This window comes from Actinomycetota bacterium, from assembly GCA_035697485.1.
Taxonomy (GTDB): Bacteria; Actinomycetota; UBA4738; order UBA4738; family HRBIN12; genus JAOUEA01.
The window spans coordinates 1-115,343 of sequence record DASSCU010000058.1 but is presented as its reverse complement, the minus strand read 5'-3'; the positions used below and the strand labels follow the sequence as shown (position 1 = coordinate 115,343).

Annotated in this window: 107 protein-coding genes, 1 tRNA gene and 2 pseudogenes (1 of these 110 running past the window's edge); 56 read left to right on the top strand and 54 right to left on the bottom strand. The window is 69.9% G+C overall.

Annotated elements, in window-relative coordinates; all coding sequences use genetic code 11:
* Both VFI59_14995 and VFI59_14990 read right to left on the bottom strand, forming a co-directional pair.
* A protein-coding gene (locus VFI59_14995; GenBank protein ID HET6714998.1) for a CpaF family protein crosses the window boundary here: on the bottom strand, positions 1-1,088 show its 5' portion. It extends 178 nt beyond the left edge of the window; 1,088 of the gene's 1,266 nt are visible here — the first part of the coding sequence; its start codon is at positions 1,086-1,088; the stop codon falls past the left edge of the window.
* A 270-nt stretch (positions 1,089-1,358) separates the two neighbouring features.
* Positions 1,359-2,438 carry a P-loop NTPase gene (locus VFI59_14990; GenBank protein HET6714997.1) on the bottom strand — a complete coding sequence of 360 codons (1,080 nt, stop codon included), beginning with the start codon at positions 2,436-2,438 and terminating at the stop codon, positions 1,359-1,361.
* A gap of 335 nt (positions 2,439-2,773) precedes the next feature.
* Here VFI59_14990 and VFI59_14985 point away from each other — a divergent pair, with 335 nt between their 5' ends.
* Both VFI59_14985 and VFI59_14980 read left to right on the top strand, forming a co-directional pair.
* Positions 2,774-3,340: a hypothetical protein gene (locus tag VFI59_14985; GenBank protein HET6714996.1), complete on the top strand. Its 567-nt coding sequence runs from the start codon at positions 2,774-2,776 to the stop codon at positions 3,338-3,340.
* Positions 3,337-6,798 carry an adenylate/guanylate cyclase domain-containing protein gene (locus VFI59_14980; protein ID HET6714995.1) on the top strand — a complete coding sequence of 1,154 codons (3,462 nt, stop codon included), beginning with the start codon at positions 3,337-3,339 and terminating at the stop codon, positions 6,796-6,798. Before VFI59_14985 ends, VFI59_14980 begins: the two co-directional genes overlap by 4 nt.
* On the opposite strand, the gene VFI59_14975 is transcribed toward VFI59_14980, so the two are convergent.
* Positions 6,795-7,577 carry a hypothetical protein gene (locus VFI59_14975; protein HET6714994.1) on the bottom strand — a complete coding sequence of 261 codons (783 nt, stop codon included), beginning with the start codon at positions 7,575-7,577 and terminating at the stop codon, positions 6,795-6,797. The two genes, VFI59_14980 and VFI59_14975, sit on opposite strands and share 4 nt — an antisense overlap.
* A gap of 148 nt (positions 7,578-7,725) precedes the next feature.
* Between VFI59_14975 and VFI59_14970 the strand changes: the two genes are divergently transcribed.
* The 11 genes from VFI59_14970 (at position 7,726) to VFI59_14920 (ending at position 22,029) form a co-directional block, all read left to right on the top strand.
* Entirely contained in the window at positions 7,726-9,093 is a 1,368-nt protein-coding gene (locus VFI59_14970; protein ID HET6714993.1) for a hypothetical protein, read from the top strand.
* Positions 9,094-9,261: 168 nt separating this feature from the next.
* Positions 9,262-9,831, top strand: a complete 570-nt coding sequence (locus VFI59_14965) for a sigma-70 family RNA polymerase sigma factor (GenBank protein ID HET6714992.1) — start codon at positions 9,262-9,264, stop codon at positions 9,829-9,831.
* Positions 9,828-11,348 carry a hypothetical protein gene (locus VFI59_14960; GenBank protein HET6714991.1) on the top strand — a complete coding sequence of 507 codons (1,521 nt, stop codon included), beginning with the start codon at positions 9,828-9,830 and terminating at the stop codon, positions 11,346-11,348. Before VFI59_14965 ends, VFI59_14960 begins: the two co-directional genes overlap by 4 nt.
* Positions 11,345-12,562, top strand: coding sequence for a M15 family metallopeptidase (locus tag VFI59_14955; protein HET6714990.1), 1,218 nt, complete (start codon positions 11,345-11,347; stop codon positions 12,560-12,562). Before VFI59_14960 ends, VFI59_14955 begins: the two co-directional genes overlap by 4 nt.
* Before the next feature lie 44 nt (positions 12,563-12,606).
* The gene (locus VFI59_14950; protein HET6714989.1) at positions 12,607-13,884 is read left to right on the top strand and encodes a M15 family metallopeptidase; all 1,278 of its coding nucleotides are present in this window, start codon (positions 12,607-12,609) and stop codon (positions 13,882-13,884) included.
* 120 nt (positions 13,885-14,004) lie between these two features.
* A complete protein-coding gene (locus VFI59_14945) occupies positions 14,005-16,359 on the top strand; it encodes a hypothetical protein (GenBank protein HET6714988.1) in 2,355 nt (784 codons plus the stop codon).
* 40 nt (positions 16,360-16,399) lie between these two features.
* Positions 16,400-18,112, top strand: a complete 1,713-nt coding sequence (locus VFI59_14940; GenBank protein HET6714987.1) for an alkaline phosphatase family protein — start codon at positions 16,400-16,402, stop codon at positions 18,110-18,112.
* 33 nt (positions 18,113-18,145) lie between these two features.
* On the top strand, positions 18,146-19,843 hold the full coding sequence (locus VFI59_14935) for an alkaline phosphatase family protein (protein ID HET6714986.1): 1,698 nt from the start codon (positions 18,146-18,148) through the stop codon (positions 19,841-19,843).
* 152 nt (positions 19,844-19,995) lie between these two features.
* On the top strand, positions 19,996-20,634 hold the full coding sequence (locus tag VFI59_14930; GenBank protein ID HET6714985.1) for a GyrI-like domain-containing protein: 639 nt from the start codon (positions 19,996-19,998) through the stop codon (positions 20,632-20,634).
* A 60-nt stretch (positions 20,635-20,694) separates the two neighbouring features.
* Positions 20,695-20,955, top strand: coding sequence for a MoaD/ThiS family protein (locus VFI59_14925; GenBank protein ID HET6714984.1), 261 nt, complete (start codon positions 20,695-20,697; stop codon positions 20,953-20,955).
* 3 nt (positions 20,956-20,958) lie between these two features.
* Positions 20,959-22,029, top strand: coding sequence for an exo-alpha-sialidase (locus tag VFI59_14920; GenBank protein ID HET6714983.1), 1,071 nt, complete (start codon positions 20,959-20,961; stop codon positions 22,027-22,029).
* A 13-nt stretch (positions 22,030-22,042) separates the two neighbouring features.
* Here VFI59_14920 and VFI59_14915 read toward each other — a convergent pair whose 3' ends face one another.
* Positions 22,043-22,240: a hypothetical protein gene (locus VFI59_14915; GenBank protein ID HET6714982.1), complete on the bottom strand. Its 198-nt coding sequence runs from the start codon at positions 22,238-22,240 to the stop codon at positions 22,043-22,045.
* A 147-nt stretch (positions 22,241-22,387) separates the two neighbouring features.
* On the opposite strand from VFI59_14915, the gene VFI59_14910 reads away from it, so the two are divergent.
* Together VFI59_14910 and VFI59_14905 are read left to right on the top strand one after the other, a co-directional pair.
* Entirely contained in the window at positions 22,388-23,230 is an 843-nt protein-coding gene (locus VFI59_14910; protein ID HET6714981.1) for a metallophosphoesterase, read from the top strand.
* 70 nt (positions 23,231-23,300) lie between these two features.
* Complete coding sequence (locus tag VFI59_14905; protein ID HET6714980.1) at positions 23,301-23,555, top strand: hypothetical protein; 255 nt, start codon at positions 23,301-23,303, stop codon at positions 23,553-23,555.
* Between the two features lie 216 nt (positions 23,556-23,771).
* Here VFI59_14905 and VFI59_14900 read toward each other — a convergent pair whose 3' ends face one another.
* Together VFI59_14900 and VFI59_14895 are read right to left on the bottom strand one after the other, a co-directional pair.
* Entirely contained in the window at positions 23,772-24,572 is an 801-nt protein-coding gene (locus tag VFI59_14900; GenBank protein HET6714979.1) for an HAD-IB family hydrolase, read from the bottom strand.
* Positions 24,573-24,627: 55 nt separating this feature from the next.
* A complete protein-coding gene (locus tag VFI59_14895; GenBank protein ID HET6714978.1) occupies positions 24,628-25,173 on the bottom strand; it encodes a PadR family transcriptional regulator in 546 nt (181 codons plus the stop codon).
* A gap of 87 nt (positions 25,174-25,260) precedes the next feature.
* Between VFI59_14895 and VFI59_14890 the strand changes: the two genes are divergently transcribed.
* Positions 25,261-25,352: transfer RNA gene (locus VFI59_14890), tRNA-Sec, on the top strand.
* Positions 25,353-25,592: 240 nt separating this feature from the next.
* Here the strand turns inward: VFI59_14890 and VFI59_14885 are convergent.
* Positions 25,593-26,129 carry a hypothetical protein gene (locus tag VFI59_14885; protein ID HET6714977.1) on the bottom strand — a complete coding sequence of 179 codons (537 nt, stop codon included), beginning with the start codon at positions 26,127-26,129 and terminating at the stop codon, positions 25,593-25,595.
* 427 nt (positions 26,130-26,556) lie between these two features.
* Between VFI59_14885 and VFI59_14880 the strand changes: the two genes are divergently transcribed.
* Together VFI59_14880 and VFI59_14875 are read left to right on the top strand one after the other, a co-directional pair.
* Complete coding sequence (locus VFI59_14880; GenBank protein ID HET6714976.1) at positions 26,557-29,277, top strand: GNAT family N-acetyltransferase; 2,721 nt, start codon at positions 26,557-26,559, stop codon at positions 29,275-29,277.
* Positions 29,278-29,341: 64 nt separating this feature from the next.
* Entirely contained in the window at positions 29,342-29,653 is a 312-nt protein-coding gene (locus tag VFI59_14875) for a hypothetical protein (GenBank protein HET6714975.1), read from the top strand.
* A 9-nt stretch (positions 29,654-29,662) separates the two neighbouring features.
* Here the strand turns inward: VFI59_14875 and VFI59_14870 are convergent, their stop codons facing one another.
* Positions 29,663-30,982 (bottom strand): MFS transporter, encoded by a 1,320-nt coding sequence (locus VFI59_14870; protein HET6714974.1) that lies wholly within the window; start codon positions 30,980-30,982, stop codon positions 29,663-29,665.
* A gap of 229 nt (positions 30,983-31,211) precedes the next feature.
* Here VFI59_14870 and VFI59_14865 point away from each other — a divergent pair, with 229 nt between their 5' ends.
* On the top strand, positions 31,212-32,762 hold the full coding sequence (locus VFI59_14865; protein HET6714973.1) for a Ppx/GppA phosphatase family protein: 1,551 nt from the start codon (positions 31,212-31,214) through the stop codon (positions 32,760-32,762).
* A 14-nt stretch (positions 32,763-32,776) separates the two neighbouring features.
* Here the strand turns inward: VFI59_14865 and VFI59_14860 are convergent, their stop codons facing one another.
* Both VFI59_14860 and VFI59_14855 read right to left on the bottom strand, forming a co-directional pair.
* Positions 32,777-33,871 carry a PAS domain-containing protein gene (locus tag VFI59_14860; protein ID HET6714972.1) on the bottom strand — a complete coding sequence of 365 codons (1,095 nt, stop codon included), beginning with the start codon at positions 33,869-33,871 and terminating at the stop codon, positions 32,777-32,779.
* Between the two features lie 2 nt (positions 33,872-33,873).
* Entirely contained in the window at positions 33,874-35,034 is a 1,161-nt protein-coding gene (locus VFI59_14855; protein ID HET6714971.1) for a M20 family metallopeptidase, read from the bottom strand.
* Positions 35,035-35,079: 45 nt separating this feature from the next.
* On the opposite strand from VFI59_14855, the gene VFI59_14850 reads away from it, so the two are divergent.
* Genes VFI59_14850 through VFI59_14840 form a run of 3 tightly spaced genes read left to right on the top strand, consistent with a single transcriptional unit; the run spans position 35,080 to position 37,468 of the window.
* Entirely contained in the window at positions 35,080-36,201 is a 1,122-nt protein-coding gene (locus VFI59_14850) for an alcohol dehydrogenase catalytic domain-containing protein (GenBank protein HET6714970.1), read from the top strand.
* Positions 36,202-36,242: 41 nt separating this feature from the next.
* Positions 36,243-36,905, top strand: a complete 663-nt coding sequence (locus VFI59_14845; GenBank protein HET6714969.1) for a lysophospholipid acyltransferase family protein — start codon at positions 36,243-36,245, stop codon at positions 36,903-36,905.
* Entirely contained in the window at positions 36,902-37,468 is a 567-nt protein-coding gene (locus VFI59_14840) for an NUDIX hydrolase (protein HET6714968.1), read from the top strand. The genes VFI59_14845 and VFI59_14840 overlap by 4 nt, the downstream gene beginning before the upstream one ends.
* Before the next feature lie 12 nt (positions 37,469-37,480).
* Here VFI59_14840 and VFI59_14835 read toward each other — a convergent pair whose 3' ends face one another.
* The 3 genes from VFI59_14835 to VFI59_14825 form a co-directional block, all read right to left on the bottom strand.
* On the bottom strand, positions 37,481-39,175 hold the full coding sequence (locus tag VFI59_14835; protein HET6714967.1) for an aminotransferase class V-fold PLP-dependent enzyme: 1,695 nt from the start codon (positions 39,173-39,175) through the stop codon (positions 37,481-37,483).
* Between the two features lie 33 nt (positions 39,176-39,208).
* Entirely contained in the window at positions 39,209-39,409 is a 201-nt protein-coding gene (locus tag VFI59_14830; GenBank protein ID HET6714966.1) for a hypothetical protein, read from the bottom strand.
* A gap of 309 nt (positions 39,410-39,718) precedes the next feature.
* Positions 39,719-40,651, bottom strand: a complete 933-nt coding sequence (locus tag VFI59_14825) for a sigma-70 family RNA polymerase sigma factor (protein HET6714965.1) — start codon at positions 40,649-40,651, stop codon at positions 39,719-39,721.
* Between the two features lie 410 nt (positions 40,652-41,061).
* Between VFI59_14825 and VFI59_14820 the strand changes: the two genes are divergently transcribed.
* Positions 41,062-41,952, top strand: a complete 891-nt coding sequence (locus VFI59_14820; protein HET6714964.1) for an alpha/beta fold hydrolase — start codon at positions 41,062-41,064, stop codon at positions 41,950-41,952.
* Between the two features lies 1 nt (position 41,953).
* Here VFI59_14820 and VFI59_14815 read toward each other — a convergent pair whose 3' ends face one another.
* Positions 41,954-43,348 (bottom strand): wax ester/triacylglycerol synthase family O-acyltransferase, encoded by a 1,395-nt coding sequence (locus tag VFI59_14815; protein ID HET6714963.1) that lies wholly within the window; start codon positions 43,346-43,348, stop codon positions 41,954-41,956.
* 60 nt (positions 43,349-43,408) lie between these two features.
* Between VFI59_14815 and VFI59_14810 the strand changes: the two genes are divergently transcribed.
* Positions 43,409-45,331 carry a PLDc N-terminal domain-containing protein gene (locus VFI59_14810; GenBank protein HET6714962.1) on the top strand — a complete coding sequence of 641 codons (1,923 nt, stop codon included), beginning with the start codon at positions 43,409-43,411 and terminating at the stop codon, positions 45,329-45,331.
* A 256-nt stretch (positions 45,332-45,587) separates the two neighbouring features.
* Here VFI59_14810 and VFI59_14805 read toward each other — a convergent pair whose 3' ends face one another.
* Genes VFI59_14805 through VFI59_14790 form a run of 4 tightly spaced genes read right to left on the bottom strand, consistent with a single transcriptional unit; the run spans position 45,588 to position 49,112 of the window.
* Positions 45,588-46,622 (bottom strand): agmatine deiminase family protein, encoded by a 1,035-nt coding sequence (locus tag VFI59_14805; protein HET6714961.1) that lies wholly within the window; start codon positions 46,620-46,622, stop codon positions 45,588-45,590.
* The gene (locus tag VFI59_14800; GenBank protein ID HET6714960.1) at positions 46,619-47,347 is read right to left on the bottom strand and encodes an alanyl-tRNA editing protein; all 729 of its coding nucleotides are present in this window, start codon (positions 47,345-47,347) and stop codon (positions 46,619-46,621) included. The genes VFI59_14805 and VFI59_14800 overlap by 4 nt, the downstream gene beginning before the upstream one ends.
* A 56-nt stretch (positions 47,348-47,403) precedes the next feature.
* Positions 47,404-48,327: a DMT family transporter gene (locus VFI59_14795; protein ID HET6714959.1), complete on the bottom strand. Its 924-nt coding sequence runs from the start codon at positions 48,325-48,327 to the stop codon at positions 47,404-47,406.
* On the bottom strand, positions 48,324-49,112 hold the full coding sequence (locus VFI59_14790; GenBank protein ID HET6714958.1) for an alpha/beta hydrolase: 789 nt from the start codon (positions 49,110-49,112) through the stop codon (positions 48,324-48,326). Before VFI59_14790 ends, VFI59_14795 begins: the two co-directional genes overlap by 4 nt.
* A 50-nt stretch (positions 49,113-49,162) precedes the next feature.
* Between VFI59_14790 and VFI59_14785 the strand changes: the two genes are divergently transcribed.
* A complete protein-coding gene (locus tag VFI59_14785; GenBank protein ID HET6714957.1) occupies positions 49,163-49,480 on the top strand; it encodes a hypothetical protein in 318 nt (105 codons plus the stop codon).
* A gap of 4 nt (positions 49,481-49,484) precedes the next feature.
* On the opposite strand, the gene VFI59_14780 is transcribed toward VFI59_14785, so the two are convergent.
* Positions 49,485-53,015: an MFS transporter gene (locus VFI59_14780; GenBank protein HET6714956.1), complete on the bottom strand. Its 3,531-nt coding sequence runs from the start codon at positions 53,013-53,015 to the stop codon at positions 49,485-49,487.
* A 123-nt stretch (positions 53,016-53,138) separates the two neighbouring features.
* Positions 53,139-54,791 (bottom strand): alkaline phosphatase family protein, encoded by a 1,653-nt coding sequence (locus tag VFI59_14775; GenBank protein ID HET6714955.1) that lies wholly within the window; start codon positions 54,789-54,791, stop codon positions 53,139-53,141.
* Between the two features lie 112 nt (positions 54,792-54,903).
* Here VFI59_14775 and VFI59_14770 point away from each other — a divergent pair, with 112 nt between their 5' ends.
* The 3 genes from VFI59_14770 to VFI59_14760 are packed head-to-tail and all read left to right on the top strand — an operon-like array spanning position 54,904 to position 57,996.
* Entirely contained in the window at positions 54,904-56,259 is a 1,356-nt protein-coding gene (locus tag VFI59_14770; protein ID HET6714954.1) for a hypothetical protein, read from the top strand.
* Positions 56,259-57,281 carry a permease gene (locus VFI59_14765; GenBank protein ID HET6714953.1) on the top strand — a complete coding sequence of 341 codons (1,023 nt, stop codon included), beginning with the start codon at positions 56,259-56,261 and terminating at the stop codon, positions 57,279-57,281. Before VFI59_14770 ends, VFI59_14765 begins: the two co-directional genes overlap by 1 nt.
* 4 nt (positions 57,282-57,285) lie before the next feature.
* Positions 57,286-57,996 carry a TIGR03943 family protein gene (locus VFI59_14760; protein ID HET6714952.1) on the top strand — a complete coding sequence of 237 codons (711 nt, stop codon included), beginning with the start codon at positions 57,286-57,288 and terminating at the stop codon, positions 57,994-57,996.
* 3 nt (positions 57,997-57,999) lie between these two features.
* Here VFI59_14760 and VFI59_14755 read toward each other — a convergent pair whose 3' ends face one another.
* From VFI59_14755 to VFI59_14740, 4 genes are read right to left on the bottom strand one after another with little or no spacing between them, the layout of a single operon-like run.
* The gene (locus VFI59_14755) at positions 58,000-58,431 is read right to left on the bottom strand and encodes a Fur family transcriptional regulator (GenBank protein ID HET6714951.1); all 432 of its coding nucleotides are present in this window, start codon (positions 58,429-58,431) and stop codon (positions 58,000-58,002) included.
* 8 nt (positions 58,432-58,439) lie between these two features.
* The gene (locus tag VFI59_14750) at positions 58,440-59,297 is read right to left on the bottom strand and encodes a metal ABC transporter permease (protein HET6714950.1); all 858 of its coding nucleotides are present in this window, start codon (positions 59,295-59,297) and stop codon (positions 58,440-58,442) included.
* Positions 59,294-60,064, bottom strand: a complete 771-nt coding sequence (locus VFI59_14745) for a metal ABC transporter ATP-binding protein (GenBank protein HET6714949.1) — start codon at positions 60,062-60,064, stop codon at positions 59,294-59,296. The genes VFI59_14750 and VFI59_14745 overlap by 4 nt, the downstream gene beginning before the upstream one ends.
* A gap of 10 nt (positions 60,065-60,074) precedes the next feature.
* Entirely contained in the window at positions 60,075-60,893 is an 819-nt protein-coding gene (locus VFI59_14740; GenBank protein HET6714948.1) for a metal ABC transporter substrate-binding protein, read from the bottom strand.
* Between the two features lie 161 nt (positions 60,894-61,054).
* On the opposite strand from VFI59_14740, the gene VFI59_14735 reads away from it, so the two are divergent.
* Entirely contained in the window at positions 61,055-62,098 is a 1,044-nt protein-coding gene (locus VFI59_14735; GenBank protein ID HET6714947.1) for an LLM class flavin-dependent oxidoreductase, read from the top strand.
* Here the strand turns inward: VFI59_14735 and VFI59_14730 are convergent.
* A complete protein-coding gene (locus VFI59_14730; protein ID HET6714946.1) occupies positions 62,095-62,874 on the bottom strand; it encodes an A/G-specific adenine glycosylase in 780 nt (259 codons plus the stop codon). The two genes, VFI59_14735 and VFI59_14730, sit on opposite strands and share 4 nt — an antisense overlap.
* A gap of 163 nt (positions 62,875-63,037) precedes the next feature.
* Here VFI59_14730 and VFI59_14725 point away from each other — a divergent pair, with 163 nt between their 5' ends.
* Complete coding sequence (locus VFI59_14725; GenBank protein ID HET6714945.1) at positions 63,038-63,403, top strand: CBS domain-containing protein; 366 nt, start codon at positions 63,038-63,040, stop codon at positions 63,401-63,403.
* 28 nt (positions 63,404-63,431) lie between these two features.
* On the opposite strand, the gene VFI59_14720 is transcribed toward VFI59_14725, so the two are convergent.
* From VFI59_14720 to VFI59_14710, 3 genes and pseudogenes are all read right to left on the bottom strand, one after another.
* Positions 63,432-63,623: a hypothetical protein gene (locus VFI59_14720; protein HET6714944.1), complete on the bottom strand. Its 192-nt coding sequence runs from the start codon at positions 63,621-63,623 to the stop codon at positions 63,432-63,434.
* A 151-nt stretch (positions 63,624-63,774) separates the two neighbouring features.
* Positions 63,775-64,074 (bottom strand): acyl-CoA dehydrogenase family protein, encoded by a 300-nt coding sequence (locus VFI59_14715; GenBank protein ID HET6714943.1) that lies wholly within the window; start codon positions 64,072-64,074, stop codon positions 63,775-63,777.
* A 145-nt stretch (positions 64,075-64,219) separates the two neighbouring features.
* Positions 64,220-64,390: pseudogene (locus VFI59_14710) on the bottom strand (acyl-CoA dehydrogenase family protein).
* 557 nt (positions 64,391-64,947) lie between these two features.
* On the opposite strand from VFI59_14710, the gene VFI59_14705 reads away from it, so the two are divergent.
* Genes VFI59_14705 through VFI59_14685 form a run of 5 tightly spaced genes read left to right on the top strand, consistent with a single transcriptional unit; the run spans position 64,948 to position 69,474 of the window.
* The gene (locus tag VFI59_14705; protein ID HET6714942.1) at positions 64,948-65,304 is read left to right on the top strand and encodes a YciI family protein; all 357 of its coding nucleotides are present in this window, start codon (positions 64,948-64,950) and stop codon (positions 65,302-65,304) included.
* A gap of 27 nt (positions 65,305-65,331) precedes the next feature.
* The gene (locus VFI59_14700; protein ID HET6714941.1) at positions 65,332-65,697 is read left to right on the top strand and encodes a YciI family protein; all 366 of its coding nucleotides are present in this window, start codon (positions 65,332-65,334) and stop codon (positions 65,695-65,697) included.
* Positions 65,694-66,914, top strand: coding sequence for an RNA polymerase sigma factor (locus VFI59_14695; GenBank protein ID HET6714940.1), 1,221 nt, complete (start codon positions 65,694-65,696; stop codon positions 66,912-66,914). The genes VFI59_14700 and VFI59_14695 overlap by 4 nt, the downstream gene beginning before the upstream one ends.
* A 39-nt stretch (positions 66,915-66,953) precedes the next feature.
* Positions 66,954-68,369: an MBOAT family O-acyltransferase gene (locus VFI59_14690; GenBank protein HET6714939.1), complete on the top strand. Its 1,416-nt coding sequence runs from the start codon at positions 66,954-66,956 to the stop codon at positions 68,367-68,369.
* A gap of 10 nt (positions 68,370-68,379) precedes the next feature.
* Positions 68,380-69,474 (top strand): GDSL-type esterase/lipase family protein, encoded by a 1,095-nt coding sequence (locus tag VFI59_14685; GenBank protein ID HET6714938.1) that lies wholly within the window; start codon positions 68,380-68,382, stop codon positions 69,472-69,474.
* A 9-nt stretch (positions 69,475-69,483) separates the two neighbouring features.
* On the opposite strand, the gene VFI59_14680 is transcribed toward VFI59_14685, so the two are convergent.
* From VFI59_14680 to VFI59_14655, 6 genes are read right to left on the bottom strand one after another with little or no spacing between them, the layout of a single operon-like run.
* The gene (locus VFI59_14680; GenBank protein ID HET6714937.1) at positions 69,484-70,869 is read right to left on the bottom strand and encodes a TrpB-like pyridoxal phosphate-dependent enzyme; all 1,386 of its coding nucleotides are present in this window, start codon (positions 70,867-70,869) and stop codon (positions 69,484-69,486) included.
* A gap of 33 nt (positions 70,870-70,902) precedes the next feature.
* Positions 70,903-71,229 (bottom strand): Rieske 2Fe-2S domain-containing protein, encoded by a 327-nt coding sequence (locus tag VFI59_14675; GenBank protein ID HET6714936.1) that lies wholly within the window; start codon positions 71,227-71,229, stop codon positions 70,903-70,905.
* A gap of 19 nt (positions 71,230-71,248) precedes the next feature.
* The gene (locus VFI59_14670; GenBank protein ID HET6714935.1) at positions 71,249-71,905 is read right to left on the bottom strand and encodes a CDP-alcohol phosphatidyltransferase family protein; all 657 of its coding nucleotides are present in this window, start codon (positions 71,903-71,905) and stop codon (positions 71,249-71,251) included.
* Positions 71,906-71,931: 26 nt separating this feature from the next.
* On the bottom strand, positions 71,932-72,471 hold the full coding sequence (gene greA / locus VFI59_14665; GenBank protein ID HET6714934.1) for a transcription elongation factor GreA: 540 nt from the start codon (positions 72,469-72,471) through the stop codon (positions 71,932-71,934).
* 29 nt (positions 72,472-72,500) lie between these two features.
* Positions 72,501-73,490 carry a nitrogen fixation protein NifH gene (locus tag VFI59_14660; protein ID HET6714933.1) on the bottom strand — a complete coding sequence of 330 codons (990 nt, stop codon included), beginning with the start codon at positions 73,488-73,490 and terminating at the stop codon, positions 72,501-72,503.
* Between the two features lie 5 nt (positions 73,491-73,495).
* Entirely contained in the window at positions 73,496-74,926 is a 1,431-nt protein-coding gene (locus VFI59_14655) for an aldehyde dehydrogenase family protein (GenBank protein HET6714932.1), read from the bottom strand.
* Positions 74,927-75,007: 81 nt separating this feature from the next.
* Between VFI59_14655 and VFI59_14650 the strand changes: the two genes are divergently transcribed.
* Positions 75,008-75,775 carry a glucose 1-dehydrogenase gene (locus tag VFI59_14650; protein HET6714931.1) on the top strand — a complete coding sequence of 256 codons (768 nt, stop codon included), beginning with the start codon at positions 75,008-75,010 and terminating at the stop codon, positions 75,773-75,775.
* Positions 75,776-75,784: 9 nt separating this feature from the next.
* On the opposite strand, the gene VFI59_14645 is transcribed toward VFI59_14650, so the two are convergent.
* Genes VFI59_14645 through VFI59_14630 form a run of 4 tightly spaced genes read right to left on the bottom strand, consistent with a single transcriptional unit; the run spans position 75,785 to position 79,913 of the window.
* The gene (locus VFI59_14645) at positions 75,785-77,302 is read right to left on the bottom strand and encodes an FGGY family carbohydrate kinase (GenBank protein HET6714930.1); all 1,518 of its coding nucleotides are present in this window, start codon (positions 77,300-77,302) and stop codon (positions 75,785-75,787) included.
* Entirely contained in the window at positions 77,299-78,354 is a 1,056-nt protein-coding gene (locus VFI59_14640) for an alcohol dehydrogenase catalytic domain-containing protein (protein ID HET6714929.1), read from the bottom strand. The genes VFI59_14645 and VFI59_14640 overlap by 4 nt, the downstream gene beginning before the upstream one ends.
* Entirely contained in the window at positions 78,355-79,182 is an 828-nt protein-coding gene (locus VFI59_14635; GenBank protein ID HET6714928.1) for a hypothetical protein, read from the bottom strand.
* A complete protein-coding gene (locus VFI59_14630; protein HET6714927.1) occupies positions 79,182-79,913 on the bottom strand; it encodes a GntR family transcriptional regulator in 732 nt (243 codons plus the stop codon). The genes VFI59_14635 and VFI59_14630 overlap by 1 nt, the downstream gene beginning before the upstream one ends.
* An 89-nt stretch (positions 79,914-80,002) precedes the next feature.
* Here VFI59_14630 and VFI59_14625 point away from each other — a divergent pair, with 89 nt between their 5' ends.
* From VFI59_14625 to VFI59_14615, 3 genes are all read left to right on the top strand, one after another.
* The gene (locus tag VFI59_14625; GenBank protein HET6714926.1) at positions 80,003-80,287 is read left to right on the top strand and encodes a hypothetical protein; all 285 of its coding nucleotides are present in this window, start codon (positions 80,003-80,005) and stop codon (positions 80,285-80,287) included.
* A gap of 71 nt (positions 80,288-80,358) precedes the next feature.
* Complete coding sequence (locus VFI59_14620) at positions 80,359-81,966, top strand: amino acid permease (GenBank protein HET6714925.1); 1,608 nt, start codon at positions 80,359-80,361, stop codon at positions 81,964-81,966.
* Positions 81,967-82,042: 76 nt separating this feature from the next.
* Positions 82,043-83,425, top strand: coding sequence for a glutamine synthetase family protein (locus tag VFI59_14615; protein ID HET6714924.1), 1,383 nt, complete (start codon positions 82,043-82,045; stop codon positions 83,423-83,425).
* A 10-nt stretch (positions 83,426-83,435) separates the two neighbouring features.
* Here the strand turns inward: VFI59_14615 and VFI59_14610 are convergent, their stop codons facing one another.
* Together VFI59_14610 and VFI59_14605 are read right to left on the bottom strand one after the other, a co-directional pair.
* Complete coding sequence (locus VFI59_14610; GenBank protein ID HET6714923.1) at positions 83,436-83,999, bottom strand: GNAT family N-acetyltransferase; 564 nt, start codon at positions 83,997-83,999, stop codon at positions 83,436-83,438.
* Positions 83,996-84,451, bottom strand: coding sequence for a MaoC family dehydratase (locus VFI59_14605; GenBank protein ID HET6714922.1), 456 nt, complete (start codon positions 84,449-84,451; stop codon positions 83,996-83,998). Before VFI59_14605 ends, VFI59_14610 begins: the two co-directional genes overlap by 4 nt.
* Positions 84,452-84,517: 66 nt before the next feature.
* Between VFI59_14605 and VFI59_14600 the strand changes: the two genes are divergently transcribed.
* From VFI59_14600 to VFI59_14585, 4 genes are read left to right on the top strand one after another with little or no spacing between them, the layout of a single operon-like run.
* Positions 84,518-85,291, top strand: coding sequence for an electron transfer flavoprotein subunit beta/FixA family protein (locus VFI59_14600; GenBank protein ID HET6714921.1), 774 nt, complete (start codon positions 84,518-84,520; stop codon positions 85,289-85,291).
* A gap of 10 nt (positions 85,292-85,301) precedes the next feature.
* Positions 85,302-86,255 (top strand): electron transfer flavoprotein subunit alpha/FixB family protein, encoded by a 954-nt coding sequence (locus tag VFI59_14595; GenBank protein ID HET6714920.1) that lies wholly within the window; start codon positions 85,302-85,304, stop codon positions 86,253-86,255.
* Positions 86,256-86,257: 2 nt separating this feature from the next.
* On the top strand, positions 86,258-88,225 hold the full coding sequence (locus tag VFI59_14590; GenBank protein HET6714919.1) for a (Fe-S)-binding protein: 1,968 nt from the start codon (positions 86,258-86,260) through the stop codon (positions 88,223-88,225).
* Positions 88,226-88,274: 49 nt separating this feature from the next.
* Positions 88,275-88,787, top strand: coding sequence for a carboxymuconolactone decarboxylase family protein (locus tag VFI59_14585; protein ID HET6714918.1), 513 nt, complete (start codon positions 88,275-88,277; stop codon positions 88,785-88,787).
* Positions 88,788-88,811: 24 nt separating this feature from the next.
* On the opposite strand, the gene VFI59_14580 is transcribed toward VFI59_14585, so the two are convergent.
* Complete coding sequence (locus tag VFI59_14580) at positions 88,812-89,747, bottom strand: NAD(P)-dependent oxidoreductase (GenBank protein ID HET6714917.1); 936 nt, start codon at positions 89,745-89,747, stop codon at positions 88,812-88,814.
* A gap of 70 nt (positions 89,748-89,817) precedes the next feature.
* Here VFI59_14580 and VFI59_14575 point away from each other — a divergent pair, with 70 nt between their 5' ends.
* Positions 89,818-90,132 carry a putative quinol monooxygenase gene (locus VFI59_14575; GenBank protein ID HET6714916.1) on the top strand — a complete coding sequence of 105 codons (315 nt, stop codon included), beginning with the start codon at positions 89,818-89,820 and terminating at the stop codon, positions 90,130-90,132.
* Between the two features lie 8 nt (positions 90,133-90,140).
* Here the strand turns inward: VFI59_14575 and VFI59_14570 are convergent, their stop codons facing one another.
* Positions 90,141-91,313, bottom strand: coding sequence for an acyl-CoA dehydrogenase family protein (locus VFI59_14570; protein HET6714915.1), 1,173 nt, complete (start codon positions 91,311-91,313; stop codon positions 90,141-90,143).
* Positions 91,314-91,344: 31 nt separating this feature from the next.
* Between VFI59_14570 and VFI59_14565 the strand changes: the two genes are divergently transcribed.
* The 8 genes from VFI59_14565 (at position 91,345) to VFI59_14530 (ending at position 100,473) form a co-directional block, all read left to right on the top strand.
* Positions 91,345-92,061, top strand: coding sequence for a type 1 glutamine amidotransferase (locus VFI59_14565; protein HET6714914.1), 717 nt, complete (start codon positions 91,345-91,347; stop codon positions 92,059-92,061).
* Complete coding sequence (locus tag VFI59_14560; protein HET6714913.1) at positions 92,058-93,428, top strand: GrpB family protein; 1,371 nt, start codon at positions 92,058-92,060, stop codon at positions 93,426-93,428. The genes VFI59_14565 and VFI59_14560 overlap by 4 nt, the downstream gene beginning before the upstream one ends.
* Before the next feature lie 128 nt (positions 93,429-93,556).
* Positions 93,557-94,528 (top strand): LD-carboxypeptidase, encoded by a 972-nt coding sequence (locus VFI59_14555; GenBank protein ID HET6714912.1) that lies wholly within the window; start codon positions 93,557-93,559, stop codon positions 94,526-94,528.
* A gap of 78 nt (positions 94,529-94,606) precedes the next feature.
* Entirely contained in the window at positions 94,607-96,433 is a 1,827-nt protein-coding gene (locus VFI59_14550) for an ABC transporter substrate-binding protein (protein HET6714911.1), read from the top strand.
* A gap of 36 nt (positions 96,434-96,469) precedes the next feature.
* Positions 96,470-97,456: an ABC transporter permease gene (locus VFI59_14545; protein ID HET6714910.1), complete on the top strand. Its 987-nt coding sequence runs from the start codon at positions 96,470-96,472 to the stop codon at positions 97,454-97,456.
* Position 97,457: 1 nt separating this feature from the next.
* Complete coding sequence (locus VFI59_14540; GenBank protein ID HET6714909.1) at positions 97,458-98,414, top strand: ABC transporter permease; 957 nt, start codon at positions 97,458-97,460, stop codon at positions 98,412-98,414.
* Positions 98,411-99,397, top strand: a complete 987-nt coding sequence (locus VFI59_14535; GenBank protein ID HET6714908.1) for an ABC transporter ATP-binding protein — start codon at positions 98,411-98,413, stop codon at positions 99,395-99,397. The genes VFI59_14540 and VFI59_14535 overlap by 4 nt, the downstream gene beginning before the upstream one ends.
* The gene (locus VFI59_14530) at positions 99,394-100,473 is read left to right on the top strand and encodes an ABC transporter ATP-binding protein (protein HET6714907.1); all 1,080 of its coding nucleotides are present in this window, start codon (positions 99,394-99,396) and stop codon (positions 100,471-100,473) included. The genes VFI59_14535 and VFI59_14530 overlap by 4 nt, the downstream gene beginning before the upstream one ends.
* 4 nt (positions 100,474-100,477) lie before the next feature.
* Here VFI59_14530 and VFI59_14525 read toward each other — a convergent pair whose 3' ends face one another.
* Positions 100,478-101,155, bottom strand: a complete 678-nt coding sequence (locus VFI59_14525; protein HET6714906.1) for a hypothetical protein — start codon at positions 101,153-101,155, stop codon at positions 100,478-100,480.
* Positions 101,156-101,241: 86 nt separating this feature from the next.
* On the opposite strand from VFI59_14525, the gene VFI59_14520 reads away from it, so the two are divergent.
* Both VFI59_14520 and VFI59_14515 read left to right on the top strand, forming a co-directional pair.
* Positions 101,242-102,396, top strand: coding sequence for a CoA transferase (locus VFI59_14520; protein HET6714905.1), 1,155 nt, complete (start codon positions 101,242-101,244; stop codon positions 102,394-102,396).
* Complete coding sequence (locus VFI59_14515; GenBank protein ID HET6714904.1) at positions 102,386-103,252, top strand: class I SAM-dependent methyltransferase; 867 nt, start codon at positions 102,386-102,388, stop codon at positions 103,250-103,252. The genes VFI59_14520 and VFI59_14515 overlap by 11 nt, the downstream gene beginning before the upstream one ends.
* On the opposite strand, the gene VFI59_14510 is transcribed toward VFI59_14515, so the two are convergent.
* From VFI59_14510 to VFI59_14485, 6 genes are all read right to left on the bottom strand, one after another.
* Positions 103,249-103,848 carry a hypothetical protein gene (locus VFI59_14510; GenBank protein ID HET6714903.1) on the bottom strand — a complete coding sequence of 200 codons (600 nt, stop codon included), beginning with the start codon at positions 103,846-103,848 and terminating at the stop codon, positions 103,249-103,251. The genes VFI59_14515 and VFI59_14510 overlap by 4 nt on opposite strands.
* Before the next feature lie 48 nt (positions 103,849-103,896).
* Entirely contained in the window at positions 103,897-105,837 is a 1,941-nt protein-coding gene (locus VFI59_14505; GenBank protein ID HET6714902.1) for a hypothetical protein, read from the bottom strand.
* Positions 105,838-105,879: 42 nt separating this feature from the next.
* The gene (locus tag VFI59_14500; protein ID HET6714901.1) at positions 105,880-106,332 is read right to left on the bottom strand and encodes a hypothetical protein; all 453 of its coding nucleotides are present in this window, start codon (positions 106,330-106,332) and stop codon (positions 105,880-105,882) included.
* A gap of 87 nt (positions 106,333-106,419) precedes the next feature.
* On the bottom strand, positions 106,420-106,809 hold the full coding sequence (locus VFI59_14495; protein HET6714900.1) for a hypothetical protein: 390 nt from the start codon (positions 106,807-106,809) through the stop codon (positions 106,420-106,422).
* Positions 106,810-106,836: 27 nt separating this feature from the next.
* Entirely contained in the window at positions 106,837-108,246 is a 1,410-nt protein-coding gene (locus tag VFI59_14490) for a sigma 54-interacting transcriptional regulator (GenBank protein HET6714899.1), read from the bottom strand.
* 65 nt (positions 108,247-108,311) lie between these two features.
* The gene (locus VFI59_14485) at positions 108,312-108,722 is read right to left on the bottom strand and encodes an ankyrin repeat domain-containing protein (protein ID HET6714898.1); all 411 of its coding nucleotides are present in this window, start codon (positions 108,720-108,722) and stop codon (positions 108,312-108,314) included.
* Between the two features lie 82 nt (positions 108,723-108,804).
* Between VFI59_14485 and VFI59_14480 the strand changes: the two genes are divergently transcribed.
* Complete coding sequence (locus tag VFI59_14480; protein HET6714897.1) at positions 108,805-110,754, top strand: ATP-dependent DNA helicase UvrD2; 1,950 nt, start codon at positions 108,805-108,807, stop codon at positions 110,752-110,754.
* 6 nt (positions 110,755-110,760) lie between these two features.
* Here VFI59_14480 and VFI59_14475 read toward each other — a convergent pair whose 3' ends face one another.
* The 4 genes from VFI59_14475 to VFI59_14460 are packed head-to-tail and all read right to left on the bottom strand — an operon-like array spanning position 110,761 to position 113,912.
* Positions 110,761-111,507, bottom strand: coding sequence for a hypothetical protein (locus VFI59_14475; GenBank protein ID HET6714896.1), 747 nt, complete (start codon positions 111,505-111,507; stop codon positions 110,761-110,763).
* Complete coding sequence (locus VFI59_14470; GenBank protein ID HET6714895.1) at positions 111,497-112,222, bottom strand: class I SAM-dependent methyltransferase; 726 nt, start codon at positions 112,220-112,222, stop codon at positions 111,497-111,499. Before VFI59_14470 ends, VFI59_14475 begins: the two co-directional genes overlap by 11 nt.
* A 1-nt stretch (position 112,223) precedes the next feature.
* Positions 112,224-113,006 carry a TIGR01458 family HAD-type hydrolase gene (locus tag VFI59_14465; protein HET6714894.1) on the bottom strand — a complete coding sequence of 261 codons (783 nt, stop codon included), beginning with the start codon at positions 113,004-113,006 and terminating at the stop codon, positions 112,224-112,226.
* Positions 113,007-113,048: 42 nt separating this feature from the next.
* Positions 113,049-113,912 carry an oxygenase MpaB family protein gene (locus tag VFI59_14460; GenBank protein ID HET6714893.1) on the bottom strand — a complete coding sequence of 288 codons (864 nt, stop codon included), beginning with the start codon at positions 113,910-113,912 and terminating at the stop codon, positions 113,049-113,051.
* Between the two features lie 122 nt (positions 113,913-114,034).
* Between VFI59_14460 and VFI59_14455 the strand changes: the two genes are divergently transcribed.
* Positions 114,035-114,697, top strand: a complete 663-nt coding sequence (locus VFI59_14455; protein HET6714892.1) for a DUF5317 domain-containing protein — start codon at positions 114,035-114,037, stop codon at positions 114,695-114,697.
* A gap of 40 nt (positions 114,698-114,737) precedes the next feature.
* On the opposite strand, the pseudogene VFI59_14450 reads toward VFI59_14455, so the two are convergent.
* Positions 114,738-115,289: pseudogene (locus tag VFI59_14450) on the bottom strand (histidine kinase).
* Positions 115,290-115,343: the final 54 nt, after the last annotated feature.

Genomic DNA, 115,343 nt, shown 5'->3' with positions numbered 1-115,343 from the left:
GCGGCGATCTCCCAGACCACTCGCCGGCCTCCGCGGAGTCGGGCGAGGTGCACCACCACGTCGATCGCGGCGGCCACCTGGTTGCGGACGTGGGCGGCCGGGAGATCGACGTCGGACATCATCGCCATCGTCTCGAGGCGCCACAGCAGGTGCCGGCAGGAGTTCGCGTGCGCCGTGGAGAGCGACCCCTCGTGGCCGGTGTTCATGGCCTGCAGCATGTCGAGCGCCTCGCCGCCGCGGACCTCCCCGACGATGATGCGGTCGGGCCGCATGCGCAGCGCGTTGCGCACGAGGTCACGGACCGTGACCTGTCCCTTGCCCTCTACGTTGGCCGGACGAGCCTCGAGCGCGACCACGTGTGGCTTCGCCAGCCGGAGTTCGGCGGCATCCTCGATCGTGATCAGGCGCTCGCCGTCGGGGATGAAGCTGCTGAGCACGCCGAGCAGCGTCGTCTTGCCGCTGCCCGCTCCCCCGCTCACGATCACGTTGGCACGGCCCCGCACGCACGCCGCCAGGAACGCCAGCATGCGCCGACCCATCGTGCCGCCGCCGACCAGATCGGTCGCGCTGAACGGGACGCGGGAGAATGTGCGGATCGTCACCGCAGGACCGCGGAGCGAGAGGGGCGGCACGATCGCGTGGACCCTCGAACCATCCGGAAGTCGCGCATCCGCCCAAGGCGATGATTCGTCGACCCGAAGGCCCAAGGGTCCCACGATGCGTTCGATCAGATGCAGGACGGCCTCCTCCCCCTCGAATAGACCGTCCGGCGCCCTCTCGATGCGCCCCCCTCGCTCCACGTACACGTCGTCGGGCCCGTTGACCATGACCTCGGTCACCTCGGGGTCTTGCAGCAGGAATTCGATGGGACCGAACCCGACGACCTCGTCTGACACCTCGTTGACCATGCGGGTGAGCTCGCGCTGGGGCAGGATCGCTCCGGTGGCCCGGAGGAGCTCCAGCGCCTCGTCACGGACGTGCAACCGGCGCTCGGTGCGGGGCGCCGTCGCCAAGCCGCGCGCATCCACCCGTCGGCGTAGGTCCTCGCGCAGTTGCCGGCGCATCGTCGCCAGGGGATCCGCGCTCACGACCCCGCTCCCACGTCGACCCTCACGCTGCTCCCTTCCCATGTCGAACACATCGCCGAGCCATGAGGGAGAGGTGCATCCGGCCGCGACCTGCCAGCGCGCCCGGGGGATGGGGGAACCCTAGCGGCCGAGGCGGCGGCGCGTGAATCCCCAACCTGGCGGATTCGTGATCGTGGTCGGGGGACGGGACGGTGCGGGTCCAGGGGATGCAACGCTTGTCCGGTTCGTACGCTCGCCCGATGCTCGGCCGTGACGCCCGAGGATGACCCATCACGCGTCTCCCGTTTCGAGCAGGCGGTCGGCAAGGGTGACGAAAGCGCGACCGACGCGGCCCCTCGGGGGCACGAGCCGGCCGCGATCCTGAGCCCGCGGCACCGCCCGGTCCGCGGGCACCACCGCCAGGGGCACGGCCCCGAAGACCCGTTCGACGTCACCAGGGGTGATCTCGCCGCGACGTGCTCGGTTCACGACGAAGCCGGCTCGAGCCTTCACACGCAACGGCGTGACGACCTCGAGTGCCCGGGTGGCCGCGCGGAACGACTGCACGTCGAGCGCGAGCACCTCGAGCACGTGGTCGGCGGCCTCGAGCATGGCCACGCTGACGTCGCCGATCTCCCTCGGAAGCGAGATCACGACGGCGTCGCACGAGCCGGCAGCCACGCGAACGATCGCCGACAGATCGCCTGGCGTCACGAGCGAGGCCCGCTCGGCGGCCGGTGGCGCGAGCACCCGGAAGCCGCTCGGGTGCCTCCAGAGGGCGTCGTCGAGATGCGCCGGGGTCAGCTCGTGCACGAGCGGAAGGAGGTCTGCGATCGTATGCACCTCGTCGTCGGGAAGTCCGGTCGCCGAGGAGACATCTCCGTACGTCGGGTCGGCGTCGAGGAGGACGCACTCGAGGCCCCGTCGGGCGAAGGCCTGCGCCAGGTGGGACGCCACGAAGGTCGCCCCCACCCCGCCGCGGGCGCCGTGCACGGCCACGATCGTCGCGCGCTTCTCGTCGACGAACGTCTCGGGTATCGTTGCGGCGGTCGCGCCCGCGAGCTCGTCGCGCTCACCGGGCCAGAGGTAGAACCCGCTCGCACCGGCTCTGATCGCGGCCCGGAGCGATGCGACCGTCTCCCGCGTGTCGAGCGCGAGCACCGTCGGTCCACGGACCGCCGCCGGCTCCACCAGCGAGGGCTGCGCCACGACCGCATCGGGCTCGAGCTGACGGACGGCCTCGATCAGTTGTCGGTCGTCAGCGGCGGTGCCGACGACGCGCGCGCTGCCCGTGCGGTCGAGGAAGTGCATGACCTCCTCGGCGACGTCGTTGGCCTCCAGGGCGAGCACCACCCGTGCGACCTGCTCCATGCGAAGTTTCCCCCTCCGAGACCGATGTGACGCGACATCGTGAGGGGGAGAATCGAGCGAGGGGGTCGGCGACCGGTTCGCATCGAGGTCGCCGAAGGAGATGCGAAGTTACTCGTCGGTGACGGGTCGGTCCATCCCCGAGGAGGAGGATTCCGACGGCCGCGCCGGGGACGACGCCCTCGACGACCGGAGGACGCGAGCGTGATGGGCATCACGCTCACAGATCCCCCCGTCGTCGGCGGGCATCGCCGGCGGCACGCTTGCCAGGCGGGGGTGAGGACGGTCAGAGTGAACCTTCCCCCCGCATGTGTGCCCGCTCGAGCGAGGAGGTCACGGTGCCTGGTCCGTATGAAGGAGTCCATGGGTTCGTGTTCCTGTACGAGGGTGACCCGAGGCAGCCGTCGGAGGTGATCGACGACCTCCTCCAGCACCTCGATCCCGACTACGGCCCGGTGTTCTTCGCCTCGACGTTCGACGGGGACTTCGCGGGCTTCGCCCACTTCGCGGCCGACGACCTCGAGGGCCTGGTGAACTTCACCGGGTCCACGCTCTTCGACGCTGGGATCCGGTCGGATTACGCGGCCGAGGGGTCCGTCTTCCAGAGCGCGATCGGGCTGAAAGGCCCGAAGCGAAAGAGCCCGCGCTTCTGCGCGATCTGCCGGGTCCGCACGAACGACCGACCGATGGACGTCATGGTCGCGATCGCCGAGGAGTTCGGCGACGAGAAGCCGTTCATCGGCGCCTCGCGCGTGATCGCCCGCTTCCCGCTCCTGGTGGAGCTCGGCTCCGACGACGAGTCGGGTCTCGCCGAGGCGATCGAGCGACTGGGGAACGTCCCGGGGGTCCACGCCATGAAGGTGGGCACGACCGATACCAAGAAGGCAGACGCGCCAGCCACGTGACTGAGACCCGCGGAGAGCGCAAGCTCGTCACCCTGCTGTTCTCCGACCTGACCGGATACACGGCCCTCGCCGCGTCGCTGGACCCCGAAGAGGTCTTCTCCTTCATCCAGCCGACGATGGTCGAACTCCAGCGAGTGGTCGAGGACCACGGTGGGACCGTGCCCCAGGTGCAGGGCGACGGCTTCATGGCGATCTTCGGAGTCCCCGCCGCGCACGAGGACGATGCCGAGCGCGCCGTACGCGCCGCTTTGGCCGTGCGCGACCGCGTCCGCGAGCTGAACGAGGGCCGTTCCGGACTGGCGATCCCCGAGGTGCATTCGGGCGTGAACTCCGGCGAGGTGATGGTCGGTCCGGCGCCCGAGGCCTCCGGTATCGCCGTCGTCGGCGACGTCGTTAACACCGCCTCCCGCCTCGCCGACCTGGCACCGCCGGGCGCCGTGCTCGTGGAGGAGCAGACCTGGCGCAGGACGAGACACGCGATCCGCTACGGACCGCGACGCTCGTACGCAGCGAAAGGCAAGCCCCGACCGGTGGCGGCTTATGAGGCCCGGACACCGAGGACACCGTTCCCGGCAGGTCGGGCGACGCCGTCCCTCGGGGCAGAGTTCGTCGACCGGGAAGGGCCGCTCGAGCGACTGTCGGCCGAGCTCCGCGCCGTGCGGGAGGATCGCCGAGCGCGCGTCGTGATCGTCAGCGCGGAACCGGGAGCGGGCAAGACCCGACTGGCGTCCGAATTCACCGGGCGCGATCCTGACGTGCTCGTCCTCGCCGGGCGAGCGACCGCCTACGGCGCGAGCCTGGCGTTGTCACCCCTGGCCGCCGCCATCGGAGAGATCGCCGGGGTCGGACCGGGGTCGACGGCCGCCGACCGGCGGATCCGTGCCCTCGCGAAGCGGGTGACGACCGGGGTCGATGTCCGGCACGTGACACGAGGGCTGTCGATGCTCCTCGGCGTCAGCGATCGCTTCGAGAGCCACGGATCGCGCGGCACCGAGGACGCCATCGCCGCGGCGCGGACGGTGCTGGAGGGGCTCGCGAGGGAGCGCACGGTCGTCGTCGTGCTCGACGACCTCCACTGGGCAGATCCGGCGGTCGTCAACGCACTCGCGGCGGTCGCCACCGACCCCTGGGCCGGACCGATCCTGTTCATGGGCCTCACGCGGTCTGATTCCCCCCTCGACCTCGGCGCCGCGACGAGGATCGAGCTCGATGCGATCCCGGACGACGCGATGGGTGAGCTGACCTCGCTGGCCCTGGGACGGAAGTCGTTCACCTCGGCGCTCCGCCGGATCGTGACACGCGCCGGTGGGAACCCGCTGTTCCTCGAGGAGAGCCTGAGCATGCTCGTGGACGCAGGCGCGCTCGTCTCGACGGCTTCGGGATGGTCCGTCATCGATCCCGAGATGCTCGACCGGGTGCCGACGACGGTGCGCGCCATGATCGCCGCGCGATTGGACGGGCTGCCACCAGCCGAGAAGCGCGTGCTCCAGTGCGCCTCGGTCACCGGCGAGCTCACGTGGGACCGGCTCCTCGAACGCCTGATCCCGGAGGCCGACGTCCGAACGGCGGTGCGAAGCCTCCTCGCCCGGGACCTCCTCCGGCGGCGCCGAGGCTCGCACGCCACGAGCTCGAACGAGTTCGTCTTCAAGCATGCCCTGATCCGCGACGTCGCCTACGGTTCCCTGCCGCGCGAGGAACGAGCCCGCCTCCATGTCGAGGTCGCAGACTGGCTCTCGCACGGCGCCAACATGCCGCGCGAGCCCGTCGACGATCTCGCGCACCACTACGCGGAAGCCTGGCGCCTCTCAGGATCGATGACCGCGACGACGGTTCCCGACGGTCTGGCCCGGGCTGCCTCGCTGTATCTCGGACGATGGGCCGACGAGACGCTCGAGTACCAGGCCCTGGCGGCCGAGTCGCTCTACGCACGGGCGATCGAGGTGGATACCGCGGCTCCCGACGATGTCGAGCCGGAGCTGCGGGCCCGCCACGCGATCGGACGCGCCGAGTGCCTGATCGAGCTGGGACGACATCGCGAGGCTGAGCGGGCGGCCACGCACGCGCGTGAACTCGCCGAGGGGCTCGACGACGAGCGGCTGGGCGCCCGCGCGCTCGTGGCGCTCGGGCGCGTCGAATCCGACGTGGGCGATGACGACCGGGCCGAAGAACTGCTGGAGCGGGCTCTCACATCCTTCCGAGCGGCAGGCGACACGTCAGGTGAGGCGTGGGCGACCCACCGGCTCTCGGAGATCTCGACCCGGACCGACTACGCGGAGGGGTTGGCGTACCTGCGCAGGGCCTACCAGCTCTTCGAGGAGGCGGGCGATCGCTGGGGGCGTGTCATCGCGGCGCAGGACCTCGCTTACATGCTCAGCACGATCGGAGGCGAGGAGTTCCACCGCTGGTACCGCATGGCCAAGCAGCTCGTCGAAGGCGACGGCGACCTGCGATCTCGCGCCGAGCTGCTCCGTACCCTGGGGTACTTCCGCTACTACTGCGGGCAACACGCCGAAGCGATCACGATCATGCGGGAGGCCCGGCCGCTCACGATCGCGGCCGGTGACCGCTACGCGGAAGCCGACACGCTGCTCATCGAGGCCCTCGCGGCCGCCGCGGCCTGCCCACCGACGGAGGCGGCGAACGCAGCCGCGGCCGCGGTGGCGTTCGGGCGGGAGATCCACTCGGCTCGCGTGCAGGCGCTGGGGCGCGCCGCGCAGGCGCGGGCCGCGTTGCGTTCGGGCGACCCCCGCGGTGCGACTCGGCACCTGGCGACGTGCCGCCGTGGACTCGAGCGGTTCGGCGCGAGCACGGAGATGCTGGAGGCAGACCTCGCGGCCGCGGAGGTGCAGCTGGATCGAGGAGCGTGGGGCAGGGTCCGCAAGCCCGCCGACGCGGGAACCGTGGCGTCCAGGGCGAGCGGCGAGCGCCTGATCGAACCCGTCGGGGTGCTGCTCGTCGGCCGTGCGGCACTCGGGGCGGGCCGGGTGGGCACAGCGTTCGAGGCTCTGGAGGGGGCCGTCGCGCTGGCGCGAGCAGCGGGAGCCAGCGGCACGCTCTCGATCGCCCGAGCCGCTCGAGATCAGGCGGTGCTGCTGTCGGGACGGACGCCGCGCGGGAACCGCAGGCCTGGATCCGGCACCGTGGTGGAGGCGATCGAGGCCGAGAACCACGGGCTCGCGTCGATGATGGACGGCGGGAACGAGGAGGCGGCGGCGGCGCTCCGCGAAGCCGTGGAACGTTGGAGCGAGCTCGGATGGACGTCATGGCTCGCTCGGGCGTTGAGCATCCGCGGGGAAGCCCTTCGACGCGACGGCGATCGCGCTCGCGCGGGCTCGGCGCGGGCGAGGGCTCGAAGGGTGCTCGATCGCCTCGAGACCCCCGAGGGAGGTCGAGACGCGATCCTCGCGCCGCTGGCATCCCGCTCTGCCGAAGCGAGCGGCGGCTCAGCCCCAGGCTAGATGCGCTCCGGCAAGACCTCGTCCGAGCTGCCGATGTTCCGGCGGCGGCGACGGCCGGCAAGCACGAACGCGAGTGCGGACAACGCGACGGCGACGGTGGCCGCCGCCCAGGGCCGGACGCTCAGACGCCCGGCTGCTTCCTCGGCCGCTGTTTCCGCGGCAGCGTCTTGCTGCTCGAGGGTCCTCACCTGGGCGGTCAGCCTCGATCGCGCTGCCTCGCTCTCATCGAGGGCGTCCGAGAGCGAAGCGAGCTCCTCTTCGGCGCCCCTCTCACCCTTGCGTAGCTCGCGCTTCAGCGCCGCGAGTTGGGAGTGCAACCTGCTCACGTCGCCGAGGAGAGCGGCTTCCCGCTTCGTACCGACGACGGAGAGCACGCCGCTCACTGGCTCGCCGAACCCGTTGAGGGTGCACGGGTCGTTGCAGAGCCCGACCGAGTAGTAGTCGCCCTCGGTGTGGGGCACCGTGAACGTGACCGTCAGCTCCGTCTGATCCTTCTCCTGCTCGATCGCGAAGGTGCCGACCCGGATCGCGCCGGCCGGCAGCCCACGCCGAGGATCGATCGCCGTCCCCGGGGGCAGCACGTAGGCGAAGAACGGGCCGCGATCGATCAGGTCCATCTTACCGGCGCGGATCGAGACGTAGACGGTGCCCGTCACCTGCTCGCCGGGCAGATGGTGGGTTCCCTCGAACTCGATGTAAGCGCCTCCGTTCGCCGACGCCGAAGGCGCCGTGAGCGCCACCGCCGTGATCGTCACCAGCACCAGAGCTCGTGCGCGCATGATTGCCCCTCCTCGTGTCCTGCCGTCGACGAGCAGACCGACGAGGGGCACGTGAGGTTCCACCCCGGGCACGCATGGAACCGATCCGGACTTGGGCCGGTATGTGGGGTAGCGCGTCCGGCGGCCCGCCCTGCTCGAGGAGGAACATATGTGGATCGGCCGACTCGCAGCCCTCGCCGTCACGGTCACGGCGCTCGGCGCCTGCACCACCGATCGGGCCGCGGACCCGCCTCACGCTGGCGAACCGGCTCGCAACCACGGCGGCGTGCTGATCGCGTCGACCGGCAGCGGCGACCTCGCGATCGACGCCACGTCGGGCGCCCTGCTCGCGGGTGGCGCCGGCACGATCGCCGCGCCCGACGGGGACGCGCTCTACCGCGCGACCAGCGACGGGATGTCGACCTCGATCACGTCGGTGGACCCCCGGTCGGGCGAGACCACGGGCACTCAGCAGGTTCGCGGCGAGCTCGACGTGGCTGTGGCCTCGATCTCCGGCCGCGCGATCGCCCTCGTGGAACCGGTGCCCGGCGCGGCCCCCGGCATGCCCGTGCCCCGCGCACGGACGACGATCGTGGTCGCCGACCCCGCCGGCGGCCTCGAGCCCATGCGCTTCCGCCTCGACGGCAACTACGAGCCCGAGGCGTTCTCGATCGACGACGAGCGGCTGTTCCTGATCCAGTACCTGCCGGCCGAGACCCCGGCGGTCTACCGTGTGGTCGTGCTCGAGCTCGCCTCCGGCGAGGTGCGGCCCGTGCACGGACGGTTCAAGACCCCGCCGCAGCGCATGCCCGGGGTGCGGCTCGGCCAGGTGTTCGACCCGGTCACGTCGCAGATGTACACGCTGTACTCGAACCGACCCGGCGCCTACGCAGACGCCTACGAGGACACAGGCGGCACGAACCCCTATGGCGGCGCTTCCTATGGCGGCGACCCAGGCGTCTCTGATGACTCCAGCGGGTCAGGTGGTGACGGGGAGGGATCCGGCTCCAGTGGCTACTGGCCGGAGGAGACGTTCGTGCACGTGCTGAACCTGCGTCGGGGCTGGGCCTTCTGCGCAGGTCTTCCCGAGGTGATGTGGGGCGGCGCCGCGAGCGATCAGGCGATCGCCGCATCGCCCGACGGGCGGTCGCTCTACGTGGTCGATGCACGGCAGGGCCTCGTCGCCGTGATGGATACGGAGACCCTCGAGGTCGAACGCACCGGCCGGGTTGACCTCGGCACGGTCGAAGGGCGAACGACGGTCGTGATGAGCCACGACGGGGGCACGCTCTTCGTGGCCTCGGCAGCCGATGACCGTCCGCTGTTCGCGATCGATACGGTGTCTCTGACACTCGCCGAGCGTTGGACCGCACCCGGCCCGATCTCCGGGCTGGGCATGTCCCTCGACGGCACGGACCTCTTCGCGGCGGTCGGGGAGCGGATCGACGTCCTCGACGTCGGCACGGGCGACGCCGTCGCGTCCGTGCCCACCCCCGGGCTCGCGCCGATCGTCTCCCTCGATCCGCTCCCAGACTGAACCGCGCTGCCGGGTGCCGGGATCCGCACGGGGCGAGGCGCAGGGAACCTTCCCGCCCTTGCGCCCGTCCCCTCGCAGAGGGCCTGCCGACAGGCCTACGCTTGTGTGGCCGACGGGACCGACCGAGGAACCCAGCGAGCGAACGCTCGAGGGACCGAGAGGAGACGGGTGCGCGACGCCGACCCGCGCACGCTGGACCGAGCGCGTCGCGGCGACGCGGCCGCGTTCGAGCAACTCGTCCGCGAGTACCAGGCCGACGTGTATCGGTTCGCCTGGCATCTCACGCGCGACCCGGAGCTCGCAGCCGACGTCACCCAGGACGCGTTCCTCCGGGCGTTCCGCTTCCTCGACGGATTCCGTGGCGACCGGAAGTTCGGATCGTGGTTGTTCAGCATCACGAGGAACTGCGCGATGGACTCACTCAGGGCGCGGCGGTTCCCGCTCGTGCACGACGGCGACCGAGAGGTCGAGGGCGCGGTCGCCGACGCGACGTCTCACGCCGTGCTCGAAGAGGCGTTGCGCTCGATCTCCGACGAGCACCGGGAGGTGTTCCTGCTCGTGGAGGTGTTCGGGCTCAACTATCAGGAGGCCGCCGACGTGCTCACGGTCGCGCCGGGAACGGTGAAGAGCCGCATGTTCCGGGCCCGGCAGGCCCTGTGCGCGGCGATGGCCGAGGACGAGAACGCTGCATCGGCCGAGGCGACGACGAAGGGACCAGCCCGGGGGAGACGGCGATGAACTGTGATCGGGTGCAGCTCGCGCTCTCGGCCCGGATGGACGGCGAACACGTCGGCGGCCTCCGAGGGAGCGACGTCGACTCGCACGTCAAGGGTTGTGAGGCGTGCCACGCCTTCGCGGAAGGGTCAGCTCGGGTGCGCACCGCGGTGCGAATCCGCGTGGCGGACCCGGTGCCCGATCTGGTGGACCGCATCGTCGGCGCGCTCGAACTCGCTCCCCTCCACGAGCGAGCCGCGACCTCTACCTCCTGGTATCGCGCACCGTTGCGTCGCGTGATGCCCATGGCCGCGGCCCTCGTCGCGGGCGCAGTGATCGGCAGCGTGATCGTGGGCGGACCGTTCCGCGGGGGCGACCGTGAGGCGATCTCTGCCCAGGCCGTCGCCCAAGGCGTTCGCGCTGCCTCGCCGGGTCTCGACTCGTTCCGAGGCTCATACGACATCGTGGAACGGGGCCTCTCCCGCGAGGTGCCCGAACGACGGCTACAGATGCGAGTGGCGTTCCTCCCACCGCAACGCTTTCGCCTCGAGGTCGACGACCGCACCGTGTACCCCTCGGCAGCGTGGACCCCCACCGACATCACCTACGTCGAGGACATGCCGGCGACCTTCCTGTCCGGGCCAACGGGGTGCCCGACCGGGCTGCCCGCGGACGCCTGCCCGACGACACGAGCGACGGTCACGACCACCTCGCCGTACTCGCTCGCGGCTCCGCTTCCGGCCGACCTCGTCGTGCCGCTCCGCACCGTCGGCTCGGCGAGAGGCATCCGCGTGCTCGGCACGGAGCAGGTCGGTGGCCACGAGGTCGTGCACGTCGAGACGACGTTCGACCGGGCTGCACCGATGTTCCCGTTCCTGCGACTCGGCGGCACGTGGCGGCCGTTCTTCGGCGGTGACCGCGTGGAGCTGCTGCTCGACACGGAGTCGTGGCAGCCCGTGCGGATCATGGTCTTCCCCGCAGAAGGAATGGGGCGCCGCGAGTGGGAGCTGAGATTCGGGCTCCCGGCGGAGCCGCCGAACACGGCGATCCTCGACGTGCGAGCCTCTTCGATCGAGGCGGAGGAACCCGACCCGTCCATGTTCGAGATCCCAGGGCACGAAATGGGCGCGCTCGACATCGCGTCCCTGGCCGAACGTCTCGGCTACCGGCCAGCGACCCCGAGGTACACCGGCGCGCTCGAGCTTGCGACGGCCGTGGCGCCGGAGGGCATGGGTGCGCCGAGGTCGCTGCTCATCTACGCCGACGGCCTCGACTACCTGCGGGTGGGCCAGCAACCGGGCCGCCTCACCGGTCGCGCATTCGGACCGGTCGGCCCCGACGCCACCCGTGTGACTTTGCCGGGCGGCGGCGTCGCGTACTACGAGCCTGCCGCCGACGGGCTCGGGCGACGGCTCGCGATCCTCGGTGCCGACGCGAGCCTGTTCCTGGAGACGAACCTTTCCCTCGGAGATCTGCTCGCGATCGCGAGCTCCATGCCCGTGCGAGGGCTCCCGGCGGTAGCGCCGCGAAGGGTGACATGAGGAGTCGCCTGCGAGGAAGCGTGTGGCCCGCGACGGCGGCGATCGTCGGTCTCGCTGTCGGCGCCGCCGTCACGGTGGTCCTGCAGGGCGCGGCGACACCGAGCGCCCACGGGCCCGACGGCGTCGCACTCGTGGGAACGGGCACCAAACCGCCCGAGACGTTCCTGGTCTGGGTACCACGGGGTCTGCCGGCAGGCTTCGACGACGCGGTCGGATCCCTGCGGCGGATCGGACGGGTCACGACGGTCGCTCAGGACAACGCGTGGCTCGCCCGTTCCTGGGATGTCGACGGCGAGCCGGTCGACCGATCGCGCGGTGGATACCGTATCCCGCTCGACACGATCGCGGTCGATCCGGTGACGTTCGCGGCCTTCCTGCCGGCAGCAGACCGTCCGGTCATCGAGGCGCTGGTCGCCGGCGACGGAGTGCTCGGGGCCACGTCGGCGGTGGTGCGCGGATTGGGGCCGGGCTCCGTGCTCGGGTTCCCGGGTGGCGAGCGCGTGCGCATCGCCGCCGTGCTCCCCGACGAAGCCGTCGGCGCGGCCGAGCTGATGGTCTCCCGCGAGACCGGTCGCCGCATCGGCGTGCGGACCGACCGCTCGTTGCTGCTGCAGCCCGCGGCCGGCCGAGCCCTCCGCACCGACGCCCTCCGCGTCGCCCTCGACGACCTGCTCCCCAGCGGGCTTGGCCCCTACGGGCGGGTACAGGTTCGCGGCCAAGGCGAGACCCCCTACTTCCGGCCGGGTGACGCGGTGCTGCCGACGGTCATGCTGAAGACGCTGTTCGGCGAGTTCGCTGCCCGTCCTGAGCCCGGACGCCCAGGCTATCTCGACCTCGATCCGGCGTGGACCCAAGCCCAGATGGAGACCGCCCGCCTGCCAGTGCTCGGCCTCGTGACGTGCCACGCCTCGGTGATGCCCCAGCTGCGCGGTGCCGTGAGAGAGCTGGTGCGCCGGGGCCTCGGGAAACTGGTCGAGACCTACGACGGGTGCTTCGCGCCCCGGTTCATCGGGCGCGACCCGACGGCGATGCTCTCGCACCACTCGTGGGGGATCGCGATCGACATGAACATCGCTGGGAACTACTACGGCGTGCCCCCCGACCAAGACCCTCGACTCGTTGCGGTGATGGAGCGATGGGGATTCGCCTGGGGGGGTCGCTTCATCGTGCCCGACGGCAACCACTTCGAGTACCACCGCGCCCCGGCCCCGTAGGCTTCCCGGCGATGGGCGCCGACGCACCCGAAGGGACACGCCCGGTGAGTAGCCGCAAGACGCGCATGCCGTGGCGGCGGTGGATCTTCCTGGCGCTCGTCGCATCGTTGGGTGTCGCGTCGGTCGTTCTCACGATGTCTGGTCCGCGGAGACCGTCGGCGCCGTCCGCGGCCCGGGCCACGGATCGCGCGGGCGAGGCAGGAGCAGCGGCCGGATCCGGCGTCGCGATCGCCGCACCCGAAGCGCCCGAACCCGCGACTGTCGAGCCTCCCCCGTACTTCCTGGCCTGGACGCCCGGCGGGCTGCCGCTGGACTTCCGGGCGCAGGTGCGAACGGTCCCCGGGATCGGGTCGGCCGTGGTGGTCGCCGGCGACACGCGCTGGCTGACACGTTCCCTCGCTGCCGGCGGCGACGTGATCGACGATCCTCGAGCACCGTTCGCGATCCCGATCGACGCCTTCGCCGTGAACCCGGTCGAGGTCGCCCCCTTCCTCCCCGCCGGGGTCCGCGGCGACGTCGTCGACGCGCTCGCTCGAGGGCAGGGGGTGCTCGGCACGCGCAGCGCCCTCGTGCGCAGGCTCGGCGTGGGCGGCGCGCTCGAGTTCGAAGAGCGGTCGGTGCGCATCGGCGCCGTGGTCCCGGAGGAGCTGATCGGCTGGAGTGAGCTGCTCGTCTCCCGCGAGGTCGGCGCGGGCCTGGGGATCGTCGACGACCGGTACCTCTGGGCCTTCCTCGACGAGGAGCGAAGCCTGGGCGCCTTCGAGCAGCTGATCCGTCCGTTGGTGCCCGAGAAGGAACCGCTCCGGGTCGAGGGCCCCGGTGACAGCCCATACATGCGGGTGGCGAACGGCGTGAATCCTCCCGTCGTGCTGAAGCGGGCGTTCGACGAGTTCGCGGCCGCGCTCGACCCGGCGAACCCGGCCTCCTTCCGCATCGACCCGGCCTGGATCCATGCGAACCTCGTCACCCGCTCCGTTCCGCTGCTCGGCAGGCTCACGTGCCATCGCCGCTTCATGGAAGACCTCGTGCGCGCGATGCGACGCGTGGAGCGCGAGGGGTTGGGACCCCTGATCCACTCGACCGCCGGATGTTTCAACGCCCGCACCGTGGGGCACAGCCCGACGAACCCGCCCTCGTTCCACGCGTACGGGGCGGCGGTTGACATCAACGCTCCGGAGAACGCCTTGGGAGCCGTGCCCACGATGGACCGGCGCGTCGTCGCGATCTTCGAGGACCTCGGCTTCAACTGGGGCGGCGACTTCCTGATCCCCGACGGTATGCACTTCGAGTACGGGGGCGATCTGCTGGCAGGCGGTCCCTGAGCGCGATCGGGATCGCCGAACTGAGACTTCCGGCCGATGTCGTTCGGCATGCGCCCATGGGAGGCTCCTACGACGGAAGTCTCGGTAATCCCGACTCGTCCCCGAGGGAAGGGATCTGCGTTGAAGCCCCGCGGACCGTTCGCCCGCACCTCCGCGAAAGCACTCGCCGCGACGGTGGTGGTTGCCCTCCTCCCGCTCCTCACCTCCGGGGTCGCGGCCGCCGCGATGCCGTCGGCCATCCCCGACGAGGTCGGCATGCTCGACGGTCTCGTCAGGACGATCGAGATCACGGGCAACCGAACCTGGGTGGGCGGCTCGTTCTCGCAGATGCGCGATGCGAACGGCGTCGGCGTCCGTGCCGTCTCGAACCTTGCGGCCTTCAACTCGTCGACGGGCGCTCCGGATCTGGGCGTCACGATCCCGGCCGTCACCAGTGGCACGGGCGGGGCCGTCGTCTACGACATGTCGATGGGTGCTGACGGGTTGCTCTACATCGGCGGCGCGTTCGACCGGGTCGGAGGGCTCCCGCGCAGGAACGCCGCGGCGATCGACCCCAGCAGCGGAGCGGTGGCCCCGTTCAACCCGCAGACGTCGAAGGTGCGCAGCATCTTGGCGACCCCCGGGGCGATCTACATCGGCACGTCGAAGCTGCTCTCGTACGAGCCAGGCGGATCACCGTCCCCGGGCTACGACGCTCCGACGGTCGAGACCGACCCGTCGTTGCGAGGACACAACACTCCGCCCCAGGTCCGCGACATGGAGCTGGTCGGCTCGACGATCGTCGCCGCCTGCCAGTGCGACAGCACGCTCGAAGGCGGCACGAGGAAGTCGGCGAAGGCAGCGATCAAGGTCGACGCGAGAACCGGGGAGGTCCTGGACTGGACGCCCGACAACCTCGATCCGACCGGTGCTCCGTTCGGCATCAGCGTGGTGGTCGCGAACCGGCCGGGGTCAGGACAGCCGACGGTGTTCCTGGCGGCGGGCGGTTCGGACTTCACGGGCGCCTACGACCTCGCGACCGGCAACCAGATCTGGAAGACCGACACCTCCGGCTCGTCGCAGGTGGTCTCGTTGTTCGACGGCGTGCTGTACGTAGGTGGTCACTTCCAGTGGATCGCAGGGTCCAACGGACAGCAGTGCGGAGACAACGACAATCCCAACACGAACTGCCTCCACCTCCCGCGCCTCGTCGCCCTCGACCCCGCGAACGGCCGGGCGACACCGACGGGCGACCCCTGGAGCCCGGGCATCTGCTGCAAGTACAACGGCATCTGGGCGATCGAAGCCGACGCCGGGCGCGGTCACCTGCACGTCGGCGGGGAATTCACAAGGGTCGGTGGCTCCTGGAGCGGCAGCGGCACGGAATGGCAACTCGGGGGTGCCCAGGTCCAGGCGTACTACGCCCGTTTCTCAGGGACGCCGACCACCCTCGAGACGCTGACCGTCACGATCGAAGGCACCGGTCTCGGGCGGATCACGAGCGATCCTCCGGCGGTGGACTGCGCCGACGACTGTGAGGTCGGATTCGTCGACGGGGCGGTCGTGACCCTCACGGCCCACCCCGAGCCCGGGTCGGTCTTCACGGGCTGGGGCGGATCATGCACGGGTACCGGCACCTGCCAGATCACGATGGACCAGGCCCGTTCGATCACAGCCACGTTCTCGACGGACGGACCCACCCCCACCTGCGGGCGCATCGCCTACACCTCGTCGCGTCACGGCAACGTCGACGTCTTCACGATGACGCGCAAGGGCATGCGGCAGACACGGATCACGAAGCATGAGGCCGCCGACCGCGACCCGGCCTGGTCGCCCGACTGCTCGCGCATCGCGTACTCCAGCACCCGCTCGGGCGGCGCCGACATCTTCGTGATGGATGCCGACGGCTCGAACCGGACGCGCATCACCGACGCGGCCGGCGCCGACACGCAACCGGTGTGGTCGCCGAACGGCAGGCGCATCGCGTTCAAGAGCACCCGAACCGGCGATGCGGAGATCTTCGTGATGGACGGGGACGGTGCGGGTCAGACCAACATCACCGAGCACGCGGCCCGCGACGGGGCCCCGGCCTGGTCACCCGACGGAACACGCATCGCGTTCGACAGCGACCGGGGTGGCGCGACGAACGTGTGGACGATGTCCACCACCGGCGGCTCGCTTCGCAAGCTGACCGGCGACGACGGACGATCGACCGCCCCCGCGTACTCGCCCGACGGTGGCACCATCGCGTTCGTCAGCCACCGTGACGGCGCCCGGCGGGTCTGGCTCATGGACTCCGATGGCGGACGGCCGCGACGACTCACGAAGGGCGACGGCGCGCACAGCCATCCGTCGTACGCACCGAGCGGGAAGTGGATCGCGTTCGCGAGCACCCGAACCGGCCACGACCAGATCTGGGTGGTGAAGCCGAACGGCTCGCGGGCCAAGAACCTCTCGAAGAACGACCACATCGATTCCACGCCGAACTGGTCCTGACGCGGCATCGTGATCGGCGGCCCTCGGTAGGGTGTTCGCCATGGCCGCGCGATCCACGAACACCCCATGGGCGCATCGGCGGGCGCGCCCGCCGGGATCCCGACTCGCCATGGTGGTGCTCTCGATCACCGTGCTGACCACGGGCTGCATCGCGTCCAGCCAGGAGACGGCGTCGTTCCGCGACCCTATCCCGCCCGCCGGCACATCGACCGAGGCGCTGCCGCGTAGGGTCTGTGCCGCACTCGACGCCGAGCTGGTGCGCCGCATCGCTCAGGGCGCCCACCCAAAGCGCAGCGGCGAGATCCAACTCGTTCCGCCGGAGAGCCTGCAGGCCGGCGGCCTGTCCCACGCATCGCCGTTCGACACGACCCAGCAGGTGCCGCTCCTCGTAGCCGGTGAGGGCATCGTGCGACCGGGGGTCTACGAGCGCCGAGTGACCCTCGCCGACGTGGCCCCGACGGCGGCGGAGATCCTGGCGTTCCCCGGCTTCCATGCCCCCGACGGCCGCGCGCTGTCCGAGGCGTTGCTCCCGACCGCGGAACGAACGGTGCCGCGCCTCGTCGTCACGGTGATCTGGGACTCAGCCGGCACCGACCTGCTCAAGCGCTGGGGTGAAGCCTGGCCCCGACTGCGCGGACTCGCCAGGCGCTCCGCGTGGTTCACGGACGCAGCCCTCGACGCGTCGCCGTCGAACACCCCGCCCAGCCATGCCACGATCGGCACGGGGGCATTCCCGAGGACACACGGCATCCCCGACGAGTACGTGCGGTTCGACGGACGTATCGAGCGACCGCTCCACCTGGGCCCGCGCGTGTTACGCGTGCCGACGCTGGGCGATCGGTACGACCTCGCCATGGGCAACGAGCCCTTGGTGGGCACCGTGGGCTCGCTCTCCGCCCACCTGCTGATGATGAGCAGGGGTTCGTTCGTGCCGGATGCCGACCGGGACCTCGCGGTCACCCGAGAGCCGAAGGACTCAGCGACCGGGGGCGATGATTCCGCCCCGCGCTGGCAGCTCTCCGAGGAGATGGCGCCGTACTACGCGTTCCCCGCCTATGCGAACGATCCGTCGATGGACGACCGGTTCTTCACCGAACTCGAGGCGCTCGACCGGGCCGACGGCGCCGACGACGGTCGTTGGCGGGACCATGAGATCTCGAGCCTGCTCGGAGGATGGGATACGCCGGCGCGCTCCGCGTGGCAGACGGACATGGTCGAGGCGGTGATCGACCGTGAGGGCTTCGGCGCCGACGACGTGCCCGACCTGCTCTACGTGAACTACAAGATGCTCGACTCGCTCGGTCACAGCTACAGCGCCGACGGGGTCGAGCTCCTCGACGGGCTGCGGGCCCAGGACCGCGAGCTGGGAGGGCTCGTCCGCATCCTCGACGACCGGGTCGGAGCCGGGAGATGGGCGATGATCCTCACTGCCGACCACGGCATGGCTCGCGACCCGGCGGTCACGGGCGCCGATCGGTACGACGTGACCGAGCTGACCGCCTCGATCGAGGAGGCCTTCGGAACCGGCATCGTGGAACAGATGCGCCCAACCCAGATCTGGCTCGACACGGAGGCCCTCATCAGAGACGGGTCGACCGTGGACGACGTGGCGGCGTTCCTGATGGCGATGCCGCGGGCCGACGTCGTGCGGGGCGACGGCGAGATCGCGCGCCCGGACCACCCGGCGTTCCTCGCGGCGATCCCGACGACGATGATCGACGCGCTGCCGTGCGCCCCCGACCCGGGGTCCTGATCACGGCACGCACCGGCGGTACGCTTCCCGTTCGTGACCCGAGAACGATCCACGTCTCCCCGCTGGACCAACGCTCTAGCCCTCGCGCTCGTCGGCGGCCTGCTCGCCACGCTGGTCGTGCAGCTGGCGTCCACTGAGGCCACGGCACCCGCGGCGCCGAGCCCGAGCGTCGTGGAACGCGCCCAGGATCGAGGCTCCTCGGCGTGCGACCTCCTGCCACGGCAGCTGCTGCGGGTGTGGGAAGGAACGAAGGCGCCCGCGAGCGGTGAGATCCAGATCGTGGCGGCCGAACCCGACTACGTCGGCGGCGGCCTCAGCCACGCCGGACCGTGGGATTACGTGCAACAGGTGCCGCTCTTCTTCTACGGACCGGGGCGTGTGCCGGCGCTCGGCGGCGTCGACGGCCGGGCCACGCTCGCCGACATCGCGCCGACGAACGCCGAGATGCTCGGGTTCGACTTCGACGCGCCCGACGGCCACATGCTGGCGCCGGCGCTGCTGCCCGACGGCGAGCGCGCCGGTCCGCCGAAGCTGCTCGTGACGCTCGTGTGGGACGGCGCCGGCCGCAACGTGCTCGACGAGTGGCCGGAGGACTGGCCGTTCCTCGCGGGCCTCGTCGACCGGGGCGTCTGGTTCGACGACGCCGAGATCGGATCCTCGCCGTCGAACACCCCGCCGATGCACGCGACGATCGGAACGGGCGCCTTCCCTCGTCGCCACGGCGTGATCGACCTCTATCAGCAGATCGCCGGCGAGATCGACAAGCCCCAGCAGGAGGGACCGGGCACCCTGTTGCTTCCCACGCTCGCCGACCTCTACGACGTGGCCCACGGCAACGAGCCGCTCGTCGGTGTGATCGCCACCCTCGGCGCCCACACCGGCATGGTGGGCCACGGCTCCCAGTGGGACGGGGGCGATGCCGACCTCGCGATCATGCGCGAGCAGGAAGATGCGAGCACCGGCGGGGACGAGGGAGACGCCTGGCAGCTCACGACCGGCATGGCACCGTACTTCACGATGCCCGACTACGTGAACGAGGTGCCAGGTCTCGCGCGCGATCTCCCGACCCTCGATCAGGAAGACGGCGTCGTCGATGGGGCCTGGGGGGACTATCCGTTCGACGCGCTCGACGACGGCTTCCAGACGCCGGCGCGCACCCCGTACCAGACCCGCATCGTGGAAGAGGTGATCCGTCGGGAAGGCTTCGGCGCCGACGACGTGCCCGACCTGCTCTACGTGAACCTGAAGGCGGTCGACTCCGTCGGCCACATCTTCAGCGTGAACGGCGAGGAGATGGGCCAGACGCTCCGCTGGCAGGACGAAGCCCTGGAAGACCTCGTCCGCTTCCTCGACGCCGAGGTCGGCGAGGGCGAGTGGGCCATGACGCTCACGGCCGACCACGGCCACCAGTACGACCCCGCGATCTCGGGGGCGCTGCCGATCGGCATCACGTCGCTCACCGCGTTCATCGAGGATCGCTTCTCGGAACCCTCAGGTCCCGCTGTCGTGCGGCGCGCGCGCCCCACACAGATCTGGATCGACGATCAGGCCCTCGCCGAGGCCGGGCACACGATCGACGAGGTCGCGGCCGCGCTCGCCGTGGCCACGCGTCAGGAGCTCTCGGGTGGCGCCGAGTTCCGGGGCGACCCCGAGGCGCCCGCGTTCTCGGCTGCCTTCCCGACGAGCGATCTCGACCACCTGGCGTGCCTGCCCGCGTCGGCTCGTGACTGACGTTCAGTCGTCGGATCTCGGAGCCGGGTTCGTGGCCACAGACTCTGCTGAGCGCCCGAACGGCCCGAGGCGACCCCCACGCAGCGGGACCCCCGGCCCGGCCCGAACCCCTCGTGGCGGGTGTACGCATGGGGGTGAGAAGGAGGTGCGTCATGGTGGTCTCGGCGACGAAGGTGCCCAAGGTGGACTACCGACGCGAGCTCGGCGACCTCTACGACGCTCGCGAAGAGCCCTCGCTGGTCGATGTGCCGACGATCGACTACCTCATGGTCGACGGGCACGGGGACCCGAACGGATCGACGGCCTTCACGCAGGCGGTGGAGGCGCTCTGCGCGGTCGGATACGCCCTGAAGTTCCGAGTTCGGAAGCTTCCCGACGGCATCGACTTCGCGGTCATGCCGCTCGAGGGTCTCTGGTGGATCCCCAACGCCCGGGTCTGGGATTTCGACGACAAGTCCGATTGGGATTGGACGCTCATGTTGGCTCAGCCCAGCATGGTCACGCCCGAGCTGGTGACCGAGACGATGGCCGCGGTGCGGGCCCGGCGACGGATGGCATCCCTCGACCTCGTGCGGTTCGAGCCCTTCAGCGAGGGAAGCTGCGCGCAGCTGCTGCACCGGGGTCCGTTCTCGGCCGAGCGGCCGGCGCTCGAGCGCCTGTACGACTTCGTCAAGCGCGAGGGGTACATGCCCGTCGGTAAGCATCACGAGATCTACCTGAGCGATCCGCAGCGCACGGCTCCCGAGCGCATGCGCACGATCATCCGTCAGCCGGTCACCCCGAGGGCCTGACGAGCGACGACGGCAAGGGCCCGGAAGCACGCCGTCCGGGCTGAGGGTAGGCTCCTCGTCATGGCGGTGGTCTTGCTGCGGGCCCCCCTGTCGCAACGCGCAGGGAACACGTCGGATCACGACCTTCCCGGCTCGACCGTGGGCGAGGTCCTCCGCGAGCTGGAACAGCGGCACCCGCCGATCGTGGGGTGGATCCTCGACGAGCAAGGCCGGGTCCGCCCGCACGTGAACGTGTTCGTGAACGGGGAGCGCACGAGCGAGGATTCGGCCGTCAGGCCGAGCGACGTGCTGCACGTGCTCCCGTCGATCTCGGGAGGGTGAGGCATGACGGAACTGTTGGTCGGCACCAAGAAGGGGCTGTTCGTGTTGCGAGGCGACCCGCACGCCGGCGAGCCCTTCGAGATCGCCGCCAGGGCGTTCCCCGGCGACGTGGTGGAGTTCGCGATGCGCGATCCTCGCACCGGGCGCTGCTTCGCGGGCCATACGTCGGGGTTCTACGGCCCGCGCCTGATGTACGCCGACGACCCGACCGGGGATTGGACGCAGGCCGACGGTCCCGCCTTCCCGGAGGGCAGCGACGTGAGCCTCGAACGCATCTGGATGATCAAGGCTGGCGAGTCCGACGGCCTGTTGTACGCGGGCGTCGCCCCCGCAGCGCTCTTCACGTCGACCGACGACGGCGCGTCGTGGTCGCTCAACGAGGCGCTCTGGAAAGAACACCAGGCCGGAGACTGGCAGCCCGGTGCGGGCGGCCTCGCGCTGCACTCGATCTGCCCGTGGCCGGACGATTCGCAGCGGCTGGCGGTGGGCGTGAGCGCTGCCGGCGTCTGGATCACCGATGACGGTGGACACTCCTGGCGTACGGGCTACGAGGGCCTCGTGCCCGAGTACATGCCGGAGGAGGCGCGAGAAGGCACGAACGCGCTCTGCGTCCACAACATGCACCGTGCCCCGACGCGTCCGGAACGGCTCTTCATGCAGTTCCACGGGAACGTCTACCGCAGCGACGACGAGGGATCGAGCTGGCAGGAGATCAGGGCTGGCCTCCCCAGCGGCTTCGGCTTCCCGATGGTGATCGATCCCGCCGACGCCGACAGTGCCTACGTGATCCCGCTCGTCGCCGACATCGACCGCGTGACCCCCGACGCACGGGTGCGGGTGTACGAGACCCGCAACGCGGGCACGACGTGGATCGAGCACGGAGACGGCCTGCCCTCCAACGAGGCGTATCTCACCGTGCTGCGCCAGGCGTTCGGCGCGGCCGGCAAGGGCAGCGACATGGAGCTGTACTTCGGTGCAACGAGCGGCGACGTGTTCGGGTCCCCCGACGCCGGCGCGTCGTGGTTCCAGGTGCACGAGCGCCTGGCGCCTGTGACGAGCGTTCGCGTGTCCTGAAGCGTCTCCCCGGTCACCGCTCCTGCGGCTCGCGCCGCTCGATCCATTCGTGCGGCCAGGCGATGAGCAGGGGCGAGCACTCCCATACGACGTGCACGGCCTCCGGGTCGACGCGTTGGATCACGCCGCGCTCCCCCGGCGCCGGAGACTTGAGCACGGCCCCGGAAGGGCCGACGAACGCCACGTGGTCATCGGGCCGCATCGCTACCATGTTTCGGGTATCGGCACGGACCGTCAGCCAGTTGAGCTATCGCCTTGTCCCCTGATCGGCCGACACATCGACATGACCACCGCCAGGGCTTGACTCGGGGGCCCCCGTTGCGCTTTGGTGAGACCTCGCAATAAGGAGGCTTCCCCGATGAGCAACTCCGGCCCGATCCGTCGCCACCTCAGGGCAATCATCTGCGCGGGCATCGTGAGCGTGCTGCTATCCGGAACGGCGTTCGCAGACACCGTCACCGTGGCCGCCGCGGGTGATATCGCCAGGGCCAACAGTCCCGGCACGGCACAGCGCAAGACAGCGTCGCTGATCACCGACGTGATCCGCCCGGCCAGGGTGCTGGTGCTCGGCGATGCCCAGTACGAGCACGGGGAGTACAGCCAGTTCCTCAACTCCTACCATCCGACTTGGGGGGTCTTCCGCTCCACCACCGCCCCTGTTCCCGGCAACCACGAGTACGAGACGCTGAATGCGGCCGGCTACTTCCAGTACTTCTCGAGCGTCCTCGCCCAGTATGGTTCGACGGCCACCGACCCGAAGAAGGGCTACTACTCGTTCAACCTCGGCGACTGGCACATCGTCGCCTTGAACACGAATTGCTCCGTGTCGGGGATCAGCTGCTCGACGGAGCGGTCATGGCTCTCGGCTGACCTCCAAGCCGACACCCACAGATGCGAGCTCGTCTTCGCCCATCACGCCAATTCGTCGCTGGCCGGAGTCGCCGCGTCCAAGGGTGTCGAGCTCTATCTCAACGGGCATCGCCACGCGTACGAACGCTGGGACCAGGGGTTCGGTAAGCCGATCCGTCAGTTCGTGGTCGGTACCGGCGGGAAGTCGACCGGCACGCCGAAGTCGGGGGCCGACGCGGCGTTCAAGGGGTACGGGGTGCTGAAGCTGCAGCTGAACGCCCTGGACTACTCCTGGTCCTTCATCGACATCGGCCGCACGCAACGCGATTCAGGAACGGGAACCTGCAGCTGAAGGGCATCAGACACGATCACGCACCTCGCGCGTACCAGCCGTGTCAGACCCGAGGTCTATCGTTCGAAACATGGCACAGGTCATCTCGCTCGACGACTACCGAACCCGTCGCAAGGGACCGCTCGCGATCGCGATCGAACGCCTCGACAGGGCTGTGGCTCGACTCGATCCATTGGTGCACGAGCGAAGGGGCCCGCTCGCGCCGTCGGTCGAGCGTGAGCTCGCGTTGATCGCGAGAGACGTGGGCGCAACTCGCCCGCTCCAGGCCGCGATCAGGGCGGAACGGCTCGCCGATCTGCTGGAGCACCCCGCCGCGTCGGGCTGACCGGATCCCGTGGGGCACCGGGCCGAGGCATAGAGCGAGGGGAGCAGGTATCAAGCGTCTCGTCTGCACGTGCTCGGGCGCCGGCGGCGTGGCCCCCGGGGCCTGAGCATGCCTCCCGCGGCATGACTCGCGCGTGGGTTCTGCTCCCCTCGCAGGTACCTCTCGGCACCCGATCCGAACGTACACCCCGCCCGAGAAGGGTGCAAACGAGTGAGCTCAGCCGTCCTCTCGATTCACTCGAGATCGCAGCACGACCCACACGAGCACAGCTGCCACCGCCGCCACCCCGGCCACGGCCGCGATCGACGGCTTCGGCGGCGGCACCGCCCGGGCGATGCGCGTGCGCAGCCGCACCGGCCGCCGGAAGTCGCGCACCTGCCAACCTCGCTCCTCTGCCTCCCGGCGCAGATCCCGATCCGGATTGACTGCGACCGGGTGCCCGACCACCGAGAGCATCGGCAGGTCGGTGACCGAGTCGCTGTAGGCGTACGAGGCGTCGAGGTCGATGCCGAGGCGTTCCGCGAGAGCCTCGATCGCCTCGGCCTTCTGATCCCCGTAGGCGTAGAACGCCAGCTCACCGGTGTAGCGGCCTTCATTGTCGATCTCGGCGCGCGTCGCGATCACGCCGCTCGCGCCGAAGTGCCGGCTGAGCGGACGCACGACCTCCTCGGGCGAACTCGACACGATGTAGATGCGCCTACCCTCGCTGCGGTGCAGCGCCATGAGGTCGAGCGCCTCCTGGTACACGTACGGATCGATCACGTCGAAGATCACCTCATGCACGAGCGTCTCGACCTGTTCCTGGTTCCAGCCCTTCGTGAGCGCGAGCATGCCCTCCTTGAGCCGCTCCATCTTGTCCTCGTCGGCCCCGACCAGCAGGTAGACGAGCTGCGCGTACGCGCCGCGGAGCAGTTGGGACCGCGACACCATGCCAGCCCGGTACAGGGGACGCGACAGGGCGAGGGAGGACGATCTGGAGATGATCGTCTTGTCGAGGTCGAAGAAGGCGGCTTCCATCGTGTTTCCCATCGTACGGGCGGCCGCCGACCTGGAGCCGATCGACCGATAGCCGCTAGCGGCGGATCCTCCCGAGCGCCGAACGGTACGCCGTGAGCCACGCGAGCTCGGCCTCCGCGAACGCTTCCTGCTGGCGGAGCAGCGCGGCAGACACGGCGCGGCCGGGGTCGCGCTCGGCGCCGGTTCGGTCGAGCTCGGTGAGTACGGCGTCGAGCAGGTCACGCAGCGAGCGCTCGCGCGCGTCGGCAGCCGCCCTGGCCACCGTGGCCGGCACCACGTGCGCGAACCCCAGGGCCACGGCCGCCTGGGAATCGATCGGCAGGAGGGCTGCGGCCATCTCCGCCACACCCTCGGCGAGGCGGTCCCGCCCCTGCTTCGTGATGCGGTAGACCCGCCGGTCCGGTCCTTCCCGGCCCTGCTGCGCCTTGCCCACGACCGACCCTTCGCGCTCGAGCCGCTTGAGTACCTGGTACGCGGATGCCCGGCTCAGTTCGGTCCAGAACCCCATGCTCCGCGAACGGAACCGCTCGAGCAGGTCGTAGCCGTGCAACGGCCCTTCGGCCAGCAACCCCAGCACCACGACCTCCACCTTCGTCGCCATGATCCGCGCTCCTAGTCTGGATTGGATTAGTGCCAGTGTATCCAACGACCGCCGGTTGGCGCCCCACGAGGCGGGTAGCCTTGAGACGGAGGCGTCAGGGTTCCTGGTGGGCCCCGCGGTCTTCAAAACCGACGTGGGGGCGCATGCTCCCAGGCGGGTTCGATTCCCGTCCGCCTCCGCGATGCGTGACCAGCGGAACCGCGCGAGCGCAGGAACGGTGCAAGAACCATCCGCTCGCCCGGGCCGCGGTTGCGCAGGTGTCTACGCGTCGCGGCTTCGACGAGCCATGGACCATGACGCGGCTCGCAGCGTTCAAGCCACCCGACCCCAATCACGAGCGCTCACCCATACGCTCTGATCTTTCCGCCCTTGCCCTGAGGACCCTCAACAGGGCCCCAGCAACTGCCCGAACGTGCTCCTTAGGCCGCTTTGTCGCGGCAAGCGCTACGCGTCCGGACACTTCTCCACGACCCGACGCGTGTCTGGTCCGAAGTTGTAAACATCGATCGTCGGCGGCTCCACACCGAGCGTCGTGAGGGCTGTGCAGATCTGACTGCGATGATCGCCCCATGATCCAGCGCCGCCGCGAGCCTGAATCCGACGGGAGCCCACCGTTCGTACCCGTCGGTCGCGTCGACTTCTCGCACTATCGCATCGGGGTCGAGCGACCGGGAGATGAGCTCTGCCCATCCAGGCCCGTTGCGCTCCATGACGACGCGAGCCTCGGCGAGCGACACGTGTCCTACGTCGATGTCGAATGCGCGATCACCAGTCAGGATGTAGAGGTCTAACGTGTCGCCGGCGACGACGTGGCGAAGCGTGTCGAGCATCGGTCCCCGCGTGCCGAGAACGCTAGTCTCTAGCTCCTCGGCGCTACGGGCGAGACATGCATCGATCACCCGCAAGGTTGCCCACACGTGGTGTGCGAACGCCGCCTCGAGTAGTGAACTGCTCATGACGATCTCCTCTCACCCGCGGATGCCCGGACGTCGACCGGGGACAACTGTCCGGGAACCGCTTCGACAAGCACCGCATGTCCTGCGGCGGCTTCGTGCCGGGCCGACGGGGAAGCTAGGCCGACGGTGAGGAGATCTCAGACATGTGACATCGCCGCCAGAGGCTAGCCTCGGCGAGAGGACCCGTCAAAGGCGCGGAGACGACGGTGCTCACCAGGATCGCGACGCCGACAGCAGCGCCGTCGATCTGGGAACCAGTCGGATAGCGGTGAGATAGTGACGGCATGCGCTCGAGCAACCAGGGCACGAGATGCCGGAGAGGTCGACGAGCACGAGCTTCATGCGAGCCGGCCCCGATCCCGAGCGTTCACCCGGACGATCTGACCTGGAGCGTTCGGGTTCCTGCGGTGTTCCCTTCGCCTGCGCGATGAGGGACCCAGAAGACGGTCGGGGCCGATACCCGGCCCATCGAGAGACCGACGTCGTATTGCGCGACGGCAGCACGGTGCATATCCGTCCCGCACGGGCCGAGGACCGCGTCCGCGTCGAGGACTACCTGATCGGGCTGTCGGACGAGTCGCGGCGTTTGCGGTTCTGGGGCATGTCGGTCGACATCACCGACGTGGCCGCCAGGACGGTCGACGTCGACTACCTCGATCACCTGACCCTGCTCGCGTTCGCGGGCGGGCCCGAAGGCACGGTCGTCGGGGGTGCGCAGTACGTCCGACAGGGCTCGGCACCGCGGGCCGAGGTGAGCGTCAGCATCGCCGACGCCCTGCAGGGCCACGGCCTCGGATCGATCCTGATCGCCCATCTCGCCCAGGCGGCGCAGGCCAACGGCATCGAGACCTTCGTGGCGCAGGTGCTGCCCGAGAACCACCGCATGATCGACGTCTTCCGTCGCACGGGGTTCGCGGTGCGCATCCGCGCGGTGCCAGGCGAGGTCGAGGTCGAATTCCCCACCGAGATCACCGAGGAAGCCGCCGAACGCTACGAGGAGCGGGAGGACCGTGCGGCGGCCGCGGCCGTGCGCCTGCTGCTCGAGCCGACGGCGGTCGCCGTGATCGGCGCCTCGCGCGACCCGTCCTCGATCGGGGGGCGCCTGCTGCACAACCTGTTGTCTGGGCCCTTCCAGGGCGTGGTCTACCCGGTGAACCCGAGCACGCCGGCCGTGCAGGGCGTGCCCGCCTACCCTTCGGTGGTCGACGTGCCAGGCGAGGTCGAGGTCGCGTTCATCGCGGTGCCGGCTGCTGGGGTGGTCGACGTCGCCGGGCAGTGCGCCGCGAAGGGCGTCCGCGGCCTCATCGTGATCTCCGCGGGGTTCGGCGAGACCGGCCCCGAGGGACTCACGCGGCAGCACGACCTGCTCGAGGTATGCCGCGCCAGTGGGATGCGCCTGATCGGTCCGAACTGCATGGGCGTCGTCAACACCGACCCTGAGCTCGTGCTGAACGGCACGTTCTCTACGGCGTGGCCACCCACGGGACGCGTGGGCTTCCTGTCGCAGAGCGGCGCTTTAGGCCTCGCGGTGATGGGACAGGCGTCCGCGCTCGGCCTCGGCCTCTCGACGTTCGTCTCGGTGGGCAACAAGGCCGACGTCTCCGGCAACGACCTGCTCTGCTACTGGGAGCAGGACGACCGGACCGATCTGGTGCTGCTCTACCTCGAGAGCTTCGGGAACCCTCGCCGATTCGGCCGGCTCGCCCGTCGCATCGGCCGCACGAAGCCGGTCGTCGTGGTGAAGTCCGGACGCAGCGTGGCCGGGCAGCGCGCCGCCTCGTCGCACACGGGGGCCCTGTTGGCGGCCAGCGACACGACCGTCGACGCCCTCTTCCGTCAGCACGGCGTGATCCGCACAGACACGCTGGAGGAGATGTTCGACGTCGCGACGCTGCTCGCGAACCAGCCCGTGCCCGCGGGTGGGCGCGTCGCGATCGTCACGAACGCCGGCGGGCTGGGCATCCTGTGCGCCGACACGTGCGAGGCGAACGGCTTGTCCGTGCCCGAGCTCGCGACCGACACGGTGGCGGCCCTCGAGGCGTTCCTCCCCGACGAGGCCTCGCTCTCGAATCCCGTGGACATGATCGCCTCGGCCACACCGGAGGACTACGGACGGGCGATCGGCACGGTGGCCGACGATCCGAACGTCGACGCGATGATCGCGATCTACATCCCGCCGCTCGAATCCGACGCCCCTGCCGTGGCGACCGCGATGGTGGAAGCGATCACCGGGATCGACGGTCGTATCCCGGTGCTCACGTGCTTCATGTCGTCGCGCGGACTGCCCGATGCGCTGCGGGCCCCCGGCGTACGCATCCCCTCGTTCGCATACCCGGAACAGGCCGCCATCGCCCTCGCGCACGCGACCGAGCTCGGGGTGTGGCGAGCGAAGCCCGAGGGCACCGTGCCGACGTTCGATGTCCGTGAGGACCAGGCGGCGGCGGTGATCGCGGACGCCCTCACGCGCGGGGAGGGGTGGCTCACCCCAGAGGAGGTTCGGACCCTCCTCGATTGCTACGGGGTGCCAACGGCGCGACAGGCGCACACGACGACGCCCGAGGAGGCCGCCGATGCGGCGGCATCGTTCGATGGGACGGTCGCGCTCAAGGCGATCGGCCCGATCCACAAGACGGAATCCGGTGCCGTCGTGCTGGACCTCGTCCCCGCCGACGTGCGGGACGCGGCCACGGCGATGGCCGAACGCGTCGCCGCGACCGGGGAGCCGTTCGACGGGTTCCTCGTGCAGGAGATGGTGCCGCCTGGCGTCGAGATGATCGTCGGCGCAGTGGCCGATCCCGTGTTCGGGCCGGTCATCGCCGTGGGGGCGGGCGGCGTGACCGTGGAGCTCACGCGCGACGTCGCCGTGCGGGTCGCCCCACTCACCGACCTCGACGCCCACGAGATGGTGCGCTCGCTGGCGACGTTCCCGCTGCTCGACGGGTTCCGGGGCGCCGAGCCGGCCGACGTCGCCGCGCTCACCGACGTGGTGCTGCGGCTCGGCGCGATCGCGACGACGCACGACGCGATCACGGAGATGGACTGCAACCCGGTCATCGTGCACACGGACGGCGCCGTCGTCGTCGACGCGCGTATCTCGGTGCAGACACCGGCACCCGCGACCCCCTTCGGGGCTCGTGCGGAAGGGTGATTCGAGGCTCGAGCGCCGCGATGAGCACCCTTCGCTCCGAGGAACCCGCGCTACCCTTGATGGCATGAACAGCATGGAGCGCATCAAGCACCTCGCCGAGACGGCAGGCATCGCCGCTGACGAGCTGCTGGAGTTCCTCGAATCGCCCGCGGGCCGACGCATGCGGAACGTGCTCGCCGGCGCCGTGATCGTCTCCGTGCCGCTCATCATGCGGGTCCCCGGGCTGAAGCGATCGCCCCTCGGCAGGCTCGTCGCCATGACCGGGGGCAGCGCGATCCTGATCGGCCTCGCCGAGGCGATCCGCGACTGGGAGCGCAGCGAGTCGTCGAAGGGGCGCAGGCGCTCCGTGATCGAGGTGCCGCCCGCGAACCCCTGACGGCGGCTGCTACGGCTCCGCCGGCTCGCCTGGTCCCTCCGGCACCTCTGCCCTCGACGGTGCGTCCTCGAGATGCAGCTCCTCGTCGATCTGATCCGGTGCGAGCGTGCCGGCCGTGCCTCGCGTGATCGCGCGTGCGTAGAGGAACAGCGCCGGCAGACGCAGCAGGCCCGACACGACCAGCGCCGTGGGAACCGAGACCGATCGCGCGATCAGCCCGATGCCCGGCCCACCCGCCGCCTGGCCGATCGCGTCGGACTGCGCGCCGACCGAGTTGATCGTGGCGCGGGTCTTGGCGTCCAGACCCTGATTGATCCATGCCGTGAACACGGGTTCCCTCACGCTGCGTAGGGTGCCCACGAGCCAGAACATCCCGAGCGCGAGCCAGAAGCTCGACGACAGCGCGAACGCCACGACCGCGACGACCAGCACCACGTCGACGACCGCCAACACCCGAGCCACCGCACCGTGTCCCTGCAGGTGCACCCGGTGCTTCACGATCGCCAGGGCGCCGATGCCGAGCAGCAGCGCGCCCCCATCGAGGATGCCGAACCACACCGGGAGCGCGAGCTCGCCCCCCGACGGCAGCCCGATGTCTTCCAGCAGGTGCAGATCGCTCAGGCGGTCGAAACCCTCGGTCGACATGCCGTGCAGCGCTGCCGTGCCGAGGATCAGCAGCAGCACGTGGTGGGCCCGCACCGCGGCCGCGCCCTCGCGCACCGTCGTGGCGAACGATGTGTGCAGGCGTTCGCCTTCACGGCGTTCAGGCCGGAACCCCTCCTCACGCATCGCGATCGCCATGAAGACGCCGAGCGCGACGAATCCGAACCCCGAGACCAGGATCGGCGTCCGCAGGGTCGTGAACGACGCGATCGTCACTCCCACCGCGATGCCGACGAGCGAGCCCCACTGCCACCACTGCTCGCTGCGCAGGTACATCGGCTGTGCCGCCTCTTCTCCGATCTCGTCGGTGAGCCACGCGACGTCGGCACCGCTCTGGAACGTGGCGAACACCCCCCACATCGCCTGGGAGAGCACGGCGACCGCGAAGGATCCGGCGACGCCCAGCACCAGGTACGCGGCCCCGGTGCCGAACAGTCCAATCACGACCGAGAGGCGGCGGCTCACGGTGTCGGCGACGACCCCGGTCGGCACCTCGAACAGCAGGTAGGTCAGCTCGAGCACCGTCCCGAGCAGCAGCAGCTGGAACGGCCCGAGCTCGAGCTCGACGATCAGGAAGACGCTGAACAGCACCGACATGAGGTGGAAGAAGAAGCCCTCGCCCGTGGAGTAAACGAGGTACACGGTCTCCGGTCGCAGTCGTCGCACGGTCTTCCTCTCGAGGTGCGATCGCGTGCCGGCGAGGATGCCGTCCGTGGGTGTCAGATTCGGCCGTCGCGCGGCGACGCACGGAAGCAGGGGTACAACCCCGGCGGGTCAAGTCGTGCTAGGCCGTTGGCATCTGCGCGTTCGAGTCTGGAAGGACGCCACCCGACGTGTCAACCTCGTCGGCGGGCCGTTCACCGTCCGGCAACCGTGATGTGGGAGCATCGGGCACGTGAGCGCGGTCTTGGATCCGGCACCCGACGACCGACCCTTCGCCGTCGTCGACCTCGGCTCGAACTCCGGACGCATGATCGTGTTCCGGCTCCGGCAGGGCGAGCACCTCGACGTGATCGAGGACGCGCGTGCCCCGCTGCGCCTGGCTCGCGAGCTGCGCGACTCCGACAGGCTCGGCCCCGATGCGATCGAGCGCACGCTCGAGGCGCTCCGCGACTTCGTCGCGGTCGCCAAGGGCGCCGGCGCGTGGCAGATGATCGCCGTCGCGACGTCGGCCGTGCGCGATGCGGTCGATGGGCAGGAGCTGATCGAACGGTCCCATCGGCTGGGCGTGCCGCTGCAGACGATCGACGGCGACCACGAAGCGATGCTCGGGTTCTTCGGGGCGGTGCACGACCTGCCGGTGACGAGCGGGTGCACGTTCGACGTGGGCGGAGGCAGCGCCGAGATCTCGTCGTTCCGAGATCGACAGCTCGTGCGCTCCTGGTCGATGCCGCTCGGGTCCCTGCGCGTGAGCGACGCCTTCCTCACGTCCGATCCGCCGGACGAGCTGGAGATCCGGGCGCTCCGCAAGGCCGTGAAGTCGTCGATGGCCGAGGCGGGGATCACGGAGCTCGGTCGGCACGAGCAGCTCGTCGGCATCGGAGGTACCGTGCGGAACCTCGCGAAGATCGACCTGCGCCGCACGGACTACCCGCTCCCCCTGCTGCACGGATATCGGTTGGCCGACAAGCGTCTGGCCGCCGTGATCGACGAGCTTGCAGGACGATCGCTGAAGCGCCGTGCCCAGATCCCGGGGCTGAACCCCGACCGTTCCGACACGATCGTCGGCGGCGCCCTCGTGATCCAGGGGATCGCGAAGCACCTCGGCGCGAGCGAGATCGTCGTGTCGAGTCGCGGGCTGCGGGAGGGACTCGCGCTCGCGACAACCGGCGCGACCGCCCCGTCGCCGGAATGGGTCCGTTCGATCTCGGTCGCGACCCTCGCGGCGCGATTCCACACGTGGAACGCGGCGACCGCCGAGCGTCGCACCGGTCTCGCGGCGGACCTGATCCAGGCGCTCGACCGGTCGGCGCCCCCGCGCGTGCGCGAGATGTTGGCGCACGCGGCGACCCTGCTCGACATCGGACGAGCGATCGACTACTACGACCGGTTCGAGCACGCCGCCAACATCGTGATCGCAGCGGACGTCGCCGGGTTCTCCCACGCCGACCTCGGAGCGCTCACCGCCATCCTGCGCCAAGCCGACGACGACACACGGCTCGGACCGTATGGTCGGCTCGTGCCCGACGACGACCGGCCCGCGGTCCTGCGCGCGGCGACCGCGCTCACCCTCGCCGACGAGCTGAACCGCCGCATCCCGCCGGGCGCCCCGTCTCCGATCTCCTGCAACTGGAGGCGCGGCGGCTTCGAGGTGGTCGCGCCGGTGCCGAGCGGGTGGCGCCCACGCGCCGTGGCGCAACGATTCCGGGCCGTCTTCGACGCCGATCTGCTCGTGGTGGCGAACGAGTCGGCGCCCGTACTCGCCCCGGCGCTCGAGCCCGACTGACGATCGGGCAGGTCTCAGACGTCGGGGTTCCCGTCCGACGGGAGCCAGCACCCCACCGTGGTCCCGGCGTCGGCGGCGCTGGAGACGCGACACCACCCGCCGACCAGTTCGGCGCGCTCGATCATCGTTGCGAGCCCGAGATGCCCTGGCACGGGCGTGCCCACGCCCTCGGTGTCGAACCCAGATCCGTCGTCGGCCACGACCACCGTCACCCCGTCCCCCGCCGTCGTGAGGCACACCGAGACGTGCCGCGCGTCCGCGTGCTTGTGAGCGTTCGCGACGGCTTCCTGCACGATGCGATAGAGCGCCGCCCGCAGCTCGGCCTCCGGTTCCTGGGTGAGCTCATCGACCACTTCGTGGGTCCAACCGGTCTCCTTCGCCGAACGGGCGAGGTACTGATCGATCGCGACGACGAGACCCTCGCTGTCCAGCGCCGCCGGCCGTAGCTCGAACACGAGCGATCGCAGCCGCTCGATCGACCCGCGCACCGTCGACTGCAGCTCGCCCAGGGCGGCGGTCGTGATCGTCTCGGGCTGCTCGGCCAGCATCGCGAGCCGCAGGTCGACCGCGCTCATCACCTGGATCGGATCGTCGTGGATGTCGGCCGCGATCCGGCGGCGTTCCTCTTCCTGCGCAGTCTCGATCTTCTGCGCCAGCTCGCGACGCTGCTCGATCGTGCGACGCAGCACCTCGAGGCTCCACCGCAGCTTCTCCTCGGCCTCCTTCTCGGCGGTAACGTCGAGCATCAGGCCGCGCCAGTACATCGGTTCGCCGTGCTCATCGCGCACGAGGAGCGCATGGTCGCGGATCCACACGATGCGCCCGTCCTTGGCGACGATTCGATACTCGGCGTGGAACGGCTGGCCGTCGCTGTTCGAGCGATCGTTCTCCTCGCGGACCGCGTCGGCGTCGTCGGGATGCATGACGCGCATCCAGAGTTCAGGGTCGCCCCACTCCTCCTGCGTATAGCCGAGCAGCGCCTCGGCCTGCGGGCTCGTGTAGAAGTTCGTGGAGAACTCGTCGGGGTGATCGATGTACACGATCGCGGGGATGCCTTCGACGAGCTCGCGGTAATCCTCGACGAATGGCGGGCCGAGCTCGTCGTGCATCGTCAGGCCCTCGAGATCAACCCCGCGAGCAAGGTCACGCGAGGCACGACGCTCGTGAGGTCGAGCCACTCGGCCGGAGCATGGTCGTCGCCCCCGATCGGCCCGAGCCCGTCGATCGTCGGCGTGCCGGCGGCGCTCGTCGTGTTGGCGTCGCTCGCGCCGCCCGTGGCGGCGTCGCGCAGCTCGAACCCGAGCTCCGACGCGATCTCGATCGCGAGTGCCGCGAGACGGGCGCCGCCCTCCTGCTTCTCCATCGGGCGGTGCCACCCGTTACCCTCGACCCGCGCGGTCACGCCGGTCACACCGTGGGCTGCGCAGATGCGATCGATCTCGGTCTCGGCCTCCTCGAGGGTCGCGAGCTCGGGCGAACGCAGGTCGACCTGGAGGATGCAGCGTTCAGCCACCACGTTCGTGCGGGTGCCCCCCCGAGCGACGCCGACGTTCACGGTCACGCCAGGCCAGCGACCGTTCAGCGCCTGCATCGCGATCGTCGCTTTCGCGGCCGCGAGCACCGCGTTCGCCCCCTTCTCGGGCTCGACGCCGGCATGCGCCGCGCGCCCGACGAACTCGATCGCGTAGTCCGTGATGCCCTTGCGGGCACTCACGATGTCGCCGTTGGCCCGGGCCCCTTCCAGCACGAACGCCGCGTCGTGCGCGGGCGCGAGCGCTCGGATCACCGGTCCCGACGTCGGCGAGCCGATCTCCTCGTCGGGGTTGCAAACGTAGGTGATGCGGCCGAATCCGACGAATCGGGCGTCCTGCAGTACGTCGACCGCATGGAATCCGGTCAGCAATCCGCCCTTCATGTCGGACACTCCCGGCCCCCGCGCGAGGTCGCCCTCGATGCGGAACGGTCGCTCGGCCACGGTGCCTTCGTCGAACACGGTGTCCATATGCCCGACGAGCAGCACGTTCGGCCCCCCACCACCCTCGAGGGTCCCGATCACGAGATCGCCGAGCTGGGGCTCGTCTTCGCCGGGCTCGTGGGCGCGGCGCTCGACCGACCATCCGCGCGCCCGCATCCGCGACTCGCACAGGTCGGCGATCGCGTTCACGCCGTCGGGCGTGTACGAGCCGCAGTCGACGTTGACCATCTCCTCGAGCTCCGAGACGAACCTTCCGTACCGGGCGGCGGCGAGCTCCCGCAACGCATGGATGTCCACGCGGCTGACGCTAGCATGGCCGCCTCTCGGCGAGCAGGGGGACCCATGAAGAGGGACGGCCTCGGAGCGGTGGTCGACCACCGGGGCGCCGCGATCCGTGTCGAGCCGATCGTGGTGGACGATCCCGGACCCGGCGAGGTCCTCGTGCGGCTCGCAGCGAGCGGCGTGTGTCACAGCGATGTGTGGGCGATCGAGCACGGGAACTGGGGCGCGCCCTGGCCGATGCTGCTCGGCCACGAAGGGGCCGGCGTCGTCGAGGCCGTCGGCAACGGGGTCACCTCCGTGGCCGCCGGCGACCGCGTCGTCATCACCTGGGCGGTGCCGTGCGGGCGGTGCCGACAGTGCCTGCGAGGTGCGCCGCGCCGATGCGGACATGAGCTGCACCAGCCGCCGCGCCTCCATCGCGCGGGTGGGCAGGTGCTCACCGGCGTTCTGCACTGCGGCACCCTGGCGACCCACACCGTGGTGACGGAGCCACAGATCGTCCCGATGCCCGACGCCCTCGCCCTCTCCCGCGCCTGCCTGCTCGGCTGCGGCGTCTCGACCGGGGTCGGAGCTTCGATCCAGACCGCGAAGGTGTGGCCGGGCGCGACGGTCGCGGTGATCGGCCTCGGCGGCATCGGCCTCGCGGCCCTGCAGGGGTCGCGGATCGCCGGCGCGACGAGGCTGATCGCGGTCGACGTCGTGCCGGCGAAGCTCGAGTGGGCTGTCGGGTTCGGAGCCACCGACACGGTCGACGCATCGGCGGGCGATCCCGTCGGGGCGGTCCGCCGGTTGACCGGTGGCGAGGGCGTCGACGTGGCCCTCGAGGCGGTGGGTCGGCCCGAGTGCGTGCGCCAGGCGGTGGAGATGCTCGGCTTCGCGGGCACCGCCGTCGCGATCGGCGTCCCACCCGTCCCGAGCGAGGTCACGATCCCCTGGAACGGCTCGGATCGAGCGGCATATCCGCACAAGGTGAACCTTCTCGTCACCGATGGAGGCGATCCGATCCCGCACGAGGACTTCCCCCGGATGGCGCGGTGGGCGATCGAAGGCTCCTTGGACCTCGATGCGATGGTGACCCGCGAGATCGCGCTCACCGAAGAAGACCTGAACGAGGCGGTGCGGGCCATGCTGGGGGGCGAGGTGATCCGGTCGGTGGTGGTCTTCCCGGGGGTCGACGTCTGAACGCCCCGACCGCGGTTCGGGCAGCCCGGTAGCATCCGCGCGTGCACGAGCGAGAGATGAACTGGATCTGGACGCTCGGCGCGCCACTGGTGCGCGCCGTGATGTCGATCGTCTTCAGGATCCGCATCGAGGGCATCGAGCACGTTCCCAAGAGCGGCGCGGTGATCCTCGCCCCGAACCACCTGAGCGTGCTCGACGGTCCGGCGGTCTCGGCCGTCACGGGCACCCACCGATGGCGCGCGACCCGTAACCTGATCGCGGCCGAGGTCTTCCGGGGGGTGATCGGCTGGATCCTCGTGCAGGCGCGACAGGTTCCGATCCGCCGAGGCACCGGCGACACCGGCGCCCTCGCCGACGCCGTGGCGGCCGCAGAGAGCGGTTCGTGCGTCGGCATCTTCCCCGAGGGACGGGTGGGCGACGATCCCGAGGACGGGCTCCAGCGCATCCGCTCGGGACTCACGCGCATCGCGATCCCGTCTGGAGCACCCGTCGTGCCGGTGGGGATCTGGGGTACGCACGACGTCTGGCCACGCTCCGGCCTCGATCGGACGTCGCTGCTGCGACGCCACACGCTGGGGGTGGTCTACGGCGACGCGCTCGTGCCACATCCCGGGGAATCGCCGACGACGTTCCGCGAGCGTTTCCGCGTCGCGCTCGAGGTCGCCGTCGCGCGCGCCCGGACGATCGCCGGAGGCCCGTCGTGATCCCGCCCGATGACATGCCGAGCCCATGGACGCGCACCTCGCGGTCGCTGGCCTACGAGAACGAGTGGATCCAGGTGTATCACGACGAGGTGCTGCGGCCCGACGGGGAGCCCGGCGTCTACGGCGTCGTCCACCCGCGCACGCACGCCGTGGGCGTGGTCGCGCTCGACGAGCACGACCGGGTGCTCCTCGTCGGACAGTACCGGTACACACTCGAGCGGTACTCCTGGGAGATCCCCGAGGGCGGGGTGCCGATCGGCGACGACCCGCTCGAGGGGGCACGCCGGGAGCTCGCCGAGGAGACCGGCTACCGGGCGGCGACGTGGCGCGAGCTGATGCGATTCTCCCTCGCCAACTCGGCGACCGACGAGACCGGTGTCCTCTACGTTGCGATCGGCCTCAGTGAGGGCGAACCCGAACCCGACGGGACCGAGGTGCTCGCGCTGCGCTGGATGCCGTTCGCCGACGCCGTCGAGGCGGTCCGGTCCGGCGAGCTCTTCGACTCGATGACCCAGCTCGGTCTGCTGCGCGTGGCGCTCGATCGTGCAATCGGTCGCCGGTAGACGCCCGCCGGCTCAGACTCGGGCGGCGATCTCCTCGGGCAGCCAGAACCATCGCAGGTGCTCGAAGTCCTCGCCGACCTCGACGCGCGCGTCACGCAACATCGGCGACGGCGGCGCGGCGAGCACGGCTCGGGCCTCGTCGAGGTAGCCGGCCAGGGCCGACTCGGGCGCCCGGTAGCGGTGGCCGGTGAACGCCATCTCGCCTCCCGCGTACCCGACGTCGTCGAGCGACATCGGGGGCTCCGGCTGGCCGTCCTCGTGGTGCCACATGCCCGTCGCCGGATCGAAGCGATACCGGGGCAGCAGCCGCCAGCCGTGCGTCGCGATCAAGTCCACCGCGTCGAGCACGTACTCGAACACGGCCTCGGTGATGAAGTAGTTGAAGTTCACCCGCACCCACCCCGGTTTGATGCCCTCGCACCCGCGGGCGATCTCGCGCTCGAACTCGTGCGACGTGTCGAGATCGATGCCGAGCAGCCGGTGTCCGTAGGGGCCTGCGCAGGAGCACCCTCCTCGCGCCTGCACGCCGAACAGGTCGTTCAAGACCGCGACCACGAAGTTGTGGTGCAGGTAGCGTCCCTCGTGCCGGACGACGAACGACACGATCGACAGCCGCGAAAGGTCTTGGCTCCCGAGGATCTCGATCGCCGGGTTCTCCTCCCATCGATGCATCGCCCGATGCGTGAACGACTCCTCGCGCCGTCGGATCGCCTCTGCGCCGACGGCGCGCTTCAGCTGGAAGACGAGACCCGCCCGGATCGACCCGACGATGTCGGGGGTGCCACCCTCTTCCCGATGCTCGATGTCTTCGAGGTACACGTGCTCGGTGGGGTTCACGTAGGCGACGGTCCCCCCGCCAGGAACGCTCGGCACCCGATTGCCGAAGAGCTCGCGCCGGGCCACGAGCACCCCCGGCGTGCCAGGCCCCCCGACGAACTTGTGCGGGGAGACGAAGATCGCGTCGAGCGCGGCACGCTCGTCGCCGCCGGGCGTCATCTCGATCTCGACGTACGGAGCAGCCGCGGCGTAGTCCCAGCACGACAGGACCCCGTGACGTCGCAACACGGCCGAGAGCGCCGGGACGTCGGACAGGATGCCGGTCACGTTGGACGCCGCCGAGAAGCTCCCGATCTTCAGCGGACGACCCGCGTGCTCCCGCAGGGAACGCTCGAGGGCCGCCAGGTCGATGCGGCCGTCATGGTCCTCGGGCACCGTGACGAGGTCCGCGATCGATTCCCTCCATGGCAGGTCGTTGGAATGGTGCTCGTAGGGACCGATGAACACCACCGGGCGTTCCGACCTCGGGATGCGGTCGAGCAACGCGTACCGGTCGTCGAGACCTGCGGGCAGCCGCAGGCCCAGGCAATCGATCAACTTGGCGATCGCCCCGGTCGACCCGCTGCCGCAGAAGACCACCGCGTGGTCGCGGTCGTTCGCGCCGCACGATGCTCGCACGATGCGCCGCGCATCCTCACGGAACCGCGTCGTCTGCAGCCCCGTGCCGCTCGACTCGGTGTGCGTGTTCGCGTAGAGCGGGAGCACAGCATCGCGGATGAAGTCCTCGATGAACGAGAGCGACCGCCCCGAGGCCGTGTAGTCGGCGTAGATGACGCGCCGCAACCCGAAGGGAGTGGCGATCGCCTCGTCCTCGCCGATCACAGCCGAGAGGATCGATCCGATCAACGCATCGTCAGCCACGCGCGGCATCGTAGCGTGCGGGAGACACGGGCCCACGTTCGCTCACGCACGCTGCTCGAGGCTCGTCATCGTCGGGCGGCCGCGCTTGCGCCGGTACATCGACTCGTCGGCCAGGCGAGGCAGAGTGCGGGCATCGTCGCCGGCGTACGGGAAGACGCTCCAGCCGATGCTGGCCTGCATCCCGACGTCGCCCACCTGCCGCCCGAGCGGTTGCTCGAGCGCGGATCCGATGCGACGCACCACGGCGTTGATCGACGCCTCGACGCTGCTCGTCCCCGCTCTGACGCGTCACGAGATCCGCGTCCCGCACGACAGCCTTGAGCCCCACCTCTACCTGCTTGCGCACCTCGTCGCCGGTACCGTGTCCATGCACGTCGTTCACGGTGCGCCTGATGCTGCCATCCGCAGCTCGGCTTCCTTGGTGGGCGTGATGTCGTGCATCCCCCCTGGACGTAGAGGGGTCTCCCCGTCCATCGTGGGTTCTGGACCTGCCTGAGAACGCGGCGAGCGGCCCCGAAGGCCGCTCGTCGGTGGAGTTTGGTGGCGTGCGGGCTAGCCCAGCGCCACCGCGCTGATCAGGTTCGAGTCGCGCAGCTTGCGCAGCGCCTCACGCTCGATCAGCCGCACACGCTCCCCGGAGAGACCGAGCACCTTGCCGGTCTCGCGCAGGCTGAGCGGCTGCCCGTTCTCGAGTCCGTAGCGCAGCGCCACCACGTGACGCTCACGCTCGTCGAGCACGCGGTCGACCGCGCCGCCGATCTCCTCGCGGAGCAGCGCGTCCTCGACCTCGTTGAACGCGGCGTCGGAGTCGACCTCCTCGATCAGATCGCCGAGCTCCGTGTCCTCGCCCACGGGCGATTGCAGCGACAGCGGCTCACGACGACCCATCTCGGTGAGGTCATCGATCTCCTCGACCGTGGTGTCGAGCGCCTTGGCGAGCTCCTCGCGGGAGGGCTCGCGACCCATCGACTGAGCGAACTGGAACCGCGTGCGGTTCAGCTTGCGGAGCCGGTCGTGGATGTGCACCGGCAGACGGATCGAGCGCGAGCGATCGGCGATCGCGCGCGTGATGCCCTGGCGGATCCACCACGTGGCGTAGGTCGAGAACTTGAACCCTCGGCGCCAGTCGAACAGCTCGACCGCGCGCATGAGCCCGATGTTCCCCTCTTGGATCAGGTCGAGGAGCGGCAGGCCCTGGCCCTGGTACTTCCGGGCCACGGACACGACCAGTCGTAGGTTGGCCATGATGAATCGCTGACGCGCGGCCTCGGCCGTACGGACGTCACGGCGAGCCTTCGCGATGCTCTTCTCGGACCGCAGACGCCCGGCGCGGAGGCGCTCCTCTGCCTCCTTGCCCGCCTCGATCGTCATGGCGAGTTCGACCTCTTCCTCCTTCGTGAGCAGCGGCTCGCGAGCCGCCGCCTCCAGGTAGAGGCGCAGGTCATCGGCGTCATCGGTCCCAAGGGGACGCGCTGGCTCCGGCACTTCGTATCACGCTCCTCCTCGAGGCCGCTCGATCGCATGAAGCGACGTCGTCGGTCCTCGGGAACTCGGGTTCCTCGGTCGTTCGGACGGTACCGGCCGCAGGGGATCGAGGCGCGCGGAAGAAAACGCCTTGGCAGCCGCTCGTGCGTATGGTAAAGGGTTCGACTGGCGTTTGTAAAGCTGAAGGGGTGTGGAGGTCTCGTGAAGGCTGCCTCGACCGCCGTCTCCCCGGTTCGGCATCTCGGCCATCTCGTCCCCCTCGCCCCGGCTCAGGTATATCTTCCAACGCCGTGAGCTGCGCAAACCTTCCCGTTCGTCCCGCTCCTCACTGGACGTTCGATGCGCGGACGCGCCCGGATGTGCCGTTCCCGTCAACGAGGCGGATCTGTGGGCGCCGGTAGCCTGTCGGGATGAGCCTCGATCTGCCCGAATTGCGCACCGCATACATCGACGGGCCGGTCGCCTTCCGGGAGTGGGAAGGACCGCAGGACACGACGTTCGTGCTCGTCCACGGGCTCGGGGGCTCGCACGTCAACTGGCTACAGGTTGCTCCCGGCCTCGCGGGCCTCGGGCGCGTGATCGCCCTCGACCTCCCCGGGTTCGGCTCCTCGCCGCGTGCGGGGCGCGGTTCCGGCCTGATGGACGAACGCCGGGCGCTCTCCCGGTTCGTTGCGGGCCGTGCGACCGGGCGTGTCGTGCTCGTGGGGAACTCGATGGGCGGGGTGATCGGCATCCTCCACGCGGCGGTCGAGCCAGGTTCGATCGCTGGTCTGGTCCTCACGAACTCGCCGTTCCCGTGGGTCCGTGGCGCTCTCCCGCATCCGGTGGTGATCGCCGGGTTCGCCGCCTACGACACGCCCGGGCTCGGGCCGCTCGTGCTCGAGGCGAGGATGCGCCGGATCGAGGCCGAGCGCGCGGTGCGACTAGGATTCCGTCTCATCGCGGCCGATCCGAGTTCGATCCCCGAGGAGATCGTCCGACTCACGGCCGATCAGATGAGGCAACGGGCTCGGGACCCGGACGCGCCGGCGGCGTTCCAGGACGCATGGCGGTCGCTGCGACGGCTCGGTTGCCGGCCCGACGTGGCGCGCCGGGCGATGGACGGGGTTCGATGCCCCGTCTTCGTGGTGCACGGCCGGCGCGACCGGCTGGTCCCGGCCGCCTATGCGGAGGCGGCGCTGCGCGAGCACCCCACGTGGCGGGCGCGAATCTTCCCTGATCTCGGCCACGTGCCGCAGATGGAGGCACCGAGCCGATGGCTCACGGAGGTCGCCGACTGGTACGCCGAGGCCCTGGGCTGACTCAGGCTCGCGGTCGGGCGGCCGCCGCCTTCTCGAGCTCGTCGATGGCGGTCTCGATGCCCCTGGCGAGGACGTCGACGTCGGGGAGCGAGTCCCAGTCGGCGGTGAGACCGAAGGCCATCGTGCCGGCGAGGCTCGTGCACGCGACGGAGAGTCCACTGCGCTCGCCCAGCGGCATCGCGGGGTAGTTCGCGACGAGCGGCGCGCCCGCGAGGTACAGCGGTACCTGCGGAGCCGGCACGTTCGACACCACGAGGTTGAACCAGCGACCTCGACTCGCGAGTCGGGCCGCCATCGCATGCAGCGCCGGCGGCGCGTACGCCCCGAGCCCGATGATCGAGTCGGCTCCCACGGCCATCGACGATTCCTTCAGCTGACCGGTGGCGCGGCGCACACGCTGGAGCCGTGTGCGCGCCCGGAGCCGCCCGACCGGCACGTCGACGAACGCGGGGGCGACGCGGTTGCCCACCTCGCCTTGCTCCGCCTTCGATCGCACCGATACCGGCACCATCACACGCAGCGTGCGCCCACGCGTCTCCTCGCCTCGGTGTTCGAGCAGGTCGTGCAGGCCGCCCGCCACGGCCGTGAGCACGACGTCGTTCACGGTCCCACCCAGGGATCGCTTGATCTCGCGGATCCGGGAGAACGACGCCTCGGCCATCGCGAACCGTCGTGCCGGTCCGATCACCGTGTCGAAGGGCCCCGCCGGCGGGGCACCCATATCGACCACATCGCGAACCCCCGAGAGCGTCTCGGCCACGACGGCCAGCGTCCGGGCCGGGGTCCCCACGGCGTGGCCGATCGCCTCGAGCGGGTGGAGCACCAGGTCTTGGGCAGCATCACGCAGCAACTCGTCGCGCGTCGGGGGAGGCGCGGCGGTCCACTGCGTGGTCGGCGGCGTGCCGATCTCGGCGTCGGGCGCGAGGTCGAACAGCGCCGAGGCGATCGTCATGCCGGAGATGCCGTCTGCGAGCGCATGGTGCATCTTCAGGAGCACGGCGGTGCGCCGTTCCGCGAGGCCCTCGAAGACGTAGAGCTCCCACAACGGCTTGGCGGGGTCGAGCGGGCGCGAGAGCACGCGTCCGACGGCACGCTCGAGCTGGAACCTCCCGCCCGGGGTCGGGATCGCGGCCCGCCGCAAGTGAAAATCGAGGTCGAATCGATCGTCGTCGACCCAAAGCGGACGCGCGATCCCGAACGGCACGCGCATCACTCGCTGACGCAGCCTCGGGGCGAGATGCAGCCTTGCCTCCACGACGCGTTGCACGTCGTCGTAGGTGAGGGGGCCGTCGTCGCGCGGATCGAAGACCGAGATGCCGGCGACGTGCATGTGCACGGCGGGGGTCTCCAGGTACAGGAAGCTCGCGTCGAGGCTCGTGAGACGTTCAGGCGTCATCGCGACGAGGGTACTCTCCGCCGAGGATGGCCGACGAGGTGGTGCTAGCGTTCGGCTTCGATGGTCGGCCGCCGCTCGATCGCGCTCGTGTTCGCCGGCGCACTGGCGACCCTCGCGGTCGCGACGCCGGCCGTGGGCACCGAGGGCTACGGCGCCACGGTCAGCGCGATCGACAACCTGTTCTCCCCGCCCGTCGTGCGGGTCGAGCCCGGCGACACCGTCGAGTGGACGATGGGCGGGCAGACGGCGCACACCGTGCGGGCCGACGACGGTTCGTGGGACTCGGGCGCCCTCGAGCCCGGCGACGAGTACGACATGACGTTCGAGGAACCTGGCGTCTTCTCGTACTTCTGCGAGTACCACGGCGCGCCCGGCTCCGGCATGGCGGGCGTCGTGCTCGTGGGGGACGTGCCCCTGCCGGGGTCAAACGGCGACGTCGGACCGGGGCGCGAGGCCGTCCCCGGCGGGTTCGCCGAGACGGTGCTGGTACCGAACGACGCCGCCACGATCCAGGAGGCGGTCGACGCCGCCCGGCCGGGAGGCATGGTGCTGATCGATGCCGGCGTCTATCGGGAGTCGGTCACGGTGAGGACCCCGTTCCTGACGATCCGCGGCATGGACCGCAACCGCGTCGTGATCGACGGAGGGTTCGAGCGAGCGATCGGCATCCACGTCATCGAGGCCGACGGCGTCACGATCGAGAATCTCACCGTCCGCAACCATCTGCTGAACGGGGTGCAGTGGACGAACGTGCACGGCTACTGGGGGTCGTTCCTGACGGCGTACAACAACGGCGACTACGGGGTGTTCGCCTACGACTCCGATTGGGGACAGTTCGACCGCTCCTACGCGGGCGGATCGCCGGACTCGGGCTTCTACATCGGACAGTGCTTCCCGTGCCACGCCGTCGTGCGAGACGTACTCGCCGAGCACAACGCGCTCGGGTACAGCGGCACGAACGCCGGCGGCGACCTCGCGATCGTGAACAGCGAGTGGCGACACAACCTCGCGGGCATCGTGCCGAACACGCTGGACTCCGAGGCAGACCCCCCGCAGCGCGAGATGGTGATCGCCGGAAACTTCGTGCACGACAACAACTCCACCACGGCCGACACGAAGGCGCTCACCTACCCGACGTTCGGCTCCGGCATCCTCGTGACCGGCGGGATCGGGAACCTGATCGCCTGGAACCTCGTGCAGAACCACGAGAGCTACGGCATCGCGGTGCTCCCGAACATCGATCGCAACGTGTGGGTCACGAGCGGGAACGAGGTGCGCGAGAACGTCGTGCGCGCGTCGGGTTTGGCCGACCTCGCACTCGGGGCGCCCGCCGCGGGCACCGACTGCTTCGAAGGCAACGACGCGGGACGCACGGCGCCGCCGGCGATCGAACTGCTGCGCGGCTGCGACTCGTGGCTCGCCGACATCGGCGGTGGTTCGATCGCGCCGACGCTGAACGCCGCGGTTCGGTTCCTCGACGCGCTCGACGGGTCGTTCCCGCACGGCGACTGGCGCACACAGCCGGCCCCGCCGGACCAGCCGACGATGCCCGACCCCGAGAACGCTCCGCCCCGTCCGGCGATCCCGGAACAGAGCGTGCCACAGCCCTATCGGATCCGAGCCGTCGGCTCGATGGATCCGGCACCGCCCACCGTCGACAAGGAGCTCTCCGTGTTCGGAACCCCGCTCGCCACCTCGTGGTGGAGCCTGCTGATCGGCCTCTACGGGTACGTGCTGCCGGGCATCCTCTACGCCGCCTGGGTCACGATCGCGTTGTGGGACCTGATCCGGCAGGAGTCGCAGTCGATCTCGTTCCGGGCGCGCTGGATGGCAGCGGTGCTGCTCGTGCCGTTCGCGGGGCCGCTCCTCTACTTCGCGTTCGGGAGATCGCCGATCCCCTCGCAGCTCCGCCTGATGCTGACGGTGGGCGGGCTCGTGGCGACGCTTTCGATCTCCGCCCTCGCCGCGTTGCTCGGTGGCTAGGACAGGGCCTCGATCGCACGGGGCACCGCGTACTTGCCGAGCGCGTCGGTCAGCGCGAAGGCGATCAGTGCGACATCCAGACTCCGGGATCGGAGCGCCTCGAGGCTCGTTCGGTCGGGCAGGCTTCATCGGCGTCGGAGCAGGCTAAGGATCGCCGGGTGCGCTGGGGGTGTGTCGCCATGCTCGAGGTTCGGTTCATCGGATGCGGTCCTTGCCATCGTGGGCGCAACGTCCGGTTGGCGGCGGATGTTCCGCCTCATGGAGCGGGTGGCCCGGCAGGCACCTGCTGGGTGATGCAGTGCGGGCCGCCTCCTCCCTCGTGCAGGACGCGCCCGTCGACGCCGATCAGCTCCCGATCGGGCATCGCCGCTTCGAGCTGGGCGAGCGCGGTCTCGTCCTCGGGAACACCCGCGAGAGGCACGATCGCCCCGCCCCCGTTCGTCAGGTAGAGGTTCAGGTGGGTGAGCTCGAGCGTCGCGCCGGGGTCGATCGGGTGCACCCGGAGAGAGCGCCCTCGGGCGTCGACGACACCCTCGATCGCGCGACGGTTCTCGCCCCCCCGCTCATGATCCGGATCGCCATGGTCGGCCGGAGCGAGCAGGACGACCTCACCCGGAGCGACGAAAGCAGCGATGCCATCGACATGGCCGTCGGTGTCGCGGCTCGCCGTCCATCCGCCCGGCAACCACACGATGTCTTCGGCCCCGAGGTAGTCGCGCAGCAGACGCTCGTTGCCCTCTCGTCCGAGGCCAGGGTTGCGGTTGGGGTTCAGCAGGCACGTCTCGGTCGTGAGGAGCGTCCCCTCCCCGTCGACGGTGATGGCGCCGCCTTCCAAGATCATCGGCGCGACGTAGCGGCGCATGCCCAGATGGTCGGCGATCACCGCCGGCACCTGCGCGTCGCGATCGTACGGCCGGTATCGCTCCCCCCAACCGTTGAAGCCGAAGTGCACGAGCGCGACCTCGCCGCCACCGTTCGTGACGAAGATCGGGCCGGAGTCGCGCATCCAGGAGTCGTCGATCGGCGTCGGAAGCAGCTCGACATCCCCCTTCAGCAGCGAGCGGGCCCGCCCGGTCTGCTCGGGGTCGACCACCATCACGACCGGCTCGAACGCAGCGATCGCGTTCGCCACCATCGCGAAGTCTCGTTGCGCGTCCTCGAAGAGCGCTCCCCACAGGGCCGCTCGTGTTCGGGTCGGCCACGCCATCAAGGTCGCCTGGTGAGGTGACCACTCCGCCGGCATCGCGAACCCGTCGTCGCCAGGCGTGCGGTCGGTGACGCCTTCGCTCACGGCTGCTCGAGCTGGATGCGGATGCGCTTGTTGGCCTTGCCCTTCGACTCCGTCTTCACGACCTTCACGCGGCCCACCTCGCCGCTCGAAGCGACGTGCGTGCCGCCGTCGGCCTGCTTGTCGATGCCTGTGATGTCGATCACACGGATCGGGTCGACGGACTCGGGGATCAGCGAGACCTTCGTCCGGATCAGGTCGGGGTCGGCGAGCGCCTCCTCACGGGGCAGGAAGTGTACGAGGACCGGCACGTCCTGCGCGAGTCGAGCGTTCAGGCGCTGCTCGACCTCCTGGCCGAACTCCTGGCTGATGCCGTCGAGTTCGAAGTCCATGCGCGCGACGCCGCCGGAGTCCATGTTCCCGCCGGTGACCTTCGCGCCGAAGTCGGCGAAGACGACCCCGGACAACGCGTGCAGGGCTGTGTGGGTGCGCATGTGCTGGTAGCGCCGATCCCAGTCGATCTCTGCCGTGACGCTCGAGCCGACCGCGGGTGCGCGTGTCGACGGGTCCACCGCGTGCACGATCTCGCCGTCGTCGCGCGACTTCGTCGCGTCGGTGACCGCGCACTCGCCACCCTCCCAACGGAGGGTGCCGGAGTCGCCGGGCTGGCCGCCGCCGCGCGGGTAGAACACCGTGCGGTCGAGGACCACGCCGTCGTCGCGAACGTCGACGACGGTCGCCTCGCAGGTGCGCAGGTAGGCGTCGTGTGAATACAGGTCGTCGGTCATGCAGGGACGCTATCGCAGGCCGGGGTGCCCGTCAGAGAGGGCACCCTGCCACCACATCAGACGTTCGGCTCGACGGTACGCGTCGTGCGAACGACCGACGCGATCACGGCGCCCACGAGGATCAGCGCGCCCCCCGCCGCCACCGTCGGGGTGATGGGCTCGTCGAGGAAGATCGCCGCGAGCACGGCGACCGTGAGCGGCTCGATCACCCCGATGATCGCGTTGCGAACGGCGCCGACCCGCTGCAAACCCGCGAGCATCGTCGCGAACGCTCCCGCCGAGACGAGCACGATCGCGGCGAGCCGCGCAGGGCTGGCGCCGGGGGGGATCACGAACGAGCCAAGCACGATCGCGAACACGACGTTCGAGGTCGCGGCGCCCGCGCCCAACCATCCCGCGGCGGTGACGGGGTCCGTGCGGCGCACGTGCCGGTCGGTGCCCACGAGGTAGGCGGTGTACGCGACCGACGTCGCGAGGGCCAGGGCGATGCCGAGCGGCTCGACGTCGGTCTCGCCGCCCCCGCCGAGCACCACGATCGCGCTGCCACCGATGGCGAGCGCGAGCGCAACGAAGAGCGGCGGCGAGGGCGCTCGTCGGTCGAGCACGATCGTCACGAGCATCACCCACACCGGATACGTGTAGAAGAGCAGCGTGACCGCCGCCGCCGACCCGTGGTTCAGGGCGGAGAAATAGAGTGCGGCCTCCGTGCCGTACCCGAGCGTGCCCGCGAGCGCCAGCGCGAGGCGCTCGCCGGGCACCGGCAGGCCGGGCCGCCGGAGCACCACAGCGAGCCCGAGCAGCAACACGGACTGCCCACCGAAACGGATCGCCAGCGTGACGAACGGCGGACCGCCTGCCTGCACCTTCGAGCCGAGGATCACGACGCCGGCGAAGAGCACCGCCATCGCGACGGACATCGCCGACCCGATCAGCTCGCCTCGGTGGTCGACCGCGCGGCGCGTCGACCCGACCTCGCTCACGCCTCACCCTCGAGGAACCCACGTACCCGGTCCACGAGCGCGGGGACCGACGCGAGCAGATCGTCCTCGGACTCCAGCACGATCGCCTCCGCGTGCGGCATCACCTCGGCGAGCCCGCGTGCCACGGAGGCGGGGTGGATCGAATCGCCCTCACGGCCGATCACGAGCGCGGGCGCGCGCACCGCGGCCAGCACCGAGACGTCGGAGATGGCGGCGTCACGCACGACCTCCCGGATCGCTCGCGCGACGCCGACCGGGTTCATGTCCTGCCAAAGCAGGAGGTCGAACTCGCGCAGGCCGGGCTGCGTCTCGTAGTTCCGGGCGCGCCCAGATTCCTGCAGGATCGCCTCGATCGCCTCCTCACGGGGGAGCGTCTCGAGGATCTCGGCGGTGCGCTCGAACAAGGGCGTCGTTCCGATCGAGCCCTCGAGCGCCGAGGGCAGCAGGAACACCAACCGCTCGAACCGGTCGGGCTCGCGCTCGAGCAGGTGCGCGAGGGTGCCGGCCCCGAGCGAGGTGCCGACCGCGCGGGTCGCACCGGTCTCGCGAGCGACGGCGTCGAGATCGCGGGCGAAGTCCGCGTACCGATAGGCCCCGGCCTCGGGCGTGCTCGAATGCCCGTGCCCCCGGAAGCAGAACCGCACCTTCGTGCCCGGCGCCATCGGCGTGAACGCGGCGAGCTCCATACAGGAGTTGGTCAACCCATGCGCGAACACGGTGACGGGGTCGCCCGAGCCCTCGATCTCGACGTGGATCGTGGCGTCGCCTGTCTGCAACTCAGGCATGGACCGCGGTTCCCTCAAGCATGGCACCCGAGGGTACGATGCCCCTCACGATGCACGACGACGCAACTGATGCGACCGACGCAACGGTCATCGACATCGCGCGCAGCGATGTCGAGAACGTGCTCTCGCGATTCCGTGTGCGGCTCATCGACGCCGACGGTTCGACGACCGAGCACGACGTGACGATGTCGCGCGCGGAATGGGAACGGTTCGGCGCCGGCTACCGCACGCCGGAGGCGTTGGTCGAGGCGTCGTTCCGGTTCCTGCTCACCCGCGAGCCCAAGGAGCAGATCCTCGGCGCGTTCGCCCTCGGGCAGATCCCCAGGTACTTCCCGTCGTATCAGCGCGACATCGAGCCGAGCGCCTGACGCCTCAGTCGACCTCGGCCGGCACGACGGGCTCGCCGTCGATCTCGATCAGGTCGTCCTGCGGGGCGAACTGATCGCGGATGCGTCGCGCCCATGCCACGACGAGTGCGGTCAGGCCGAGGAAGACGATGCCCGAGACGAGCAGGATCGAACGCGTGGTGGCCTCGCTGTCCTCCGTCCAGAGCAGGAAGAGGATCACCGCCGGCACGATGTAGCCGAGGTTGTAGGCGATGTCGAACAGCGCGAACGCCCGGCCGCGGAAGTCGTCGGGCATCGTCTGCTGCATGATCGTGTCGGCCGAGATCTTCCCGACGAAGAACGAGAAGAAGCCGATGAACAGCATCGCGGCGAAGCCCGCCACGGAGACGAACAGCCCACCCACGATCGTGCCGACGCCGAGCAACACCATCGACATCAGCAGCAGGCGCACCGGCGGCACCCGGTCCTTGTACTTCTGCGCCACGACCATGCCGAGCGCACCGCCGACGAGACCACCCAGGCCCGAGAGGACCAACGCGAGAGTGTCGGAATCGCCGCCCGCCACGAGGTTCTTCGCGTGGAGGCCGAACACGAACAGGCCGAAGCCCCAGAACTGGTAGCGGAGCATCTGGAACGACGAGAGCCCCAGCGCCGCGGGCGCACGGCTCGCGACCTCCTTCAAGCCGGCCACGATGTTCCGCACGACCTGTGAGGCCTCCTGGGCGAACGTCGTCTCGTGCGGTCGCAGCTCGGCATGGCGCAGGTGCTTCGCGACGAACGCGCCGACCAGCAGCACGACGGCCCCGACGACGACGGGCACGAACGGCGGCACGAACCCGGCGAGCGCGCCGCCGAACACGATGCCGAAGATCTGCGCGAGGGCGCCGCCAGCCTGGGAGAGGCCGTTTCCCTGCAGCAGGTCCTTCCCCGAGAGCACGTCGGGCATCGCGGCCGACTTCACGGCCAGGGCGATCCGGACACACGCCTGCACGGCAAGCAATCCGAGGATCAACGCCCCGGTCGCGAAGGCCTCGCCCTCGGTGGTGTCGGAGCCGAGCGGCACGAGCACCGCGAGCGACACGACGACGACCACGACGGCCGTGACCACGTCGGACCACCACACGACGCGCCGGCGTGGGAAGCGGTCGATGAACACGCCGATGAACGGCGAGATCAGCGTGTACGGCACATAGAGCGCGAGCACCACCGTCAGCAGGTAGTCGGCCGACGGCAGGTTCTGCACGTCGAAGCCTTCCTGCCCGCCGAACGCGAGCGACTTCGCGATCGCGCCCTGCACCACGCCCTGCCCCGCCTGAGCGAGGAACTGCACGCCCATCAGCACCGAGAAGTCGCGGTTCGAGAAGACCGCGAACATCGCGTTGAAGAAACCGCCGAACGCCTCGAGGGGCTTGCGCAGCCAGGCGTCGGCCACCCGCAGGGCGGCGCCGATGCCGATCGCGAGTGCGACGACCGTCCAGCCCTTCGACACGCTGAGCGGGCCGCGCCACACCGCGAGCACGGCGATGCCGGCGAGCAGGACGAGCACGACCGATATGCCGGGGATCAACGCGATGCGATCGACGGTGGTGCGGATGCCGAGCCAGTTCGACGCGAGCCAGCCGGGCACGATCAGGAGCACGCCGAGCAACGCGATCACGAGCAGGTTCTGCGGCAGGTTCTCGAGCGGCCCCGGGTGCGCCTCGAACTTCGCGGCCTCATCGGCCGCGGCGGCCTGCGCGCGCTCGGCCACATCGGCGGACGGCGACCACAGGCCTTCGCCCTCGATCACGTACACGTCGGGCCCTACCTCGACACCCTGGGACGTCACCGCCTCGAGGTTCTGCTGCTCGACGTCGGCCGGGCACTTTTCGACGCCGTTGCACAGGCCCCCGTAGTACTGCCCGATCAGGAACACGACCGGCGGCTCGGAGAACTCCTCGAACCGCGGCTGGAAGTCGTCGGCCTGCTTCCCGTCGGGATCACACAGGTTCGCCTCGCCGCCGAACGCCTCGCACCAATGGGCGGTGGCCGCGTCGGTGTACCCCTCGCTGCCCGCCGTCGAGGTCGTGCGCTCGCCCGCGAGGAAGTTCTCGAGGGTGCCGAGATACGTGACCGATCGCTCGATCGCCTCGCCCGGCAGCCCGGTGCGGAACACGTTCGAGTACGTCTTCGCCCACCCGTAGGCGGTATTCGTCTCGGTGGCAGGGTCGTCGGTGTCGCCGTAGTTCACGACGAGCACGTTCGCCCGCTCTCCGGCCGCTTCGACGACCTCGTTCACGGCGGCGAGCGAGGTGCGGACCTGTTGGTTCGCCCACTGGTTCGTCTCGCTGACCCAGCGGTTCTCGACGCCGTCGTAGAGCACGTACGCCAACGAGGCGACGACGAGGACCGAACCCATCGCGCCGGCGACGAGGACCGCGCCGTGGCGGCCGCGGAGCAGCCAGCGGATCGCGACGAACGCGCCTAAACCCACCAGCGCCATCGGGGCTGCCGACGCGTTCATGAACCGGTAATACGGGAGCGCCGCGCCCGTGACCACCGACGCGGCGCCGGCGAACGCGACCAGCCACCAGATCGACACCTGGTCCTCGGTGCGCGCCGGCTCGCGCGTGCGACGTGAGAGCAGGATCGTCGAGACGATCGCGATCGCGATGAACGGCACGATCACGAGCGGCTGCAGCGAGTTCACCCATTCCACGAGCCGTTCCGTGAAGAACTCCGCGCTGTAGGGCGGGGGCAGCGCCGCCTCCGCGAGGCTCGCCGGTTTCCCCCAGATGCCGACGACCCACATCGCGAGGCCGGCGATCATGCCGAAACCGACCGACATCAGCATGGGAGCGTCGGCCCGGAGCGCGGCCCCCAGCGAGAAGCGGCTCGTCAGGAAGTGGAGGCCGAACACCGCCATCAGCACGGCGCCGAAGATCACGCACGTCGTCGGATGCGTGAACGCGGCCGCGATGCCGACCAGGAACAACGCCGTCCTCGCCCCCCACGAGGTGCGGGCCTCGTGGACGAACGGGATCATCAGCGCCAGCAAGAACAGCACCGTGATGTTGTCGAGGTACCCGACGTAGGGCGTCGTCAGGAACAGGGCGACCGTGGCCAGCAGCGTTGTCAGCACCACGAGCGGATCGCGACGGCTCCGCAACAGCGCGGCCCCGAGCGCGAGCCCAGTGAGGATCGGGATGCCGATCATCAGATAGGCACTGAAGGTGTACCGATCGATGCCGACGACCTGCTGCAGCAGCGCGCCGGCGAGCGGCACGGTCACGCGGTACCCGCCGGCGAACAGCCCGTTCGGTCCCCACTCCTCGGCGACCCGCACAGGGTCGGCCTCGAGGATCACCTGGGCGCGCCACGTGTACCAGGCGGGGTCCCGCGTCGGCGCCGACAGGCTGGGGTCGGCCAGGAACTTCCAACCGAGCACCAACAGCATCAGCAGGGCGAACCCGCCGACCATCCACCACGACCCGAGCCAGCGCGGGCCCGAGCCGGGGCTCGAGCCGGGCAGGGGCGGTTCGCCCGCCGGTGCCCTCACGGTGTCGGTCGCAGCCATGGAGCGGATCCCTTCTCAGTTCGTGGGGGAGGGTGTCGTGCGGGCAGCCCGGACCCCGCCAAGGTCATGGGGACCGCCACAGGATAGACGAGCCGCACCCTCGCGCCCGGAAGGCCGCGCGTGTCAACGCGAGGCCTCGGGAAGGCACGGGAGGCCCGACATCAATGCCGACGGGAACGCCGCCTGCATCACCTCGTCGTTCTCCTCGCCGGGGTTCGGCACGACGCCGCCGCCCGCGGTCTGCGACTGTGTGAACGTCATCATGAACCGCGCCACGTCGTCGACCGTGTGCCCGTTGGCCTCGAGCTCCGCGAGGTTCAGGAACGTCTGCGTGGGCTGCATCAGATCGACGATCTCCGGGCCGCCGGAGGACCCGAAGCGTTCATTGATCATCTCCTGCATCGGACCGGTGGAGATCTGATAGCCCCCGCTCGCGGCGGGGTCGGGCATCGAGGCGTGATCGGCCGTCAGTACCATCGCCCACTCGCCCGTACCCACCTCGCGGTTCAGGAACGTGACGAGATCCTTCATCGCCGCGTCTTGTGCGACGACGGCGTCTCGCATCTCGGGGGAGTTCATCGACCACACGTGGCTGACGTAGTCGATCTCCTTGAAGTTCAGGTACAGCAGGTCGGGCACGTCGTCGACCCCGAAGCCCTCGCGCCGGATCACCTGCTCCACCACTCGCTGTTGGTACGGGGTTCGGGCGGGCGTGTCGAAGCCCTGCAGCAGCTCGTCGATGTCGTTGTCGCGCCACTTCCCGTCGAGCTGCCCGTCGGCCTGGTCGAGAGCCTCCTTGTCCTGCTCGAACCCACCCACGTCGTTCGCGTAGCCGGCCAGCTCGTAGTAGGCGGCCTCGCGCTCGGGCAGGTTCCACTCGAAGCCCTCGTCGGTAAGTGTCTCCCCGCCGATCACCGACCGGGTGAGCGCGAGGTCGCGGTCGCCGCCCGAGAAGAACGACCCGTGCCCGAGCATGCCGAAGTGGATGTCGACCGTGCCGACGATGCCGGCGAGCGGCTCGTTGCCCATGGCGCGGTCGTACACATCGGCGAACGTTGGCTCGATGAAGAACGTCGGGCCCTGGTTCCAGGGACCGGTGATCCGTCCGGCGACGAGCATGTTGTGCCCGACGATGCCGTGGTGGCGCGGGTAAGCCCCCGTACCGATCGTCGCGTGGATCTGCGCGGTGCTCGTCGGCGACGACCCCACGGTCGCGTCCGTGTACCAGGTGCCCTTCGGGATCAGCGACTTCGTGAACGGCCACGCGCCCGGATGCTCCTCGAGCACGTTGATGCCGCCCGCGTCCCACACCATCGTGACCAGCAACTTCGGGATCCCGCGCTCGGACTCGGGAAGCAACGCCTCGCTCATCGGCTGGCCGTCCGGCGCCCGGAAGCCGTCGAACTTCATGAGCTCCGCCGTCGTCGGCGCGATCCCCGCCACGGTGACGGGTCGATCGACCTCGCCCTGCTCGCGCACGAAGCCCGGGCCGTACCAGAGCATCGGCACCGTCTGGATATAGTCCCAAGGCCCGACGTGCGGCAGACCGGAACCGACGAAGTTCGGCTCCTTCGGCACGAAGCTGAGCTGCGCGCCCCGGTCGGGTCGCCACCCCCGCCAGATGCGCACCAGCTGGTCGTGCGGCAGCGAGCAGGCGGCCGCCACGAGATCGCGTTGTCCCGACCGGGCTCGTGCATCCGGGACGGGACGGACGAGCACCAGTGCGACCAGCACGGCTGCGAGCGAGAGGGGAACGAGCGGTCTGCGGACGGACATGTCGGCATAGGGAACACGACCCCGGTCGGGCACGACAACCTGGGCGCGTGGAGAGTCTGTGACGGGTCCGAGCCCGTGCGGAGGCCCCGGTCCCAGGCGGTAGCGTGGATGCGTGCTGATCGGTCGTCGGCTCTCGTCACTGTTGCTGATGCTGGCGCTCGTTGGAGCTCCGGCGGTGGTCCTCCGCGTCCTGTGCGTCGGGAGCAGCTGCGACGCGAGCGAGGCGGATGCGCAGGCCTCGGTGCCGTTCTGCCCCCTCCCCCAGGGTCTGCGTCGCGAGGTCGCGGCCGGATTCCGTGAAGGACGCTCCCCCGACGTGATGGCGGCCACCGCAGGGCTCGATGTCGTCTCGACGCAGGTCCAGCGGGGGGCGAGGGTGCCCTGGCCCGGGACCGAGGAGAGTGACGGCGTCTCGGGCCTGCCCGACACCCGGGTGCCGATCGTGTTCCTCGGTGCCGGCGTTCGACCGGGCGACCTGCCGCCGGGCAGCGGGCTGGACACGATCGCGCCGACCCTCGAGGAGATCACCGGGTTCCGGCGGGCGCACCCCGAGGTCCGGACCGGTGCGGCCATCGACGGGGTCGCGGCCGAGGGGAGCGCCGCACCCGCGCTCGTCGTGATCATCGCGTGGAAGGGCATCGGCACCACCAACCTCGAGCGGGATCAAGCGGCGTGGCCGTTCCTGGGCCGAGCCCTCCGTACGGGCGCGGGGACGCTCACGGGCACCACCGGCTCCCTTCCGCTCGACCCCGCCGCCACGCTCACCACGATCGGCACCGGCGGACGACCCTCGAGCCATGGCATCACCGGCACCGTCGTCCGTGAGGACGACGGTGGGGTCGCGGTCGCATGGTCGGCGCCCGGGTCGGGCTCGGTGATCGCCACGCTCGCCGACGACCTCGACCACGACTCGGGCGGGCGTGCTCGGGTCGCCGCCATCATCTCGAACCCCGCCGACCGGGGCATCGTGGGCAACGGGTGGTACCTCGACGCCGCCGACGACGACACGATGATGCGCCTCGACGACCCGGGGCGCGCCGCGACGGTCGCCCGGTCGATCACCACCTCCGAGGAGCTCGGCAGCGATCGCGTGACCGACGTGCTGGGCATCGTGCTCGACGGCGGAGTCGACCGGGTCGACACGGCGACGGCACGGGTCGTGTCGACGGTCCGGCGCCTCGTCCCTCACGCGACGTTCGTCGTCACCGCCACCGGAACCCTCGCCGGCGGTGGCCAGGGCGAGGATGCCCCCGGCCTCGCCGACGACGTCGAGGCGGCACTCGGCGCCCCGGTCGTGGCCGAGGTCGCCGCGGACGGGATCTTCCTCGACCGAGACGTGCTCGTGGACCGCTCACTCACCGGGCAACAGGTCGCGGATTCGATGGGCGCGCTCGTCGACGACGCCGGCCGACCGCTCTTCGACGACGTGTACCCGTCGTTCGCCGTCGCCTTCTCGAGGTACTGCTGATGGCCGTCGACGCGCGACCTCGTGCACCGTCGTCCAGGACGCCGCCTCGGGACGGCTCACGCGCGCCCGTCGCGATCGTGACGGCCGTGCTCGTGGCCGTCGCCGTGCTCGTGCGTGTCGTCGATCCCTCGAGCCTGCCCTGGCTGCGGAACCTGCTGATCGTGTTCGGCTCCCTGCTGGTCGAGGCGATGCCGTTCATCCTGCTGGGTGCGACCGTGTCGGCCGCGATCGAGGTGCTCGTGCCCGCGTCCGCGTTCGCACGCATCGCGTCGCTCCCGCGTGCCCTGCAGCTGCCGGCCGCGGCCGCGGCCGGCGTCGCGTTCCCCGTCTGCGAGTGTGGCTCGGTGCCGGTGGCACGCCGGCTGGCCGCGAAGGGCCTCGCTCCGAGCGCCGCGATCACGTTCATGCTGGCAGCCCCGATCGTGAACCCGGTCGTCGTCGCGTCGACGTTCGTGGCCTACCGCGGGCGGGACACCCTTTGGATCATGGTGCTCGGACGTCTCGCGCTCGGTTTCATCGTGGCGATGACGGTCGGGTGGGTCCTGGGCCGGGTTCGCTCGGGAGAGCTGCTGCGTGCCCGCGCCGGCGGGGTCGAGGCCCACGAGGTCGACGACCGAGAGCCGCGATGGCGGCGCTTCTTCGGGCACCTAACCGGCGACGTCGTGTTCATGGCGCGGTTCCTGATCATGGGCGCCGCCATGGCCGCCGCGATCCAGACCTTCGTGCCCCAATCGATCGTGAACAGCGTGGCGAGCCTTCCCGTGTTGAGTCTCATCGCGATGATGGCGCTCGCCTTCGTGATGTCCCTGTGCTCGGAGTCCGACGCCTTCGTGGCGGCATCGTTCACGGCGTTCGGCCCGGCGTCCCAGCTCGCGTTCCTCGTCTTCGGCCCGATGGTCGACCTGAAGCTGGCCGCGCTGTACGTAGGCACGTACCAGCGGGGGTTCCTTCGCACGGTGGTGATCGCCGTCGGCGCATCCACGCTCGTGGCCACGATGTGGATCCAGGTGATCTGGGGATGACGGGATGAGCGCACACGGCGACCGCCCGACGTTCAGCGCGCCCCGCGTGGCGGCCGGGCTCGCGATCGGGGCGTGGGCCGGGCTCTTCTGGTTCCTACTGCTCGGTGGACGTACATCGCTGTACCTGTCCACGCGCACCGCATGGCTCGTGCCGCTCGGGGCGGCACTGGCCACGATCGCATCCGTGGGACGGCTCGCCTCGGCCCGGGTGCGCTCCCCCGAACCGCTCGGCAGCCGGGAGACGTGGATGTTCGGTCTGATCGTGCTGCCCGTCGTGCTCTTGCTCACGCTGCCGCCGGCCACGCTGGACTCCTACGCGGTGAACCGGCGCTCGAACTCGACCGCGATCGGATCGAGCGCGCGCATCGTGAGCGGCCCGATCGATCTCGTCGACGTCGCGGCCGCGAGGGCGGTCGTCGACGCCGAGGCGGCGCTGAAGGCCCGAGCCGGCGAACGGGTCACGATCGAGGGGTTCGTGACCGAGGAGCCCGGCGAGGCCGACCGGTTCCAGCTGACGCGGTTCGTGATCACGTGCTGCGTCGCGGACGCCACGATCAGCTACGTCACCGTCGTCGACGCGCCTCCAGGAAGCTTCGAGACCGACCAGTGGATCCGCGTCGTCGGACCGATCTACCCCCTCGGCAGCGACATCCTCGTGCAGGCCGAGTCGGTCGAACCGATCGATCAGCCCGACGAGCCCTATCTCACCCCTTGAGGATCACGCACACGCGCGACAGGTGCCGATCAGGTCGAGGCGGTGGCGCACCTTCGCGAACCCGCTCCGTTTCGCCAGCCGATCAACCGCACGATCCATCGTCGTCTCGAGGTCTGGCGGGATCCTGACATCCTCCACCTTGCCGCAGTTCGAGCAGATCAGGTGGTGATGGTGCTCGGTGAGCTCCTCCGCCAGTTCGTACCGCGCGAACTCCCCCTCGGTGATCACGCGGCGCACCACCCCCGCGTGCTCGAGCACGGAGAGGTTGCGGTAGACGGAGCTCTGCGGACCCGTGCGCGCCTGCACGAGATCGGCGGTCGACAGCGGGGTCCGCGCACGCTCGAGGGCGGCGACCAGCGACTCTCGCTGCGGCGTGTACCGCTGTCCGACGCCACGGAGTCGCTCGGCGACGGTCGAGTGCAGATCCGGCGCCACGAGCCGCATCATACGTCGGCCTCCGGCACTCCCCGTCCCCATGCGAAGGCGTGGGACGCGACGGCGACGATCACGAACACCCCGGCCGTGACCAGCACGATCGTGCCTCCCGGAGCGAGCCCACCGGGGAACACCCTCGACAGCGCGAGCCCCGCTACGGACGCGCCGACGCCGATCGCGACCGAGATCGCGAGGGATCCCGAGAACGAACGCGCGAGCATCTGCGCGCTCGCGACCGGCAGCACCATCATCGCGGCGACGAGCAGGATGCCGACGATCTGCATCGCCGCGACGACCGCGACCGCGGTGAGGACGGCGAGCAGGGCGTTGAGGACGCCGACCGGCAGTCCGGCGACGCGCGACCATTCCTCGTCGGTGACGACCGAGAACATCGCGCGGCGCAGCACGAGCACCGCGGCCACGATGCCGAGGCCGAGCAGCACGAGCGCCCGGACCTCGGCGGGACGCACCGTGAGGGGCTGTCCGAAGAGGAACGTGAGCACGTTCGCCGAAAGGCCCTCGCCTGCAGAGATCAGCACCACGCCCAGCGCGATGCCCGAGTAGAAGAGGACCGCCAGCGCCACGTCGCCCGACGTGCGTCGCCTGGCGCGGAACCACTCGATGCCGAGGGACCCGCCGACGGCGAAGGCGAGCGCCGTCCACAGCGGCGCCCACCCCGCGAGCAAGCCGGCTCCGACGCCGGCGAACGCCACGTGCCCGATGCCGTCGCCGATCAGGGAGAGTCGCTTCTGCACGAGGAAGACGCCGATCGTCGGTGCGAACGCCCCCACCACGATGCACGCGACGAGCGCGCGCTGCATGAAGGCGAGATCGAACGGATACGGGAGCCCGATCTCGGCGATCACGAGAGCTGCTCCAGCCAGATCGGCAGGTCTTCCGCGTGCACGCCGAGGCTCCCGACCCCCTGGGCAGCCAGGGCGGCCGGATCGCCGTCGAACAGCACCGTGCGCTTGAGCACGATCACGCGGTCGACGTCGTCGGCGACCGCGGAGAGCTCGTGCGAGACGAGCAGCACGCCGGCGCCGTGGTCGCGGATCAGGTGCACGAGCGAGTCCCGGAAGAGTCGCTGCGACGCCGCGTCGACCCCTGCGATCGGCTCGTCGAGCACGAGCAACGACGGCTCGCTCGCGAACGCCCTCGCGATGAACGCACGCTGCTGCTGACCGCCCGAGAGCTCGTTCACCGGCCTGTCGACGAGGTCGGCGAGCCCCACCGAGGTGATCGCATGCCCGACCTGCCGTCGATCGGTGCGGGACATCGGGAGCCACCAACGCCCATCGGTGAGTCGGCCGGCCGACACGATCTCCCGCACGGTGGCTGGAAGCTCCGAGCTGAGGTTGGGGCGCTGCGGCACGTAGCCGAGCCGCCCGCGACGACGCACCGACCCCGGCCGGCGGCCGAAGAGACGCGCCGCTCCTGCATCCGGCTCGAGCGAGCCGAGTAGCAGCCGCAGCAGCGTGGACTTGCCCGATCCGTTCGGGCCGACGAGCGCGACGAACTCGCCCGCGCGGACCGCGAGGTCGACGTCCTCGAGCACGGGCTCGCGACCGTAGCCGAAGGTCAGACCCTCGGCCCCGAGGAGCTCTTCGTGCGCGTCGTCGCCGCCCGACACGTGCCGGACGCTAGGCGCAGACGAGGCCATCCCGCAACACCTCCAGGTTCCGTCGCATCACGGACAGGTAGTCGTCGCCGGCGGCTTCCTGTTCGTCGGTGAGGCCCTCCAACGGACTCAGGACCGCGGTGTCGAGGCCGGCCTCGGCGGCCAGCGTCTCGGCGACCTCTGGGGCGACGAGATCCTCGGTGAAGACCGTCGTGACGCCCTCCGCTCGCGCCTCGGCCGCGAGCTCGGCGATCCGCTGGGGGTTGGGTTCGGACTCCGGCGAGAGGCCCGAGATCGCGTGCTGCTCGAGGCCGTACGCGGCGGCGAGGTAGCCGAACGCCGCGTGGTTCGTGATCATCACCCGCGTGTCGCATCGAGCGAGCCCGCGTCGGAACTCCGCGTCGAGCGTCATGAGATCCTCGTCGAGATCGCCGGCGTTCGCGGCGACACGAGCGCCGTCTCTCGCCTCGACCTCGCCGATCTCCGTCGCGACGCGGGCGGCGATACCCGAGTAGAGCACCGGATCGAGCCACACGTGCGGGTCGGCGGATCCGTTGTCGCCCTCGTCGCCGGACGGCGCCCGCAGGGGATCGATCCCCTCGAAGACGTCGACCGTGATCCCCGTCGCTTCCGCCTCGACGGCGTCCTCGACGACCGATTGGAACCCACCACCCAGGTACACCACGACATCGGCCTCCGCGATCGCCTCGAGGTCGTCGGGTGTGAGCTCGAGGTCGTGCGGTTCCACACCGGGCGGGGTGAGGTTCCTGACGGAAACCCCCTCGCCACCGGCGCGCTCGGCCGCGAATGCCAGCGGATAGAAGCTCGCGACCACCTCCACCGATCCTCCGCGGCCGTCGTCGGATCCGGACCCCCGTCCGCATCCGACGATCGAGAGGATGAGAACAAGACTGAGAATCGCTCTCATGAGGTCCACCGTACGTGTGGCGGCGGTCCGTCGTCAACGAGATCGTGTCGACGCCCGGGTGGTAGCGTCAGCTCGTGGCGGTGCGCATCGGCATCGGGCTGTTCACGGGCCAGATCCCGGCCGGATCGGAACGCTCCTTCGCCCAGGAGTACCGCGACACGATCGAGCTCGTGCGCCTCGCGGAGGCGGTGGGATTCGACTCCGCCTGGTTGAGTGAGCACCACGGCGCATCCGACGGCTACCTGCCCTCGCTCCTGGTGATGTGTGCCGCACTCGCGTCGGCGACGTCCACGATCGCGCTGGGCACCGGGGTGATCCTCACGCCGTTCCATGACCCGCTGCGCCTCGCGGAGGATGCCGCGGTGGTCGATCAGCTCTCCGGCGGACGCCTGACGCTCGGCCTCGGTATCGGGTGGCGACCCGAGGAGTTCCGGATGTTCGGGGTCCCGATGCGGGAGCGGCTGCCCCGCACGGTCGAGACCGTGACGATCCTCCGACGTGCGTGGACCGGGGAGCGCTTCTCCCACCGGGGCGAGGTGTTCGACCTCGACCGCGTTCGGGTGACGCCTCCTCCCGCGCGGGCAGGCGGGCCACCGATCCTGCTCGGCGGCTACGTCGATGCCGCCCTGCGTCGAGCCGGCGAACTGGGCGACGGCCACATCACCGACGCCGACGACCTCGACCACGTCCGCAACGCCGTCTCGCTGATGGAGCAGGGTGCGCGGGACGCCGGCCGGGATCCCACGAACCTTCGCCTCGCGCTGATGGCGAACGCGTTCGTCGCCGACGCGCGCGCCTGGGAGATCGCTGCACCTGGCGTGATGCACCAGCTCGGCGCATACGAGGCATGGGATGCGGGCCACGACACGCCCGAGCACGACTCGCTGGACGCGGTGGTCGGCGACGAGCACGCCGCTCGCCGTTCGACGGCGGCGGGCACCGCCGACGACGTCGCGCACGCACTCGAGCCGATCGTGCACTCGCTCGGCGCCAGGGCCGAAGCCGACCTCATCGTGCGCCTCCACTACCCCGGCATGGCGTTCGACGACGCCGCCCGCGCCGTCTCGCTCTTCGGCGAACGGGTGCTCCCGGCGCTCCGCGACCTCGGCCGGCGCTAGTCGGGCAACGCGACGCGACCGCGCTCGCGCCCCTCGAGCGCACCGGCCGAGGCGACGACCACCCCGTCGTCATGCAGGCCTCGCACGGCGTCGGCCAGGCGCTGCACCGGTACGCCGGTCGCACGCGAAAGGCCGCCGAACGTGCGGGGCGACCGGTCGCGCAGCGCCGCCAGCACCGCCCCACGGACCTGCCGGAGCGAGCCCTCGTACCTCGGCTGCCGACGGGTCGACGGCCGGCCGACGCGTCCTGAGACAGCGAACGCGCACCAGGGGCGCAGAGGGCAGACGTCGCATCGCGGAGTCGGCCTGCAGACCTCGCGGCCGAGATCCATGAGCGCCTGGTTGAACGCCGAAGGTCGGCGGCGGTCCAACCACACCGAGGCGGCGTCACGGAGGGTGCGAGCCGACACCTCGTCGGCCTCCGAGCCGTGATCCACCCGCGCCCACACGCGCCGGACGTTCGTGTCGATCGCGGGCACCGGCGTGCCGAAACCCAAGCTCGCGACGGCTGCCGCCGTGTACTCGCCGATCCCCGGCAGTGTGCGCAACAGCGACGGGTCGCTCGGCACCTCGCCCCCGTGCTCGCGGACGATCTCCGCGGCGGCGCGGTGGAGCGCGACGGCTCGCCGCGGATACCCCAGGCGACCCCAGGCGCGCAGCACGTCGGCCCTCGACGCGGCCGCCAGTGAGCGCACGTCCGGGAATCGCCGCACGAACTCCTCGAACACCGGCACGACCCGGGCGGCCTGGGTCTGCTGGAGCATGATCTCGCTCACGAGCACGGTGTACGGATCGGGGAAGCGCGCCCCGCGCCCGACCGGCGGACGCCAGGGGTACGCGCGACGACGGGGGCGGTACCAGGCGAGCAGGGCTTCCCGCGCCTCGTCGCGAGGGCTAGGCTGCTGCTCGCGGGTAGCCGAGGTTCCGAAGGGTCCAGTCATGACCGTGATCCGTGAGGTGATGAGCACCGAGCTGACGACCGTCTCGCCGAGTACAACGATCGCCGATGCCGCCACGATGATGAGCACTCATCAGGTCGGCAGCGCGCTCGTGCTCGACGGCGAACGCCTCGTGGGCATCTTCACAGAACGCGACGTGCTGCGAGCCGTGGGGTCGGACTTCGACGCCGAGCATCACGCCGTGAGCGAGTTCATGACCAAGGATCCGAAGACGATCGGGCCGGAGGTCGACGCTCACGAGGCGCTCGAGTCGATGTTCGCGTTCGGGTTCCGCCATCTGCCGGTGGTCGACGGGGGACGCGTTGTGGGCATCGTCTCGATGCGCGACGTCACCCGGCGGGCCTGAGCCGGCACGGCGTCCGATCGAGCCGACGTCAGAACCCGGCCTTCGAGTCCTTACTCGGCATCTCGTCGGCGACGGCCGTCAGCGCCTCGTGCACCGACCGGAACACCTCCGCGACGAACGACGCCTGCTGCCCGTCGTTGCCATTCATCGTGCCTCGCACCGCCGACGCGGTGATCTCGCAGGCCTTCTCGAACACAGCCCAGTCGCTCTCGCGGGACATGGTGGTCTCGTCTCCTCCGTGTGATCGACACCGACGATCGAGACCGCGATGCCGCGCCCCGATCCGGCCATCAGGCTACCTGAGGGTGCCCGCTCGAACGCCGGGGGCCTCGGTCGACGATGGGCCGCTCACTCGAACGCCCGCAGGCCGGTCAACGCGGCGGTGATACCGGTCGCCCCAACAGCGATCGCGCCTCCCGGGCGATCGTGAGGGCCGCGCGGGCGTTGTGGAGCTTCGTCATGCTGACCTGCTCGAACGTGACCTGGCCCGCGTCCTTCAGCCGTCCGAGCTGCTGCGCCATCAACGACCCCGCGTTCACGGCGATCGCCATCTCGACCAGCTTGGGCTGCACGAGTTGGAATGCGCCGATCGGCTTGCCGAACTGCACGCGGCTCGTCGCGTGATGCAGCGGCCTCGTAGCACGCGCGCGCCGCTCCCATCGCCACCCCACGCGATGCCGAACCTCGCCTCCGTGAGGCACGAGAGTGGCCCTTGATGCCCTCGATCCCCGGCAGCACCGCCTCGGCCCGCAGATGCACGTCGCGCAGGTGGAGCTCCGAATGGGCTGCCGCCCCCAGCGACCACGCGTGCTCGAGCGGCGCGAACTCGAGGCCGGGCGTGTCGCTCGGCACCACGAACCCCCGGATCACCCCCCGCTCGTCCTTGGCCCACACGATCGAGACGTCGCTCACCCATCCGTTCGTGTTCCACTTCTTGTGCCTGGTGAGCACCCAGTCCGAGCCATCGCGCACGGCCCGGGTCGTCATGCTCGACGGGTCGGAACCGGACCGGGGCTCGGTGAGCGCGAAGCAGCCGATCGCATCGACGCGGGCCATCCGCGGCAACCATTCCTCTCGTTGGGCCTCGCTGCCTTCGTCCGGATCGGGAACATGGCCAGCGACCCCTGCACGCTCACGAAGGAGCGCAGCCCCGAGTCTCCGTACTCGACCTCGCGGTTGACCACGCCGTGCTCGACCGCGCTCGCGCCCGCGCAGCCGTACCCGTCGAGGTGCATGCCGAGGGTGCCGAGGTCCCCGTCGCCCGGGCGAACTCGACCGGGAACTCCCCGCGCTCGAGCCACCCTTCGACGTGCGGCAGCACGTGGTCGGCGGAACGCCCGCACCCGGTCGCTCACCGCCCGCTCGCCGTCGGTGAATAGGCCGTCGACATCGAGGAAGTCCAAGGATCGCGCGACGTCGCGGTCGTGGCCCAAGCCTACGGATGCTTCCCATGGGCAACTTCGGGCAGGATGTCGAGGTACGAAGCGTCTCGTTCGTCGTATCGATGGAACGCGGGGACTGTCCGTCGCACGGAGGGAGGCTGCGTGGCCAGGTACATGTTGCTGATCCACGGAGAGGAAGGCGGCTGGGAGGCCGCGGCCGACGACGAGCGGGCGGCGATGTACGAGCGCTACGGCGCGCTCGTCGCCACGATGCGGGAGCGCGGGCACCTGATCGAGGCCGACGAGCTGCATCGGGCCGCGGACGCGAAGGTGGTGCGTGTATGCGGCGGAGCGGCCGAGGTCGTCGACGGACCGTTCACGGAGACGAAGGAGCAGCTGGGCGGCTACTTCCTCGTCGACTGCGACCTCGAGACGGCCGTCGCCTACGCGACCGCGATCCCGGGTGCGAGCACGGGGGCGGTCGAGGTGAGACCCGTCGTGGCGACTCAGTCGAGCTGAGCCAGATCGAACGCGAGGAGGAGCACGATGCAGTACATGCTGCTGATCTACGGCGACATGAGCGGCTACCCGGAGTTGGACGAAGCGGGGCAGGCGGCCGAGATGAAACGCTGGTACGACTACAGCGACTGGCTCGCCCAGAAGGGATGGATGAAGGCCGGCGACGCCCTCGTCGACGTCGACCAGGCGACGAGCGTCCGCGTGCGCGACGGTGAGCGCATCGTCACCGACGGCCCGTTCGCCGAGACGAAGGAGACCCTCGGCGGGTACTACCTGCTCGAGGTCGAGAACCTCGACGACGCGATCGAGGCCGCAGCCGAGTGCCCCGGCGCCTCCCACGGCACGATCGAGCTGCGGCCGGTGGCGGCGCTCCCGGAGATGCCCGAGGGGTGATCGCAGCGACCGACGAAGTCGTCGATCGTCTGTTCCGGCGCGAGTCGGGGCGGGCAGTCGCGACCTTGATCCGCGCGGTCGGCAGCTTCGACCTCGCCGAGGACGCCGTGCAGGAGGCGTTCGCCGTCGCGCTCGAACGGTGGCCCCGCGACGGGATCCCCGAGAACCCGGGGGCCTGGATCACCACCACCGCGCGCAATCGGGCGATCGACCGGCTGCGACGGGACCGGGTCGGCCGGACGAAGGCCGAAGCCGCCGAGCAGCTGGGCGCCTTGGAGCGAATGGACACGGACGACACGGAGATCCCCGACGAACGGCTGCGGCTGATCTTCACGTGCTGCCACCCGGCCCTGCCGATGGAGTCCCGCGTGGCGCTGACCCTCCGCACGGTGGGGGGCTTGTCGACCCGCGAGATCGCGCGGGCCTTCCTCTCGCCCGAACCGACGGTGGCCCAGCGGCTCGTGCGGGCGAAGCGGAAGATCCGCGCGGGCGGTATCCCCTATCGCGTGCCACCACGCGACCTGCTCGAGGAGCGCTTGGGGGGCGTGCTCGCCGTGTTGTACCTGGTCTTCAACGAGGGGTACAGCGCCACGAGCGGTGATCTCGTGCGCGTCGACCTCTGCGAGGAGGCGATCTGGCTCGCACGCGTGGTCGATCGGCTGCTCCCGGGCCACCCCGAGGTGCAGGGGTTGCTGGCCCTGATGCTGCTGCAGCATTCGCGTCGCGACGCACGCACCGACCCGGCAGGCGACCTCGTGCTGCTCGAGGATCAGGATCGGGCACGGTGGGACCACGACATGATCGACGAGGGGCTCGCCGTGCTCGATCGGGCGATCGGAGGCCGTGCGATCGGGCCCTACCAGCTGCAGGCGGCGATCGCGGCGCTGCACGCGCGGGCCCCGCGCCCCGAGGACACCGATTGGCCCCAGATCGCCGGGCTCTACGGCGCCCTCGCGGCCGCGACGCCGAGCCCGGTGGTCGAGCTGAACCGGGCTGTCGCGGTGGCGATGGCCGACGGTCCGGCGGCGGGATTGCCGTTGCTCGACGCCCTCGAGAGAGACCTCGACGGCTACCACCTGTTCCATGCCGCCCGCGCCGACCTGCTCAGACGCCTGGACCGGCGGTCCGAGGCGGAGGCGTCGTACCGACGCGCGCTCGACGTGGCCACCAACCCCGCCGAGCGGGCGTTCCTCGATCGCAGACTCACTCAGCTCTGACCCGGGCTTGCGCGCGCGGTGCGCTAGGGTTCTTCGTCGATGCTCTTCCCCACGATCGACTTCGCGATCTTCTTCGCCCTGGTGTTCCTGGGCCACTGGTTGCTGAACCCGAAACCCCTGCCCTGGAAGCTGTTCATGATCGGGGCGAGCTACGTCTTCTATGCCTGGTGGGACGTGCACTTCGTCTGGCTGCTCGCCGGCGTCTCGGCGATCTCCCAAGCCGGGGCCGTCGCCGTCGCCATGCAACCGGACGAGCGCCGCAAGCGCATCGCCATGGTCGCCGGGGTGACCCTCACGCTCCTCCCACTGCTGTACTTCAAGTACTACGGCTTCTTCTCGCTGAACCTCACGAACGCGGCCACGGAGCTAGGGATCGAGCACCTGGGCCTGCCCCTCGTGCAGCTGATCCTGCCCGTCGGCATCTCGTTCTTCACGTTCATGGCGATCAGCTACGTCGTCGACGTGTACCGCGGTCACACCCACGTCGCGAGCTGGATCGACGCCTTCCTCTATCTGTCCTTCTTCCCCCATCTCGTGGCGGGGCCGATCGTGCGGCCCGACGAGCTGATCCCCCAACTCGACGTGCGACGCGACCCGCGACACGTCGACGTCGCGGGCGCCTCGTGGCTGATCATCGGCGGGCTGTTCAAGAAGGTCGTGGTCTCGAGCTTCCTGGCGACCACGATGGTCGACCCGGTGTTCGGCGATCCCGCGAGTCACTCCGCGATCGACGCCCTCTTCGGCATCCTCGCCTACGCGATCGTGATCTACGCGGACTTCAGCGGGTACACCGACATCGCGATCGGGGTGGCGAAGCTTCTCGGGTTCCAATTCCCCCAGAACTTCGACCGGCCGTACTCAGCCCGGTCGCTGCAAGACTTCTGGCGCCGATGGCACATGACCTTGTCGCGATGGCTACGCGACTACCTCTACATCCCGCTCGGCGGCTCGAGGCGCGGGGAGATCCGGACCTACGTGAACATCGTGGTCACGATGGTGCTCGGCGGACTGTGGCACGGGGCCGCCTGGACGTTCGTCTTCTGGGGTCTCTACCACGGTGCGGGCCAGGCGATCGGGGCCTGGAAGCGTGCCAACCTCCCCGAACGCCCGGAGACCCCGATGCTGGTGTGGGGACAGCGGCTCTCGACGTTCGCGCTCGTCTGCGTGGGATGGGTGTTCTTCCGCGCGGACTCGATGGCCACGGCATTCACGCTGCTCGGCCGGCTGGTGACCGGCTGGACCACGCCGACCGACGTCGTCACCCCGCTCGTCGCCGGCACGATCGCGCTGATGCTCGCCCTGCAGTACGCGCCGCGGGAGCCGGGCCTGCTGCTGCAGGAACGCATCTCGCAGTGGCACCCCGTGCCGATGGGGCTCGCGGGCGCCGGGGCCTTGTTCGTGATCACGACGCTCGGGCCACAGGGTGTGGCACCCTTCATCTACTTCCAGTTCTGACGAGGACCCGATGCCCGACACCCCGCACGAGAGGATGCCGACGCTCGAGCGTCTCGACCGCTCCGGCGACGATGCTCGGACACCCGCCCCTCGGGGGCGTGTCACGATGCCGGCCGGGCGGGTGCTGATCGTGCTGCTCGTGGCTCTGCTCGTGTGGGGTGCGCTCTACGCCCCGAGCCTCAAGCGCGCCTCCGAGGCCCAGCCGCTCGGCACGCGGCGCACCGTGTCCCTGTGGCTGCTGCGTCCCGTGGTCGCGATCAGCGATTTCGTGCAGCTCACCTCCCTGACCGACGGCGCGATCCGGACGCTCGGGCGCGACCCGAACGAAGCCCCGGGTGGGGCCGTCGACGTGCCCGAACCCGAGGATCTGCCGACGCTCGGGCCCGGCGTCTCGGTCTCGCCGAAGCCCGAGGGACCGGTGCTGAAGGACACGAAGATCCGACGGCCGACCCCGACGAACGAGCTCCGGGTCGCCGTGGTCGGCGACTCGCTGGCGGCGGGCCTCGGTGTCTACCTCGAGCGGGAGTTCCGTCCGGCGCTCGTGCGTCTGACCCGGCAGGGCCGCATCTCGACGGGGCTCTCGCGCCTGGATTACTTCGACTGGATGACCGCGATGCGCCAGATCGAGAACGGGTTCTCGCCCGACCTCGTCGTCGTCATGATCGGCGACAACGACAACCAGAGCCTGCAGGGCCCCGGCGGCCAGGTGGTGGCCGAGATCGGCTCGTTCGAATGGCCGAAGGGGTACGAGAAGCGCGTCGAGGAGTTCACGAGGATCGCCGTCGACGGCGGCGCCCACGTCGCCTGGGTCGGCCTACCGATCGTGCAACGCAAGGAGCGCTGGGACGTGATGCAGCGACAGAACGCCATCTACGAGCGGGTCGTCGATGCCACCCCCAACGCCGTGTACATCGACACGTGGGAACGGTTCGCCACGCGCGACGGCGAATACACGCCGTTCTTCTGGGAGGACGGCAAGGCACAGGTGGTGCGGGCTCCCGACGGACTGCACTTCACTCCGCGGGGCTACGAGCTGCTCGCGCAGGCCGTCACGGACGCCGTCGTCGAGTCGTTCCGCCTCACCCCGAACGCCCTCGACGACTGAGCGCCGGGCTCAGACCTGGATCGGCACCTCGGGCAGGTTCGCGAGCGCGGCCTCCTCGTCGGCAGCGTCGAACTCGAAGTCGGGCAGCTTCCCGGCGAGGTAGTCGTCGTAGGCCTGCATGTCGAAGTGCCCGTGCCCGCAGAGGTTGAACAGGATCACGCGCTCCTCACCCGCCTCGCGGGCGGCGATCGCCTCGTCGATCGTGCCCTTCACGGCGTGATTCGCCTCGGGGGCCGGCAGGATGCCCTGTGTCTTCGCGAACTGCAGCCCCGCCTCGAACACCTCGTTCTGCGTGTACGCGACGGCCTCCATGTGGCCGTGGCGCACGAGCAGCGACAACGACGGCGCGTCGCCGTGGTAGCGCAGCCCGCCGGCGTGCACCGGCGCCGGCACGAAGTCGTGCCCGAGCGTGTACATCGGCACGATCGGCGCGATCTGAGCGGTGTCGCCGAAGTCGTACGCGAATCGCCCCTTCGTGAGGGTGGGGCACGCGGCGGGCTCGGTGGCGAGGAAGCGCATGTCGGGCGACTCGCCTCGCAGCTTCCCGGCCATGAACGGGTAGGAGATGCCCGCGAAGTTCGAGCCGCCGCCGACGCAGCCGACCACCGCGTCGGGACGCTCCCCCGCCATCTCCATCTGCTGCTGAGCCTCGAGCCCGATCACGGTCTGGTGCAAGAGCACGTGGCCCAGCACGCTGCCGAGCGCGTAGTTCGTGTCGTCGTGCGTCGCGGCGTCCTCGACGGCCTCGCTGATCGCGATGCCGAGCGAACCGGTCGAGTCGGGGTGCGCCTCGAGGATCGCGCGCCCGCTGTTGGTCTCCGCGCTCGGCGAGGAGACGACGCTCGCACCGAACGTCTCCATGAAGACTCGGCGGTACGGCTTCTGGTCGAACGACGCCTTCACCATGTACACGTCGCACTCCAGCCCGAACATCTGGCACGCGAGCGCCATCGCGGAACCCCACTGCCCGGCACCGGTCTCGGTCGCGATGCGGCGGATGCCGGCCTGCTTGTTGAAGTAGGCCTGCGGCACCGCGGTGTTCGGCTTATGGCTGCCGGCAGGTGAGACGCCCTCGTACTTGAAGTAGATGTGGGCCGGCGTCTGCAGCGCCTGCTCGAGGCGGGTCGCGCGGAAGAGCGGCGACGGCCTCCAGAGCCTGTAAACGTCGATCACCTCACCCGGGATGTCGATCCACTCGTCGGTGGAAACCTCCTGGCCGATCAACGACATCGGGAACAGCGGCGCGAGGTCGTCGGGGCCGATCGGCTGCTTCGTCTGTGGGTTCAGCGGAGGCAGGGGCTCGATGCCCGACTTCACGATGTCGGGCATGAGGTTGAACCACGCGCTGGGGATCTGGTCGGGTTGCAGGTCGAACCGGGTGCGGACGTCGCTCACGTGGGGTGCCTCCTCGCGCGGTGAGCCGCGAGCCTACCCCTCGCCCGGACGTGTGGCTACCTCGACCCATCCGTCGATCTCGCGGGCCCTGAAGATGGTCAGCGGATCGGCCGCGGGACCCTCGACCGGCTCGCCGTTCTCCACGTCGAAGACGCTGCCGTGGCACGGGCACTCGACCGTCGCCGCTCGATCGTCGAACGATCCCTCGGCGAGCGAGCACCCCTGGTGCGTGCACTCGTCGCCGAACGCGTACAGGTTCGCCTCTATGTGGGCGACCGTGATCCGTCCGGTCGGGGTGTCGTACGCCCGCATCTCGCCCTCGGGGATCTCGCCGAGTGCCCCGACCCTCACGTACTCCATCGACGTGCCCCTTCCGAGTTCAGGCCCTCGACAGCGCGGTGAACCCTCGCTGCACCACCGTGAACACCCCGAGCGTCGCGAGCGCGATCAGCGCCGGGAACATCATGCCGGGGATCAGGAGTCCGATCATCAGCGCGAGCATCCGTTCCAGCCGCTGGAACAGGCCTTCGCTGAGGCTGATTCCGACCGCCTCGGCCTCGGCCCGGATCTGGCTCACGCCGAGGCTGACGATCAGCGTGAGCAATGCGAGCCCCGCCTGCACCATCTCGCCCTGCGCAGCGAGGTTCCAGAACAGGCACGAGAACAGGATCATGTCGGAGACCCGGTCGAGCACCGAGTCCATGAACGCGCCCGACCGCTTCTCCTCGCCCCGGTGGCGGGCCACCGAGCCGTCGAAGACGTCGAGCAGGCTCCCGACGATCAGCAGCAACCCCGCCACGAGCCAGTTCCCGACGACGATCTGCCACCCGGCGAGCACGATGAACACCGGGGACAGCAGCGTCAGCTGCCACGGTCGGACTCCCGTCCAGATCAGGAAGGCGAGGATCGCCCGGTACGGCCAGGCGAGCAGACGCTGCATCGCCCCGCCTGCGGCGCTCTCGCTCTTGCGCGGCGGCGGCATGTCCCGCACACGAGGCGCCTCTCGCTCGTGCCGTTCCGGTTGCTCGTTCGTCACGAGTCCAAACCAGACTAGTTCGCGGATCATCCCGCGAACGGCTCGAAGTCCACGACGACGTAGCGGACGGTGCCCGCGGGGGCTTCGTAGGTGACCTCCTGCTCGGCGGCGACTCCCAGGAGCGCCGCACCGAGCGGCGACGTCGTCGTGACGGTGCGGGCGCCCGGCGCCTTCTCCTCGGCGTGCTCGGCGAGCAGGTACGTCTCCTCGTCGTCATCGTCGTCGTCGACGGGCCGGAGCGTCACCAGCATGCCGGGGCCGATCTCGTCGGCGTGCGCCGGCGCCTCGACGATCTCGGGATCGCGCAGCATGTGCTGGAGCTTGCGGATCTTCGACTCCATCAGGCCCTGCTCGTCCTTGGCGGCGTGATACTCGGCGTTCTCCTTGAGGTCGCCGTGCTCACGCGCCACCTTGATCTTCTCGGTGATGCGCTCCCGGCCGTGCGTGGTCAGCTCCTCGAGCTCGGTCTTGAGGCGCAGGTACGCGTCGAGGGTGAGCGTCGCGGTGGGCTCCTGCCCGGCCGCGCGGGCTGGACGGTTCCGCAGCTCTTCGGGGAGGTCTGCCATGGGCGCGAGTCTACCGAGCAGAGGTTCCGCTAGCCGAGGCATCCCCTCAGGACCCGGCACGCTCGAAGCGTCACCCACTTGCTGGGGTACCCGGGAGCATCGACGTCGGCCCAGAGCTTCCCGCGATACGAGTGGTCGTTGCGCCATCGGCCCTCGGCATCCTGCTTCGCCATGACCATGTCGAGTGCGGGCATCACCCGGGCATCGCGGCCGCGGCCGAGCTCGACGAGCGCCTCGAGGCCTTGCAAGGAGTCGGCCACGTAGGCCGAGGGGAACCCGAGCTTCGTCCAGTTCTTGCTGATCGTGGTGTCGGTCGGGAAGGCGCCGGAGGCGAGGTCGTGCTCGAGGAGGAACGAGACACCCAGGTCGATCGCGCGACGCACCGCCTGGGTACGACGCCGGGGCGGGATCGCCGCGAACGCTCGAAGCGCCTTGATCGCCCCCCAGCCGCAGGGGAGACCGCCGTTGATCCCGCAGGCGAACCTCGGCCCGCTGGTCGCACCCGGATACCAGCGCTCGTGACCGTCGCCGGTGCTCGCGCTCGCCTCCCACGCGATGCCGAGGCGGACCCGCTCGTCGTCGAGTCTCCCGAAGGCGATCAAGGAACGCAGGAGGTTCCCGGTCAGGCAGTGCACCGCGGAGCTGTTCGTGGTCGTCCAGCCGAAGCCGCCGCCCGGTGCCTGGCCGTGGGTGAGCGCGTAGTCGCAGGCCCGCTGCACCCGAGGGTCGTGGGGGTCGGCGCCCATCTGCTCCAGGAAGATCAGCGACCAGAACCAACCGGTGTACTTCGACGCGTAGCGTGCGCCGGGCCGCACCCACCAGCCCTCGGGGTCCTGCGCCGCGAGGATCGCGGCGATCGGATCGGCGCGCATCGCGGCCGCCCGGGCGCGGCGGGCCGCCGGCGCCTCGGGCGGCTCGTCGAGGAGGTGTGTCAGCGCGAGGTGTCGAACGGCGGGCTGATCGCGCTCGAGCAGCCACGGGAGTGGATCGCCTCGCAGCGCGGATCGCCATGCCTCCACGCGCGTCACTCCTCGTTGAGGTAGACGTTCTTGACCTCGGTGTAGAGCTGCACCGCCGCCATGCCCATCTCGCGGCCGATGCCGCTCTGCTTGAACCCCCCGAACGGAGCCTCCGTGTGCACGCTCGACGCAGCGTTCACGCTGAGGTTCCCGGTCCGGATCCCCTTGGCGACCCGGATCGCCCGCCCGAGGTCCCGCGTCCAGATCGTGCCCGACAGCCCGAACGGGGAGTCGTTCGCGAGCCTGACCGCTTCCTCTTCGGTGTCGAACGGCAACAGGCACACGACGGGACCGAAGATCTCCTCCTGCGCCACGCGCCACGCGTTGTCGACGTCGGCGAGCACGGCTGGTCGCATGAAGAACCCGTCACCCTCCGGGACGTCGCCGCCGGTGACGTGGCGCGCCCCCTCGTCGATGCCGATCGACAGGTAGTCGAGCGACGCTTGACGCTGCCCCGACGAGATCAGGGGGCCCATCTCGGTGGCCTCGTCGAGCGGGTCGCCGACGGCGATCGACGTGGCCCGCCGAGCGAACCGCTCGACGTACTCGTCGTAGATGCCGCGCTGCACGAACTGGCGCGACCGCGCACAGCAGTCCTGTCCCGCGTTGTCGAACACCGACCACAAGGACTTCTCGACACAGACGTCGAGGTCGGCGTCGTCGAACACCACGTTCGCCGACTTCCCGCCGAGCTCCAGCGAGACGCGCGTGATGTTCGTCGCCGCGGTCTGCATCACCGTCGTGCCCACCTCGGTCGATCCCGTGAACGAGATCTTCGCGACGCGCTGATCGGCGATCAGCGCGCCGGCCGTGGTGGAACCCGGCCCGGGGAGCACGCTGAGGGTCCCTTCGGGAAGCCCTGCTTCGTAGAGGATCTCTGCGAGCGCGAGGGCCGTCAAAGGGGTCTGCGATGCGGGCTTGACGACGGCGGGGTTGCCGCACGCGAGCGCGGGGGCGATCTTCCAGCTCGCGATCACCGCCGGGAAGTTCCACGGGGTGATGAGCGCGCAGACCCCGACCGGTTCCCGCAGGGTGACGTCGAGCCCGGGCGGCACGATCGGGATCGTCTCCCCCGTGATCTTGTTCGCCGCCCCGCCCCAGTACTCGAAGACGTTCGCGACGATGTCGATCTCGCCGCGTGCCGCCGAGATCGGTTTTCCCCCGTTGCGAGCCTCGAGCTCGGCGAGCTGCTCCTGACGCTCCCGGATCAGGAAGGAAGCCTTCGTGAGGAGACGGCCGCGCTCCCTTGCCGACATGCGTGGCCACGCCCCCTCGTCGAACGCCCGTGCGGCGACGTCGACGGCGCGCGTCGCGTCCTGCGGACCACCCCTTGCCACATCGGCCAACGGCGCGCCGGTCGCAGGCTCGATCACGTCAACGGTCGCGCCGTCGAGGGCCGCCACACGCTCGCCTCCGAGCACCATGAGCTCACTCATCGGTCACCTCCTCGCACCTCGACGGGCGCATCGTAGACCCAGGGCGTACCCTTCGGCCGTTCGACTCGAGGAGGGGCGTCGATGCGACTCGAAGGCAAGGTGGCCCTGATCACCGGGGGCGGCAGCGGGATGGGCAAGGTGGCCTCGGAGCTGTTCGCGAGCGAAGGCGCGAACGTCGTGCTCACCGATGTGAACGACGAGGCCGGCGAGGCGACCGCCACGGGCATCGGCGAGCGCGCCCACTACGTACACGCCGACGTCTCGAGGGAAGCCGACGCCGAGTCGATGGTCTCAGCCGCCGTCGACCGGTTCGGCAGGCTCGACGTGCTCTACAACAACGCCGGCATCATGCCGCTCGACGACGGATCGGTGACCGACGCCGACGGGTCGATCTGGGACACGGTGCTCGCGGTCAACGTGAAGGGCGTGATGTTCGGCTGCAAGTTCGGGATCCCCGCGATGGTCGAGACCGGCGGCGGCTCCATCATCAACGTCGCGTCGTTCGTCGCATGGCTCGGCGCGGCCACCTCGCAGACCGCCTACACAGCCTCGAAGGGCGCGGTGCTCGCGATGACGCGCGAGATCGCGGTCGAGTACGCGCGGAAGGGCATCCGATGCAACGCGCTCTGCCCCGGTCCGATCGAGACGCCGCTGCTGCTCGCGCTGCTGTCCGACGAAGCGAAGAAGCAGCGACGCTTCGTGCACATCCCGATGGGGCGCCTCGGGCACGCCGAGGAGCTCGCGAAGGCGGCGCTGTTCCTCGCGAGCGACGACTCGAGCTACATGACCGGCTCCAGCCTGATCGTCGACGGCGGCATCACCGCGGCCTACGTGACTCCCGAGGACTGATCGGCTCGCTCAGGTGCCGAACACCGGGCGCAGCGCCCCGTACACCGCCCGGTAGCGCCCGTACGCATCCTCGTACGCCTCGCGGTTGGTGTCGTCGGGTTGGTGCACGTCAGGACGGAACCGGACGAACGCTTCGACGGCGTCGGCGACGTGCTCGTGAACACCGGCACCGACCGCGGCGAGGATCGCGGCGCCGGTCGCGGTCGTCTCGACCGACTCGGGCACCCGCACCGGCAGCCCCGTGACGTCGGCCTTGATCTGCCGCCACAGCGGACCCTTCGCGCCGCCGCCCACGATCGTGAGCCGCCGCACGTCGAGGCCGGCGTCCTTCATCGCGTCGAGGATGTCGCGGAGGGCGAACGCGCTGCCCTCGAGGATCGCGCGCGTCATGTGATCACGGGTGTGCGCGAGCGAGAGCCCGTAGAACACGCCACGGGCGGCCCCGTTCCACTCGGGGGCCATCGCTCCCTGCATGCACGGCAGGAAGACGAGCCCCTCCGCGCCGGGATCGACGTGTCCCGCCTCCGTCGAAAGGAAGTCGTACGCGTCACCGAGCCCCACCGCTTCGGCGTCGCGCTCGATGGGCGCGAACTGGTCGCGCCACCACCGCAGGTTGCCGCCGGAGACGAACCCGGGGTTCTCGAGGAGCCAGGCGTCGGGGTCGGCGTGGGGATGGCACTCGACGAGCATCGTCGGATCCTCGCGCGGTTCGGCGCTCGCAGCGCAGACGGGCTCGGCCGTGCCGACCACGTCGCAGACGTCGCCGGGCTCGAAGACCCCGGCCCCGAGCGTGGCCGCCATCTCGTCGCCGCAGCCGATCGCCACGAGCGTCGACGGGTCGAGCCCGCTCGCCTCGGCGAACGTCGCAGTGACCGTGCCGACGGCCTCCGTGCCGGCCCCGAGCCTGGGCAGCATCGCCTCGTCGATCTCGGTCGCGGCGAGCGCATCGGACGACCAGGCGCGCGTTCGCGGGTCGAGCAGCGCGAGCGAGCTGGCGTTCGAGTAGTCGACGGCGAGGTCGCCGCTGACGTGCCGCAGCACGTACGAGCCGGGCGGCATGATGTGACGGGCGCGCTTCCAGGCGTCGGGCTCCTCGTCACGCACCCACATCGCCTTGAACACCGCGTGCGACGAATCGAGGTTCGCACCGACGGCGGCGTAGAAGTCCTGCGGCGACATGCGCTTGCCGAGCGCGGCGGCCTGGGCCTCGGCGCGCCGGTCCATCCAGATCATCGCGGGACGCACGGGCCTGCCGTCACCGTCGCAGACGACCATGCCGTCGAGCTGCGAACCGAACGAGAGTCCGAGGATCGTGCCCGCGCCCTCGGGGCTCGCCGCGACGAGCCGCGCGCAGGCGCGTTCGACCGCCGCGGTCCACATGTCGGGATCCTGTTCGGCCCACGCGGGCTGGGGGAAGCTGACGTCGTACGCCTCGTACGCCGAGTCGATCAGCTCTCCGTCGTCGCGGTAGAGGGCCGCGTTCGTGCCCTGGCTGCCGACGTCGCAACCGATCACGTACGCGCTCACGGCACGATCACCATCTTCAGACCGGTGCCCGATCGGATCGTCTCGAACGCCTCGGCGATCTGCTCGAGCGGCCATCGGTGCGTCACGACCGCCGCGAGCACGTCCTGCTTGCGGTCGAGGTAGTCCATCGTGATGCGGTACTGACGATGCGTTGCCCCGTACGCGCCGCAAATGTCGAGTTCCTTGTAGTGCAGCTGGTTCATGTCGAGCGGGCTCACCGGATCGTGCTTGGGAAGCCCGGCGAAGTACACGACCTTCGCACGCTTTGCGGCCATCTCGAGGGCCGCCTGCTGGGCGGGCTTGGCCGGTGCAGCCACACTCACCCGCTCGGCGCCATGACCACCGGTGCGCGAGAGCACCTCGTCGACGCCGTTGTCGTCGCCCGCGACCCACGAGTCGTCGACGACGTCCCCCACCGCGTCGAGAGCGACCTTCAGCCGGTCGCCCGAGACGTCGGTGAGGTACACCCTCGACGCCCCACGGTCACGCGCCATCACGGCCTGCCAACAGCCGATCGGGCCGGTGCCGATGATCACCACGGTGTCGCCCAATCGCACGTCGAGCTGCTCGATGCCGTTCAGCGCGCACGCGAAGGGATCGGCGACGGTCGCGAGGTCGGACGGTAGCTCGGGCGGCAGCGGGATCAGGTTCTTCGTGGCGATCGGGGGCACTCCGGCGACCTCCGCGTAGGCCCCGGGATACGGGTCGTAGCCGTAGAGCAGGTGGTGCTCACACAGGTTCTGGAAGCCCTCGGCACACCACCGGCATTCGCCACACGTGAGGATCGAACCGAGGAACACCCGGTCGCCTTGCGCCACGCCCGGCGGCAGATCGGCCCGGGGACCGACCTGTTCCAGCACTCCCACGGGCTCGTGGCCGAGCTGCCACGGCGACGGCGCCTTCGGATCGCCGTTGAAGAACGTGCGGGCGTCGGTGCCGCAGATGCCGCACGCCTCGACCCGCAGCAAGGCGCCGGCGGGATCGAGCTCGGGTTCGCGCGCGTCGTCGCGGACCTCGACGGCGTTGACGTCGGTCATGAATGCGGCGCGCATCTACGCCATCTCCTCCCGCAGAGCATCGAGCGCCTTGTCCGCGGACCAGCGTTCCCTGATCACGCGCGAGAGCGCTCGGGTGATCGCCTCGGGGTTCGCGTGCATGAAGATGTTCCGGCCGACCGAGCAGCCGATCGCACCGACGGCCATCGCCTGTTCCATGCGGGAGAGCAGCTCGTCGTCCTCGAGCCGGGAGCCACCGGCGAGCACTACCGGGATGCCGTTGGCGGCCTCGACGCACTTCGCGAACGAGTCCTGATCCCCGGGCCAGTTCGTCTTCACGATGTCGGCGCCGAGCTCGGCGCACAGACGCACGTTGCGACGGAGGTACTCGAATCCGTACTGCTGCTTGAGCTCCTCGACCGTCGCGTAGGTGGTCGGGAACTCGGCCTCGGCGATGAACGGCATACCGAGGATCGCGCACTCCCGACCCACCGCCGAAAGGATGTCGATCATGCCGGGCTCCGTGTCGCCGCCGAGCGCGGTGAACAGCACCACGGCGTCGGCACCGAGGGTCAGGGCCTCCTCGACCTCCGCGATCTGCACGATCTGCGGGCGGTCGCCGTCGGGCGAAGCGCTCGCCGAGAGCAGCAACGCGAGCGACGTGGTGGGCGAGAATCCCTCGGCCGCGATCCGGATCATCCCCTTGCTCATCATGATCACGTTCGACCCGCCGGCGACGGCTTCGCGGGTTCGCTGCGTGATGTCGGCCAGCGGCTCGAGGAACGTCGGCGACGTCATGCCGTGGTCGAGCGCGCAGATCACCGAGACCCCGTCGGGATCGATCACGCGTTTCATCCGCATCGTCTTGCCGACGTCGGTCATCATCAGGATCTCCTTCCCGGCCCGCGTCGGACCACCGTGAACTCGAACGCTTCGGCGAGGTGGTGCTCGTGGGAGAGCAGGAGCGGCTCTCCCTCGCGCCCGAAGTCGATCTGGCGCATGTACATCAGGAGCGCACCGCTCTTCACACCGAGACGCTTCGCCAGCGCACGGTCGGCCTTGGCCGGCTCTACCCTCACGACGCCGTGCTCGACGGGGCTGCCGTGCTGCTCGAGCAGCTCGTAGACGGAGCCGTCGAGCGGCATCGAGGTGAGCTCGGCCGCCGCCAGCCGTGACGCCGAGACGACGTCGACGGACAGCACGACGGGATCGCCGTCGGCGGTCCGCACGCGCTCGAGTCGCACGACGGGATCGCCCGGATGCAGATCGAGCGTCGCCGCCTCGTCGTCCGACGCGCCGTCGGTGTGCACGGAGCTCTGGGTCGTGCCCGGCTCCATACCCGAAGCCCTGATCGCCTCGGTCACGCCGAAGTTCACGTCGAGGTTGTTCCGTAGGCGCGGTCGGTGCGTCGCGTAGGTGCCGGCGCCGCGCGTACGCGACACGAAGCCGTCCTCCTCGAGGGACCGCAGCGCCTCACGCAGCGTGGGGCGGGAGACACCGAGCTCCTCGGCGAGCGCGGGCTCGGGCGGCAGCTTCGAGCCTGGCGGGATCCGTCCCGACGAGATGCGCGACAAGAGGTCGTCCCTCACCCGGAACGACAGTCGCTTCCTCGCCACACCGCCCCCTCGTCCTCCCTCGTCGCGAGCGCTCAGGATAGTTTGTCAGACAAATTCTGTCAAAGTCGAAACGGCCGTAGCATGGCCCGATGGAAGTACTCGGCGTCGGCGTGCCGGTGCTCACCGGACCAGCCCAGGGCTGGAACTTCTGGCCGATCCTCGGCATCCCCCTGGCGCTGCTCGTTGCCCTCAGGTGGTTGCGTCTCCCACGGAGCGCGTTCGTCATCGGGGGTGCGGTCCTGATCGGCCTGCTCGTCGCCGATGCGGTGGCATGGTGGGGGGTCGTGCCGACCACCGCCGTCGCCGCCCTGGCCGTCCTGGCCGTCGCGATCGGGCTCCGAAGAGCCCGTCGGAAACCTGCGACGGACGTTTGACAGACAAACCCCTTTTGTGTCTCCATACCGCTGTCCGCGCGACGGGGGGTCGCCGGGAGGGAGGGTGACGCATGTCCGAGCGCAAGGTCGGATCGGTCACGTACCGAGAGGTCGGCGAGGGCTACTTCGAAGATCGAGGGCTCCGGCGCCACGCCGGCGTGTGGTCCCTCTGGGCACTCGGGGTCGGCGCCGTCATCTCGGGCGACTACTACGGATGGAACTTCGGTCTATCCGTCGGAGGCTTCGGGGGCCTGCTGATCGCGACAGTCATCATCGCGATCATGTACTACGGGCTCTGCTACAGCATCGCCGAGATGTCCCCGGCACTCCCGCACACGGGTGGGGCATACTCGTTCGCTCGGTCGGCGATGGGTCCGTGGGGAGGGTTCCTCACCGGGCTCGCCGAGAACGCCGAGTACGTGATCACGACCGCCGTCGTCGGCGGGGCGATCGCGCTGCTCGCGCAGTCGACGATCGCCGACCTGTTCAACATCACCGGCGATCCGTTCTGGAACAGCGAGCCGTTCTGGTGGGCGGTCTTCTACATCGTGTTCCTCGCGGTCAACATCAGCGGCGTCGAGGCCACGTTCCGTTTCACCGTGGGCATCACGGTGGTCGCGATGGGCATCCTCCTCGTGTTCTACGTCGCGGCGCTCGTGAGCGGGGAGTTCAGCCCGGATCTGTGGTTCAACATCGCCGACGGAGGTGGTGAGACGCCAGCCGGCGACGGCTCGTTCCTGCCGTTCGGGATCAGCGGCATCTTCAAGGCACTGCCGTTCGCGATCTGGTTCTACCTCGCGATCGAGGAGGTCCCGCTCGCGGCCGAGGAGTCGATGGACCCCCGCCGCGACGTGCCCAAGGGCACGATCCGCGGCATGCACACGCTGCTGCTGCTCAGCATCGGCGTCCTCTTGCTCAACACGGGGGTGGGGGGCGGCGCGCTCGCGATCGGCGAGTCGGGCACTCCATTGTTCGACGGCTTCAAGGCGATCTTCGGTGACAACACCGGCGCCGTGCTGCTCGGCATGATGGGGCTCGTCGGCCTGATCGCGAGTTTCTTCACGATCATGTACGCATACGGGCGGAACACGTACTCGCTCTCGCGGGCCGGGTACTTCCCGAAGTTCCTCTCGGTGACGCACAAGACGCGGAAGACGCCGCACGTCGCCCTGATCGCGGGCGCCGTCGTCGGCTACGCGGTGCTGTGGGTCGTCTGGTACCTCGGCAGGCAGGAAGGAGATCTCGGGGCGCAGGTCGTGGCCGCGATCCTGAACATGGCCGTCTTCGCAGCCGTGCTCGCGTACACGTTGCAGGCGATCTCGTTCGTGCTGCTCCGCCGCAAGCTCCCGAACATCGATCGTCCGTACGTGAGCCCGTGGGGTCAGGCGGGCGCAATGCTGGCCGGCGTGATCGCCGTGGTGGCTCTGGTGTCGATCTTCCTCAACGAGGACTACCGGCCGGGTGTGTACGGCGTCGCCGTCTACTTCGTTCTGGGCATCCTCTACTTCGCGATCGCGGGCAGGCACCGCCTGGTGCTCTCTCCGGAAGAGGAGTTCGCCCTGACGCAGGGCGAAAGGGGCGTGCCGGAGGCAGCAGGATACTCCTCGTCGGCAGAAGAGCAGGAGGCGATCCTGCGCGGTAGCGATGAACCCTCATCGACACCGCGACCGTCCGACTAGGGAAACACAACATCGAGATGAGGGCACGGCGGCCGGCAACGGCCGCCGTGCCCTTGTCGGTGGGTGAGGAGGGGCGATGGAACAGGTAGGCATGCTCGACGCGAAGGAGCTCGAGGCCCGGTCGAACGCCGGCGAGATCGACACCGTGCTGTGCATGTTCACCGACCTTCAGGGTCGATTCATGGGCAAGCGCGTGATGCCCGACTTCTTCCTGCACGAGGTCCTCGGTGAGGAGGGCCTGCACGCGTGCCTCTACCTGCTCGCGATCGATATGGAGATGGAACCCCTCCCCGGCTACGAGTACGCGAGCTGGGAGACGGGGTACGGCGACTTCCGAATGGTGCCCGACATGACCACCTTGCGCTTGTGCCCGTGGCTCGAGAAGACGGCGATGGTGATCTGCGACGTTGCCGACGAGGACACGGGCGAGCCGGTCGAGGTTGCGCCGCGGCAGATCCTCAAGCGCCAGATCGAACGGGCGACGAAGGCCGGTTACACGATCAAGACCGGGTCGGAGCTGGAGTTCTACCTGTTCAAGGACGGCTACGACGAGCTCGCCGACCGCGGGTACCGCGATGCGCGGCCGTCGTCGAGCTACATCATGGACTACCACATGCTCCAGACCACCAAGGACGAGTGGATCATCCGACAGATCCGCAACGGCATGCGGGGCGCAGGCATCCCGGTGGAATTCTCGAAGGGTGAGTTCGGCAAGGGCCAGCACGAGATCAACATCACCTACGCCGACGCCTTGACCACGGCCGACTACCACGTCCTCTACAAGCACGGCGTGAAGGAGATCTGCGCGGCCAACGGCGTCGCCGCGACGTTCATGGCGAAATGGACGATGGAGGAGGCCGGCTCGTCGTGCCACATGCACTCCAGCGTGTGGAACGCGAAAGGGACGAAGTCGCTCATGTACGACGAGACGGGCGAGCACCACCTGTCACCGACCTACCGTCACTACATGGGCGGGCTTATGGCGACGGCGCGCGAGATGTCGTTCCTGTTCGCACCGTTCGTGAACTCGTACAAGCGCTACCAGCTCGGTTCGTGGGCGCCGACGGCGATCGTCTGGAGCCGCGACAATCGCACCTGCGGGTTCCGCACGGTCGGCGAGCACACCGCCGCGCGTGTCGAGGACCGCATCCCCGGGGCCGACGTGAATCCCTACCTCGCATATGCGGCCACGATCGCCGGCGGCCTGTACGGGCTCGAGAACGAGATCGAGCCGCCGGCGATGTTCGTGGGCAATGCGTACGAGGCCAAGCGAGTACCGCGCGTGCCGACGAGCCTGCACGAGGCGATCGACGTCTTCCGCAAGAGCAAGGTGGCCAAGGAGGCGTTCGGCGACTTCGTCTTCGGGCACCTGCTGAACACCGCCGTGCAGGAACAGGCGATCTTCGACAACCTGTGCGTGACCGACTGGGAGTTGACGAGGTACTTCGAGCGCGGCTGAGGTGGGCCAGTTACCAGAGCCGGTCGATCGATCCCGGGTACAGCTCGACGCGGTGCCCCACGATGTGGTCGGCCGCTGCGCGCCCGGCTGCGGAGAAGAACGAGCCGAGCGTCACCTTGCCGAGGACGTCGCTCGGGAACGGGTCCTCAGGAGCGCCGCCTATCAGCACCGTCCCGGCGAGCAGCTGCCACCCCGCCCCCTCGTAGAAGCGCTGCAGGTCGCGGTCGCACGTGAAGATGCCGAGGTCGTCGCCTCGCGCCCGCATCAGCTCGCGCCCCGCCTCCACGATCCGGCCGTACCCGCGGCCCTGCAGCGCGGCGTCGGTCACGACCGCCGAGAAACCGCTGACCACGAGGCGATGGCCGCCTGGCTCGATCACCTTGGTGAGGACGTCGAGCGCGGCGACGACCCGGTCGTCGACGAGGAGCAACATCGAGAACGCCTGCAGCGCAGGATCGTGCCAGGGCGCCGGGCTCGACGGCTCGTCCGCCGGCCACGCGCGGTCCTGCAGGGCGACCTGCTGACGCCGCAGCTCGAGCGGGACACCCGACTCCGGGAAGCAGACGATCTTCACCGGGGAGTTCGGGGCCGAGCTCCCACGAGCACGACATCGACCCCCGTCTGGACGGCGTCGCCCCGCTGGTTCACGACCCGAACGTCGAGCCTCACGATGCCTCGATCGGGGCTCGAACGCGAGCGACGCACGTCGGTGACCCTCGAGATCGTGCGGATCGAGTCGCCGGCGTAGACGGGCGCCGTGAAGGTCCGCGACTCCTCGAGGTAGATGCCGAGGGCCCACTCGTCGGCGGCCGTCGCCTGTCCGCTGGAGAGCGATGTGACGAGCAGCCCGTGCGCGATCGGGGCGTCGTACGGCGAGCTCTCGGCGACGACCGCAGGGTCCCCGTGCAGCGGGTTTCGGTCGCCGGTGAGGTCGGCGAAGGCGGCGATGTCGTGGGCGGTGACCAGGCGCGCCGTGCTCTCGAGCACGGACCCGACCTCGATGTCCTCCAGATGGATGCGGTCCACTGAGCCTTCCCGAGCGCGAGACGTCCTCGCCTGCATCGCGAGCCTAGCAACGGCTAGCATCACGGCGTGAACGTCGCAGTACTCGTGAAGTGGGTGCCGGAGCCGCAGGGCACACCGACGCTCGGAACCGACCACCTGCTCGTGCGCGAGGGTGCCGACGGCGCGCTCGACCCCGGCGACGAGTACGGCCTCGAACGTGCGCTCCAGCTCGTGGAACGCGATGGCGGGGAGGTCACGATCGTGTCGATGGGGCCCGAGATCGCCGTGGCGGCCGTGCAACGCGGGCTCGCGATGGGGGCTGCGCGCGCGGTCCTCATCACCGATCCGGCCCTCAGAGGTTCGGACACGCTGGTCACCGCACGGGTGCTCGCCGCGGCGATCCGCCGCCTCGGGCCGATCGACCTGGTCGTGGCGGCCGTCGAGTCGACCGACGGCTACACGGGCACGTTGCCGATCACGCTCGCCGAACTCCTGGAACTGCCGAGCGTCACGTTCGCAACTTCGTTCGATGTGATCGACGGGGCCGAGCTCCAGGCGGAGCGCCAGACGGCCTCCGGCTCGGAGGCTCTGGCTTGCCCGCTGCCGGCGCTCGTCACCTCGACCACGGGTGTGGCGGCCCCGCGCTACCCGAGCCTCAAAGGGGTGATGGCGGCGAAGTCGAAGCCGGTCGACCGCCCGTCGCTGACGGAGCTGGGCCTCGTCGCCGACGAGATCCGGTCGACGCAGTCGGTGACCGGCGTCGGAACCGCGCCCGAGAAGGCTGGCGGCCGAGTGATCGAGGCCGGTCCCGACGCGGCCGCCGAGATCGCCGACCTGCTCGAAGAGGCCCGGGTGATCTGAGGTGACGGGCGTGTGGATCTGGGCCGACCTGACGTCCGACGGTCTCGCGAGCTCGGCACTCGAGCTCCTGACGAAGGCCCGGGAGCTCGGGGGCGAGATCGGTGCCGTTGCGTTCGGTCCCCGAGCTACCGACGCTGTCGCCGCGCTGGGCGAGCATGGCGCCATCCGCGTGTACGCCAGCGACGACGATCGACTCGAGGAACCCACCTCGCGCGTGGCCGCCCACACGCTCGTTGCCCTCATCGCCCGAGACTCGCCCGACGTCGTGCTCTTCCCGTCGTCGTACCGCGCCCGCGACGTCGCGGGTCGTGTGCAGGCGCTGACGGGCTCGACGGTGATGGCGAACGCGGTGGACCTGCCGACCATCGACCGGGCACGTGCCGAGATCCTCGGAGGCACCACGGTCGTCGATGTCGACCTCGCGGGGCCCCGCCCACACCTCGTGCTGATGCGCCCTCGGTCCTTCGAGCCCGCTGCCGTGGGCGGCACGGCCGAGGTCGTCATCGTGGACGTGGTCGAGCCCGCCGGGTTCGTATCGGCGAGCGTGCTCTCACGGACAGATCCGGGCGCCACGGGTCCGAGCCTCGACGACGCGAAGGTCGTGGTCGCCGGGGGACGTGGCTTGGGCGGCCCCGAGGGCTTCCGGTTGCTCGAGGAGCTGGCCGGGGCGATCGGAGATACCGCGATCGGCGCCTCGCGAGCCGCGGTCGACGCCGGGTGGGTGCCTTACGCGCTGCAGATCGGGCAGACGGGCGCCACCGTGAAGCCCGAGGTGTACCTCGCGGCCGGCATCAGCGGGGCGCTGCAGCATGCGGTCGGCATGAAGGGCTCGCGCCGGATCGTGGCCATCACGAAGGACCCCGAGGCGCCGATCTTGAAGATGGCCGACCTCGGCGTCGTCGGCGACCTCTTCCAGGTGCTGCCCGCGCTCACGGAGGAGGTCCGCCGACGGACCGGGCGCTGAGCGTGGCGCTGCTGTTCGCGGCGATCGCCGCCGCGGGCGTGCTCGCCTGGCGTCGGGCCGCACCCCGGGTCGCAACCCTGCGCGCCGCGCGGCCCGACGATCCCGAGTGGGCAGGGGCCGGCGGCGACCGAGTTCGTCGCGAGCTCGTCGAGGTCGTGGGGCAGCGAAAGCTCTTCCAGCGGCTCGTGCCGGGCCTGATGCACGCCGCGATCTTCTGGGGTTTCGTCGTGCTGCTGCCGACCATCGTGGAGGCCGCGGTCGCGATCGTGGATCCGCACGGTCACCTTCCGCTGATCGGCGACACGACCTGGTTCGCTTGGATCGTCGATGTGTTCGCCATCGGCGTGCTCGCCGGAGTCACCGTCGCGGTGTGGATCCGTAAGGTCCAGCGCCCCGACCGGTTCCGAGGCTCACACCTCGAGGAGGCCGACCGCATCCTGCTGATGATCACCGCGATCGTCGTGTCGCTGCTGCTGTGGCAGGCGACCCGCGTGGCGCTCGGGCTCGTCCACGTCGAAGGCCCCATCACCGGATGGCTCGCCGACTCGATCGACGGTGTGTCGAGGGGCACCCTCGAGGTGGCCGAGCGGGTCCTCGTCTGGCTGCACCTGCTGCTCGTGCTCGGCTTCCTCGTCTACCTGCCAGGCTCCAAGCATCTGCACATCGTCACCGCGGCGCCCAACGTGTGGCTCGCGAAGGGGGCGCCGAGCGGACACCTGACGCCTCTGCGCATCGACCTCGAAGGTCCCGAGGAGGAGATGCGCTTCGGCGCCGGGGTCGCCACCGACCTCACGAGGAAGCAGACGCTCGACCTCTTCTCGTGCACGGAATGCGGCCGCTGCCAAGACGTCTGCCCCGCGTGGACCACGGGGAAGCCGCTCAGTCCGAAGCTGCTGATCATGGGGCTCCGCGACCACGTGGCCGCAGCGCCAGCCGGCGAGCTTGAGCTGCAGCCCCTCGTGCCGAACGCGGTCACCGACGAGGTCGTCTGGGACTGCGTGACGTGCGGCGCATGCGTGCGTGAATGCCCGGTCGACATCGAGCACGTCGACACGATCGTCGATCTGCGACGTCACCTCGTGATGGCCGAGTCACGGTTCCCGTCGGAGGCGGGCACGCTGCTACGCGGCGTCGAGGGTCCCGGCGAGAACCCCTGGAGCCAACCGGCGAGCGCCCGCATGGACTGGGCAACGGGACTCGACGTCCGCGTGCTCGGCCCCGGGGACCCGGCGCCCGAGGTGCTCTTCTGGGTCGGGTGCGCCGGCGCATTCGACGAGCGGGCGCGAGAGGCGACCCGCTCGACCGTGCGTCTGTTGCAGGCCGCCGGGGTCGACGTCGCGGTGCTCGGCGCACGTGAGTCGTGCACGGGCGACCCCGTCCGGCGCATGGGACACGAGTTCCTGTTCCAGACCCTCGCCGAACGCAACGTCTCCACGCTGAACGAAGCCGGCGTGACCACGATCGTCGCGAGCTGCGCTCACTGCTTCAACACGCTGGCGAACGAGTACCCGGACTACGGCGGCAGGTACGACGTCGTGCACCACTCCGAACTGCTGGCGAAGCTCGTGCGTGAGGGCAGGCTGCACCCGTCGCGCACCTCGGTCGCGGTGACCTATCACGACGCGTGCTACCTCGGTCGGCACAACGACCGGTACGACGCACCGCGCGACGTGCTCGGCGCCGTTGCCGGTGAGGTCGAGGAGATGCCACGCACCCGCGAACGCTCGTTCTGCTGCGGCGCCGGCGGGGCGCGCTTCTGGATGGAGGAAGGCGGCGACGCCCGCATCAACGAGACGCGCTACGCGGAAGCCGTGAGGACCGGTGCCGAGGTCGTCGCGACGGCCTGTCCCTTCTGCCTCGTGATGCTGGACGACGCGGCGAACGCCGCGGGTGCGGGACCCGAGGTCGCCGACGTCGCGACCTTGCTCGCTCGCTCCGCGCTCACCGACGGCTCCGGCGAGGCGACGTGAAGGCGGACGAGGAGGATCGAGTCATGAGCGAGGCGAACGGCGGCCTGACGTGAGCCGCGTGCCCCTGATCACCGACCGGGAACAACTGGATCCGAACGACCGGCCGACGTTCGACGCGATCGTGCAGAGCAGGGGCTCGATGCTGCGCCCGTTCGAGGCCTTGCTGCACGCCCCCGCGCTTGCCACACGTGTGGCCGACCTCGGACACGCGATCAGGTTCGAGTCGCACCTCTCGGACGTCGATCGCGAGCTCGTGACACTCGCCACCGGACACTCGCAGGGATGCGCGTTCATCTGGGAGTCGCACCTCGAGGCAGCGCGCTCGGTGGGCATCGGCAACGACATGCTCGCTGCGTTGCAGGCGGGGGGGACTGGGCTCGACCCGCGGGCGAGCGCCCTCGCCCGCCTGGTGCAGGAGCTCTGCGAGACCGGCGGGGTCGCCGACGAGACCTTCCGCACCGCGCGCGAGCTCGTCGGCACGCAGGGATTCATCGAGCTCGTGCTCACGGTCGGGTACTACACGATGCTCGCCTATGCGATGAGCGCCGTCGAAGCCTGTTGATTCGATCGAGGCGAGGACCGCGGGCTACGGCGTGACGAGGTCCCGCGGCTCCTCACCAGCGAGCACCGCCCGCACGTTGTCTCGCATGCGGCCCAGCGCCTCGGCCTGGGACTCCACCGTTCGGCCCGCGTTGTGCGGTGAGATCAGCACCCGCGAGAACGAGCGCAGCTCGTGACCCGGCGGCAGGGGCTCAGGGTCGGTCACGTCGAGGCCGACCCCGGCCAGGCGGCCTTCTCGCAACGCCTCGACGAGGTCGTCAGTGGCCACGACAGGGCCTCTCGACACGTTGACCAGGTAGGCCGTCTCCTTCATCAGCGCCAGCGCCTGCCGATCCACCATGTGCCGCGTCGCGTCGGTCAGCGGCAGGCTCAGCACCACGACGTCGGCGTCCCTGAACAGCTGCTCGCGCGCGACGAACCGGACCGGCACGTCCGGCGCGCGGGACGGATCCGGCGTGCGCGTGTGCGCGACCACCTCCATGCCGAGGCCGTCGCCGAAGCGGGCGAGCAGGGCGCCGATCTCACCGAACCCGGCGACCCCGAGCGTCTTGCCGCCCATCTGCACCCCGGTCGTCCCCTGCCACGCCGGGTCGTCCCGCATCCAGGCGTGGCGGGCCAGATACATCATCATCATGAGGGCGTGCTCGGCGACCGCTCTGCCGCGGACCCCTTGGACGTTCGTCACCACGACTCCGCGTGCAGACGCCGCACCCACGTCGATGTTGTCGACGCCCGCCCCGGGCTTGGCGACGAGCCTCAAGGACGGAGCGGAGAGGATCATCTCCTCGGTGACGGGGGCGTGCGCGGTGAGGATGCCCTCCGCCGTCTCCAGCGGCGATCGAAGCTCGGCCGTCGAGAAGCCGGCAGGGATCACGACGTCGTGCTCGGCGCCCGCCCACCCGGGGCCGATGCCGAACTCCTCGGTCACCAAGAGTGGATCGACGATCAGTAGCCGCACCATGTCCCCTCCGCTCCAGTGCGTCCCGGGACCCGCGGCCCGCCCCGCGGTCCGGCTACACTACGGCACCACGATGAGTGAGAGCCCGGTCATCGTCTTCGCGTCGTTCCGGCCGATCGCCGGGAAGGAGCGCGACCTCCAGGAGCTGCTCGCGTGGATGGTCGGGCACACCCGCTCGGAACCCGGGTGCGAGTCCTACGACCTGTACCGGCGTCACGGGGACGACGACGCCGAGTCGTTCCATCTGTTCGAGCGCTACCGGGACGAGGTGGCCCTCGGGGAGCATCGCGCGTCCAGCCACTACATCGAGTACCGAAGCCGGGTGAACGATCTCCTCGAGGCACCGATCGAGGTCCTCGTGCTCGACGGTATCGACGTCGCCGACTGACGTTCCTCTCAGACGAACGCGCGGTGGCCGGTGAGGAGCCCACCGATCACCAGCGTGTGCACCTCTTCGGTGCCCTCGTAGGTGATCACGGACTCGAGATTCGTCATGTGGCGCATGATCGGGTACTCGAGCGTGATCCCGTTCGCGCCGAGGATGCCCCGGGAGGTGCGAGCCACCGCCAGCGCCTCGCGCGTGTTGTTGAGCTTCCCGATCGAGACCTGCTCGGGGCGCAGTCGCCCTTCGTCCTTCATACGACCGAGGTGGTAAGCCAGCAGCCGGCCCTTCTCGATCTCGAGGGCCATGTCGGTGAACTTCTTCTGGGTGAGCTGGAACGCCGCGATCGGCTTCCCGAACTGCACACGCTCCTTCGCGTAGTTCAGGGCCGACTCGAAGCACGCGCGCGCGGCGCCCATCACGCCCCAGACGATGCCGTATCGGGCCTCGTTCAGGCAGGAGAGCGGACCCTTGAGCCCTTCGACCCCGGGCAGCATCGAGCCAGCGGGAAGGCGCACGTCGTCCATCACGAGCTCGCTCGTCACGCTCGCGCGCAGCGACATCTTCTTGTGGATGTCGGGGGCGCTGAACCCCGGCGCGTCGCACGGCACGACGAAGCCGCGCACGCCCTCGTCGGTGTTCGCCCACACGATCGCCACGTCGCTCACGCTGCCGTTCGTGATCCACATCTTCGTGCCCGAGAGCACCCAGTCGTCGCCGTCGCGCCGGGCGAACGTGCGCATCGACCCCGGATCGCTGCCGGAGTCGGGCTCGCTCAGACCGAAGCATCCGATCGCATCGCCGCTCGTCATACGAGAAAGCCACTCCGCGCGCTGTTCGTCGCTCCCATACGTGAGGATCGCGAACATGGCCAGTGCGCTCTGCACGGACACGAACGACCGCAGGCCGGAGTCACCGGCCTCCAGCTCGAGCTCGACCAGTCCGTAGGCGACCGCGTTCAGGCCGAGCATGCCCTCGCCCTTCAGCTGCATGCCGAGGAAGCCCATCCCCCCGAGCTCCTTCGCGAGCTCGCGTGCCGGGAACTCGCCCGCCTCGTACCACTCCTCCACCTCAGGCAGGATCCGGCCGCGCACCCACTCCCTCGCGGTATCGCGGACCGCCCGTTCGTCGTCGCTCAGCAGGTGGTCGATGTCGAGCATGTCGTGGGGGTCGATCGAGGCGCTCATGGGGCGACGGTAGCACCTAGAATCGTGGGCCATGGAGCCGATCCTGCTCGTGCGGTGCGATCCGGAAGAGACGTTCGGCATCGCTCGCGCGTCGTTGGAAAGCGCCGGGGCAGCCACCGTCACCTGGGAGGCCCTCGACGGGGACCCCCGCCCTCCTCTGGATGGCATCTCCGGCGTCGTGCTGTTCGGCAGCTCCTACAACGTCGAGCACGCCGAGGAGCAGCCCTTCATCAAGGAAGCCCGCGAGCTCACCCTCGAAGCGATCGACCGCGCCGTGCCGTACCTCGGCATCTGCTTCGGCGCCCAGTTGCTCGCCTGGTCGCTCGACGCGACCGTCCTGAAGGCACCCGTCCGTGAGGTCGGGTACGAGCCGATCAGGCCGACCCCCGCTGCCCGAGAGGACGAGCTCCTGTCTCACTACGAGGATGGCGACCAGGTCTTCCAGTGGCACATGGACACGTTCGAGATGCCCGCGGGGGCGGTCCCACTCGCGACGGGCGACCAGGTGAGGAATCAGGCCTACCGGGTGGGCGACACGACCTGGGGCGTGCAGTGGCACTTCGAGATCGATCGGCGGGAGATCGACATGTGGCTGGGCTCGTTCGAACAAGCCGACGGGCCGCTCGAGCGGTCGTGGGGCAAGTCGGCCCAACGGATCCGTGACGAGGCCGCCCGGCTCCAGGATCGCCATGAGGCCAAGGGACGCGAGGTGTTCACGCGGTTCGCCGGTTCGACGGCCCTCCGATGACGAGCGGCTCGGGGGTCTACGGCGCGTATCGGCCGCTCGTCGCCGTCGTCGCGTACCACCTCGCCGATGATCGAGTCGCCCGCTGGCCAGATGGCGGCTACGGGGTGCCGGCCCCCTACATCGCCGCACTCCGCCGCTCGGGGGGACGCACCGCGATCGTCTCGCCCGGCGAGCTCGGCCCTCCCGAGGACGTCCTCGAGCCTTACGACGGCCTCCTGCTCGTCGGCGGCGGTGACGTCGATCCCTCCAGGTACGGCGCCGTGCCCGACCTCGAGCACAACTACGGGGTGGAGTCCGACCGCGACGCCTTCGAGACCGACCTGCTCCTGACCGCCGAACGCACGCGGGTCCCCGCGCTGTGCATCTGTCGTGGCATGCAGGTCATGAACGTCGCCTACGGCGGCACGCTGGACCAGCACCTTCCGGATCGACCCGAACTGCTCGAGCACGGTGTGCCGCTGGAGGGCACCGAGACGCTCCATCCGGTGACCCCGGAACCGCGGTCGTACCTCGCCGCGATCACGAAGTCGGGCGACCTCACGTGCTCGTCGCACCATCACCAGGGCGTCGCACGGATCGGCGACCGGTTGCGGGTGTCGGGACGCAGTCCGGACGGCCTCGTCGAGGCGATCGAGCTCGACGTTGGGCACACGGACGACCCGACGGCCGAACCCTGGATCGTGGGCGTGCAGTGGCACCCGGAAGAGACCGCCCCGACCGACCCGGTCCAGCAGTCGGTGTTCGACGCGCTCGTGCTGCTCGCACGCCTTCGCGGCAGCCGGGCGACGCCGAAGGGATCCGGTGGGCGGGGTCGCGACTACCGCATCGTCGACCCAGACACGGCATGGCCCGGACGGTTCGAGGCCGAGGCCTCCCGCATCGTCGGCTCGCTCCCACCCGATCTGGTCGCGCGGATCGATCACGTCGGGTCGACCGCCGTCGCCGGCCTGGCCGCCAAACCGATCGTCGACATCCAACTCTCGCTGGTCGCGATGACGCCTCGTGATGCCTACGTCGAGCCCCTCACGGCTCTCGGCTACCGCTGGGTCCTCGATCCGTGGGACGTGGATCATGAGTACTTCAGCCGCGATATCGACGGCGAGCGATCGTTCCACCTGCACGCTTGCTCCGCCGGCTCGACCTGGGAACGGCGACATCTCGCCTTCCGCGACTGGCTCCGCACCCATCCAGACGACGCGGCCGCCTACGAGGCGCTGAAGCGGGAACTCGCCGCCGCTCACCCCAACGACACCTTGTCCTACACGGAGTCGAAGTCGGCCTTCATCTCCGGCATCGTCGAACGGGCGACGACGGACGCCGGCGACGCCTCAGGCGATGGGGGACAAGGAACCGGAACCGGGGACTAGCGCGAGGTGGCTCGCTCCGGCATAATCCGCGGCATCGTGGGGGAGGCACCGAACGTCATGTGCCCGCTGACCGGTCGTCGCGTCGATCCGTTCGGTCGAGCGCCCGGATCGCTGGTGACGTCGACCGCGTGACGCACGTCGCAGCCACGTTGTTCGGCGCCCCACTACCCCCCGGTGGCACGATCGGCGTCTGCTCGCCGAGCGGACCGTTCTACAACCGCAGCGACATCGAGCGGCCCGTGGAATGGTGGCAGGAGCGCGGCTTCCACGTGAAGCTCAGCGACGGCGTCTGGGCCCAGGACGACTACGTCGCCGGCTCGCCCGAGCAACGCGCTTCCGACCTGAACGCGCTGTTCGGCGATCCCGAGGTCGACGTGATCCAGGTGTTGTGGGGTGGCACCGGTGCGATGCAGGTGCTCCCCCACCTCGACTACGACCTGATCGCCGCGAACCCGAAGGCGCTCATGGGCTACTCCGATATCACGAACCTGCACGTCGCGCTCCGCCAACGGACCGGGCTCGCCACACTGCACGGCCCAGGCCTCGGCTCCATGGGGATCCCCGAGCGCACCGCGTTCACCTGGGATTCGGCGCTGCAGGCATTCATGAAGGGCGGGGCCGGCCAGGTGCCACGCGACCCCGACGATCCCTACGTCCGCGCGATCGCGCCCGGCCGGGTCACCGCACCGATCGTGGGTGGCAACCTCTTCACCCTCGTGCACCTGATCGGAACACCCTTCGAGCCGGTCCTCGACGGCGCGATCCTGTTCTTCGAAGAGGTGAACGAGCCCACGTACATCATCGAGGTCCACCTCGACCAGCTGCGGCTCGCGGGCAAGCTCGACCGTGTCGCGGGGGTCGTGATCGGCGAGATGAAGGACTGCGGGTGGCGGGAGGAGCGCCCGGAGACCCCCCGGGACCGCTCGCTGGAAGATGCGTTCGAGCGGCATCTAGCGGGCCTGGGGGTTCCGGTGCTATACAGGCTGCCTCTCGGCCATGGCAAACACCTCGCCTCGATGCCGCTGGGGGTCACCGCGACCCTCGACGCCGACGCCAGGACGCTCACGATCGATGAACCGGGGGTCGCATCACGAACGTAAAGTCCTGATGAAGACGACCTCACGAAGGGCCGCTTCACACCGACCACAGCTCGACGTTCACGAGGAGGCACAGATCACATGAGAACGATCCGCAGGGCGATGGCCACGGTCGTGGCGATGGGGATGGTGGCGGGCCTCGGCCTCGCCGGAACCGCGCTCGCGCAGGACACGTCACCCTCCGACGAGAAGATCTCGTTCGTGATCGGTACCACGACCGGCCTGCCGACGGTGAATCCCTTCCGTGGGCTGACGGCCGAGACCTACTACGTGCTCAGCCTCCAGTACGACCTGATGATCAACTTCGCCAAGGACGACCTGAGCGCCGCGCCCGGACTCGCCACCGAATGGGAGTCCAGTGAGGACGGCCTCACGTGGACGATCACGACCCGCGACGGCGTCACCTGGCACGACGGCGAGCCGTTCACCGCGGAAGACATCGAGTTCACCTTCAACACGATCCTCGAGAACGAGACCGGCTCGTTCATCGACTACTTCCCCAACGTGGAGAGCATCGAGGCGGTCGACGACAACACCCTCGTCTGGAAGGCGACCGAACCGACGATCGCGCCGGTGATCCCTCCGTGGGTGTACATCCTGCCCAAGCACATCTGGGAGCCGCTCGGCAGCTACGCGGACATGAGGAACTTCGCGAACTTCCCGGACACGATCGGCACGGGACCCTTCCAGCTCACCGAGTACGCCCGCGGTGAGACGTGGACGCTGACGAAGAACGAGGACTACTGGGCGGGTGCCCCGATCGTCGACGAGATCATCGTGCGGAAGTTCAACAACGAGGAGGCGATGGTCTCGGCTCTGCGCCAGGGTGAGATCGACTACATCTCGAACGTGAGCGTGAACCTGTTCAACTCTTTGGAGGGTGCCGAGGGCATCACGACCAACGTCGGTCCGGCGACCGGGTTCGACCAGATGAGCTTCAACATGTGCGACCCAGCCACCACGCTCGCCAACTACTGCGAGAAGAACCCCGGCACCGGTCACCCCGCGCTGCGCGACCCCGTGGTCCGCCAGGCGATCTCGAAGGTGATCGATCGCGACACGCTGGTGGAACGCGTGCTCGGCGGCTACGGGGAACCCGGGTCGACGGTCGTGCCACCCTTCGCCGCCCAATGGCACACGGAGCCGACCTCGGACACGCAGGCGTACGATCCCGCCGGCGCCGCGCAGATGCTCGAAGATGCGGGATACGTCGACACCGACGGCGACGGCGTCCGAGAGACCCCCGACGGGGAGCCGCTGGAGTTCCGCTTCTTCCTGCGCTCCGAGAGCGACGAGAACCAGAAGTCCGGCGAGTTCATCGCCGACTGGCTGACCGATCTGGGCATCGCGACCAAGATCACGGTGGGTTCGACCGACGAGCTCACCGACATCTGGTACGAGCACGACTTCGACCTGTACATCTGGGGATGGGCACCCGACCCCGATCCTGACTTCATCCTGTCCACGTTCACCTCCGGCCAGTGCGGTGTCTGGAGCGACACATGCTTCAGTAACGCCGAGTACGACGAGCTGTACGACGCCCAGCAGGTGGCCACGAGCGTCGAGGATCGGCAGCAGATCATCAGCGAGATGCAGGGGTTCGTGTACGACCAGGTGCCCGAAGTCGTCCTGTACTACAACAACACGCTCGAGGCCTACCGCAGCGATCGCTGGGAGGGTCTCGTCCAGTCGCCGGAGCCCCAGGGGTTCCTGCTCGGGCAATACACGCCCTACTCCGAGCTCACGCTCCGGCCCGTAGGCTTCGGTGGAACCGGCGGCGGTGGCTCGACCGGAGGAGAATCCGGCATCCCGATGGGTGTGTGGCTCGGCATCGTCGCGGGCGTGATCGCGATCGTCGTGATCGTCGCCCTGGTCAGGAGGGGACGATCGGACGAAGATCTCGCCTGATCGGGGATACCGGGACACGCGGAGGAAGGTGCGAGGGTGGGGACGCAGCGGTACCTGGTCGGCAAGATCGGCCAGGCCCTCATCACCCTCCTCTTCATCCTCACCTTCAACTTCTTCCTGTTCCGGATCCTGCCGGGCGATCCGATCCGACTCCTGACCAAGGGAGCCGGTCAGCGCCTGACGCCGGCGGAACAGCAGGAGATGCGGGAGGAGCTCGGCGTCGACAAACCCGTCTTCCCTGGCCAGTACGTGCAGTACATGGGCCAGACGTTGCGGCTCGACCTCGGCGTGTCGTCGATCGTCGCGCCGGGCGAAGACGTAACCACCGTCTTCTTCGAGAAGTTCCCGAAGACCCTCTTCCTCGTCGGCACGAGCACGGCCGCATCGATCGCGATCGGGGTGATCCTCGGGATCTACGGCGGGTGGAAACGCGGACAAGCGCTCGACATGAGCTCGATGACGGGTTCGTTGGTGCTCTACTCGATCCCCGAATTCGTGTTGGGCATCATGCTGTTGCTGCTGTTCTCGGGCTGGTTGGGGCTCTTCCCGAGCGGAGGGTTCGAGTCAGCCACCGGCGACCTGACAGGAGCCGACCGCCTCTTCGACATCTTGAACCACGCGTTCCTCCCGTGGCTCACCCTGACCCTGGCTTTCATCGGGGAGTTCTACCTCGTGATGCGATCATCGCTGCTCGACGTGCTCGGCGAGGAGTACATCAGCCTCGCGCGCGCCAAGGGGCTCCGTGAGAAGTTCGTGCTCCGCAAGCACGCGGTGCGCAACGCGCTGCTGCCGACCGTGACGCTGATCGCCCTCTCGTTCGGCTTCGTGCTCGGAGGCGCGATCACCGTGGAGCTCGTGTTCTCCTACCCGGGCGTCGGGCTGCTCTCGTTCGAAGCCCTCGAGGCGAGGGACTACGCCCTGCTGCAGGGCACGTTCCTGTTCTTCAGCATCGGAGTGCTGGTGGCGAACCTGACCGCGGACCTCCTGTACGCCTACATCGATCCCCGTGTGAGGACGGCCTGACGTGAAGCTCGACGAAGCCCCCGTCGAGGTGGAGCCGACCGAGATTCGGACCGGACGGCAGATCCGGTGGACGCGACGGCGCGACGCCTTCTCCCGATTCTGGGCGCAGTACCGGCGGAGTCCCTTCGGGATGGTCGGCATGATCATCTTGATCTTCTTCATCGGCATGGCGATCTCCTCGCTGTTCATCGACGGGAGCTCCCTCTCGAAGACCGCCGTGACGGAAGAATCGATCGCGCCGTGCACCTTCGCGACCCTGCCGTGCCCCCCCAACGCCAACAACCCGCTCGGCACCGACGCCGACGGTCGGTCGGTCCTCACCCTCGTGATCGAGGGCTCCCGAGTGTCGCTGATCGTCGGCTTCACGGCGAGCGTGATCACGATGGTGATCGGCGCCTTGGTCGGCATCCTGGCCGGCTATCTCGGCCGGACGTCCGACACGCTGCTGATGCGCACGACCGACTTCTTCCTCGTGATCCCGTGGCTCCCGCTCGCGATCGTGCTGGCGGCGATCCTCGGACAGAACATCTTCGTGCTGATCGCCATCATCGGATTCACCTCCTGGCCGGGCACCGCGCGCCTCGTGCGTGCCCAGACCCTCTCCGTCAAGGAGCACTCCTACGTGGAGCGTTCCAGGGCACTCGGCGCGACGAACGGCCAGGTGGTGAGCCGGCACATCCTCCCGAACGTGATGCCGGTGATCTTCGCCAACACGATCCTCACGGTGGCCATCGCGATCCTCGCGGAATCTTCCCTGTCGTTCCTCGGCCTCGGTGACCCTCGGCGGGTCACGTGGGGCACGATGATCGATGCCGCGTTCGACGCGGGTGCGATCTCGATCGGGGCCTGGTGGTGGCTGCTCGCGCCCAGCCTCAGCATCGTGCTCGTCGTGCTCGCGTTCACCCTCTGCGGGTATGCCCTCGACGAGATCATCAACCCGAGGATCCGTGAACGATGAGCGTGTTGGAGGTCCGCGATCTCCACGTGACGTACCGCACCCAGGCGGGCGGCATCCCGGCTGTCCGCGGCGTGTCGTTCGGTGTCGACAAGGGACAGGTGCTCGGGCTCGCAGGTGAATCGGGCTGCGGGAAGTCGACGATCGCAGGAGCCGTGCTGCGGCTGTTGCCGGCGAGCACGACGATCGAGGGCGAAGTCCTGCTCGAGGGCGAGAACGTGCTCGAGATGAAGCCGGGGCGTTTGCGCGCCGTGCGGTGGACGGGAGCGTCGATCGTCTTCCAGGGCGCGATGCACGCACTGAACCCCGTCAAGCGGATCGGAGACCAGATCGCCGAGGCGATCACCGTGCACCAGCAGGCCGGCGAGAAGGAGGCCCGTGTGCGCGTCGGCTCGCTGATGGAGCAGGTGGGCCTGCCCACTCGTCGCATGCAGGACTACCCACACGAGCTCTCCGGTGGCCAGAAGCAGCGCGTGATGATCGCGATGGCGCTCGCCTGCTCGCCGTCCCTGGTGATCGCCGACGAGCCCACGACGGCCCTCGATGTCATGGTCCAGGCACAGGTCCTGCGCCTCATGAAGGAGCTGCAGCGTGAACTGGGGCTGTCCATGCTCTTCATCACGCACGACCTCTCGGTGCTCGTCGAAACCTCGGACCAGCTCGCGATCATGTACGCGGGCAAGATCGTCGAAGAAGGCCCGGCCGAGACCGTCTTCCACTCGCCGCAGCATCCCTACACCGAGGCGCTCTCCGCCGCGTTCCCGGAGATCGGCGATCAGCGATTCCGTGGCGCGCCGATGGGCCTGGGCGGCGACCCGCCGGATCCCGCCGAGGTGCCGTCGGGGTGCTCGTTCCACCCCCGGTGCCCGAAGGCGTTCGAGGACTGCTCCGTGACCGAACCGCAGCTGTACCCCGCGGGTGAGGGCCGACGCGCCGCGTGCCTGCTCGTTCCCGCTGCGAAGACGGCGATGGAGGTCGGCACATGAGCCGTGCGGAGGTCACGGCGGCCCCTCCACCGCCTGCGAACGAGCGCGAGACCGTCATCGAGGTGCGCGATCTGCAGGTCACGTTCCAGGGTCGGGTCGGGCTCATCGAGGGACTGCGGGGAAAGAAGGGCACACAGTCGCGGGCCGTCGACGGCGTGTCGTTCCAACTGCGTCGCGGCGAGGTGGTCGCGCTCGCCGGGGAATCCGGGTGCGGCAAGACCACCACGGCCCGAGCCATCATGGGGCTGCAGCCCGTCGACGGCGGCGAGATCCTCTTCGAGAGCGATCCGCTTCCCCGCGATCTGAAGCCCTATCGACGCAAGGTGCAGATGGTCTTCCAGGACCCGACCGGCGCGCTCAACCCGCGACAGACGATCTACGAGATCATCGCCGAGGGGCTCCGCATCCACGGCATCGATCGGGGGCCGAACGGGGAGCCCGAGGAGCAGCTCGTGGCCAAGGCGCTCTCCCGTGCGGGCCTGCGCCCGCCCGAACGGTTCTTCCTGCGCTACCCGCACGAGCTGTCTGGTGGCCAGCGCCAGCGCGTGGTGATCGCCGGCGCGCTCGTGCTCGAACCCGAGGTGATCGTCGCCGACGAACCCGTCTCGAACCTCGACGCATCGGTGCGGGGGGAGATCCTGCAGCTGCTGATGAAGCTCCGCGAGGATCTCGGGCTCACGATCATCATCGTCACCCACGACCTCGGTCTCGCATGGACCGTCGCCGATCGCGTCGCGATCATGTACCTCGGCCGCATCGTCGAGATCGGGCCCGCCGAGGACGTGCTGCTGCGGCCCGAGCACCCCTACACGAAGGCCCTGCTCGACGTGGTGCCCGAGGCGGGAGGTCTCGATCGCCCGATCCTCACCGGCGAGCCACCCGATCCGACCCGCATCCCCGAGGGATGCCGGTTCCACCCCCGGTGCCCGGTCGTCGAATCGGGACGTGCAGCCGAGCTCGGTATCGAATCGCGGTGCCGAACCGAGGACCTCGCGCTCCTGGAGCTGGCGCCGGAACACGAAGCGGCCTGCTACGAGGCCTTCCTGCGTCACGGCAGCGGCGCGGCCGCCGGCTGACGCCTCAGACGGTCTCCGGCCCCGGTGCCGCCACGCCCGGCGTCTCCACCGTGTCGTCGCCCTTGAGCACCCCCAGGATCGCCTCCATCTCCGAGTCGGAGACCCGCGCGTCCCGGGCGGGGTCCTCGGCGTTCTTCGCCCGCACCGTGGCGAGCATCGTGCGGAGGTTCGACTCGGCCATCTCGGCACGAGCCTCGAGCTCTCGGACCTTCTCCGACAGCGCGCGCGCACGGCTCTCGGCCTCGTCACGGCCTTGCCGCGCCTCTCGCGCCTCCTCACGAGCCGAGCGCAGCGCGGCCCGCATCTCGGCGGCCTCCCGGCCCACCTCGACCAAGCGGTCGACCACGGCTCGCCCGAAGTCGGAGTATCGAGCGGCGCCCGGCTCCGCGCGCCTCGTCGCGGAGGCGCGTGGCTGGCGAGCCGAGCGTGGGCGCCGTCCGAGCGACTCCTTCTCGCCCGCCTCGACGGGCCTGCTGTCGAGCAGGCGATAGGAGCCCTGTGCCGGTTCGAGTCGCCTTCGCGCGATGAGTGCTCGAACCGCCCTCGCGGTGGAGAGAGCATCGGGGAAACCGAGCTCGCGCCCGATCTCGGCGGGCGTCACCGTCATCACCTCGCCGACCGGGGTGCGCTGCGCCGCCTCGGAAAGGAACGCGTTCACCCGATCCAGGCTCTGCTCGTTCACGAGCTCATCATGCCCGACGAGTGGCCCCCGGGCCAGTCGTACGCCGCGGCAACCCGACGCACCACTGACACCGGTAGGCTGCGCCCATGACGGCCGGTTCCCAGACGGCGCCGGCACCGCTCGCCGGGCTCCGGGTGATCGATCTCTCGCGCGTGCTCGCGGGCCCGCTCGCCACGATGACCCTGGGCGATCTCGGGGCGGACGTGGTGAAGGTGGAGCGTCCGGGCGAGGGCGACGACACGCGCCACTGGGGGCCCCCGTTCGCGGGCGACGACGCCGCGTACTTCCTGTCGCTCAACCGCAACAAGCGCTCGGCCGTGATCGACCTGCGAAGCGCCGAGGGGGTCGCCGCCGTCGAGCGGCTGTCGGCAGGGGCCGACGTGCTGATCGAGAACTTCCGGCCCGGTCTCATGGGCGAACTCGGGCTCGCACTCGACGATCTGCGGGCGGCGAACCCGCGACTGGTCACCTGCTCGCTCACGGCATTCGGCGAGGCGGAGACGGCCGCCAGGCCGGGCTACGACATCATCGTGCAGGCACTCTGCGGGCTGATGAGCGTCACGGGCGAGCCCGGCGGCGAGCCTGTCAAGGCAGGGGTGGCGTTGCTCGACGTCGTGACCGGCCTGCAGGCGGCGATCGGCATCCTGGCGGCCCTCGCCGAGCGGGAGCGGACGGGCCTCGGCCGCCACGTCGGGGTGTCGCTGTTCGACGCCAGCGTGGCCGCGATGGTGAACCAGGCGGCCAACACGCTGATCGGCGGTGTCGTGCCCACCGCCCTGGGCACCGCGCACCCCAACATCGTGCCGTATCAGGCCTTCCACGCCTCGGATCGCCCGTTCATCCTTGCGGGCGGGAACGATCGGCTGTTCCGTCGAACGTGCGAGGTCGTGGGACATCCGGAGTGGGCCCACGATGATCGGTTCGCCACCAACCAGGACCGTGTCGCGAACCGCGACGAGCTGGTGGCGCTGCTCGCGGCGGCGTTCATGGCCCGACCCGCCGCCGACTGGCTCCGCGAGCTCGAGGCGGCCTCGGTGCCATGTTCGCCGATCCGCACGATGGAGGAGGTGTTCGCCTCGCCCGAGGGTGACGCGCTCGTCGAAGACGTCGTCGACCCGGATCGAGGCGGAACGCTGCGCCTGGTCGCGAACCCCCTCAGGTTCGACGGTGAACGGCTGCCCACGAGGCGCCCGCCGCCCTTGCTCGGCGCCGACACCGACGAGGTGCTGGATGACAGGTGATCCGGCGGCGCTCAGCGCCGCGTGGGCCGAAGCCCTCACGTCGTGGGCGATCCCCCCGGCGATCCTCGAGGCCGCGCCGGAGTCGCCGTACGGGTTTCCGTCGGAACTGTTCGCACGCCGAGGCGAACGGGCGGCGATCGGCGACGGACGAGGCGCGCCGACGCCGACCGCGTCGCGAGCCCTCGAAGCGCTCGCCGAACCCGGGACGGTGCTCGACGTGGGGGTGGGTGGCGGCGCGACCAGCCTCCCGCTTGCGACGCGCTGCACGGGCCTGATCGTGGTCGACGGTCAAGACGACATGCTCGAGACGGTCGCCCGTCGGGGCGCCGGTATCGGGCTCCCGGTCACGCTCGTGCTCGGGCGCTGGCCCGACGTCGCGGTGGAGACGCCGTTGGCCGATGTCGCGGTCAGCGGTCACGTCGCGTACAACGTCCCCGACCTCGACAGCTTCCTCACGACCCTCACGGCGCACGCCCGGCGCCGGGTCGTGATCGAGCTCACCGACCGGCACCCGCTCTCGTGGATGAACGACCTGTGGCTGCGCTTCCACGGTCTCGACCGACCCGATCGCCCGTGCGCCGACGATGCCGAGGCGCTCTGCGCGGCGCTCGGCCTCGACGTGCTTCGCGAGGACCGGGTCGACACCGCGGAGTCGGCCGGGAGCGGCTTCGACCGCCGAGAGGATGCCATCGGCCTCGTGCGTCGGCGTCTGTGCCTGCCGCCCGAGCGTGACGCGGAGATCGCCGAGGCGCTCGGCCCGCGGCTGCACGAGCACGGCGGACTTTGGAGCGCCGGGCCGGCGGAACAGCGCGTCATCACGCTGTGGTGGGATGTCCACCGCGGCGCCGCCACCTAGGTGGCGGCGGTGAGCACCACCGAGCCTGCGGCGCCGAAGGTCCCTTGTCCACCGTCGGGGATCTCGAAATCGAAGCTCGCCGTCGCGCCGTCGCGCGCCGGCATCACGAGGCGCAGGGTCGGGATCGTCTCCAGGAAGCCGCTGAGCTCCTGGGACCCGGCGGGGCTGCGTCCGGTCTCCTTGAGCCGGAAACGGAGCTCGTCGCCGCGGAGCTCGCCGACGGCTCGCATGTCGATGCGCTCGGCCTGGACCTGGGCCGTGGGCTCGTCGCATCGCAGCTCGCTCTTGAGCGTGGCAGCCCCCGCGGAATCGATCGCCCCGTCGGCGACCGCGATGCCGACGTCGATACGCCAGTTCCCGGCGCACCTGCCCCCGACGAACAGGTCGTGGTACGTGCGCGTGTCGATCCGCACGAGCCATGAGCCACCCGACGCGCTCGGATCGGGATCGCCGGTCGGGGAACCCCCGATCGGCCGCGCGCCGGGGTCTTCCACCCCGGGAGGGAACGGGTTCGTGTTCGCCGCGACCACCGCGCCCACGGCCGCGCACATCGCGAACACCAGGGCCCACACCACGAACTTCACGAACCGCCGCATGGAAGCGACCCTACCGCGAGCCGCCGGCCGCCCGGCGGACCTGCGACGTCAACGGGAACGCCGGGCCACGTAGTCACGGAGCACGAACTCGCCGACGCGGTCGTCGTCCATCAGGAAGACGCGCCCTTTCGTCACGCGGGCCAGGCGCTCCATGAACCGAGCGAGGCCTTCGGACTCCTCGAGCATGAAGATGTTCAGGCGCACGTTCGCCTTCGCGAGGCGCATCGCCTCGGCGAGGGTGAGCTCGATGGTCTCGGCCACCGGGGGCCAGGAGAAGAACGCCTGCTCGCCCTCGAGGTGCGCGGTCGGCTCGCCGTCGGTCACCATGATCACCTGTCTCGTCGCGCGCGGATGCTGGGCGAGCAGGCGCCCGGCGAGCATGAACGCGTGCTGCATGTTCGTCCCGTACACGCGCTCGAAGCCCGGCGCGGTGAGGTCCTCGGGCTGCAGTCGGCGCGCGTAGTCGCTGAACCCGATCAGGTACAGCGTGTCGTGCGGGTACCGACCTTCGATCAGGGCGTGCAGCGCGAGCGCCATCTTCTTCGCGTGGATGAAGTGTCCGCGAAGCGGCATCGAGAAGGAGAGATCGAGCAAGAGCGCCGTCGCCGTCTCCGTGCGGTGCTCGGCCTCGACCACCTCGAAGTCGTCGGGCGTGAGGCGCACCGGCTCGCCCGGGGTCGATCTCGCGACCGCGTTGAAGACCGTGCGCTGCACCGCGAGCTGTCCGTGGTCGCCGAAGTTCCAGGGACGTGTCGCCCCCGTCGGCTCGGCCAGACCGCCGGCGTCGCGCGCCTCATGGGTACCCTCCCGGTCGCGCTGCAGCTCCTCGAAGATCTGCGTGAGCGCACGCTCGCCGAGTTTGCGCGCCCCACGCGGGGTAACCTCGAGCCGGCCGCGTCGCCGTTGCACGAGGCCCGCGTCTTCCAGCATGCGCTCGATCTGCTTCAGGCGACGTAGGTCCTGGGCCGCCGCGTCGCCGAGGGTGCGGCGCGCGGCATCCTCGTCGACATCGTCGAGGCTGGCACCCGCGTAGTCCCCCAGCAGCGCACGATCGAGCTCCTCGTAGTCATGGAGTCGCTCCATCGCATCGACCGCCGCGGACATCGGCATGCCCAGTCCCTCCCCGAACCCCTGACCCTCGCCTTGACCCCACCCCATGCCGGGGAAGGCGTCTCGGAGGTTCGCGCCCAGGCGGTCGACCTCGAACGCGAGGTCCATGTCCTGCATCACCTGTTCGGCGAGGCGCGCGAGCTCGTCGCGCTGCTCCGCCGTGAGCGACGCCATCAAGGCGCTCATCGCCGCCATGCGGCGAGCCATGTGCTCGAGCAGCTCGTCGAGCGTCTGCGGATCGTCGGGGAAGAATCCTCCGTGGCGGGACATGAAACCCTCGAACGCGTGCTGGGTGTCCTCACCGCGCTCGCGCATCTCGATCAGCCCGTTGAGTTCGGCGAGCATGTCCTTGAACCGGGCGATGTCCTCGGGCGACATCGTGCGCATGCCCTCAGCCATCTGCCGGAAGTAGGCCCCCATCACCTGTTCGCGGATGTGTTCCTGGAGCTCGTCGAACATGCGTTGCGCCGTGGGATCCGCGAAACGGTACTCCCGCAGCTCCCCGAGTCGGCCGGGCGCATCGGGCGGCAGGGCGTCGAGGAACGCCTCACGCATGCGCGCGTCGTCGTCCTCGCGGAAGCTCAGCTCCGTACGTTCCCGCTCGAGGATCTCCTCGAGCCGCTCCCGGACGTCCTCGAGCGGGCCGGTGAGGTCGAGCAGTGCCTCCTCACGCTCACGCTGCTGACGCAGCCGTTCCCGCAGGGCATCCATGCCCGAGAACCGCCCCCGCATGCCACGACGGAGGAGCCTCTGCAGGGCGTGGTCGGCGCCCCCGCCCATCAGGATCTCGTCGGCGAGCTCCTCGAGGACGTCGGCAGCGGGCACGTCGGGCCCGAACGGATCCTGGGTGCCGTCCCACCGCGAGTAGCGGAAGCGCATGCGACCAGCCTACGCGCCCGCTCGCAGAAGCCTGGATGGATGCTAGCTGCGGACCGTGAAGTGACGTCGTTGGTCGCCGGCGACACGCACACCGAGCGCGCGAACCGCCGACTGCGCCCTCGTGTGAGACTGCACCGCGGGGCGCGCAGAGATCTCCCTGGCGAGGTCGTCGACCTTCACGAACCGTACCCCCGCCGCCCCCTCGACCGGAGGACCTGCGATCGCCCGCGTGAGGCACACGATCGGTACGGTCGATGCGAACATCGCCGCGTTGCCGAGCTTCACGGTGAGCCGCTTCGCGCCGGAACGCAGCCTGCGCAACCCGGGAACGGCACTGTCTCCGACCGTCGGTCGACGAACGTCGACCCTCGCCACTCCGGGGAGGTCGCAGACCCGCACCAGGAAGGCGCCGGTGGTGCCCACGACCGCGAAGTCCGCCTCCCACTCGTGGCCGGGCACGACGAAGAAGCTGTACGCGTCAAGGCGGCCGAGCACCCGTGCGACGGTCGCGGGTCCAGACGTTCCCTGTTGCGGGGCGACCATGGTTCTCAGGTTCGGCGAACAAGTCTCGGGGCTTGAGGCTCAGCCGATGCCGAGGCCGGTCATCAGCCCCCGGAGCGTGAGCCCGAAACAGATGAACGCGGCGAACGCGAACGGCACCCACGGCTGGATCGGCTCGGCGCCGGGCTGGGTCTTCTGCAGGTCGCGCGCGAGCGCATGGGCGATGATCAAGATCAGGATCGGTCCGAACCCGTAGACGTAATGGAGCCACTCCGTGGGTCGACGTCCGAGCAACAGCAGGACGATGCCGATCAGGGCCTGGAGCCCGGCGGCGACTTGCGCGACCGTCAACCACTGCCAGTACCGCTCACCCGGCCCTCGTCGGACGATCACCGCGCCGAGTGGCCAGAGCCAGCCGATCGCGAACAACGCGACCACGGCGAACCCGACCCACTCGTGCACCTGCGACATCGCGCCGGATACTACGAGGCCGCGCCCTCAGACAGCCGCGGGTCCGGTGTACCGCGCGGCCCGGTCCCCGCCGTCCTTGTTCAGCCGGCGGGAGAGGTAGAGCCCTTCCAGTGAGAACTCGAGCGCGCTCGCGGCGACGCCGGGGCTTTCCTCCTCGACGCCGAGGCGCTCCAGCAGCTTGGCCAGTCCCGGCAGATCGCCGATCGCATCCAGCAGATCGCTGGCGGGGGTGAGCTCGCCGGTGTCGATCGCGAGACCCTCGTCGAACCGGGCGAGCAACGGCGCGAAATCGTAGCCCGTCAACCGGCGGCGGAACACCTCGAGCTCGGCGGTCCGGATCGCCCTCAGCAGTATCTCGGCCTCGCGGCCTTCCTCGATCGTGTCGAACTCCACGCGCCCCTCGGAGCTCATCAGCACCGCAGGCAGGTCCACCACCCGCGGCACAGCCTCCGGCTCCCCGGTGCGGGCGGCACGGCGGACGGCGGCCGCCTGCAGCGTCTCGAGGTTGCCGATCGAGTAGCGCACGCTGATGCCGCTGCGGTGGTTCACGTGCGGGGAGCGGCGGAGCTCGGCGGTGAGCGCCGCGACGACCTCCTTCATGAAGACCGGCACGCGCAACGGCACCTCGCCGCCCACCGGAGCGGCTTCTTGATCCATGATGCGGATCTCCTCGCGCAAGGTCTCCGGATAGTGCGTACGGATCTGCGTGCCGAACCGATCCTTCAGGGGCGACACGATGCGGCCGCGGTGCGTGTAGTCGTCGGGGTTCGCCGTCGCGACGAGCAGCATGTCGAGGGGCAAGCGGATGCGGTACCCACGGATCTGCACGTCGCGTTCCTCGAGGATGTTGAACAGCGACACCTGGATGCGCTCGGGCAGGTCGGGCAGCTCGTTGATCGCGACGATGCCACGGTTCGTGCGGGGGATGAGCCCGTAGTGGATCGTGCCTTCGTCGCCCAAGTAGCGCCCCTCGGCGACCTTGATCGGGTCGACGTCGCCGATCAGGTCGCCCACGCTCGTGTCTGGCGTCGCCAGCTTCTCGGCGTACCGGTCGCCGCGGGCGATCCAAGTGATCGGCGTGTCGTCTCCGTGTTCGGCGACGAGGGCCCTGCCATGGGCGCTGATCGGGCGGTACGGGTGGTCGTTCGTCTCGGTGCCTTCGATCGCCGGCGCGAGCTCGTCGAGCAGTTCCACGAGGGCGCGTACGAGGCGCGTCTTCGCCTGCCCCCGCTCCCCGAGCAGGATCAGGTCGTGGCCCGCGAGGATGCCGCGCTCGAGCGCCGGCAACACGGTGTCGTCGAACCCGACGAGACCGGGGAAGAGGTCCTCGCCGGCGGCGAGTTTCGCGAGCAGGTTGTCGCGGATCTCCTGCTTCACGGTGCGATCGGTGAAGTCGGTCGCGCGCAGAGCGCCGAGGGTCGTGGGGGATCCGGTCATGCGACCAGGGTAGCCCCGCCTGCGGATAGCGAGGGGCGACTCCGGGATGCGTGGATACTCGGGAGCTAGCCGGCGCTGCGGAGGGACATGTCGACGCCACCCAACGCCTTCGCGAGCTTCACCGGGGTGCGACCCTCGTGGTTCTCGTGGTGAGGGTCGGCGCCGTGGCCGAGGAGCATCTGCACGATCGGTCCCTCGCCACGCGTGCGCAGCGTGGCGCACCACAGCGGGGTGTTGCCGTCGTGGTCCTCGGCATCGACGTCGGCGCCGCGCGAGAGCAGCAGCTCGGCGACCGCCACCGAGCACCCCTGGGCCGCGTAGTGCAGTGGCGTCTGGCCGTCGTGGTCGCCGATGCGGATGTCGGCACCCGAGTCGACGAGCTCCCGGGCGCGATGGACGTCGCCGAACAGGGCCGCGTAATGCAGGGGCACGCGGCCCGACACGTCCGCGGGCGACCTGTTCTCGACCAGAGCCATACGGTCCCTATCGGCCGCAACCCTGCGTGGCTGAAACGGTTTTCGTCCCGAACCGTCCGAGTCCGCTGGTAGCGTCGCCCAGATGGCACGCGCAACGGACCCGCTCGCCGGCCTGAACGACGCCCAGCGTCGAGCGGCTGAGGCCGTGCGCGGGCCGGTGGCGATCCTGGCGGGCGCGGGCACCGGCAAGACCACGACGATCACCCACCGCATCGCTCACCAGGTGCAGGTCGGTGCGTTCGAGGCGGCCGCCGTGCTCGCGGTCACGTTCACCGAGAGGGCGGCCGGTGAGCTGAAGACACGGCTGGCCGGGCTCGGGGTCGAGGGCGTCGAGGCTCGCACGTTCCACGCGTCGGCCCTGCGACAGCTCGGCACCCTGTGGCCGAGGATCACGGGCCGAGACCTTCCCGAGGTGATGAACACGAAGGCGCAGATCCTGAACCCGATCGCGAACGGCTTGCCCGGCGCATACCGATTCCTACCGCGACGCGAGCTCGCCGGCGAGATCGAATGGGCGAAGAACCGGCTCGTGAACCCGGCCGGGTACCTGGAGGCCATCGAGGCTGCGGACCGCACGCCGCCGCTGCCCGCGGACCTCATGCAGCGAACCTTCTCGGCGTACGAGCGCACCAAGGGCGAGCGACGCATGGACTTCGAGGACATGCTTCTGATGTTGGTGACGCTGCTCGGCGACGAACCCGAGGCCGCTCGTCTCGTGCACGAGCGGTTCCACGCGTTCACGGTCGACGAGTACCAGGACGTGAACCCGCTGCAGCAGGCCCTGCTCGACCGGTGGCTCGACGGCCGCGATGAGCTCTGCGTCGTCGGCGACGACTACCAGACGATCTACACGTTCACGGGCGCCTCCCCCGAGCACCTGCTGACGTTCCCCGAGCGCTACCCGAACGCCACGATCATCCGGCTCGAGGAGAACTACCGCTCCTCGCCGCAGGTCCTCACCGTCGCGAACGCGCTCGCCCGTTCGATGGGAGGCTTCGAGAAGACGCTGAGGGCGACCCGAGGCGACGGCCCGAACCCCACCGCGCGCGCGTTGCCCGATGCGGACGCCGAGGTCGCATTCGTCGTCGACGAGGCGCGACGACTGCACGGGCAGGGCGTGCCGTGGGAACAGGTCACCGTGCTCTACCGCATCAACGCCCGCTCCGAGGCGTACGAGGAGGGTTTCGCCGCTGCGGGCGTGCCCTACCAGGTGCGCGACGGATCGTTCCTGCGGCGTCCGGGTCCCCGAGGCGTGATCGCGCGGCTGAGGAGGGCGGACGGCGCGGTCGCCGTCGCCGGGGCCGTTGAGGCGATCACCGACGCGCTGGGGTACGCACCCGACGGGTTCGGCGACGACGCGGGCGACGAAGAGGCGACGCGACAAGCCGACCTCGCGCGCATGCGTGTGCTCGCGACGGAGTACGCAGGGGCGGCCGGCCCCGAGGCGAGCGTCCCCGGCTTCCTCGCCGAGCTCGATCATCGCTTCGCGGCCGAACGCGAGGGCCGCGGTGTGCAGCTCATGACCTATCACCGTGCGAAGGGTCTGGAGTTCGACGCCGTGTTCCTGCCGAGGCTGCTCGACGGCGAGCTTCCGTACCGGGCGCGCAAGAGCGAGGCCGACCCCGACGAGGAACGGCGTTTGCTGTACGTGGGAATCACGCGGGCGCGCGAGCACCTGTTCTTGTCGTGGCCGCGCGAGCCCCGCTCCGCGCCCAGCCCCTTCCTGCGGGAGATCGGCGTGGTGAAGGCCGAGGCAGCCGGGCGCTCGGCGGCGAAAGCACGAGGCACGCGGACGCCGGTCACGGTCGGCGCCGGCAGAGGCCCGTTGTTCGATCGCCTGAAGGAGTGGCGTCGCCGGCGTGCCTCGACCGACGGCGTTCCCGCGTACGTGATCTTCCACGACTCGACGCTCGCCGAGATCGCGGAGCGCAGACCGAGCGACTGGGCCGACCTCGCGGCGGTGCCGGGCATCGGGCCGGCGAAGCTCGATCGCTACGCCGACGAGGTCCTTGCCATCGTCTCCGCCGACTAGTCCGTATCAGACGAGTCGAGCCGTGAGGAACGCCGCCGCGAGGAGGGGTACCGCGATCGATAGCAACCGGAGCCCCGACTCGGGAGCGGCACGGAGGGTCGAGGCGTCGACCGGCTCGCGAAGCCCGTCGTCCAGCGTCACCTCGCCGCGCACGTCCACGACGTGGCGCCGCAGGCGCCTGACGGGCGTGGACAACGCCCGCTGCGCCGCGCTGAGCGTTGCGCACGCAGCCGCGGCGAGCAGCGCGGCGACGCCGAGCGCCGCTGTCTGCGCGAAGTACGCCGTGAGCACCGGGAAAGCCCCCCACGCCAGCGCGAACCACACGTCCGAATGGAAGGCGCCGCCGAACAGCTCGAGGTTGTAGCACACCACCAAGAACGCCCCGACGACGATGAACACGCCCAGCCAGGGGGAGATCTGGATCATGCCGTCGATACCGAGCGCGACCGCGCCGGCAAGCCCGGCGATCGCGACCGCGATGAGCACCGCGTCGGAGATCCGCGTGCGCAGCGGCCGACCGTGCAGCTCATCGAGCGCGTGCGCAGCGAACCCCATCGCCAGCAGGAAGGCGAGCAGGGTCTCACCCAGCCACCGCAGGTCGACGTCGCGCGCGAGCGACGCCCCGATCACCACGTACGACAGGTGCCACACCGTGTACGGCGGGTGGAGCAGGCTCCACCAATCGCGCCAGCCCCCGGGCGCCAGCGCGTAGAACGCCGGACGTTCCGGGGAACCGCCCGACCTATCCCCCACGACGACCTTCCTTCACACCCCAGATCACCACGGCGGCGCCGAGCGTCAGCTCCCGCGAACGCACGTGATGGATCCCTGCTTCCTGCCACCACCGCACCTGTTCGGGAAGCGGTGCGCGCTCCTCGAGCCGGGTGATGCTCGGTCCGAGGAAGTTCCCCGTGCGCCGCCACTGGGGTGAGACGAACGACCCGAGCACCGGCAGTACCCCGCGCGTGTATGCGTACCATCCCGCCCGCAACATCGGCTGCTGGGGCATGTGGAACTCGAGCGACGCGATCGATCCACCCGGGCGGACCACGCGAGCGAGCTCGCGGAGCGTGGCGGAAGGATCCTCGACGTAGCGGACGAGGTAGGTGAACGTCAGCGCGTCGAACGTTGCGTCGGCGAAAGGAAGGATCTCGGCGCGGCCGAGGACCGGTCGGATCTGACCGGCCAACCCGGAGGCCTCGTTCGCGGGGACCCCCGCCCGTAGCATCGGCTCGCTCGGGTCGAGGGAGACGACGTTCACCCGCAGCCGAGCCGCGAGATCGCGCGAGACCAACCCGGTGCCGGCTGCGACGTCGAGCACGAGCGAGCCCGGCACGGCGCCGAGCTTGGAGACCATGAACCGCCGCCATCGAGGGTCCTGGCCGAACGACAGCACGGCGCCCGCCCACGAGTACTGCGGCGCGATGTTTGAGAACAGGCCAGGCGCCGCCGCGCGGTCCGACGACACGTCAATCACCGAGCCCCAGCAACGCCGGCACGTCGGCGAGCGATCCGACCACCACGTCGGCCGTGCCACGATCGAGGTCGGAAGGCTGGAACTTCCCGGTCCGCACGAGCACGCCCGTGAGACCGGCGTCCTGGGCACCGACGACGTCGTTCACGATGTCGTCGCCGATCATCGCCGCTCGGTCGGGTGAGACCCCGAGCATGCCGAGGGCCGCGCCGAAGTAGGCGAGGGACGGCTTCCCGCACACGGCCGGCGTGACGCCCGATGCCGACTCGAGGGCCGCGATGAAGGCGCCTCCGTCGAGTTGGAGTCCCTCGCTCGTGCGCCAGTAGAGATTGCGATGCATCGCCACGAACGCGGCTCCGTCGTTCAGCCGGCGGAAGACGCGGTTCATCGCCTCGTAGCTGAAGTCCTCGCACCCTCCACCGAGCACGACCACGTCCGCCTCGTCGGCGTCGACCAGCTCCACCCCGACCAGGTCGTCGGTCGGATCACCGTCGCTGAGCACGTACACCTTCGCGCCGGCGTGGTGGGATCGGAGGTGACTCGCCGTCGCCGTCACGGCCGTGACGATCTCGTCGGGCCCGAAGTCGAAACCTGCCTCGCGAAGCGTCTCGGCCAGCCCGAGACGCGTGTGCGCCGTGGTGTTCGTGAGGAGCCGGAACGGCACGTCGGCCCGGCGCAGGGCGGCGATGGCCCCAACCGAGCCCGGGAGCGCCCGCCACGACGTGACGAGCACGCCGTCGATGTCGAGCAACAGCGCGTCCACGTCGAGCGGGGTCATGGCGGCAGTCTGCCACGCCCGCCACCTACCGAGGGACCGACGCTAGAGCCTGATGCCGACCCGCTTCCTGACTTCGGCCAGATCGACCTCGGGGTCGATACCACGACGACGGAGCAGGAACTCCGTGTACGGGGCGATGAACCGGTACTTGGGCGGGAGGAGGGGTCGCATAGCGCGGATCGTCGGGAACGCCGCGCGCATCGTTGCCTGCTTCACCGGCCCGAAGGGGACGCCGTACATCTCGCGGATACCGTCGGGCAACGTGCCGTAGGCGAGGCGCGAGACCCCGCGGAGCATCGGGCGCCATTCCGCTTCTCGGGGCGGATCGAAGAAGAGATCCAGCACCCTGCGAGCGCCGTCGGTCACCTGTAGCTCCCCGCGGTCCTCGAAGTCTGCGAGCCATGCGCGCAAGGCCTGCCAGGTCGGCGGGATCGTCGCGCGGGGCACGAGGCAGAGTTCCGCTGCGAGCATCTGCTCCTCGTGGAAGCGCTGCCGCCCGGCGTCGTCGAGCCTGCCGACCGTGAGCTGTTCGAACAGGATCGCCGAGTCGACGAGGCACGCGTGCACGTAGAGCAGCAGCTCCGGATCGAGCGCGTCGTAGCGCTTCCCGGTGACGGGATCGATGCCGTTGATGCGCGTGTGTACCTCGTTGATCTTGTCGGCGGCCGCATGCGCCTCGGCCTTCGTACCGAAGGTGAGGGTGTACGTCAGGATCAAGGTGCGTTGCAGCCGCTTCCACGGGTTCCGCTCGTACATGGCCGTCTGGTTCGCGCCGGCGACCACGAGCGGGTGGGCGGCCTGCATCAACAGGGCGCGGGCCCCGCCGAACAGCACCGTGACTTCGCGATGCACCTGCCACGAGACGCTCTCGGGCCCGAAGTAGCCGCTGTCGCTCGTGCTCGCCATGCTTCGAGCCTACGGCCGCGAGGCGATTCCGAGCGTGGCCGAACCTCTGCGCCCGCTCGCGACTGGACTTGCCATAGAACCGATGCGACGATCGCAGCCCGCAGGCGTCATCCTTCCCCACCATGATCGTCGTCCTCACCGTCGCCGTCGTCGGCCTCGTCGCCGGGGTCATCGCGGGCGGCAGCCTGCGCAACTTCGAACGGATCCACGTGTACTGGTGGGGCGCTGCCGTCGGCGGGCTCGTGCTGCAGTTGGTCCCGTTCGACCGCTGGCTCAGCGACGATGTCGCGGTCGCCGCCCTCTTGGGCAGTTACGCGCTACTGATCGCGTTCGCCTGGGTGAACCGACGGTTGCCCGCCGCACCCCTGCTGTTTCTCGGGCTGACCCTGAACATGACCGTGATCGCGCTGAACGGCGGCATGCCCGTGAGCGAGGCGGCGATCCGAGCGGCGGGTGGATCGAGCGGCGTGCCGCCCTCGGCGATCGATGACGGGAAGCACCATCTGATGACGTCCTCGGACGTACTGACTCCGCTCGGCGACGTGATCGGGCTTCCTCCGCCGATCGCGACCGTGCTGTCGATCGGCGACCTGTTCCTCTACTCGGGCATCGTGGCGTTCACCGTGATCGTCATGCGGGGACGCTTCGCCGAGAATCGTCGGCCTCCGGCGTGGCTGCCGATGTACCGGGGGAAGCACCTGCCGCCTGAACGTCGCCTCCCCCGCCGGTCACGGCCTGGGGCGGAGCCTCGGCTTGCAGCAGTGAGCTCGGGAACTTCACGGTGATCGTGGCGCCCTCCCCCGGAGCGCTCTTCACGTCGAACGTGCCGCCACCGACCTGGGCGCGCTCACGCATCATCGCCATGCCGAAGTGACCCTCTGGTCCCGGCGCCTCCGTGTCGAACCCGACGCCGTTGTCACGCAGTTCGAGCACGATCGAGTCCTCGTCCTCGTGCACGCTGATCCAGAAGTCCAACGCCTGCGCGTGCTTGAGCGAGTTCATGACCGCCTCGCGCGCGATGTGGAAGATCAGCAACGCGATCGGCGCCGGCAGTGGCATCTCGTCGATGTCCCGGTGGTACGTGACGTCCGCGTCGCGCCCGACCTCGTCGGTGAAGGACTCGAGCGCCTCGGCGAGGCCCCTGGCTCCCAGCGGTGAACGGTGCAGATCTCGGATCAGCGCCCGGATGCGATCCGAAGTCTCCTGCTTCGACGCGCGGATCTTTTCGAGCTGGTCCCGCACGGCAGGGATGTCGTCCTTCTCCAGCAGCTTGCGCGCGACGTCGACCTGGATCGACAGTCGGAAGAGCACCTGCGCGAGATCGTCGTGGAGGTAACCGGCGATCTGCAACCGTTCGTCGGCCCGCTCCTCGGCCATCGCGTTCGAGAGCGTCTTGAGCACCTGTTCACGCTCCTGCAGCTCCTTGTGCGC

Bases quoted from the DNA above. Each gene is read 5' to 3' on its own strand.
- VFI59_14990 (HET6714997.1), bottom strand. From the start codon at position 2,438: ATGGAGCAGGTCGCACGGGTGGTGCTCGCCCTGGAGGCCAACGACGTC.
- VFI59_14975 (HET6714994.1), bottom strand. From the start codon at position 7,577: ATGCGCGCACGAGCTCTGGTGCTGGTGACGATCACGGCGGTGGCGCTC.
- VFI59_14970 (HET6714993.1), top strand. From the start codon at position 7,726: ATGTGGATCGGCCGACTCGCAGCCCTCGCCGTCACGGTCACGGCGCTC.
- VFI59_14960 (HET6714991.1), top strand. From the start codon at position 9,828: ATGAACTGTGATCGGGTGCAGCTCGCGCTCTCGGCCCGGATGGACGGC.
- VFI59_14955 (HET6714990.1), top strand. From the start codon at position 11,345: ATGAGGAGTCGCCTGCGAGGAAGCGTGTGGCCCGCGACGGCGGCGATC.
- VFI59_14940 (HET6714987.1), top strand. From the start codon at position 16,400: ATGGCCGCGCGATCCACGAACACCCCATGGGCGCATCGGCGGGCGCGC.
- VFI59_14930 (HET6714985.1), top strand. From the start codon at position 19,996: ATGGTGGTCTCGGCGACGAAGGTGCCCAAGGTGGACTACCGACGCGAG.
- VFI59_14925 (HET6714984.1), top strand. From the start codon at position 20,695: ATGGCGGTGGTCTTGCTGCGGGCCCCCCTGTCGCAACGCGCAGGGAAC.
- VFI59_14920 (HET6714983.1), top strand. From the start codon at position 20,959: ATGACGGAACTGTTGGTCGGCACCAAGAAGGGGCTGTTCGTGTTGCGA.
- VFI59_14915 (HET6714982.1), bottom strand. From the start codon at position 22,240: ATGGTAGCGATGCGGCCCGATGACCACGTGGCGTTCGTCGGCCCTTCC.
- VFI59_14910 (HET6714981.1), top strand. From the start codon at position 22,388: ATGAGCAACTCCGGCCCGATCCGTCGCCACCTCAGGGCAATCATCTGC.
- VFI59_14905 (HET6714980.1), top strand. From the start codon at position 23,301: ATGGCACAGGTCATCTCGCTCGACGACTACCGAACCCGTCGCAAGGGA.
- VFI59_14900 (HET6714979.1), bottom strand. From the start codon at position 24,572: ATGGAAGCCGCCTTCTTCGACCTCGACAAGACGATCATCTCCAGATCG.
- VFI59_14895 (HET6714978.1), bottom strand. From the start codon at position 25,173: ATGGCGACGAAGGTGGAGGTCGTGGTGCTGGGGTTGCTGGCCGAAGGG.
- VFI59_14885 (HET6714977.1), bottom strand. From the start codon at position 26,129: ATGAGCAGTTCACTACTCGAGGCGGCGTTCGCACACCACGTGTGGGCA.
- VFI59_14880 (HET6714976.1), top strand. From the start codon at position 26,557: ATGAGGGACCCAGAAGACGGTCGGGGCCGATACCCGGCCCATCGAGAG.
- VFI59_14875 (HET6714975.1), top strand. From the start codon at position 29,342: ATGAACAGCATGGAGCGCATCAAGCACCTCGCCGAGACGGCAGGCATC.
- VFI59_14860 (HET6714972.1), bottom strand. From the start codon at position 33,871: ATGCACGACGAGCTCGGCCCGCCATTCGTCGAGGATTACCGCGAGCTC.
- VFI59_14850 (HET6714970.1), top strand. From the start codon at position 35,080: ATGAAGAGGGACGGCCTCGGAGCGGTGGTCGACCACCGGGGCGCCGCG.
- VFI59_14835 (HET6714967.1), bottom strand. From the start codon at position 39,175: ATGCCGCGCGTGGCTGACGATGCGTTGATCGGATCGATCCTCTCGGCT.
- VFI59_14820 (HET6714964.1), top strand. From the start codon at position 41,062: ATGAGCCTCGATCTGCCCGAATTGCGCACCGCATACATCGACGGGCCG.
- VFI59_14815 (HET6714963.1), bottom strand. From the start codon at position 43,348: ATGACGCCTGAACGTCTCACGAGCCTCGACGCGAGCTTCCTGTACCTG.
- VFI59_14810 (HET6714962.1), top strand. From the start codon at position 43,409: ATGGTCGGCCGCCGCTCGATCGCGCTCGTGTTCGCCGGCGCACTGGCG.
- VFI59_14800 (HET6714960.1), bottom strand. From the start codon at position 47,347: ATGACCGACGACCTGTATTCACACGACGCCTACCTGCGCACCTGCGAG.
- VFI59_14790 (HET6714958.1), bottom strand. From the start codon at position 49,112: ATGCCTGAGTTGCAGACAGGCGACGCCACGATCCACGTCGAGATCGAG.
- VFI59_14785 (HET6714957.1), top strand. From the start codon at position 49,163: ATGCACGACGACGCAACTGATGCGACCGACGCAACGGTCATCGACATC.
- VFI59_14780 (HET6714956.1), bottom strand. From the start codon at position 53,015: ATGGCTGCGACCGACACCGTGAGGGCACCGGCGGGCGAACCGCCCCTG.
- VFI59_14775 (HET6714955.1), bottom strand. From the start codon at position 54,791: ATGTCCGTCCGCAGACCGCTCGTTCCCCTCTCGCTCGCAGCCGTGCTG.
- VFI59_14765 (HET6714953.1), top strand. From the start codon at position 56,259: ATGGCCGTCGACGCGCGACCTCGTGCACCGTCGTCCAGGACGCCGCCT.
- VFI59_14760 (HET6714952.1), top strand. From the start codon at position 57,286: ATGAGCGCACACGGCGACCGCCCGACGTTCAGCGCGCCCCGCGTGGCG.
- VFI59_14725 (HET6714945.1), top strand. From the start codon at position 63,038: ATGACCGTGATCCGTGAGGTGATGAGCACCGAGCTGACGACCGTCTCG.
- VFI59_14720 (HET6714944.1), bottom strand. From the start codon at position 63,623: ATGTCCCGCGAGAGCGACTGGGCTGTGTTCGAGAAGGCCTGCGAGATC.
- VFI59_14700 (HET6714941.1), top strand. From the start codon at position 65,332: ATGCAGTACATGCTGCTGATCTACGGCGACATGAGCGGCTACCCGGAG.
- VFI59_14690 (HET6714939.1), top strand. From the start codon at position 66,954: ATGCTCTTCCCCACGATCGACTTCGCGATCTTCTTCGCCCTGGTGTTC.
- VFI59_14685 (HET6714938.1), top strand. From the start codon at position 68,380: ATGCCCGACACCCCGCACGAGAGGATGCCGACGCTCGAGCGTCTCGAC.
- VFI59_14675 (HET6714936.1), bottom strand. From the start codon at position 71,229: ATGGAGTACGTGAGGGTCGGGGCACTCGGCGAGATCCCCGAGGGCGAG.
- greA (HET6714934.1), bottom strand. From the start codon at position 72,471: ATGGCAGACCTCCCCGAAGAGCTGCGGAACCGTCCAGCCCGCGCGGCC.
- VFI59_14655 (HET6714932.1), bottom strand. From the start codon at position 74,926: ATGAGTGAGCTCATGGTGCTCGGAGGCGAGCGTGTGGCGGCCCTCGAC.
- VFI59_14650 (HET6714931.1), top strand. From the start codon at position 75,008: ATGCGACTCGAAGGCAAGGTGGCCCTGATCACCGGGGGCGGCAGCGGG.
- VFI59_14640 (HET6714929.1), bottom strand. From the start codon at position 78,354: ATGCGCGCCGCATTCATGACCGACGTCAACGCCGTCGAGGTCCGCGAC.
- VFI59_14635 (HET6714928.1), bottom strand. From the start codon at position 79,182: ATGATGACCGACGTCGGCAAGACGATGCGGATGAAACGCGTGATCGAT.
- VFI59_14625 (HET6714926.1), top strand. From the start codon at position 80,003: ATGGAAGTACTCGGCGTCGGCGTGCCGGTGCTCACCGGACCAGCCCAG.
- VFI59_14620 (HET6714925.1), top strand. From the start codon at position 80,359: ATGTCCGAGCGCAAGGTCGGATCGGTCACGTACCGAGAGGTCGGCGAG.
- VFI59_14615 (HET6714924.1), top strand. From the start codon at position 82,043: ATGGAACAGGTAGGCATGCTCGACGCGAAGGAGCTCGAGGCCCGGTCG.
- VFI59_14580 (HET6714917.1), bottom strand. From the start codon at position 89,747: ATGGTGCGGCTACTGATCGTCGATCCACTCTTGGTGACCGAGGAGTTC.
- VFI59_14575 (HET6714916.1), top strand. From the start codon at position 89,818: ATGAGTGAGAGCCCGGTCATCGTCTTCGCGTCGTTCCGGCCGATCGCC.
- VFI59_14570 (HET6714915.1), bottom strand. From the start codon at position 91,313: ATGAGCGCCTCGATCGACCCCCACGACATGCTCGACATCGACCACCTG.
- VFI59_14565 (HET6714914.1), top strand. From the start codon at position 91,345: ATGGAGCCGATCCTGCTCGTGCGGTGCGATCCGGAAGAGACGTTCGGC.
- VFI59_14560 (HET6714913.1), top strand. From the start codon at position 92,058: ATGACGAGCGGCTCGGGGGTCTACGGCGCGTATCGGCCGCTCGTCGCC.
- VFI59_14550 (HET6714911.1), top strand. From the start codon at position 94,607: ATGAGAACGATCCGCAGGGCGATGGCCACGGTCGTGGCGATGGGGATG.
- VFI59_14535 (HET6714908.1), top strand. From the start codon at position 98,411: ATGAGCGTGTTGGAGGTCCGCGATCTCCACGTGACGTACCGCACCCAG.
- VFI59_14530 (HET6714907.1), top strand. From the start codon at position 99,394: ATGAGCCGTGCGGAGGTCACGGCGGCCCCTCCACCGCCTGCGAACGAG.
- VFI59_14520 (HET6714905.1), top strand. From the start codon at position 101,242: ATGACGGCCGGTTCCCAGACGGCGCCGGCACCGCTCGCCGGGCTCCGG.
- VFI59_14515 (HET6714904.1), top strand. From the start codon at position 102,386: ATGACAGGTGATCCGGCGGCGCTCAGCGCCGCGTGGGCCGAAGCCCTC.
- VFI59_14510 (HET6714903.1), bottom strand. From the start codon at position 103,848: ATGCGGCGGTTCGTGAAGTTCGTGGTGTGGGCCCTGGTGTTCGCGATG.
- VFI59_14505 (HET6714902.1), bottom strand. From the start codon at position 105,837: ATGCGCTTCCGCTACTCGCGGTGGGACGGCACCCAGGATCCGTTCGGG.
- VFI59_14495 (HET6714900.1), bottom strand. From the start codon at position 106,809: ATGTCGCAGGTGCACGAGTGGGTCGGGTTCGCCGTGGTCGCGTTGTTC.
- VFI59_14490 (HET6714899.1), bottom strand. From the start codon at position 108,246: ATGACCGGATCCCCCACGACCCTCGGCGCTCTGCGCGCGACCGACTTC.
- VFI59_14485 (HET6714898.1), bottom strand. From the start codon at position 108,722: ATGGCTCTGGTCGAGAACAGGTCGCCCGCGGACGTGTCGGGCCGCGTG.
- VFI59_14480 (HET6714897.1), top strand. From the start codon at position 108,805: ATGGCACGCGCAACGGACCCGCTCGCCGGCCTGAACGACGCCCAGCGT.
- VFI59_14465 (HET6714894.1), bottom strand. From the start codon at position 113,006: ATGACCCCGCTCGACGTGGACGCGCTGTTGCTCGACATCGACGGCGTG.
- VFI59_14460 (HET6714893.1), bottom strand. From the start codon at position 113,912: ATGGCGAGCACGAGCGACAGCGGCTACTTCGGGCCCGAGAGCGTCTCG.
- VFI59_14455 (HET6714892.1), top strand. From the start codon at position 114,035: ATGATCGTCGTCCTCACCGTCGCCGTCGTCGGCCTCGTCGCCGGGGTC.